This is a genomic window from Streptomyces sp. NPDC050164 (genome assembly GCF_044459945.1).
Classification (GTDB): domain Bacteria; phylum Actinomycetota; class Actinomycetes; order Streptomycetales; family Streptomycetaceae; genus Streptomyces; species Streptomyces coeruleorubidus_A.
The window spans coordinates 1-112,696 of record NZ_JBITJK010000003.1 but is presented as its reverse complement, the minus strand read 5'-3'; the positions used below and the strand labels follow the sequence as shown (position 1 = coordinate 112,696).

The following is a 112,696-nucleotide window of genomic DNA, read 5'->3' as shown; positions in this document are numbered from 1 at the left end:
CCCCGGGCCAGCGGCACCTTGTAGGCGTTGTCGCGCAGCGGCTGCGCGGCGGACAGTTCCAGGTCGACGGCGTGCTCGAACGCGGCAGCGGTCGGAGCCGCGCCCAGCAGAGCCTCCTCCGCCCGCCGGGCCCGCCACGGCCGGTGCGCCAGCGCCCCGAACGCGAGCCCCACGTCGCCGACCACACCGTCCGACACCCGCAGCACGGCCGCGACGGACGCGAGCGCGAAGGCGTACGAGGCCCGGTCGCGGGCCTTGCGGTACGCCGACGGCAGCCCGGCCGTGACGGCCGGCAGCACCACGCCGGTGACCAGTTCGCCGGTCCGGATCACGGTGTCCTGCTCCGGCCGGTCCCCGGGCAGCCGGTGGAAGTCCGCCGCCGCGACACTCCGGGCGCCCTCGGGGCCGTACAGCTCGACACGCCCGTCGAGAGCGGCCAGCGCCACCGCCATGTCCGACGGGTGGGTGGCGATGCAGTGCGCGGAGTGCCCGAGCACCGCGTGATCTCGGTGGACGCCGTCCCGCGCGCCGCAGCCGCTGCCCGGCTCGCGCTTGTTGCACGGCTTCGACAGGTCCTGGAAGTACGGGCACCGGGTGCGCTGGAGCAGGTTGCCGCCGGTCGTCGCCGCGTTGCGCAACTGCCCCGACGCCCCCGCGAGCACCGCCTGCGACAGCGCCGGGTACCGGTCGCGCACGAGGGGGTGGGCCGCGAGGTCGCTGTTGCGCACCATCGCCCCGATCCGCAGCGCACCGTCCGGCAGCTCCTGCACCGCGTCCAGCGGCAGCCGGGTGACGTCGATGAGGGCGGCGGGCCGCTCGACGCCGAGCTTCATCAGATCGACGAGGTTGGTGCCGCCGCCGAGATAGCGGGCACCGGCGTGGGAGGCGTACGCGGAGGTCGCCTCCTCGACGCTCCCGGCGCGGACGTAGGCGAACTCCTTCACGGGATCACGTCCTCCACGGCCTCGGCGATCCGCGGATACGCACCGCACCGGCACAGGTTGCCGCTCAGCCGCTCCCGGATCTCCGCCCGGTCCAGCGGCACCGGTCCGGCCGAGGGCGTCGCCGGGTCGGTGACGTGCGAGGGGTGACCGGCCGCCGCCTCGGCGAGCATGCCGGCCGCGGAGCAGATCTGGCCCGGGGTGCAGTAGCCGCACTGGAAGGCGTCGCGCTCCAGGAAGGCCCGCTGCAGCGGGTGCGGGCCCTCCCCGTCGCCGGAGAGCCCTTCGACAGTCGTGACCTCACAGCCGTCCAGGGCGACCGCGAACAGCAGACAGCTGTTGACGCGCCGCCCGTCCACCAGGACCGTGCAGGCACCGCACTGGCCGTGGTCGCACCCCTTCTTGGCGCCCGTGAGATCCAGGTCCTCCCGCAGGAGGTCCAGCAGGACCCGCCGGTGGTCCACGGTGAGCGTGTGGGGTTTGCCGTTGACGCGGAGCGTGGTCTCCGAGTGGTACTGGTCGTTGCCCATGGCGTGGAGGACCTTCCCGGACGGGCCGTACTGCCGTACGGACCGCGTATCCACCAGACCACGGCTGACACGTGCGCCCCGTCAGGAAGAGGACCTGCCCTTGAAGCGTTCGAACGTACGTGTGAGCTGTTGCAGTGGAGACGCTACGGGAGTGTCGGAGGACTGCTGCCGCACGGGAGCGGCCTCGGCGGACTCCTGGTAGGCGGCCAGGGCCTCGTGGGCGCGTTCGGCGGCCTCCCGGTACAGGTCGCGTGACCTGGTCATGGCCTCCAGTGCTTCGGCGTACATGGCCACGAGCCCGCGCTGACGCTCCAGCTCCTCCTGGAGCGTCAGCAGGTGCCAGTCCTCCCGCAGCGCGGCGAGGGCGTCCTCGGCGCCGTCGGGCAGCGGACTCGGCAGCGCGGCGTACCGCGTCACCGCGTCGACGAGGTCCGTCGGCTCCGAGCCGTCGAGGAAGACCGCGCGGACGGAGTAGTCCTCGGCCGCGTAACCGTCCGGCGCCGGGGTGCCGGGCAGCACCACGGCACCGCCGCGCGGCACCTGGACCCCCAGGTCGCGCAGGGCCCAGTTGAGGCCCCGGTGCTGCTGGGGCGCGGCGCGGTGCTCCACCACACGGTGCCGCAGCCCCGGCGGGAGCCACCGCGCCACCGGCACCCGGCCGCGGTCGTCGGTGGTCATCGCCTCGTGGACCACCACGTGGATGTGCCACCCGCCGCGCACCGCGTTCCTGAACAGGCGCCGCGTCTCCTTGTCGTCCTGGGGGAGCGGATTGATCTCCCGCAGGGACAGCTCCGCGACGCCGTCCCGGTCCCAGGCGACGTCCGGCTCCTTTGGCCAGAACAGCCCGGCGGGCGACGGCCAGTGGTCGTTCCACGGCTGCTCGGCCTCCGCGACCAGAATCCACTCCTGCCCGCCCTCCGGCCCGGGCGTCACGCCGATCCGGGCCCGCACGGTCACCGTCTCGTCCACCCGCCAGCGGGCCTCGAAGACCCGCTCCGCCGGGGCGGCTTCGGTCTCGGCCTCGGTCCCGGCCTCGGGCAACTCCAGAAAGTCGTCGATGGCCCGACTTCGCTTGCGTTCCTCCAGCGAGCGCCGGAGAACGTCTTCCGCGGCGCCGTCGGCATGGCGGCCTCGGGCCAGCCAGACAGTGGCGGGAGTCATGGGGCGGACGGTGGAGGAGGTCGGCATGGGTCCAACTGTGAACGGGGGCAGGTGCGCCTGCCAGTATCGTCGCCGCAGGCCGACGGGGATAACCCGGGGTCACACTCGCGGCGGCGCCATGCGGCACCCGGCGGCGCCAGGGGACAGCGCCGGGCGACGGCGCGCACGGGGTGTGCGCGCCGCGCGCACATCGGCGGATCACACTCGTGGCCCCACCGGCACCGGGTCCCGACAATGGTCCGCACGAGCAGGGCCCGCCCACCATCCGCATCGGGGCGGGTCCTGCTCGCTTCACCCGACGCGGTTCACTCCCGGCGAGAAGGCCGTCCTGGGGACGGGAGTGTGCCCACGGCCTTGAGGGTCGGTTCTCAGGACCGGCGCCGTCCCAGGGGATCGCCTCGACCGAGCCCAGGCCGTGGGCGAGGTAGTGGTACAGGGCAGCGGTGTCCTGGCACAGGGCGTGCGCCACCAGGTTGGTGGGGCCGGGGGTGTGTGCCACGAAGGCGAGCTCGTCATGGCCGGCCAGGGGCGTGGCCACCTCGTCGAGAGGCGCCGGGGCCACCGCCATCCACAGCAGGACCTTCTTGACGCTGCCGCCCAGCAGCGCGGGGTCGATCTCGACGTCGAAGAAGGTCGTTCCACCCGCCCGCAGCTGGTCCAGTCGGCGCGAGACCGTGGCCGGGGACCAGCCGGTACCGTCGGCGAGCTCTCCGACGGTGGCGCGCCCGTCGTGCCGCGGTGCCGCCATCGGCGCGTGATCGGCGGGGGAGAGTGTACGTGCCGGCACCGGTCCGGGGACGGTGACGCGGCCTCCCCTGCGCATCTCGTTGCCCGCGGCATGAGTTGCTGCCGCGGTGTGAGCGCGTTCGCACTCATCCGCCAGGGCGTGCGCCAGCCCAGTTAGGTGTGCAGCAGGTGATGGGCGGACACGGCGGTGAGGCCCACAATGGGCGGCAGTTCGTGCAGCAGCAGGGAATGAATGACCGTGGGCGGTACCCAGCGGGGTCTCCAGCACGGCGACGATCTCGGTGCCCCCGCCGGTGAGGTACACCCACGAGGTGTCCGGACGGCGCACCAGGGCGTGCGCGAGGTCCAGGGCGGTCCCCGGTGCGGTGGTCAGCCGCAGCAGCCACTGCTCATGACCCGTCAGCTGCGGGTCGGGCACCCCGACGACGCGGAGCGCCGCCTGTTCGCGCAGCCGGTCGTAGCGACGCGAGTCGAGGACATCGACGGCGCGGCGGGCGCGGCGAAGTCACTGGGCGGAACCGTCGTCTCCGGGCCGCCGAAGTGGCCGGTGTCGGACGGGTCGCCCTCCTGAAGGACCCGGCAGACGTGACCTTCGCCCTGGTCCAGTTCGCCTGACGGCGTCCGAACGCCCTGGTGGGTGGGCCGCCTCGGCCGGCCGGGGCGGCACGGCCGCCACCCGGACGGACCAAGCGGCTGTGTTCGTCCGCGTCCACGGCGTGTGCTGCCCAGCGGGCGATATCCCTGAAGGATCCGGCTGCGCCCCACAGGCGATCTTGGCGTGCGTCCCACAGGATGGTGCCGGTTGCCCGGCCATGTGCCGACGAGGGCAGCCGCTTTCCGTGTGCGGCGGACTGCCGCCCAGCTTTCCTCAGGGAGTACCGCATGGCTGTGAAGACGGAGGAACTCCTACCGGTGCTGGAGGATGCGCGCCAGGCGCATGTCGCGGTCCTGGACCGGTTCCGGGCGGATACGAGTGTCACCCCACCGGGCCCGTACCGGCAGATGCTCGAACGCCAGACCATCGAGATCCACAACAGTGTGCAGCGCATCGAGCGCCAGGAACGCACTCTTCGTCCGCGGGGCCTGCTGGGCACCGCTGCCGGTGTGACGCGCTCCGTCTCACAGGGGGCCGTGCGGACGACGATGCTGCCGCTGACGATCGCGTCGAGGATGGTCAGGGGGGTGCTGCCCGGCGGGGGTCCGGCCGATCCACGGCGGTTGATGAGGAACGCGGAGGACGAATACGCGGCTGCGGCACGTGCACTGGCGGCCTGCCAGGCCGGGGAGGTCCTCGCCGAACAGGTGGACGCTCAGTCCACCGCCGACCTGCTGGGCTCGCTACGCCGGCAGGACGAGAACCTCCTGCGGGAGCTGGAGGACAGTCTGGCCGAACAGGCCCGCACCGTGGCGGCGTCCACGAACGGCTTCGTCCCCCGCGAAGGCGGGAACGGCGGTCTGACCGACGCACTGGCCCAGACCATGCGCACCGCCTTCGAGCGGGTACGGGACGCCGCCGAGCGCGGCATCCGCCTGGCTCAGGATGCGGCCGAGGGCGCGGGGCGGGAGATGCCCGAGCCCGGCCCCATGGCAGAGGAAGTGCTGGGAGCGGTCAGGCGCGAGGAGGACCTGCCCATTCCCGGGTTCAGCCAGCTCAGCACAGAACAGATCAAGGAGCGGCTGCACACGCTGTCCCAGCTGGATCTGACGGTGATCGAGGGCTACGAGCGCGCCCACGCCCACCGCAAGCGGGTCCTGGACGCCATCGAGCAGCTACGGGAATCCGAGCCGTGGACCGGCTACGACGCCATGGACACGGCGGAAGTCACCGCGAGCCTGGAGGACGCCCCCGACGGCGTGAGCCGTCGGGTACTGCAGTACGAACAACGCCACCGGCGACGGCAGGAGATCATGTCCTCCGCCCGGGCACGAGTGTCGGGCTGAAAGACCTGAGGTAAGGCAGGGAATGGGGGACAGCCAAGCTCGAGGACTACCGAGAGCAGGCCGGCCAGTGACCGTGACCTCGACCCACACGGCGGTTTCTCCGGTCGTGGAGGCGACGGCGACCGAACCGACCGGACATTTCGTGCAGGCCCCGGGGACTGGCCGAAGCCTCGACCTTCACCGTCCACAACGCCGGCGTCCGACGGCAGGGAGCGGGCCTGGTCGACGAGGCCGTCCTGCCGCTGGAGACTCCGGCGCCGAACCCCGCGGAAGACCCTTTCGCCGCGGACACCTTCCGAGCCCATCTGTCGCTGGTGTCACACGACATGGGGCTAGGGCGCCGAGCTTTCGGCGCTCGGGCTGCGGGTGATCAAGTCGGCGACCCGAGCGATCATCTGGCTCTCCTCGCCGTTGCGGGCGGTCGTCGGGTGGTACGCGAGCACGAAGCGGCGCCGCTGGTCACGGGTGGAGAATGCGGCGTTCTTGTAGCCGTACGTCTCGCCGGTCTTGCCCCAGAGGGTCACGCCGTTGACGGTGGCCTGCTGCAGGCCGGTGCTGTAGCGGGCCGGGGAGCCGTCCAGCATGCGCACGTCGTTCGGGGGCAGGGTGAACATCAGCTGGAGCAGCTCAGGCGGGAGCAACTCGCCGGAGAACAGCGCGGCGAGCATCCGGTCGAGGTCGCTCGTGGTGGAGATCATGTCGCCCTCGCCGCGGGAGGACGACTGGTCGTAGGTGGTGATGTCCCGCAGGCTGCCGTCGGCCATCCGCAGATAGCCGTGCACGTGCCGGCCGTGGATGCGCGGGTCGTTGCCGGGCACGACGGTGCGCGCCAGGCCCAGCGGACGCAGGATGCGGGCCCTGACGGCTTCCCCGTACGGGCGGCCGGTCACCTTGTCGATGATCAGAGCGGCCAGTACGTAGTTGATGCCGCGGTACTCCTGCCGGGTGCCCGGGGCGAACTTCAGCGGCCCGTGCGTCGCCGTCGCCACCCACTCCTGCGGCGTCCAGTGGTCGAAGCGGTGGCGGAACACCTCCTCCGCGGTGTCGGGCTCCGGGATACCGACGTGGTCGGGCAGTCCGCTGGTGTGGTTCAACAGATGCGCCACGGTGACCACCGCGAAGCGGGCCGGCAGCAGTCCCGGCAGGACGCGCCGCACCGGCGCGTCCAGGTCGACCCGGCCCTCCGCTACCAGCTGCAGCACCACCGTGGCGACGAAGACCTTGGTGATGCTGCCGATCCGGACCTTGTCATGTGCCGTCACCGGCCGCCGCGTGCTGATGTCCGCCACGCCCGAGGTGCCGCACCAGTGACCGGCCGTGCCGCCGACGCGCAGCTGGGCCGCGGTCGACGGCGGGTGCTCCAGGTCGTCGATCGCCGCCCGCAGGGCACGGGGATCCAGCGGCGGGAGCAGTGCGGACGAGGCGCTGGCGCGGCGCGCGGGCAGCGCTGCGGTAGCGGCCAGCGCGGCCGTCCCTAACAGGGTGGCGCCCGCAAACGCCCTTCGTGACATGCGCGTTGAGGTCATGCCCCTCACGATGTCAGCGGGCACGCGCCCGAGCATCGGGGTTCATCCCGGAGCGATCCCCGATCACACCCTGACCCGCCCCGCACACGGATGACCTTCGCGGCCACCGCCGCACAGTTGCTGGCGCCCGGAGTGGGGGCGCAGCTCGCTCAAACGGGCGAGGGAGTCATCGATGTCCTCGCCGCGGCGCTCCACAAGGCCGTCGGTGAACATCAGAAGTGTCTCGCCGGGGGCCAGTCCACGGGGGGAGGTGCCCGGCACCGGCGAAGGCCACGACACCGCGGACGGGGTCGCCTCGCGCCAGGAGGCACGTCGCGGGCCGCCTGGCGCCGGCGTCCGTGACCGCGGCCGGGTTTCGCCCACCGGGACCTCGGCGGTCGAAGCGCACTGAAAGACACCGACCTGGCCCGTGTGTGGTACCGCTGAAGTCGCGTTTCCCATGAGGAAGTTGAACGTAGAGCGAACATCTGCGTCAGAGCTGTGACGCGCTGTTCGGACAGACATACGGTGACCCCACCATCTGAGCTCTGAGAGTGGCGGGGGACCACCAGTGGAGTGGCTGAGCATCGAGAACGTCATCGCCGTCGGCACGTCCGTCCTCGGTCTCTTCGTGCCCATCGCGATGTTCCTGTACGACCGCCGGGTGCCGCGCCGCAAGCTGATCGGCTACCGCGTACAGATGGACAGCCCCATAGGCGACGGGTCGTCCAACCCCCGTCTGGGCGATTTCGACGTACCGAACATGGCCGACGCGTCGCTTGTCCTGCTGCGCATCGAGAACGACGGATCGCAGAGCGTCGCCGACAACGACTACACCTCGTCCGAGGTCCACGGTCTGACCGCCGAGTTCACGGGCCGCACGGTCCAGGCCGTCGCGGTCACCCAGCCATCCGGCATCGAGCATCTGAACAGTCACTTCACGAGCGCCAACGGGTTCGAACACGTCGGCAGTACGGTGACCATCCCGCGCGTCCCGCTCAATCCGGGCGACCACTTCAAGCTGTTGGTGCTGCTCTCCGGCGGTCCGGCCGAAGGGGAGGTCAAGCTGATCGGCGGCCTCCGGGACGGCCGGGTCCACCGCAACAGCGCTCCGAAGCCGGACGAGAAGCTTCGTACGTTCAGCCTCCCGGCCCGGCTGCTCAGCGGCGCGCTGGCCCTCGCCGTGCTCGCCCTCGCCGGCATCATCGTGCTGCGCGTCGGCAATCCGATCGAGTGCGAGCAGGGCGAGTTGACCCTGACGGGCTCGACCGCCTTCGAGCCCGTCGTCCAGACGCTCGCCAAGCAGTACGAGAACAAGTGCCAGGGCGCCGACATCTCCGTCGAGGCGCGGGGCAGCGAGGGCGGCGTGTCCGCACTCGCGGAGCTGGGTGAGCGGTCGCCGAACGCCGCGCAGTCAGTGATCGCCTTCTCGGACGGGCCGATGGGGGAGCGCTGGGACCTGACGGGGAAGGAGGTCGCGCTGTCCTTCTTCACCCTCGTCGTCCACAAAGGCATCGACCTCGGCTCGCACGGACTGTCCCCCCAGGAGGTGCGGGACATCTATGCGGGCAAGTACCAGCGCTGGGGCCAGGTTGTTCCCGGCCAGGAGGAGATCGCCGACCTGCCGATCGTCCTGGTCAGCCGGGGCGACGAGTCGGGTACGCGGCAGATCTTCCAGGACAGGGTGCTCAAGGGGTGGGAGCGGGCGCCGAGCACGTCACTGGACTGCAGGCCGCCCGAGCGGGCCGGTGACACCGTCACGCGCTGCGAACTCGGCTCGACCAGAGCTGTGCTGAACAAGGTCCAGGAACAGCCCGGCGCCATCGGCTACAGCGAAGTGGGCCTCGCCAAAGAGCGGGGCGACAAGGTGACGATGGTTCCCCTGGCCGGCGACTGGCCCGACGACCGGCAGATCGACCTGGGCGCGGGCCGCTACCCGTACAAGGACATCGAGTACGCCTACACCTACGGCCCCGCTCGCGCCGGCTCCCTCGCCGCCAGCTTCCTGGCCTACCTCGACGAGTCCACCAGCCAGAACGTGATCCGAGGCAAGGGGCACCTGCCGTGCCTGCGGGAGCCGGAGCAGTGCCGGTGAGGTCCTTCACCGTGCCCGCCACGTCCTCGATCGGGACGGCGGGATCGACCCGGTGCTGGTAGGGCAGGTAGATACGGGCGGTACGGCTGTTCTGGCCAAGTACCGCTCCGGTGACAGCTCGGCTGTGTCGAAGTACCTCACAGCCTGATCGACAGCGGTCCGGATGAGCGCGACCATGTCCTTGCGGCTGGTGACCGGGCCATACATAGTGCCCGTCATGGTCTGGCAACCCAGACCGAGCACCGATGCCAAGAGTGACGCGGTCGATGCCCTCGCGGCGACGTTCGGCGCCGTCGCTTACCTGTCAATTTGGGTACAAAAGGGCTGCTCCGGCGTGAGCATGTTCGAGTGTGGGTCGGCGGCCGGTGGCCATCGCCGCGTCGGCAGGAGCGAGGCCGGCCGTCGGGTGTGTGTCCAGCGGGGGATGGCCTGTGCCGTGGGCGGCCGCCCATTACATTGGCCGCGGCCCACCCGCGACGGCCCATCGCGCTGGTGACACTTGGTCGGTCACCGGCACGTTTTCATCGCTTGCCAGAGGCCGCTCCCCGTATCGGGGACGCCCCTCGTACGGAGGTCACTGCCATGACGCAGGATGCGAAGTCCCCGAAGAAGCTGCAGCGTAACCGCTCCACACTCACCCACAAGCTCGGCTACGCCCTGACCCACCCCGGCCGTGTCGCCCCGTACCTGCGTCGAGCCTCCCGCGACACCTGGCTGCGCCTCAAGCATCCTGATCACGTCGGCTATTACCGCGCGGTCATGGCCTCGGACACCCGGCGCAACCCGGAGGCAGCTGTCGGCAGCCAGACCCACGAACGCTGGTTGGCACTCGGGCAGATGCAGTTCGACTACCTCGTCGAGCACGGGCTGCGCCCCGAGCACCGGATGCTCGACATCGGCTGCGGCAACCTGCGCGGCGGCTGGCGCTTCATCGACTACCTCGATACCAACAACTACTACGGCATCGACATCTCGCCGGACATCCTGATCGCCGCCAAGAAGACCCTCGTCGAGCGCGGGCTCCAGGACAAACTGCCGCACCTGACCATCACCGGCGACCTCACCTTGGACTTCCTGCCCGGCGACCACTTCGACGTCGTACACGCGCACAGCGTCTTCTCCCACTCGCCGCCGACGCTGATCGAGGAGTGCCTCGCCCACGTCGGCCGTATTCTGACCGACAAGGGGTTCTTCGACTTCACCTTCGACCGTACGGAGGGCGCCGAACACCAGGTGCTGCGCGAGGACTTCTACTACCGCACCGAGACCCTCTTGGCCATGGCTCGCAAGCACGGCCTTCACGGCAGTTTCATGGACGACTGGGAGAAGCGGCCCCACGGCCAGTCGAAGATCCGGGTGAGCCGCTCCCCGCTACCGGCTCTCGACCAGCACGACGGCTGACCCGGCGCCGGCCGCCGGTGAGAGCGCTTCGCGGGCCCGGACCTTGTCCTTGGTCGGGCAACGCCGCACCAGCACCACGGGTGAACCGGCCCAGGTGGGAGCGCCGTGGCCGTCTCGGGCAGGCCAGAGCGCGCGCAGCCGGTCGCGAGGATCGAGGATCCACGCCTCGGCCCTGACGATCAGCGGCTCGAACCACACGGTAGCGCCAGCAGGACCAGCAGACCCGCGGACCAGCCGAGTAGCACGTCAGTCGGCCAGTGCGTACCGAGGGAGACAGTGGTGAGGCCGATGCCCAACGCCATCGCCGCCGACCATGCGGACAGCCGGCGCCGCACTCTCGGAGGGGAGGTCGGATACGTCAGGATTCCCCATGTCACCACGGCACCCCGCTGACCGAGCAGTCGAGCCGCACCAGCCAAGAAGTGCTCACCCACGGGAACCCGGACGATCGCCAGGTGGAGGGCCAGCGTCCCGGTGAAGAGCATGATGCGGTGAGGCTCATTGTCCGCGGGGTGAGTGATCGTTCGCTAGCCGCCCCATCGACATTACATTCAGTGAGCGAATTCAATCTCTCCGTGCTGACATCCGGGGGGTGCCAGTGTTAACGACGGCCAGCGGTCGCAGGAGGGCCGCATCCACCGTTGGGCGCCTCAAGGGGCGCCACACCCCCGGCCATCCGGTCGTGCCCTGCCCGGCACGTGGACGACTGCCAGTCGCGCTGCTCAATGACACGACGACGTCCCCGTCACCCGGGCGTCGGCTGTGAGTGACGTTCCCGTCGTCCGGCACGCTGAGGAAAGAGATCCCCAGTGGGGTCTGGGTGCCTGCACTCCGTGGGGAGGCAAGCGGGCGCCGACGTGCAGGGGCAGGCTCGTTCAGTCCCCCCGTGACGGGTCTGCCCCTGCTACTGAGGCGACCTCCTGCCGGAGTGGAATGGTCCGGGGACCGGTGTGTCTGTTCGAGGGCTGGGAGACCGAGACCATGCACGCTCGCGGTTGGTCCCGGGCCGAACCGCCCGAAGCTCACCAGCCCGTCGGCCCCGCCCGGCCTCGTACCGCGTGGGCGGGGCCGAGCACCAGGAGACTGCCTCGGTCGTCCTGAGGCAGCCGCCGTACTGACCGCCTGGGAGACACGGCTCTGATCAGTGGATAGAGCCGCCAGCCGCGACTTGGTCGCTGACCGCGCGCACCAAGTGCAGTCAGTGACCGCCGACGCGGTGCCGGTCTCCTTTCTTCACCGACGGTTTCTTGGTGGAGGGGTGTCCCACACGGTGATGACCAGTGTCGGCCGCGCCGGGCTGGAGCGAGGAGCCGACCAACGGGCACGATCCACGGCCGTGCCGTTAGCGACTGCCGACCGCGCGGTGTAGCGTCGTTATATAGCAGTCGTGGTTCCGAAGTCTCGTTCGCCCGTGATCACGATCATGGGCGTTCTTGCTGTTCAGCGCCTCTCCGGACCAGGGCGATCACCTCCCGGGCCTGCAGGGTGCGAGCTCGGGTTTCCTCGAAGGAGCAGGCCATGGCCAAGGGCACCGTGAAGTGGTTCAACAGCGAAAAGGGATTCGGCTTCATCGAGCAGGAGGGCGGCGGACCTGACGTCTTCGCCCACTACTCCAACATTGCCGCTCAGGGCTTCCGTGAGTTGCAGGAGGGGCAGAAAGTCGAGTTCGACGTCACGCAGGGCCAGAAGGGACCGCAGGCGGAGAACATCCGACCGGCGTGACCACAGCGCCGCGCAAGGACGGATCGGCGCTGTGCGGGTCGTTGCCCACGGGGCGGGCAGGCGTTCCCCCGTAGCAACGCCTGCCCGCTGCGTCTCTCAAGGCCCGCGGCCCGCGAGCAGGCCGCTGCGGCAGGCTGGCCCCGGCAATCATCAGGCTCATCGTCGTCACGTCGGCGGCTGCGGCGTGCCGCCGGTGGGACACGGCACGACGGCCGTCACCGTCCTGCCCGCCGCGTGGATCTTCACCTGCACGTCCGCCGAGAGTTCCTGCACCGCATTCCAGCCGATTCCGCCCGGCACCCGGGACCCAGCGAGGGGCGACGGAAGCCGTGCAGCCAGGAGAGTTGGCGCAGGAGCCGCCGGTACCTGTCGTGGTCGTAGCCACGGTCGGCGAACAGAGTGTCGGGCCGCCGCGGCCGTCCGACGACACCGGCCATCGCAGGGTGGCAACGGGCATCGCGCCGCCGGCCGGCGGCGCGATGCCCGGCTGGGGCCCGGAAGGTCAGCCGCCGTGCACGGCGCTGACGAGGTCGGGCAGGAGCTTCGCCGCGTTCGGCGTCCCCAGTCCGGTGACGGGGTCCCATCCTGTGCCGGCCGAATAGCCCGGGACCGACGTCTCGGCGGTGTTGTTGCCCACGGTGACGTCGTTGAAGTCGGCCGCGTAGGTGGCCGGGTTGGACGCGAGCTTGTACAGAGCCGGGTTGATCCGTCCGAGCCCACCGTGGTTGATCTGGGCGGCGATGGAGACCAGGCCCGCCCACTGGGGACACGCCAGTGACGTGCCGCCGATGTCGTACCAGCCCGTGCTGCACGGTGTGCTGCCGCACTTCAGCCCGCTCTGGCCGTCGGGCGGGAGGGACAGGTACACCAGTGCTCCCGTCGACGGACTCGCCTGCAGGGAGATGTCCGGAACGCCGCGCATAGCGCCGATGGCTGCGCTGCCGGCCGGCAGTACGCCCGACTGGTAGTCCGGCTTGGCGAAGACGCTGCTGTAGCCGCCGCCGGAACCGGTCCAGCCGGTCTCCGATTGGCCGGGGCCGTTCTGGCAAGCCCCCGGCGGGGAGGCGCTGTCGACGACCCTGCCGATGGTGGCACCCGGGTCGGTGCACAGGTTCGTGCCGCCCACCGACGAGCCGAGAACGGTGACGCCGCTGTGTGCCGCCGACTTGAAGGCGTAGCGCAGGTTCTGAAGCGATCGGGCGCTGCCGAAGGCGCCCTCCGCCGAGGCGAACGACTGGGAGATGACGGTTGCGAGGTGATGCTCGACGACGTACTGCTCGGCGGCCATCATCCGAGGGAAGCCCTGTACCCCGAGGGTCTCTGCGGTGGGGGTGGTCACCAGCAGGATGTTGGCGCCGGGTGCCATGGCATGGGCGGTCTCGACGTCAAGAGCCACCTCCAGCGCCCACGCGCTTTTGTCCTCCTGCCCGGGGCTGTTGCTCGTGGACGGCGGCGCTTTGGTGGCGGGCGAACCCTGCAGATGAAGCTCGCTGAAGGTCGGCATGCCGGACGCACAACTGACGCCCTCTTCCCCGCACATGGGCGCAATGCCGAATGCACGGTCGAAGACATGCAGGTCGTGTGCCATGGTGTCGCTGCCGTAGGAGTCGACGATGGCGATCGTCTGACCGCGTCCGTCGTCCCCGGCTGAATGCAGCGGGCCCACGTTGTAGGCGGCCTGGATGGACTGCGGGGTGAAGCAGCGGCGTCCTGCTGACGCACACTGCGACTGGGGGGGTGGAGTCTGACTGGTGGTCACCTGTGTGTAGTCGGCCACGGTAGGCCGTACTCGCGGATAGGCGGCCTGGTAGGCCGCGCTCGTCGCGGGGACGGCGCCCGCCGCCGCGAGGCTAGCCCTCGCGGTTGCCCGCCCGACGCACTTGTCCTGTCAACAATGATCAAAGAATGGCCCTTGCCGAACCGGTCGAGCGGGCGGCCCGCACCGATGTGATGCTCCCCACGAGCCCGGTATGAAAGGCGACGATCGGGCAAGGCTCACGTGCATGCCGCACATGCACAACCCTCGGCAGGTGACGTGATGGCGGCGGAGACCGGGGCACCCCGGACGCTGCCCGCCACAGCGACCGCAGTCGAGACCGCTTCCACAACTCCGGTGCCTTCACTGCCGTCGCTCACGGGACTGCGATGGATGGCGGCGGTGCTGGTCTTCGGGCTGCATGTGCGCAACTTCGGCTACTTCGGGGGCACCGGCGGGCGTATCGCGACGTGGGGGTTCGGGGCCGGGGCCACCGGGGTGTCGTTCTTTTTCATCCTCTCCGGCTTCGTCCTGATGTGGTCCGCACGGCCGGGCGAGCGAGCACCGGCGTTCTGGTGGCGGCGTATCGCCCGGATCTATCCGGTCCACCTCGCCACCGCCGCGATCGCGCTGCTCATGGGCCTCACCCTGGCCCATCAGGTGAAGCCCACCCTGTATCAGGCCCTGTCCAATGTGCTGCTGTTGCATGCCTGGTGGCGCCCCTGGTGGCAGACGCTGGATCCCGTCAGCTGGTCGCTTGCCTGCGAGGCATTCTTCTATGCCGTCTTTCCGCTGTTGGCTCTCTGGCTGCGCCGCCTGGGAGCCCGGGGATCGGCCGTCCTGGCCGGTCTGTCGGTGCTGGCGGTGCTGGTGCTGGCCTGGTCGGACGCGCACCACTGGCTGGGCCAGCCGCTCTACTCCTTCCCGGCGGCCCGCCTCCCCGAGTTCGTCCTCGGTGCCGCTGTCGCCCGTATGGTCAGTCTCGGGCAATGGCGCGGGCCCGGCCTGGAGGCCTCACTCGCCCTGGCGATCACCGGCTACTTCCTCGTCCCCCAAGTCCCCGCCGGGTACCCGGCCACCACCTGCACCCTCATCGGCTTCACTGTGCTCATCCCGGCGGCGGCCGTCGCCGACCTACGCGGCCTCCCCTCGCTGTGGCGGCACCGAAGGCTGGTGCGACTGGGTGAACTCTCCTTCGTCTTCTACATGATCCATCTACTTGTGCTGCGGATCGGTACCAACCTGCTCGGCAACTCTCCGCACTTCGGCCTGCTGTCCGCGCTGACCGCCACCGTCGTCGCGTTCTCCGTGGCGCTGGGGTTGTCCTGGGCCTTGTACGAGGGCCTGGAACGCCCGGCCAGACGACTGCTGCTGCGCCGCATCCGTTTCCAGGACCGTGTCCCGTGAACACCGCGCCGGTCAGCCGGCCGTCGGGCGGCAGTCATAGAGGGTGAAACTCCCATCCGTCCGACGCTCTTCGTATGCGAAGGCCCGTGGCGGGCCGGGCAGCCGCGCGGCGGCCTGGCGCGGGCCTACGAAGAGGAGACCGCCAGCGCGGTGGCGCCCAGCAGGACCGCCCGCCCGACGCGACGCCCCGCCCGGGGCCGCCAGCAGGTAGACCGCCACGAAGACCGGCAGCAGCAGCCAGGCCTGCAGCATCTTCGCCTGGAAGGCCAGGCCGACCCACATCCCGCAGGCCGGCAGCGGCAGCAACCGTCCGCTGCGCGCCGCCGGCAGGAGCACCCCGGCGGCCAGCACCAGCAGCAGGGCGAGCAGCTCGTCCGGGATGGTGGCCCGGTCGAGCGCCGCCGTCACGGGAGTGGCGGTGAGCGCCAGTGCCGCGATCAGGGCGGCCAGCGGCCCGGCCCAGGCGCGCACCGTCCGGTGCAGCACGTAGATGGTGAGCACGCCCTCCATCACGTGCGGCAGCGCCACCGCCCAGGTGTGCGGGTCGAAGAGCCACACCGAGGCCGCGTCGGGCCAGAAGCCGCCGGGTGTCTTGTCGATGCTGATCGTGCCGCTGGGGTCGAGGCCGCCGAAGAGGAACGCCCGCCGGCTGGTGGCCATGGAGCGGATGGCCGCGCCGTAATAGGGGTGCACGACGGCCTGGTTCAGGCCCCAGCCGTAGAGCAGAGCGGCGGCGGCGAGCACGCCGAGCAGGCTCGCGCGCTCCCAGCGCGCGGGGGTGTCCCACCCCGCGTCGAGGGCGTCGCTGCGGCCGGAGCGGTCGGCCCTGCGGCGGTGCGCGCCGGTTTCCCGGGCACGGGGAGCGGTGGCCATGAGACGGGGCCGTCCTTCGTGCGGTGCTGGTTGGGCTCGGGGCGGTAGGTACCGCTACAGGCGGCGGGCGGCGCGGAAGCTGCGGGCGTAGAAGTCGGTGCCGTCGAGCAGGGCGTGGCCGGCGAGGTCGCCCATGGTGGGGCCGTTGGCGGCGGAGCGGCTCGAGTAGAAGCGGGGGCGGCCCGCGTTGTCGAGGCCCAGGTACATCCCGCAGTGGTCGATGACGTTCGGCTCGGCCGTTGGCGGCCCGTACCACGGTGCGGGTCGGGTTGCCGGGCCGCTCGAACCGGTGGCCGTCTACGGGCCTTGCCTGGGGCACGGAGCCGTCCACCGTGGGGATATTCGCGCCGGGGCGGTGTTCGAGGCGCTGCCAGGCGTAGGCGCCGCCCCCGCCTGCCGCAGCGAGGGAGGCGAGGACCTGGCGGCGGGTCAGGCCGCCGTCCTTGCCGTGACCGGACCGGGCCGTCGCGGGCGCGGTCGTACTGGTCGGGGTGTATGCCTCGGCAGCACGGCGCAGCGTGTTCGCCTCCGCGCTGATGGAGCCCCGGACCGACACGGCAGCGTCCGCGGCGATCTGCCGCCTGCGTACCTCATCCTGAGACGAGCAGCGAGGCGGGCGATGGCCCGGCCTCAGCGCAGCCGCCTGCTGCGGAAGCGTGGCAGCACAGCGATGATCGTCCGACGCGGCCTCGGGCGGCACCGCACGGCCAGCGACAGGCTGTGGTACGCCGCCTCACCGGTCCCCAGGTCATCGGTGTGGTGATGGCCCGCCACCACTCCCTTGCCTGCCGCCTCCCGGGCCGAGGAGACCGCCTGTCAGGCCGGGACTGGTCGGCGTGGGGGAGGGCGTGGGAGCGGTGGGGGAGGCGCACCCGCCCGGGATGGCGCTGCACGGCGTGATGGACGGGGACGGTGCCGGTGTGGTTGGTGAGGGGGTGCTCGAGGGCGACTCGGTTGGGGATGCCGACGGGGTGGCGGACGGAGCGCCGTTCTCGTTGGCTCCCTGGCCGAGTGGCGGTGCCGGAGGGAAGGACTTCACGGGCTGGCCCTGGAGGGCGGCGGACATGTAGCCGAGCCACACCTGGGTGGGCATGTCCGCGCCGAAGACCTTGCTGTAGCCGCCGACTCCGGACATGGACCGCAGGCCCGAGTTGCCGGAGCCCTCCTTGAACATGGTGACCGCCGTGGACAGCTGCGGGGTGTAGCCGATGAACCAGGCGGACTTGTAGTCGTCCGTGGTGCCGGTCTTGCCCGCAGCGGGCCGTCCGAGGGCCAAGGCGTTGGTGCCGGTGCCGTGCTCGACCACGTCCCGCAGCACGTTTGTGACGGTCTCGGCGGTCGAGGCGGGCATGGCCCGGGTGCCGGCGGGGGGGGTGAAACCCGGGAGTTGCCGCCCGCCGTCGAGGACCTTGGTGACCGAGTAGGGCTCGTGGCGGACCCCGTCCGCGGCGAAGGTGCCGTAGGCGTCGGCCATGCGGATGGCCGACGGGGTGGAGGTGCCGATGTAGAAGCCGGCGGTGTCGTACTGGAGGCTGCTGCGCAGCAGGCCGGCCGCCAGCGCCTCGTTCTCCACGGCGTCGTACCCGACGTACTCGCCCAGCTGGACGTACGGGGTGTTGACCGACTGCTCCATTGCCTTGCGCAGGGTGATGTAACCCCACTTGGTGGACACGTCGTTCTGCTGATGGAGCAGCCCGGTGGGGTCGCTGCCGTCCGGGAGGTACTGTCCCTGCTGGTTCTTGATCTCGATGCCGTTGTCGCCGTCGAACCTGCTCTCCGGCGTGATCGGCGACGGCGGCTGCCCGGGGGAGAGGACCGCGCCGTGGTCCAGGGCGGCGGCGAGATCGAAGGGCTTGAAGGTGGAACCGACCGGCACGCCGGAACTGTTGGCGTTGTCCGTGTAGTGGCCCTTGTTCCAGCCGTCGCCGCCGTACAGGGCCACGATCGCTCCGGTGTCCGGGTCGACGGAGGCGGCACCGACCTGCACGTTCCGGTCCGCCGGCCGGTGCCGCGGGTCCAGGTGCTGCCCCCGCATCCTGGCCACCGAGGCGCTCAGTTCGGCGACCTGGTGCCTGTCGAACGTGGTGTAGATCTGGTAGCCGCCCTGGTTCAGCTGCTGGTCGCTGATGGACGAGTGCTGCTCGACGTACTGCTCGGCGATCTGTACCAGGTAGCCGCCCTGCCCGCTCAGCGAGCCGGAGGCGGTCATCGGTTTCGGCAGCGGGAAGCCCTCCCGCAGATACCGCTGTTCCTGTGTGGGGCTCAACTTCCCGATGGCGGCCATCCGGTTCAGCACGTACTTCCAGCGGGCGGTGGCCTGGGGGCGGGCCTGCGGGTCGTCGGCGTTCATCATCACGCTCGGCTCGTTCACCGTGGCCGCCAGGAACGCTCCCTGGCTGACGTTCAGCCTCTCCACGGGAAGGTGGTAGTACGCCTGGGCGGCGGCCTCGATGCCGTAGGCCCCGCGGCCGTAGTAGTTGCTGTTCAGATAGCCCTGAAGAATCTGCTGCTTGCTGAGCTTCGCTCCGATCTTCAAAGAGATCATGATCTCCTTGAACTTGCGCGACAGGGTCTGGTCCTGGCTGAGGTAGGTGTTCTTCACGAACTGCTGCGTGATGGTCGACCCGGACTGCACCTGGCCGCCCTCCGCCATGTGGTACAGCGCCCGGAGGATGCCCTGGGGGTCGACGCCCGGGTCGGTGTAGAAGGACGCGTTCTCCGCCGCGAGGAAGTCCCACTGCACATCGGATGGAACTTGCGACAGGCTCACGTTCTGCCGGTTCACCTGGCCCACGCTGGCCATCTGCGAGCCGTCCGACCAGTAGAACACGTTGTTCTGAAGCTGAGTGTTCGGATTGACGCTCGGAACGGACACCGTCGCGTAGGCGAAGCCAACCGCGCCGACCGTGCCGCCGCAGAGCAGCACGAGGACGGTCAACGCCTGCTTCCAGGACGGCAGCCAGCGCCGCAGACCGCGTCTGCCGGCTCGCGGATAGTCGATCAGCCGCCGCTTCCCGGACGTCCCGCGCCGGGAGGAATCGGCCGGACGCACACCCGGGCCGTGTCTCTCCGTCGTCCTGCGCGACCAGCGCCGGTTCGCCGTCCGGTCGGCCCTGCGCATCTCCGCTCGGGTCATCCTCGGCTGTCCGCCCGCAGGCCCCTTTAGCGAAGGAGGCCCGCTACGGTAATCGCTCATCCTTGTTGCCTTCGGTGAGATACGCATTCCGGAGTCGGTCCTAAGAGGCGTGACCGTGCGTGCGGGTGAGAAGGCTCCGCCTTACCGGAAATGTTGGACTGTCAGTCCCGCAGTGGTAGCAGGTGAACGGCTCACCGCTTTTGCTTCTGTCTCGGTTCAAGGGACCGGCGTCAAGCTGAGCATAAGTGGACCATGTCAGGCAGAGACGACTATTTGGCGCCCTGTTGACCGCTCCATCGATGTGAAATGACCTCCGGCTGACCGACTCGATACTTCGGGATTCGAAGACGTGTCCTCTGACATCACAGGGCTTCGTACTTTCGCATTTCACCGCATCGGGAAGATCGGAGCCCGTGACCGCATCAAGACGGTGATCTTCGCCTGGCAGGACGCGCTCATGGCCGGGGCCGCCCGGGTGACAGTCACCCCGGCGGCCCCGGCCATGAGCGGTGCAGGCTCAGCCGTTCGGCCCGGCCGGGGTCGTGGTGGTCTTGAAGCCCTCGGTCTTGTTGGCCTGGATGGCGAAGTCATTGGTGAACGTCTTGCTGAGGTTCACCGACGACTTCACGTTGCCGACCAGTTGCTCCGTGGCCAGAGAGGTCTTCGGGCCGCCGGCCGGCATCAGGCCGTCGGGGAGGAACTGGCCCTTGTCCTCGGTCAGGGCCGCGATGTAGTCGGCCTTGGTCACCAGCTGGTTCGACACGTACGACGCGGGCAGCTTGTCCGCGATGTCGGCCGCGCTGTGGGTGTTGATCCAGTGCATGGTGGCGACCAGCGCGTCGACACTTGCCGTCGGCTCCAGGCAGTCAACGCAACGCTCGCCGGGCGCACGAGCGTACAACGCCGCATTCGTGCAGGAATGCCGACGAGGCGCGGGCCAGAGAATGTCTCTTTGATGTGGTGAGCGGTTGATCCGATGCTCCCGGTTCGGTTATTGAGCCTGAACGCGCGATGTTGGGTGTGGTTGTCGGGGTTTGATGGTGAGGCCGGTTTCGGTGAGGCATCCGTCGATGGGGTCGCTGCGGTACCGGATGGTGCGTAAGCCGCGCTTGACCACGCGGATGAGGTTGGTCAGGGGTGGTGAGGCGGTGTTGGACAGGGATCGGATCCGCGCCGTGCCCAGGTGCGGGCGGTCGGCGGCGTCATCGACACTCCGGCCTCGTCCTCGAAGGCGATCCGGGCGCCGAGCGCCGCCGCGCATCTTTGCGGAGGTCAGTGCGCGCCGCTGCGCAGGCCTGTCGGCATCGTCGTCACCCGTGTCCGAGGGTGCGGCGAGAGCCACAGGATTCGACCTGATGACGTGTCAGTGAAGTCAGCAAGTGGTCAGCATGAGTCCTGAGGTACTCGACGAAGGTTGCCCGAACATGCGACTTGCGGTGGAGCGCGGATTGCGGGGTCCGACTCGCTAAAGCACAGGTCAGGCTATAGATCGGAAGCCCTGGAGCGTGACGGGACAGGTTCCGCTCGCTTTGGATCGATCTCGTTCGTACCTCTGTCCGGTCCGCTGCACATTCCTTTGGAAAATGCCAAAGCCCTCACCTGGGCCGAGTACTTTCCGTAGTGTCGTGCTCACGTTCACGGGAACAGCCGTGCAGGGGAGGGGATTCGGCGTGCCCGGAATCGACGAGAGTCTGCTGGAGGCCATGCGGCTGCCCGGTGTGCGAGGGGCCGCGGTGGTCGACTGGATCAGTGGTCTCGCCCTGGGCGCGGTGGGTGACGCACCGGGCGGCGATCTGGAGGCGACGGCCGCGGAGACCGCCGAACTCGCCCGCCTCGCCACGGAGAGCGGCGCGCTCGCCCCGGTCGGCGGCGACGCGGGCGGAGCGTCCGGCAAGGAACCACCCGTGCAGGACCTGATCATCACGAACACCGACTCGTACCACCTGCTCAGGTTCGTCACCACGACCTTCGACAGCACCGTGTTCCTGCACTTATGGCTCGACCGCCGGGAGGGCAACCTCGCCCTGGCCCGCATCCGGCTGGCCGAGATGGCGGACCGACTGGTGCTCGGATGATCACGCCGACCCGGACCGCACGCACGGACGAACCGGCCTCGGCCCTGCTCGGCACCCTCGCCGCACAGGGCGCGAGCGGCGCCCTGTCCACCGAGGCGGGGATCGTCTACCTCGCCGCCGGACACGTCGTCCATGTCGAGTCCGCCCTCACCCCCGACATCGGCGACCTGCTCACGCACAGCGGCGCGCTCGCCCCGGACGGCTGGTGGGAGGCGATCGACCAGGCCGGCCGCCGTTGCCGCGTCGGCCGTCAGCTGGTGGACAGCGGCCACCTAGCCGCCGGCGCGCTGGAACTGTGCCATCTGGGCGCCCTCTTCGACGCGGCGTACTTCGTCCTCGCCCACGACGGACCGGCGCTCCGCTTTCGCCCCGGAGTCTCGCACTGGCTCGGCGCGGTCCGTGCCGTGCCGGTGGACACGGTCCTGCGCGAGTCGCGACGCCGCCGCGAACTGCTGCACCGCATTTGGCCCGAACCCGCCATCGACCTCGCCCCGCTCGCCCGCGTGCCCGGCCCCGACCCGGCGGATCTGCCGGTCCGCCGCAGCCGCACCCTCGCCCAGGTCGACGGCGTCCGCACCGCCGCACAGATCGCCACCGCCCTCGCCTGCCGCACCTTCCACACCCTCGTCGAACTCCGCCGCCTGGCCGCCGCCGGGCTGGTCGTCCACAAAGCCCCCGCCCCCGGCCCTTTCCTTGCCCCCGCCCCTGCCACCGCTCCCGTGTCCGCCGAGCCGGGCCCCGCCCCTCGTCCCACGGCACCGGACGAGCCCGACACCGCACTGCTGCGACGGCTCCTGCACGCCTTGGAGGCACTGTGATCCGCGCGCGACGACAGCGTGCCGAAAGGAGACTGCTCATGGCCGTCGAGACCGACGTCCTCGACGAACTGCGTCGGCTCCGCACCCGCATACCCTGGCTGACCGGTTCGCTCGCGGCCACCGTCGATGGACTCGTCCTCGCCCACGACGTCCCGGACACCGAACCGGAGGGACTCGCGGCGCTCACCGCCGCCGCCCTCGGCGTCGCCCACCGCATGACCGACGCCGCAGCTCGCGGCGACTTCCGCGAGCTGCTGGTGCGCGGCTCCGGTGGCTACGTCGCCACCTACGCGGCAGGGGCGACCGCCGTCCTCACCCTCCTCGCCGGGGACCGCGTCAATGTAGGCCGCCTCCACCTGGAGGGCCGGCGCAGCGGCGCCCGGATCGCGGACCTGGTGGCCACGCACGTCGGGCCGGGCACCGGCCGCCACGCCGACCGGCCCGCGCCCGCCGAACACCTCGCGACGGCGCCCCCTGCCACGGCTCGTCCCATCGGCACCCTCCCGGTACGCACCCCGCAGCGGCCCACCCACCAGCCGCGCCCGCAGACCGGCATCTGAACCTCCCGAACCTCCCGGACCTCCCGGACCTCCGAACCTTCCGACCGACCGAAGAAGCGAAGCACCGAACGAAAGGAACCGTCCGCATGGCCAACCCGGAGACCGCGCTGAAGGAATGCCTGAGCTCCATCGACGGAGCGACGGCTGCGGCACTCGTCGACTACACCAGCGGCATGGCGCTCGGCACGCTCGGCGGCAGCAAGGACTTCAACCTGGAAGTCGCCGCCGCCGGCAACACCGATGTCGTACGGGCCAAGCTGCGCACCATGGAACTCCTGGGCCTGCAGGAGGAGATAGAGGACATCCTGATCACTCTCAACTCCCAGTACCACCTGATCCGCCTGCTCAAGGGACGCGGCGGCAGCGGACTGTTCCTGTACCTCGTGCTCGACGCGAGCCGCGCGAACCTGGCGATGGCCCGCCACCAGCTCCGCCGGATCGAGAACGACCTGGAGGTCTGAGCCGGCACCACCGGACGGGAGCCCTCCGTCGTCGGCATGTCGCGGAGGGCCCCGGCACACCGGATGGCCGCACCTACGGTTGGGGAAGGCCGGCGAGCCAGTCGGTCAGGAGCCGGTTGGTCTCCGCCGGGCGTTCCTGCTGGAGGAAGTGTCCGCAGCCGTCGAGGATGTGAGAGGCCGCCAGTCCGGGCAGGGTGGCCGGGTACGCCTCGATCGCGTCGGCCAGCCAGGTAGTGGACGCGTCCAGGCCGCCGCCGATGAACAGCGACGGCTGTGTGACGGGGGCATCGGCGAAGTCCGCCAGGTCCTGCCAGTCCCGGTCCATGTTCCGGTAGCGGTTCAGGGCGCCGGTCATTCCCGTGCGTTCGAACTCCCCGGCGAAGACGTCCAGGTCGGCCTCGCTCAGCCAGCTCGGCAGGCGGCCGACGGGGAACCGGTCGCGCAGCGTCCCTCCGCGGGCGACGAAATGCGGACTGGCTTCGGGCATCGTGCCGGCGGAGAGGGCGGCGTAGAAACCCGCGAGCCAGCCGCGCACGTCGGGCTCGATCTCCGCCTCGGCCCGGCCCGGCTGCTGGAAGTAGGAGACGTAGAACTCCTCCTCGCCGCCCAGCCGCGCGAACACCTCACTGGGCCTGGGGCCGCCGGGCGGCGTGTACGGCACGCTCAGCAGCCCCACCGCGCGGAACACCTCGGGCCGGATCAGCGCGGACGTCGCGGCGATCGTCGCACCCCAGTCGTGCCCGACGACCACCGCGGACCGCTCGCCCAGCGCCTCCACCACGGCGACGTTGTCCTCCACCAGGTCGGCCATCCGGTACGCGTCCACCGCCGCGGGCCGGGACGAACGCCCGTAGCCGCGGACGTCGACGGCCACCGCGCGATAGCCCGCGGCGGCCAGGGCCGGCAGCTGATGACGCCACGCGTACCAGGATTCGGGGAAGCCGTGCAGCAGCAGAACCAGCGGCCCGTCCCCCTGCTCGACGAGGTGCATGCGGCCGGCCGGTGAAGGGACGAGGCGGTGCGTGCGGTCGCCGGCGGACGTCTGCGACATGGATCCTCCTGCGGTCCGGAGAGTGGCGCTCGGTCCACCGATCATCCGGCGCCCGCCGCGACGCACGCCAAGCCTGTTGCCGGTTCGGCAAAAGGCTCAGCCGTGGTACGTGATGTACCCGTTGCCGTCCTTGTCGGATCCGCTCTTGGTGTACGAGTGCACGTCGGCAGGGCTGCCGGACGGCTTGTACACGTAGATCGTGTCCTTGTCGTTGTTCCACATGAAGTTGCAGTTGTCGCGGTAGACGACGTTCTTGGCGTCGGAGTCGGTTCCGTTGCCGCCGCGCAGCTTCACGTAGTCACCCGGCTGAAGGGCGTGGCTCGCGGTGAAGGTGAACTTGTTCCCCGCGGCGTCCTTGACGACGTACCCCTTGAGGTTCACGGTCGTCGACCGCGAGTAGTTCTTGATCGTCAGGTACTCCTCGTCGGTGTTCCCCGTCGAGCAGTTGTTGGAGTCCCTCCCGGGAGCGTCGTACTGGATCCCGCGGATCTTCAGCGCGGAGTTGTACTCGGCGGCCTGGGCCGGAACCGCCGTCAGGGCGGCCAGGGCTCCGGCAGTGGCGGCCGTGGTGGCGACAAGGCGTATACGCATGGACGTTCGTCCCCCTTGTGTGACCCTCTGATGAAGGCCATGTGATGGTTTGGTGAAGCATCCGGATCGTACACGGTTCAAGCACGCATAAGGGCGGGTCCGGTGACATCGTCACCGGACCCGCCCGCAGGGTGTATTGGACGTCAGGCGCCGCTCGCCCGCAGCATGTCCTCGCGCTCGACGATCTTCACGCGCTCGCGCCCCTCGGGCTCGCCCAGCGCCTTCTCCGCGGCGTCCAGCTTGTACCAGCCGTCCCAGGTGGTGAAGCGGATGTTCCGCTCGGCGAGGAACGCGTCCACGGCCTCGGGGGCAGGGGTGGCGGGCGTGTGCAGCCGGCCGTTCGCGTAGTCGTCCAGCAGGTTGGCCACCGTCTCGTTCGCGTCGCCCTTGGTGTGACCGATGAGGCCCACGGGGCCGCGCCGGATCCAGCCGGTGACGTACGTGGACTGGAGGTGCTCGCCGGTCTCCTGCATGACCCGCCCGCCCTCGTCGGGGACGGTGCCGGAGTCGATGTCCCAGGGCAGCTTGGGGAGTTTGTCGGACAGGTAGCCCACCGCACGGTAGACCGCGCTGACGTCCCAGGTCTTGAACGTGCCGGCGCCCTTGACGTTGCCGGTGCCGTCGAGTTCCGTGCGCTCGGTGCGCAGCCCGACGACCTTGCCGTCCTCGCCGAGGATTTCGACCGGCGACTCGAAGAAGTGCAGGTACAGCTTGTGGGGCCGGTCGCCGACGTCGCGGATCGCCCAGTTCTCCAGGGTCTTGGCGACCATGTCGGCCTGCTTGTTGCCGCGCCGGGTCGCGATCGAGCCCTCGTCGTAGTCGATGTCCTCGGGGTCGACGATGACCTCGATGTTGGGGGAGTGGTCCAGCTCCCGCAGCTCCATCGGGCTGAACTTCGCCTGTGCCGGGCCACGGCGGCCGAACACGTGGATCTCCTTGGCCCGGTTGGCCTTCAGGCCCTCGTAGACGTTCGCCGGGATCTCCGTCGGCAGCAGCTCGTCCGCCGTCTTGGCCAGGACGCGCGCGATGTCGAGCGCGACGTTGCCGACGCCGAGCACGGCGACCTTCTCCGCCTCCAGCGGCCAGGTGCGCGGCACGTCCGGGTGGCCGTCGTACCAGGAGACGAAGTCCGCGGCGCCGTACGAGCCGTCGAGATCGATGCCCGGGACGGACATCGACCGGTCGGCCATCGCGCCGGTGGCGAAGATCACGCCGTCGTAGAACGCGCGCAGGTCGTCCAGGCCGATGTCGGTGCCGTAGTCCACGTTGCCGAAGAGCCGGATCTGCGGCTTGTCGAGGACCTGGTGCAGGGCGGTGATGATGCCCTTGATCCGCGGGTGGTCGGGGGCGACGCCGTAACGGATCAGGCCGAACGGCGCCGGCATGCGCTCGAAGATGTCGATGGACACGCCGGGTTCGGCGGCCACCTCGGACTTGAGCAGGGCGTCGGCGGCGTAGATCCCGGCGGGGCCGGATCCGACGATGGCTACCCGCAGGGGGCGGGGCATGGTCAGGTTCCCTTCGAGTGGCGACAAGCGATCTCGCCGTGAAGCCTAAACTGAGGCATGCCTAAGTTGGTACGCGGGTCCGGTCTATGAGCTCATAAGGCGACTTTATGACCTGCCGTAGGAGGCCTTATGTTTGTGCCTGGGGCCTGGGGCCTGGGGCCTGGGGCCTGGGGCCTGGTGGCCGACTGTCCGGCCTGACGCACCCTCTCACGCGGCCCGGGAACCCGAACGCGGGCATCGGCGAACAGGAGACGACCCTGCCCGTGACGTCGAAGGAAGACCCATGAACCCGAGAGGCGACCGGTGACCGCACTTCCGAGCGTCGGAGCCCGCCACGCCCCAGGCCTGCGCGAGGAGTCCGACGCGTCGGTGATCGAGCGCTCCCGGGAGGATCCGGACGCGTTCGCGGCCCTCTTCGACCGCTACGCCGACGACATCCACCGCTACATCGCCCGGCGGCTCGGCACCGAGGCGGCCGACGACCTGATGGCCGAGACCTTCGTGATCGCCTTCCAGCGGCGCCACCACTACGACCCGACGCGGCCGCTGGCACGCCCCTGGCTGTACGGCATCGCCACCAACCTCGTCGGGCAGCACCGTCGCGCCGAGGCCCGCCGCCTGCGGGCACTGTCCCGCGCCGCCTCGGAAGCATCCGGCGAACGCAGCGGCGAAGCCGAGCCGTTGGCGGACCGGGTGGCCGCCCGGGTCAGCGCCGAGAGCTCCCGCGCCGCACCGGCGGGCGCCCTCGCCAAGCTGCCCGCCCGCCACCGCGACGTGCTGCTGGTGATCGCCTGGGGCGACCTCGACTACGCGGAGGCGGCCCAGGCCCTGGACATACCGGTGGGCACCGTGCGCTCACGCCTGCACCGGGCCCGGAAGAAACTGCGCGAAGCACTGGGAGGGTCGGACCCCACCGCCCCGGCCGACGGGACGGACGAGCAGGAGAAGAACACCGAGACGGAGGAGAGCGCTCGTGGATGACCTCACCCTGGTGCGCGAACTGGAGGCCGACGTTCCCCCGCTGACGGACCGGGCCCGCACCGACGCCCGTACCCGCCTGCTGCACGCCATAGACCGCGAGAGCCGCCCGGGCCGCGCCGGCTCCTTCCCCCGGCGACTCGTCATCAGGACCGCGATCGCCGCGACGGCCACCGCGGCCGCGGCCACCGGTGCGGTCGTCCTGACGACGGGCGGCGAGGAAAAAAAGTCCGGCACACCGCAGTTGGCATCGGCCGGCGCGGTCCGGCTGCTGCACCGGGCCGCGGACAGGTCACGCCTCGACAGCGCGAACCTGCCGGTCCCGCGCAACGACCAGTACCTCTACACCAAGGAGATCACCACTCGTACGTTCCTCAGGAGCGGGAAGACCCAGCGGTTCACGGACGAGAGCTGGCTGTCGGTCGACGGCTCCAAGCCCTCCCGGTACAGCTACTTCGGCCGGATCCTCGACGAACCACCCCTGGGTGAGCACCAGGTGCGCTGGCCGCCCACCGAGTACGCGAAGCTCAGGAAGTGGCCCACGGACCCGGACGAGCTCCTGGCCTATCTCAGGCTCGGCGCGAGCGGCAGTCCCGAAGCCGACCAGGACGCCTACCTCAACGCCTGCCTGCTGATGCGCGGCCCGCGTGTGATGCCGCCGGGCCTTCAGGCTGCCGCCTTCGAGGCCGTCGCCCAACTGCCCGGCATCGAGCTGGACCACGACGCGGTGGACGCACTCGGGCGCCGCGGCATCGCCGTTTCGCACCCCGGCCTGCACTTCGCCTTCATCTTCGACCCGAGGACATACGCCTACCTCGGCCTGCGCCAGGAAGGCTCCAGGGGAGGGAAATGGGTGGACGGGGAGCTGCGGGGCGGCCAGAAGTACACCGACGTCAAAGGACTGGTGGCGGTGGGAGTGGTGGACCGGATCGGCCGGCGCCCCCGAGCCGGCACGGGCCGGTGACCGCTCACGGCAACGGCTGCTCCGCCCAGATCACCTTCCCGGCGGGCAGATAGCGCGTCCCCCAGCGCTCGGCGAGCTGCGCGACCAGGAACAGCCCCCGCCCGCCCTCGTCCGTCATCGTCGCGTACCGCAGATGCGGCGATGTACTGCTGCTGTCGAACACCTCGCATATCAGGTTGCGGTCGCGCAGCACCCGGACGTGGATGGGGCCGCCGCCGTACCGGAGCGCGTTGGTGACCAGCTCGCTCAGGATCAGCTCCGTGGTGAACGTCAGCTCGTCCAGCCCCCACTCGGCCAGCTGCCGGGTCACCGCCGCCCGCACCTTGCCCACCGCCGCCGGGTCGGCCGGCACCGGCCACTCGGCGACCTGGTCGGCGGCGAGCGCCCGGGTGCGCGCGACGAGCAGGGCGATGTCGTCGCTGGAGCGGGCCGTGAGCCGCGAGTCGAGGACGGTCCGGCAGGTGGCCTCGGGGGACTGACCGGACCGGCTCAGCGCCTCGCGCAGCATGTCCAGCCCGACGTCGATGTCCCGCTCGCGGTCCTCGACCAGCCCGTCGGTGTAGAGGACGAGCCGGCTGCCCTCCGCCAGCTCCAGCTCCGCCGTCTCGAACGGCAGACCGCCGAGCCCGAGCGGGGGACCGGCGGGCACGTCGGGGAACTCGACACTGCCGTCGGGATGGATCAGCGCCGGCGGGGGGTGCCCGGCCCGTGCGACGGTGCAGCGCCGGGAGACCGGGTCGTACACGGCGTACAGACAGGTCGCACCGGTGACCGGGGCGCTGCCCTCCTCCTCCGTCTCGTCCTGGTCGATACGGCCGACCAGCTCGTCCAGGAGGGCTATGAGTTCGTCGGGCGGGAGGTCGAGGGCGGAGAAGTTGTGCACCGCGGTGCGCAGCCGTCCCATGGTGGCCGCGGCGTGCAGCCCGTGGCCGACGACGTCCCCGACCACGAGCGCCACCCGGGCCCCCGACAGCGGCAGCACGTCGAACCAGTCGCCGCCCACCCCGGCCTGCGCGGGCAGATAACGGTAGGCGATGTCCAGGGCGTCCTGCTCGGGCAGGTTCCGGGGGAGCAGGCTGCGCTGGAGCGTCACCGCCATGCTGTGCTCGCGGGTGTAGCGGCGCGCGTTGTCGATGGAGACGGCGGCCCGTGCGACCAGCTCCTCCGCCAGGGCCAACTCGTCCGTGTCGAAGGGTTCCGGCTTCTCGTGGCGCCAGAAGCTGACCACGCCCAGCACCAGAGAGCCGGCCCGCAGCGGCACGGTGATCAGGGAGTGGATGCCGTACTCCACGATCTGCGCGGAGCGCTCGAGGTCCTGCGCCTGCCAGCCGGGGGCCCCGCTCAGCCGGGGTTCCAGGACGGGGCGGCCGGTGCCGAGGCTGCGGCCCTGCGGAGAGGACTCGACGAACCTGATCCGCTCGCCGACGGGGTAGAGCGGAGCGTCCTTGCGGTCCTTGCGGACCCCGCTCAGCGCCGTACGGCTGAGCGCGGCCGCCGCGTCCGGCTGCCCGCCGCTCAGCACCGCGTCGAACAGGTCCACGGTGGCGAAGTCGGCGAACCGGGGCACCGCCAGCTCGGTCAGCTCCTCGGCCGTACGGGTCACGTCCAGGCTCGTGCCGATGCCCACCCCGGCGTCGTACAGCATGTTGAGCCGTTCCCGCGCGGTCTCGGCCCGGCCGGACAGGGCACGCAGCTCGGTGGAGTCGCGGAGCGTGGCGACACTGCCGGGCGGGACGCCCGCACGGTCCGTGGTGCGCTGGTTCACGGCCAGCAGCCGGTCCCCGACGAGATGCACCTCGTCGGTGGCGACGCGCCCGGAGGCCAGCAGCTCGGCGGTGCCGGGGTCGAGCCCCAGGCTGAGCACGTGCCGGCCCTCGGCGTCGGCGGGCAGTGCGAGCAGCCGGTGGGCCTCGTCGTTGGCGAGCAGCAGGGTGCCCTCGTCGTCGACGATGAGCACGCCCTCGCGGACGGCGTGCAGGACGGCGTCGTGATGTTCGTACATCCGGGTCATCTCGTGCGGCCCGAGCCCGTGGGTCTGGCGCAGCAGCCGCCTGCTCACCAGCGCGGCGCCCGCCGTCGCCAGGACGAGCGCCGCCGCGGCGGCGGACAGGAGGAGCGGCAGCTGACGATCGGCGGTGCCACCGACGTTGGCCGTGGTGATCCCGGCCGACACCAGGCCGACGACCTGGCCGTCCGGAGCTTTCACCGGCACCACGGCCTGCACGAGGGGGCCGATCGTGCCGGTGATCTGCTCGGTCACCGACCTCCCGGCCAGCGCGGGCTCGAGCGTCCCGACGAACTTCTTCCCGATGCGGTCCGGCTTGGGGTGGGTGTAGCGGATCCCGTCGGTGCTCATGACGACGATGAAGTCGACCTTCGACTGCTCACGGGCGGCCTCGGCACGCGGCTGGAGCACCGCGGTGGGGTCGGGACTCTCCAGCGCCTCGATCGTGCCGGGCGCGTTGGCGAAGGTCTCCGCGACGGCGAGCGAACGGTTGCGGGCCTCCTGGGTCGTGTCGTGCCGCACTTGCAGGACCAGCGCCACCACGGCTGCCACCACCAGCAGCAGCACGATCACGACGACGAGCAGGAACACCTGTGCGGCGACGCTGCGTCCGCCCAGCACCGACCGCAGCCCCGCCACCGGATGCCACCGCGACGGGCCCGACTCCCGCCGCTGCCGTTCGGGCGGCGCAGCGCCGGGCCGCAGGGGCGATCGAGTTCCGGATCGACCCAAGAGTCGCACCATGCGCCATGTCTACACTGCCCGGCCGCGCGAGGCGAGGGGCATCACCCATGGTGACAGGGGGCCCTCACCGTTTCGTCACGTCTCCCGGCGCCCGGGACACCCGCGCACCGTGTCCGGCCCGGGGTCAGGCACGGACTGGAGACGCGGCCTCAGGTGGCCAGGGAGCGGGCGAGCTCGGTCGTGGCCCGGGCGATCTCCGTGTCCTCGTCCGCCATCAGCCGGCCGAGCTCGTCGCGCCGGGCCCGCACCGCCTGGCGCGCCGCACGCTCCCACACCACCGGGTTCTCCCGGCGGTTCAGCAGCTTCGGATAGACGGCGGCGGTGCTCTCCCACTGCCGGGCGTCGGCGATGTTCTTGAGCAACTGGATGATCTGGGCGCGACAGGTCACCTGCGGCAGCTTCGCCAGCTCCCACAGGAAGGGAACCGTGGCCGCCGTCGCCTGCTCCACGACGAAGCCGAACTGGCAGATTCGTTTGCGCAGGTCGTCGAGTGCGGAGCGGGCGGTGTCGGCGTCACCCCAGGCGATGCCGTTGAGCAGGAGGGGAATGGCCGCCGCCGGACCGGTGGAGTCCTGGATGTCGCCCCAGGGCACGCGGTCCAGGGCCGTGAGCGGCGTGTTCCCGGCCACCCCGGACGGGGCGTCGGGGCGCTGTGGGCGCTCGCTGCTCGGGTGTTCCGTCGAAGCGCTGCGCATGGCGTGGGGCCTTTCCGCGGCAGTCGTGTCAGATGGGTGGACGGGTCGACAACCTGGCCCAGACCGTCTTGCCCGCCGGAGGGCAGGGGGTCCAGCCCCACTCCTCGGACAGGGCCTCGACGATGCACAGGCCCCTGCCGTGCTCCTGCAGGGCGGAGCCGGCGGGGGCGTAGACGGGCGGGTGGTCGTCGGGGTCGGAGACGGTGACCAGCAGGTGGGTGGGGTTCAGGAGGAATCCGAGCCGGATCTCCGGCGGACCCGTCGTACCCGGCGCCGCGTGCGTCGCGGCGTTGGCGGTGAGTTCGGTGATGACGAGGGTCGTGTCGTCGCAGCGGTGGTCGAGCGACCAGACATGCAGCGTGTCGCGGGTGAAGGACCGGGCGCGCGCGAACCCCTCCCTGCTGCACTCGACGCGCAGGGCGGCCGAGGCGGACAGGGCACCGGAGGGCTGCGGCATCGTCTCCGGCATCGGGGGCGGAGTCCCGTACGGCGTCGTCTCGTACGACGTCACCGTGCGCGGGCCGGGCGGGAATCCGGTGCTCGTGCCGGGTGCGCCCGCGTGCGCCGCGGCCCCGTTCGGCGGCCGGAGCACGTGCTGCGCAGCTGATGACACGGCATCTCCCCGATGCGAGGTCAGGACGCGGCGTCAGTAAAGGGGTTGACGCCGCGGCTATTATCCACGCTGACGGCGCTCCCGTGCAATTGCACGAGAAATTGCGTGAAAATCAAGCCGCGTTGGGTACTCGAGCCGGGACACGAACGAGAACAGCAAGGAGACCGCGGTGCCACCAGTGCAGAACGGAGTGCAGGCAAGCTCATTGGGCGCCTGCTGGATCAAGAGCCGGCACAGCAACGCCGAGGGCAACTGCGTCGAAGTCGCCCCTCTCGTCGACGGCGGGATCGCGATGCGCAACTCCCGTGACCCCGACGGGCCCGCGCTCGTCTACACGGCGGCGGAGGTGGCGGCGTTCCTGGCCGGGGCGAAGGACGGCGAGTTCGACCACCTGCTGTGAAGCTCACATGGTGATGTGGAGCTCAACTCCCCACTTCCGTGGGGCTTCTTCGAGGAATGCGGGGACGCCCGGCGAAGTGCGATAGTGTGAGTCGCCCTTGTGTCGGTCTGCTGGGAGTCAGGATGTCCGCCGCGTCGCATCGCATCTCCCGTCTGGAACCCTATCTGGACAGGCCCGAGCCGGCGCCGACTCTGCTGAAGATGCTGGTCGGTGTGCAGCTGGCAGGCTTCCGTGAGGACGCCGGGCTCGCCCAGGACCAGGCGGCGCGCGCTGTCGGTTTCAGCGCCGCGAAGCTGTCCCGCATCGAGTCCGGCAAGGGCCGCCGCCCGCCGACGGAGAACGACGTTCGCGCGCTGCTCCGGCTGTACGGCACAGACGACTACGAGGCCTCGGTGCTGCTCAAGCTGTTGCAGCGTGCCGGCGAGCCAGGCTGGTGGCAGCGGTACGACAAGCGGCTGATGCCCGAGTGGTTCGACCGTCTGGTCGGACTCCAGGAGGCCGCCGCCACCATCCGTACCTTCGAGATCCAGTACGTGCCCGGCCTGTTGCAGACACCCGCCTACACCCGGGCCGTGGTGGAGCGGGGGCTGCCGAACGCACCGACCGGCGAGGTGGAGCGGCGCGTCGAACTCCGTCGGCGCCGGGCGCAGTTGCTGTTCCGTCCGGACGCCCCGCAGCTGTGGGCGGTCATGGACGAGTCCGTGCTGCTGCGCGTCCTGGGTAGCACGGAGGTCATGCGGGAGCAGCTCGCGCACCTCGTCGAGATGGCCGAACGCCCCAACGTGACGTTGCAGATCGTCCCGCTGAACGTCACGAACGCCTCGGCGCCGGCCATCCCGGTCACCTATCTGCGCTTCGGCGGTCTCGATCTCCCCGACGTGGTCTACCTGGAGCACATCAAGAGCGCGAACTTCCTCGAGGACCTCGACGAGACGGAGGAGTACCGGGTCGCGCTGGACCGCCTCGCGGACGAGGCGCTCAAGCCTCGTGACTCCCTGGAACTGCTGCGCACGACGATGGAGCAGCGCTACCCGTGACGCTCGAATGCCTCGCGCGGGACGACCGGCGTCCCGCGCGAGGCACTTCTCGCACCTGAGTCACTTCTCCAGGGGAACCCGGCCCACGCCGCCGAACTCGATCCACTCGCGGGTGAGCTGACGGGGCGCCACCTCGGTGTCCGGACGCCAAGTGGACACCTCCACCAGCCCCGGCTCCAGGATCTGGAGATCCTCGAAGTACGTGGCGACGTCCTTCTCCTCGCGCACGCGGCCCCAGTGTCCCTGGGTCGCCTGGTCCATGAAGTTCGTGACGAAGTCACGGACCTCGGGGTCCTCGCTGACCAGCTGGCACATCACCATGAAACTGCCGGGCGCGAGCCGCTCCCGCACCCGGCGGGCCACCGCGAGCGGCCCGTCGGTGTCGCTGTCCGGGATGCAGTGGAACACCGAGTTGAAGAGCACGCACACCGGCTCGGAGAAGTCGATCAGCCGCTTGGTGTCGGGGTGGTCGAAGATCAGGTCGGTCGCGCGCATGTCCGCGTGGATGACGCTCGTGCGCTCGTCCTGCTCCAGCAGCGCACGGCCGTGGACCAGCACCATCGGGTCGTTGTCGACGTACACCACGTGGGTCGTCGGGTCGATGCGCTGGGCGACCTGGTGCACGTTGTCCTGCGTCGGCAGGCCTGATCCGTGGTCGAGGTACTGCCGGATGCCGTACTGCTCGGAGAGGGTCCGCACGACCCGCTGGAGGAAGCGCCGGTTGTTCAGCGCGAGGCGGCGCGTGCTGGGCACGACCTTGTCGAGTTCCTCGCACGCGGCTCGGTCGGCCGCGTAGTTGTCCTTGCCGCCCAGATAGTAGTCGTACATGCGCGCTGCCGTCGGCACGTTCGCGTCGATCTCGGTGGACAACTGCTTCTCGGAATGCATCGTTCCCCCTGCGTGGTGCCGCGCCAACGGACTGGCGGGACAGGAAGTACATCCTAGGGAGCGGGAGTTGGGAGCTGCCAGCCCAGTGGCGAAGGTGCCCACGATCGAACGACCGGATGATCGTCTCTCGCGACGCAGTGTGCGCCCTGTGGCATCCCTGTGTACGCTCCGTCACCGGAGGCTTCGGTGGTCACCGCGGGGTACCCACCAGGGGACGTTTCTCCTGTGGGAGGTGGGACCGTGGACACCTCGGCCGACCGGATCGCGGATCCTTGGGGTGCGCGTACCCCGTACGACTCCGGCACGCCCTGGCCGTCCCGGACGGACACGCATCTGGGGGCCGGAACAGCCGAGCAGGACGTCGAGCGGTGGGTGCAGTCCGCCTCGCTGCTGCACTCCAACGGCGACGCGATGGACATCGCGGTCCGCGAGGGCCGCATCGTGGGAGTGCGCGGCCGGGCCGCGGACCGGGTGAACCGCGGGCGCCTGGGCCCCAAGGACCTCTACGGCTGGCAGGCCAACGCCTCCGCGGACCGGCTCACCAGGCCCCTCGTCCGTGAGCAGGGCCGGCTGGTGGAGTCCGACTGGGACACCGCCATGGGCCGGATCACCGCCCGGACCCGGCACCTCCTGGACGACAAAGGTCCGGGCTCGATCGGCTTCTACACCACCGGACTGCTGTTCCTGGAGGAGTACTACACGCTGGCCGCCCTGGCCCGCGCCGGCATCGACACCAACCACCTGGACGGCAACACCCGGCTGTGCACGGCGACCGCCGCCGAGGCGCTCAAGGAAACCTTCGGCTGCGACGGGCAGCCCGGCTCGTACGAGGACATCGACCACGCCGACACCGTCGCCCTGTTCGGGCACAACATGGCCGAGACACAGACGGTCCTGTGGATGCGGCTCCTGGACCGCCTGGAGGGAGGTGACCCGCCCCGGCTGGTGTGCGTGGATCCGCGGTACACGCATGTCGCCCGGCGCGCCGACGTCCACCTGGCCCCGCGCGCGGGCACCAACGTCGCGCTGCTCAACGCGCTGCTGCACGAGATCATCCGCACCGGCCGTGTCGACCGGGCCTATGTCGACGCGCACACCGTCGGCTTCGAGGAGCTCGCGGCCGCGGTCGAGGAGTGCACGCCCCGGTGGGCGGCCGGGATCTGCGACGTGCCCGCCGCGCGGATCGAGCGGGCGGCGGAGATCCTCGGCACCGCCGAGCGGCTGCTGTCCGGCCGTGGACTGCTCCAGATGAACGGGCAGCCCAGTGCCCAGAACACCCGCGAGTGCGGCGCGGACGGCGACCTGCCGGGCTTCCGCAACTGGCAGAACGACGGGCACGTGGCCGAACTGGCCGCCGTGTGGAACGTGAACCCCGAGACGATCCCGCACTACGCGCCGCCCACCCACGCGATGCAGATCTTCAGGTACGCCGAGCAGGGCTCGGTCCGGATGCTGTGGATCACCGGCACCAACCCGACCGTGTCCCTGCCCGAGCTGTCGCGCATCCGGTCGGTCCTCGCCCAGGAACGGCTGTTCGTGGTCGCGCAGGACCTGTTCCTCACCGAGACCGCGCAGCTCGCCGACGTCGTTCTGCCCGCGGCGACCTGGGGCGAGAAGACCGGCACCCTCACCAACGCCGACCGCACCGTGCACCTGTCCGAGAAGGCCGTCGAACCGCCCGGCGAGGCCAGGGCCGACCTGGACGTCCTCCTCGACTTCGCCGCCCGCATGGACTTCCGGGACAAGGACGACGGGCCGCTGATCACCTGGCACGACCCCGAGTCGGCGTTCGCGGCCTGGCAGCGGTGCAGCGCACAGGCCCCCGACGGCACCGCGCGCCTCTACACCGACGGCATCGCCTACGCCCACCCCGACACCTGCGAGAGCTACGGCAAGGACATGGTCACCGGGGCGAGCGTGGAGCCCGTGGAGTACCGGTCCCTCAACCCGGACGGCAAGGCGGTCATCAAAGCCGCGGAGTACCTGCCGCCCCACGAGGACGCCTCGGCCGACTTCCCCCTTCAGCTGATCACCGGCCGGACCGTGTACCACTTCCACACCCGTACGAAGACCGCCCGCGCCCCCGAGCTGAACGCCGCCGCGCCGGACGTCTGGGCGGAGATCTCGCCCGCCGAGGCGTCCGCCCAGGGGCTCGCCGACGGCGACCTGGTACAGGTCACGACCCCGCGCGGGTCGGTGCGGGCCCGGCTGCGCACCACCGCGATCCGCGACGGCATGGTGTTCCTGCCCTTCCACTACGGCTACTGGGACACCCCGGCGGGCCACCGCCCGCCCGATGACGGCCCGGGCCGCGCCGCCAACGAGACCACCGTCACCGACTGGGACCCGGTCTCCACACAGCCCCTGTTCAAGACCGGCGCGGCGCGGGTCACCCTCGTCGCGCGGCGCGCGAGCGAGCCCGGCGCCCGGACCGGGACGGCGGGGAGCAGCACATGACCGGCATCGGCACCACCCTCCGTCTCCTGCACGACGGCGAACGCGACCTGGAGCAGGATCTGCTGGCCGCCGCCGCACGGCACCACACCGACCACGAGTTCCACCATGTCGCCCTCGACGTCGCCCGCTGGTCACGCGAGCACGCCGCCCGCCTCGCGGAAGCGGGCCGTGAACACGGCCTCGACCTGTCCGGCCCGCGCGGAAACCCGTCGCCCGGCGCGCTCGCCGCGCTCCGGGAGAAGGCGTCGGAAGCCCTCGGCCGGCGCCCCGGGACCGGCCTGCTCCTCCTGCACGACCTGCGCGATCTGCGCCTGGCGGCCGCGCGGAACTCCCTCCACTGGGAGATGCTCGCCCAGGCGGCGCAGGCCACCCGGGACGAGCGGCTCCTGGCGCTGGTCACCGACTGCCACCCGCAGACGCTCCGGCAGCTCCGCTGGACCAACACCATGATCAAGATCCTGGCACCGCAGCTCCTGACCAGCGTCTGACCCGGGCCGTCACCGCCGCCGCGCGGCGATCATCGACCGGTACCAGTGGTAGCTGTCCTTCGGCGTCCGCTGCTGCGTGGCGTAGTCGACGCGGACGATCCCGAAGCGCTTGTCGTAGCCGAAGGCCCACTCGAAGTTGTCGAGGAGGGACCACACGTAGTAGCCCCGGACGTCCACGCCGGCGTCCATCGCGGCCCGCAGCGCGGTGAGATGGTCGCGCAGATAGGCGACCCGGTCGCTGTCGTGCACGGCCCCGTCGGGGCTCACCCCGTCGTCCTCCGCCGAGCCGTTCTCGGTGATGTGGAGGGGCGGCAAGGCGTCGCCGTACCGCTCCTCGAGCCCCACGAGCAGATCGGTGAAGGTGTCGGGGGCCACGGCCCAGCCCATGGCGGTGCGCCGCACGCCGGGCATGGGCACCTCCGCGTAACGGTTGTCGGTCGCCACCCGCTGCGCCGGGTCGCTCTCGCGGTACGGGGCGTCTGCCACGACGATCGGTCGGTAGTAGTTGATGCCGAGGAAGTCCAGCGGCTGGGAGATCAGCTCCAGGTCGCCGCCCTGCCGGAAGTCCTGACCGGTGATCAGCTCGCCCCAGGTGTCCTCCTCGGTGGCCGGGTAGCGGCCCGCCAGGATCGGCTCGGTCCACACCAGGTTGTGCTGCGTGTCGGCGCGGGTGACGGCCGCCCGGTCGGCGGGGGAGTCGGTGGCGGGGAGGTTGTGGTCGAGGTTGAGGGTGACGCCCACCTCGCGTACGCCGGCCGCCCGCAACGCGCGTACGGCCAGGCCGTGCCCGACGAGCAGGTGATGCGCGGCGGCCAGCGCGCCCCGGCCCTCGCGGGCGCCCGGGGCGTGCCGGCCGACGGAGTAGCCGAGGAAGGCGCTGCACCACGGCTCGTTGAGGGTGATCCAGCGCGGCACCCGGTCGCCCAGGTGCCCGGCGACGACGGCCGCGTATTCGCCGAACCGCTCGGCGGTCTCCCGCACCCGCCAGCCGCCACCGTCCTCCAGGGCCTGCGGCAGATCCCAGTGGTAGAGCGTGGCGGCGGGCTCGATGCCGGCCGCCAGGAGTTCGTCGACCAGTCGTGAGTAGAAGTCCAGGCCCTTGGGGTTCACCGGGCCGGACCCGTCCGGGACGATGCGTGGCCAGGCGATCGAGAACCGGTAGGAGTCCACACCCAGCTCCCGCAGCAGTGCCACGTCCTGCGGATAGCGGTGGTAGTGGTCGCAGGCGACGTCACCGGTGTCGCCGTTCGCCACCAGGCCGGGGGTGCGGCTGTAGGTGTCCCAGATGGACGGTCCGCGTCCGTCCTCCTGCACCGCCCCCTCGATCTGATATGAGGCGGTCGCGGCCCCGAACACGAAGCCGGGCGGAAAGCTCGGGAAGTCAGTCATGTTCTCAAAGATGCCCGCCCCGGCTCCTCGAACCAGGGGAAACCACCGGGATCGGCGGCGACGCGCGCTTCGAGCACGTCGTCGTGCCCGTGCACCTGATCGAGGAAGGGGAAGTCGCCGGGGTGCACGACGAGCCGGGCGAGCGGCTTCACCGGTACGCTGAGCCGCCCGGCGGCGTCACAGACGCGGACGCACGCGTCGCACGTGACCGTCCCCGGGTGGCGCTCACGGTCCAGGACCGCGTAGAACATCGGCCAGATTCCGCCGGTGACGGCGCTTGATCAAGCGCCGTGCCCAGCAGCCGGTCGCAGCACGCGGCCGTCTTCCGGTCCGGCCGGGACGAGTGCCTCGGTATCCAGTACGCGGGAAGCAGCATCGGCGCACCCTGTCGAAATCCGAACCGAGAATATGGAAATACGAGAATTCGCCGGTGATTGAGGGCGTGTCCGCAACCGCTATTCTCACGGCTCCCGGCCGCTTTCCCAGGAGAAACCCATGGGCGACTATTACGACCTCGGCACGCACAGCCGTCCCGTCACCACGTCCTCCGCCGAGGCCCAACTCTGGTTCGACCGCGGCCTGGTGTGGACGTACGCCTTCCACCACGAGGAAGCCGCCGCCTGCTTCGAAAAGGCCGCCGAGGCGGACCCGGAGTGTGCGATGGCGTACTGGGGTATCGCCTACGCGCTCGGCCCGAACTACAACAAACCCTGGGAGTTCTTCGACGACGAAGAACTGGTGCGGACCGTCGAACGCACGCACAACGCGGTCGAACGGGCCCACGACAAAGCCGTTCACGCCACACCGGTGGAGCAGGCCCTCGTCGGCGCGCTGCGGGCCCGTTACCCGCAGCCGGAGGCCGTCGAGGACTGCTCGGTGTGGAACGAGCCCTACGCGGACGCGATGCGCGCGGTCTACGAACTGGCGCCCGACGACCCGGACATCGCCGCCCTGCACGCCGACGCGCTGATGAACCTCACCCCTGGCAGCTGTGGGACCTGACGACCGGGCAGCCGGCCGAGGGCGCACGGACCTCGGAGGCCAAGGCCGTGCTGGAACGTGCGCTCGGGACCGACGCCGGTGCGCTGCACCCCGGGGTGCAGCACCTGTACATCCACCTGATGGAGATGTCCCCGACACCGGAGCAGGCCCTCACCGTCGCCGACCGGCTGCGCGGCATCGTGCCCGACGCCGGGCACCTGCATCACATGCCCTCGCACCTCGACGTCCTGTGCGGCGACTACCGCCGGGTCGTCGCGGCCAACAGTGACGCGATCGCCGCCGACGAGAAGTTCCACCGGCGGGCCGGCGCGATGAACTTCTACACCCTCTACCGGGTGCACAACTACCACTTCAAGATCTACGGGGCCATGTTCCTCGCCCAGGCACAGGTCGCCCTCGACACCGCCGCTCAGCTGGAAGCCGCCATCCCCGAAGAACTGCTCCGCGTGCAGAGCCCCCCGATGGCCGACTGGCTCGAAGGCTTCCTCGCCATGCGCGTCCACGTACTGATCCGCTTCGGCCGCTGGCCCGACATCCTCGCCCTGCCCGCGCCCGCCGACCAGGAGCTGTACGCGGTGACCACCGCCATGTGGCACTACGCCCGGGGCGTCGCCCTCTCGGCCACCGGCGAGGTCGGCCGGGCGCAGGCCGAGCGCGAACTCTTCCGCGCGGCGGTGAGCCGGGTGCCCGAGACGCGGATGCTGTTCAACAACACCTGCCGCGACATCCTCGCCGTCGCGGCTGCCATGCTCGACGGAGAGCTCGAATACCGCAGGGGCAACCACGACCTCGCCTTCGCCGCCCTGGAGCGGTCGATCGAGCTGGACGACGGCCTCCCCTACGACGAGCCCTGGGGCTGGATGCAGCCCACCCGCCACGCCTACGGCGCGCTGCTGCTGGAGCAGGGCCGGGTGGCGGAGGCCGAGGCGGTCTACCGCGCGGACCTCGGCCTCGACGCGACCCTGCCCCGTCCCCTCCAGCACCCGGGCAACGTCTGGTCCCTGCACGGCTTCCACGAGTGCCTGCTCCGGACGGGCAGGACCGCCGAGGCGGCCCTGGTGGCCCAGCAGCTCAAGATGGCGACCGCGCTGGCCGACGTCCCGATCCAGGCGTCCTGCTTCTGCCGCCTGAACACGGCGTCCGGTCCCGAGCCGGCTGACGGGTGCTGCCACTGACGCGTCAGCCCACCCGACTGGACCACATGGACCGAACGGACGCCGCTCAACGTGCCGTTGGCGACTGCGGTGCCCGACGCATCAGGACGACGCCGTACACGACGATCCACACCACCCACATCAGCCAGCCGACGAGGCCGAGCAGGCCGGTGTGGTCGATGACCAGCGGGGCGAGCACGGACGAACCGAACAGCAACGCCGCCGCCACCAGCCCCCATCTGCCGTGCCACGGCTGGATCAGCCCGGCGCGCAGGCCGCCGACGGACAGGCCGACGAGCGCGAGCGCCAGGAAGGTGCCGTTGAGGGTGAACAGGGCGTCGTGCAGCGCCCAGAGGCTCGTGTCGGCGCCGACCCCGTCCGCGGCCGTCGACGCGAGCGCCAGCCGGATCGCGATGACCCCGGCGAAGACGGCGTTCTGAAGGACGAGTCCGGCGAACCCGAGCAGGGCCCATGCCTCACCCCGGTCCCGCTCGGACTGCCACAGCACACGGACCGCGCCTGCCCCGAACAACGTGGCCAGGATCCAGGCCGCTGGGGTGAGCGCGGAGCCCAGGCCGACCAGGTCCGGGTGCGCGCGGAAGAACCCGTCCACCTCCCCGATGCCGGCGCCGGTGCGCGGCAGACCGGCCGGGACCAGGAGCACGTTCCCGGCGACGATGAGGAAGGCGAAGCCGAGGGCGGCGAGACCGCTGACCCGGGCGAAACCCATGGCGACCGGGGCAGCCCCCGACTGTTTACGTAACATATATTGATTATAGGTAGCGTTAAGTGAATGGCGGGAAGGGGCTGGTGCATGAGTGCGGAGCCGGTGCGGCGGCGGTACGACTCGTTGCGCCGTACGGCGCAGGCGCAGCAGACCCGCGCGGAGATCGCCCGCGCCGCGCTGGAGCTGTTCGTCTCCCACGGGTGGACGGCCACGACGGTGCGGGACGTGGCGCGCGAAGCGGGGGTGTCCGTGCCGACCGTCTACGCGGTGTACGGGAACAAGACGGGACTGACCCGCGCGCTGGCCGACGCGGCCGATCTGTCGGCCGATGTGCCGCAGCTGGTCGCCGAGCTGGAGTCACCCACGGACCCCGCCCGGCAGCTCGCGGCCATGGCCGGGTACGACCGGCGGTTGTACGAGCGGGCCGGCGACGTCATCGCGCTCGTGCGGGAAGCGGGCCGCTCCGAACCCGAACTGGCCACGCTCTACCACGACAGCCGCGTCCGCGGTGACCAGACCCGGGTGGAGGTCTTCTCCTCCTGGCCGGCCGGCGTCCTGCGCTCCGGCCTCGACGTGCCGTCCGCGGTCGACGTCTATGCGGCACTCTGCAACATCGACGTCTACACCGTGCTGACCGGTGAGCGCGGGTGGTCGGCCGACCGGGTGGAACAGTGGTGGTGCGGGGTGCTGGTGCGCGAACTCCTGGCCTGATGCAGGGTGCCGGCGGTTCCGGTCATGGCATCGCCGGGGCCCTCAGGTGCGCGTTGCCGTCGTGCACGGTGAGCCTTCCGGCAGATGGGTCTTGGCCCACAGTGCCAGCTCCCTCAGGGCGGGCTCCAGCGCGGCCCCGGCCTCCGTCAGCCGGTACGAAACCCGCAGCGGCGGGCCCTCGTCGACCTCGCGCACCAGGAGTCCCGCGAGGGCGAGTTCGCTGAGCCGGTCGGAGAGCATGCGCTCGCTGATGCCAGGGATCGCCCGGCGCAGGTCGGCGAAGTACGCATGCCCACTCACGAGCACGGACACGATCGGACCGGTCCAGCGCTTGCCCAGCAGTTGGAAGACGCGGCTGATGCCGTCGTCCACCCGCTTGCACGCTGCCCTCTCGTGTGTCTGCTCCTGTGCTTCCGCCATGCCTTGAGGGTACTACCCTGACGTTTGGGGGTGAAAAAAAGTAAGTAGCTGTGTTAAAGGTAGTCGAGTGCAAAAACTCAGCCCACGGCGACCGCCTCGGGCCCGCCGTCCCCTTGGAGACACTCATGGCCACGCTGCTGCACATCGACTCCTCCGTGTTTCCCGACGGCGCTTCCGCGTCCCGCTCTGTGACGGCCGCCTTCCGAAGGACATGGGACGAGCAGCACGCCGACGGCACGGTGATCTACCGGGACCTCGCCACGAACCCCGTACCGCACCTGACGGCCGACGCGCACACCGCCGGCTTCGTGGATCCCACGGACCACAGCCCGGAACAGGCGGCCGCCTTCGCCGAGCGCGCGCGGCTCATCGAGGAGCTGGAGCGGGCGGACGCCGTGCTGATCGGCGCCCCGATGTACAACTACTCGATCCCGTCGACCCTGAAGGCCTGGCTGGACCACGTCGTCCTGATGGGCCGCACGGCGGGCGAGACGCAGTCGGCCAAGGCCGTCCCGGTCACCATCGTCGCCAGCCGTGCCGGCTCCTACGCGCCGGGCACGCCCCGCGAGGGATACGAGTACGTCCAGAACTACCTGACGGTTGTCCTTGCCGATGCCCTCGGCATGGACCTCCACTTCATCGTCCCGGAGCTCACCATGGCTCCGCACAACCCGGCGATGGCCGAGCTGGTGCCGCTCTTCGAGGCCTCCCGCGAGCGTGCCCACCAGGACGCCGCCGCCAAGGCCAAGGAAGTCGCCGAGCGCCTGGCCGCCTGACGCCCGGGCCCGCCCGGCATGTTTGGACTGGCGCTCAGAGGCCACCCGGACCGTGACCCCGACGTCGGACACGGCTGGGAGTGAACGAATCGTGGCTGGAGAGAAGAAGGCCAAGGCGAAAGCCGAGCAGGCCAAGGGAAAGGCCAAGGAGACGGTCGGCCGGGCGGTGGGTAACGAGCGGCTGGAGGCCGAGGGCCGGACGAAGCAGTCGAAGGGCGACGCGCGGCAGGCCAAGGAGAAGGCCAAGGACGTTTTCAAGCACTGACGAGCGCCGCGTGAAGAGGGGCCCTGCCGCGGAGGCAGGGCCCCTCTTCACGCGCCCGTCGGCGACCTCGTGGTGCCCCATCCCGCGACACACCAGTCGCAGCTCAAGCCCTGGCCGCGGGTGTCTCCTCCAGAGGGAAATGGCATGCCGCGCCGTGGACCGGTCCCCGCGGCGGAGGCGCGGGCACCGCCTCGGCGCACAGGTCCCGCACCTGCCGGCACCGCGTCCGGAACCGGCATCCGGACGGCGGGTCGGCCGGTGAGGGAATCTCACCAGCGAGCAGGATGCGCTGCCGTGTGCGTCCGCCGCCGGCCACGGGGGAGGGCGCCGCCGACAGCAGCGCCTCCGTGTACGGGTGGCGCGGCCGCTCGAAGACCTCCTCCGTCGGGCCCGTCTCCACGATCTTGCCCAGGTACATCACGGCGACCCGGTCGGCGAGGTGCCGCACCACGGACAGGTCGTGCGAGATGAACACGTACGACAGGCCCAGCTCGTCCCGCAGGTCGCACAGGAGGTTGAGCACCTGCGCCTGCACCGACAGATCCAGCGCGGAGACGGGTTCGTCGCAGACGATCACCTCCGGCTCCAGCGCCAGGGCACGGGCGATCCCGATCCGCTGCCGCTGTCCTCCGGAGAACTCGTGCGGGTGACGGCTCGCGTCCGACGCGCGCAGGCCGACCATCTCCAGCAGTTCGGCCACGCGGGCCGCCCGCTTGGAGGCGGGTACGAGGCCGCGGTGGGTCAGCCAGGGCTCGCCGATCAGATCCGCCGCGCACAGACGGGGGTTGAGCGAACCGAACGGGTCCTGGAACACCATCTGCACCTTCCGGCGCCAGTCGAGCAGCTCCGCACCCGACAACGTGAAGGGGTCGACTCCCGCGTACCGCACGGTGCCCGCGTCGGGCTGCTCCAGCCGCAGGAGGACCCTGGCCAGCGTGGACTTGCCACACCCGGATTCGCCGACCAGACCCAGGGTCTCCCCGCGCGCCAGCGTCAGGTCCACCCCGTCCAGTGCCCGCAGCCACGTGCCGCCTCGCACGGTCTTGCGGACCGTGAAGCTCTTGGCCAGGCCGGTGGCCTCCAGCAGTGCCCCGTGCTCAGGCATCGGCCAGTTCCTTCCCGAAGTGGCAGGCGGCGGCCCGGCCGGCTCCGGTGCCGGTCAGCGCCGGACGGTGGGTGGCACAACGCTCCCGGGCCATGGGACAGCGCGTACGGAAGGCACAGCCCGCCGGCACCGCAGCCGGGTCCGGTGGGCTCCCCGGGATGGAGCTCAGGCGGGAGCCCCGGTGCCGCTCGGCCGGTACCGACGCCAACAGGCCTCGGGTGTAGGGGTGATGAGGTTTGCCGAACACCTCGGCGACCGGTCCGGTCTCCACCACCGTCCCCGCGTACATGACGGCGACCCGGTCCGCGTGCTCGGCGGCGAGCCCGAGGTCGTGCGTGATGAGGACGAGCGCCGTTTGCTGTTCGCCGCGCAACTCGCCGAGGAGGTCCATGATCTGCGCCTGCACGGTGACGTCCAGTGCCGTCGTGGGCTCGTCGGCGATCAGGACCCTCGGCCGCAGGGCGACCGCCGTCGCGATCAGGAGGCGCTGGCGCATCCCTCCCGAGAACTGGTGCGGGTAGGCGTCCGCCCGGGAGCGGGCCTCCGGAATGCCCACGCGTTCCATCAGCTCCACCGCCCTGGCCTTCGCCACGCGCCGGGACAGGCCCTCGTGGATGCGGAACGGCTCGGCGAGCTGGGTGCCGACCGTGAGGACGGGGTTGAGCGCGCTGAGCGCGTCCTGGAAGACCATGGCGACACCGGGGCCGGCCAGCCGGCGTCTGGCCCGTGCTCCGAGCCCGAGCAGGTCCTCGCCGTCGAGGCGTACCTGCCCGCCCACCACCTCCGCGACCGGGTCGAGCAGGCCGGCGACGGCGTGTGCGGTCATGCTCTTGCCGCAGCCCGACTCGCCCAGCAGCGCCAGCGTCTCGCCCGACCGCACGGAGAATCCGACCCGGCGGACGACGTGGACGGGTCCGGCGGGGGTGTGGACGTCGACGGACAGGTCGTCCACGACCAGGACATCGGCCGCCGCGGGCCGTTCGGTGCCGGCGGGACGGCTGCCGCCGGGAGCAGCGGTCGTGTCCGGGCCGGCGACGGCACCGTCACGAGTTGCCGAGTCCGCGCTCGCCCCGCGCGACCACTGCGAACGCCAGCCACTGCGCCGGACCCCCTCCCGCCACCGCTGCCCCGGGTCGGTCGTCATCCGGGCCCAGGAGGCGAGAACGGTCGCCGAGACGGTCGTGAGGACGATCGCGAGCCCCGGGAAGAGCGCGATCCACCACGCGCTCTGCAACTCCTGCCGCCCCTGGGCCACCATCAACCCCCAGCTGACGTCGGGCGGTTGGATGCCGATGCCCAGGAAGCTCAGCGACGACTCGGCCAGCATCACGAAGCAGAAGTCGAGCGCGGCGACGGTGAGCAGCGTCGGCAGCACACTCGGCGCGACATGCCGCCGGATGGCCGCCCAGCTGCCCGTGCCGAACGTACGGGCCGCGTCCACGAACAGCCGGCTGCGCAACTCCGCCGCCTCGGCCCGGGCCGTGCGCAGATACACCGGGATCCGGGCGACGGCCAGCACCAGCACGATGCTCGCCGCACTCGGCGAGAAGACGTACAGCACCACCACGGCCAGCAGCAGGGAGGGGAAGCTGAGGATCACGTCGGCCACCCGCAGTGACACGTTCTCGCGCCAACCACCGTGATACCCCGCCCACATGCCCCACACCGAGCCGACGACCAGCGAGCACAGCACGGCCGGCACCGCCACGGCCAGTGTCGTCCCGGCCGCGGTCAGCAGCCGCGCGGCGACGGGCCGGCCGAGGGAGTCGCTGCCGAGGACGAAGGCCCAGCCGTGGTCGAGACCGAAGGGAGGCCGGCCCGGAGCGCGCAGGTTCTGACGGGTCGCCAGGTCCCCGGCCAGCAACGGCCCCAGGACGGCGCACAGCGCGACCAGGACCAGGACGAGGGCCGCCGCGCAGGCGAACCGGTCCCGGAGCAGCAGGGCGAACCACCGGCGCCGTACGGTCGCAGCGCCCGTCTCGGATGTGGCTTTCTGAAGCATGTCCCGTCCTTGGCTCATGCCGCCGCCCGCTGCCGTACCCGCGGGTCGAGAAGCGCGTGGCAGAGGTCCACCAGGATGTTGAGGGCGAAGATCGCCAGGGCGGTCAGGAGCACCGCCGCCTGAAGCACCGCGAAGTCGCGCTGGAGCACCGAGTCGATCATGAGCTTGCCGATGCCGGGCCAGCCGAAGATCGTCTCGACGACGACGGCGCCGTTGACCAGCCCCACGGCCAGATCGCCCGCGACGGTCAGCGCCGGTGCGGCCGCGTTGCGCAGGGCGTGCCCGAAGACCACCCGGGGCTCGGAGGCCCCCTTGGCGCGCGCGACCTTCACGTACGGGGCGGACAGCGCGGAGACCATGGCGCCCCGCACCACCTGCACCAGCACGCCGAACGGGCGGATCAGCAGCGTGGCCACGGGCAGCACCCACGCCGCCGCGCCGCTCGTGCCGGAGGTGGGCAGCCAGCCCAGCGTGACCGCGAAGACCAGCACGCCCATGATGGCGATCCAGAAGTCGGGGACGCTGGCCGCCGTGGAGGACAGGAAGCTCGCGATCCGGTCGGTCGCCGAGTTCGGTCGGTAGGCCGCCAGGCTGCCGATGACCACGGCGCCCACGATGGCGAGCAGCATCGTCCAGCCGGCGAGTTGGAGAGTGGCGGGGAAGGCCCGCAGGACGGCCTCGGCGGCCGGCTGGGCGGTGCGCAGCGACTCGCCGAAGTCGAGGTGGGCGACCTGGGCGAGATAGTCGCCGAACTGGCTGATCAGCGGGTCGTCCAGGCCGTTGCGGGCGGCGAACTCGGCCCGCATCTCGGGCGTCGCGCTCAGCGGCAGATACAGGTTGGCGGGGTCGCCGGTGAGGCGGGCCAGGAAGAACACGCCGAGGACCACCACGAGCAGTGGGACGACGCTGGAGACCGCGCGGCGGCGCAGCAGGGTCAGCATGTGACGTCCTCCCTCAGTCCGCGCGCCGCATGTCGGCGAGTCGCATCTCGTCGTTGGTGGCGGAGTCGGGCCGGTAGCGGACCTTGGGGGAGAGGGCCAGCAGGCCGGTCATGTTGGCCATGACTGCGTCCCGTACGACCTTGTCGTTCTGGTGGGCGAACGCGTCCGCGAACGCCTGCTGCCGTTTCCCGCCCGAGGCGAGCTCGGCCTGTTCGATGAGCGTGTCGAGCGCGTCGGTGCCGTAGCTGCTCTGGGCGCCCTCGCTGCCGTAGATCTGCGCCATCGTGAACGCGGCGTCCCCCGCCTGGTTGCCGTGCTGTGCCTGGAGCAGGGTGGGGCCGGTGTCGCCGGCGGGGAAGGGGCGCAGCAGGTACTCCAGCCAGGCGTTGACGTCGAGCATCTTGATCCTCACCTTCAACCCGGCCTTGATCAGGCCGTCCTGGACGACCTCCATCGCCTCGGCGGCCTTCGGGTAGATGCCGTTGCGGCCGATGATGGTGAGCGTGGTGTCGGTCCGTACTCCGTCGGTGCGGGCCTCGGCAACGAGTTCCCGGGCGCGTTCCGGGTCGTAGGGCCACGGCCGGATACGCGGGTTGTGGCCGGTGACGCCCTTCGACACGAGCTGGCCGCTGGGCCGGCCGGCGAAGACCGCGGTGACCAGCCCCTCCCGGTCGATGGCGTAGTTGACGGCCTGTCGGATCCGGATGTCGTCGAGGGGCGGCTTGGTGGCGTCCATCCGCAGGTACGAGACCTCGTTGGTGGCGAACTCGACGGCCCGGTCGCCCGCCCCGTCCTCCGGCGCGAGCCCGATCGCGACATCCGCCTCGTTGTTCGTCACCATCGCCGCGCGCACACTGCCCTCGGCGCGCCAGACATAGGTGGCGGCGGCGAAGTCGGGGGTCTTGCCCCAGTAGCCGGGGAAGCGCTTGAGCCGCAGGTACCGGCCCTGGTTCCACTCGTCGATCCGGTAGGGCCCCGTGCCGACCGGCTCGCGCACGCGGGAGTCGGGGTCGGTGCTCGTCGGCACGATCTCGACGAACGACAGGCGCAGCGGCAGGATCGGGTCGGGCTTCGCCGTGGTGATGCGGAGCGTGGTGTCGTCGACGGGCGTGGCGGTGAGCTCGCTGTCGGCGAAGATATAGCCGTCGACGTTGCAGTCGATCCCCGAGTCCGTGGCGCGCTTGACGGAGAACGCGGCCGCGGCCGCCGTGAACGGCGAACCGTCGTGGAAGGTGACACCGCTGCGGAGGGTGAAGGTCCACGAAGTGGCCGAATCGCGGGTCCACTTGGTGGCGAGGGCGGGTTCCAGGCGTCCGGTGGACGGTTCGCGCTCGGTGAGCGCCTCCGTGATGTTGGCTCGTGTCACTCGGCCCGTCGCGGTCAGCGAGGCGTCACAGGGTTCGAGCGTCGGCGGTTCCTCGGGCAGGACGATGCGCAGCGTGTCCGGACCGCCTCCGATGGGGTCGGCACCGGCCACCGAGCAGCCGGAGGCGGCGAGCAGGACGGCGAGGGACGCGACGATCGGACGACTGCGGGATAAGCCTGAACCGGTCACTGCGCCTCCGCGTTCGCTCGCGTACACAACAGAGAACGTCGTTTAGATATGTGGACGATAGGTCGACGGTCATTATTGGGCTGGTGAGGCGGAGCGCGTCAAGGGGTGTGCGTCGGTTCCCAACTCGTCGCATCTCTTGACGTGTTGATTGCCGTCCTAAAACATTCGGGAAGCTCGATTGGTTCTGCGCGATTCTGTTCACTCCCCGAAGGGAATCCATGTCCAGCAGACATCGCCTCGCCCGTGTCTGGGCGGTCGGCGTCCCCCTTGCACTCGGCGCGGGACTCCTGACCGTGCCTCCTGCCGCTGCTGCCGCCGCCGAACCGTCCGGCAGCGCGGTCACGGTACGGATCGACCCGTCCTACCGGCAGCAGGAATTCGAAGGGTGGGGGACGAGCCTCGTCTGGTTCGCCAACATCACCGGCCGCTACCCGGAACCCATCCGGCAGAAGCTCGCCGACATGCTGTTCGGCGAGGACGGCCTCCGCCTCAACATCGCGCGCTACAACATCGGCGGCGGCAACGCCCCGGACGTCCGCAAGGACTACATGAAGGTCGGCGCGACGATGGACGGCTTCTGGAAGGCCCCCGAGGGCACCACCAGGGAGGACACCGACTGGTGGAACCCCGACAACCCCGACCACTGGGACTGGTCCGCCGACCCGGGCCAGCGCTGGTGGGTGGACCGCGTCAAGAAGAAGGTGACCCGCTGGGAGGCGTTCAGCAATTCGCCGCCCTGGTTCCAGACCGTCAGCGGCTACGTCTCGGGCGGCTTCGACGCCAACACCGACCAGATACGGGCCGACCGCGTCGACGACTTCGCCACCTACCTGGTCAAGGTGACCGAGCAGCTGGAGAAGAAGCACCGCATCAAGTTCGACACCGTCGCCCCGCTCAACGAGCCCAACACCAACTACTGGGGCACCCGGATCGGCCCCGACGGACAGCCCACCGGCGGCCGTCAGGAGGGCGCGCACGCCGGCCCGGAGCTCCAGCAGAAGGTCGTCCTGGCCCTGCACCGCGCACTGGAGAGGTCGAGAACCCGCGCGACGATCTCCGCGATGGACGAGACCAACCCGAGCACCTTCGTGCGCAACTGGAACGCCTACGACAGCTCCGCCCGCGCCGCCGTCGACCAGCTCAACGTGCACACGTACGGCACCGGCATGCGCACCAGCGCCCGGGACAGCGCCAAGGCCGCTGACAAGCCGTTCTGGATGAGCGAGGTCGAGGGCACCTGGGGGACCGGCACCGACTTCACCGGCATCGAACCGGGGCTCGGCATCGCCACCCGGGTCGTCGAGGACATCCGCGAACTGGAGCCGTCCGCCTGGGTGTTGTGGCAGTCCGTCGAGGACTCCATCCCGCAGGCGCAGGCCGGCAAGAACTGGGGCAGCATCCACATCCCGTTCAACTGCACGGCCAAGGACACCCTGGAGACCTGCCCGATCAAGGCCAACACCAAGTTCCACACCCTGCGCAACTTCACCCACCACATCCGGCCCGGCGACCACTTCGTCAAGGCCGACGACCCCTCCAGCGTCGCCGCCGTACGCAAGTCCGGCCGCGGGGCCACCGTCGTGCACGTCAACAGCGGCACGACCCCGCGCGCCGTCACCCTGGACCTCTCGCGGTTCCAGCGCGTCGCCCCCGGCGCCACCGTCACACCCGTGGTGACCAGCACCGGCGGAGCGCTCGTCCGCGGCACACCCGTGAAGGTGAAGGACGACTCCGCCACAGTGACCGTTCCGGCGAAGTCGGTCACCACCCTCCTCGTCGACGGCGTGTCCGGCACCGCCGAGGACGCCGCGCTCGTCCAGCCCGGCCACGTCTACCGACTCCAGGGAGCGCAGAGCGGCAAGTCCCTGGCCCCGTCCGCCGACGGCGAGGGCGTCGTCGTCCGTACGCCCGACCCGGGCGCCAAGTCCCAGCTGTGGTCCGTGAAACAGCTGACCCGCGGGGACGGCAACCGTGAGCGCTACGCCCTCGTCAACGCGGAGACGGGCAAACGCCTCGCCGTACGGGACGACGATGCCGTCCTGCAGGACGCCGACACACCGGCCGCGCAGTGGATCATGTCGACCACCGGGGACGGCAGCTGGACCTTCGTCAACGCCACCACGGGCCGACTGCTCGACGTCGTCGGACAGTCGACGGCGGACGGCGCCCGCGTCTCGGCCTCCCTCCCCACCTCCAACGCGAACCAGCGCTGGGCCGTGACCGACGAGACGGTGCTGCGCACCCAGCCGGCCAAGGCGTTCACCGTTCCCGGCCGCGTACCCGAACTGCCCGGCACCGTGACACCCGTCTTCCGGGACGGCGCACGGGGCGCCCTCCCCGTGCGGTGGACGCTGCCCTCCGAGGCACGCTGGAGCAAGCCCGCAACGGTACGGGTGAAGGGCAGGGCGACCGACACCCTCGGACGGACCGTCCGCGCCGAGGCGGTCGTCACCGTGGACACCATCGCCTCCACCCTCCCGGCCCGCGCCAAGACCTACACCGGCGGACGGCCCGGCCTGCCCGCCACCGTCACCGGCGTCGGACGGCACGGCGGCACCGCCGACCTTCCCGTCACCTGGGACCCCGCACCCGACGGCGCGTTCGACGACGCCGGAGTGGTGACCTTGCGCGGTACCGCCCACGTCCCCGGCGGCGCCGAGGCGGCGGCGACCGTACGCGTCCAGGTCACCGCACCCCGGGAGAGGAACGCAGCGCCCGACAAGGGCGTGACGGTCGGCGCGACCTACACCGAGAGCGGGTACTCCGCCGAGGGCCTGCGCAACGGAAACACGTCCGAGAAGGCCTGGTCGAACTGGAGGTCCGGCACGAAGAACCCGTCCGACACCGTCACCTTCACCCTGCCCGAGGCACGGGATCTGAGCCGGGTCGTGACCCACTTCCACCGCGACGGCACCAACGTCAGCTTCGCGGAGTCCCTCAAGGTGCAGGTGCGCGGGGCCGACGGCACCTGGACCGACGCGAGCGAAACCGTGCCCGTCGGCACCGAGGGCACGCCCGTCGCCGACGTCCCGGTGCGCACCTCCGGCCCGGTGACCGGGGTACGTGTGGTCATGACGGCCAGGCCGGGCGGCTACATCACCCTCGGGGAGATCGAGCTCTTCGCCCGGACACCCGGCGCCTCCTCGGATGCCGCCGCCGCGTCGATCGAGGTGGACGGCGTGGCGATCGGCGGCTTCGACCCGGACCGGACCGGCTACCGGGTGACCACCGACCGCCCGGACCGGGCGAAGGTCACCGCCACACCGCGCGACCCGTACGCGAGCGTGACCGTCCGCGAGGAGACATCACGCGTGGCCGTCGTGACCGTGAGCAGCGAGGACGGCTCGAAGACCCGGCAGTACAGGATCGAGCTGACCCGCTCCTGACGCATGGGAACGCGGGGCGTGGCAGCCGGACACGCCCCGCGTCGTCCCCAGGGCTCAGACCGCCGGAGCCGGGTACGTCGGGTACTCCACACCGGACACGTGCTGCACGACACGGATGACCTGGCAGGAGTAGCCGAACTCGTTGTCGTACCAAAGGTAGAGGATGGCGTTGTCGCCCTCGACCTTGGTGGCGCCGGCGTCGACGATCGAGGCGTGGCGCGAGCCGATGAAGTCGCTGGAGACCGCGTCGGGGGCACTGATGAAGTCGATCTGGCGTTTCAGCGGCGAGGTCAGGGACACCTCGCGCAGGTAGTCGAGGACCTCCTGACGGGTGGTCTCCCGCGCGAGCTGCAGGTTGAGGATCGCGATGGACACGTCCGGCACCGGGACCCGGATGGAGCTGCCGGTGATCTTCGCCTTGAGGTCGGGCAGCGCCTTGGCGACGGCGGAGGCGGCACCCGTCTCGGTGATGACCATGTTGAGCGGCGCGCTGCGGCCCCGGCGCTCGGACTTGTGGTAGTTGTCCAGCAGGTTCTGGTCGTTGGTGAACGAGTGGACGGTCTCCACGTGGCCGCGCTGGACCCCGAACTCGTCGTCCATCGCCTTCAGCGGCGGCACGATCGCGTTCGTGGTGCACGAGGCGCAGGACAGGATCTGCTCCTCCGGCTTGATCGTGTCGTGGTTGACGCCGTGCACGATGTTCGGGACGTCGCCCTTGCCGGGCGCGGTCAGCACGACCTTGTCGATGCCCGGGCGCAGGTGCGTGGACAGGCCCTCGCGGTCGCGCCACTTGCCGGTGTTGTCGATGAGGATGGCGTCCTTGATGCCGTACGCCGTGTAGTCCACCTCGGACGGGTCGTTCGCGTAGATGACCTTGATCGCGTTGCCGTTGGCGACGATCGTGCTGGTCGCCTCGTCGACGGTGATCGTGCCCTGGAACTGGCCGTGGATGGAGTCGCGGCGCAGCAGCGAGGCGCGCTTGACGATGTCCTGCTCGCCTCCGCCCCGGACGACGATGGCCCGCAGCCGCAGACCGTTGCCCGAACCGGACTTCTCGATCAGCAGCCGGGCCACGAGCCGGCCGATGCGGCCGAACCCGTAGAGGACGACGTCACGCCCTTCGCGGCGCTCGATCTTGTTGGCTCCGGTGGCGCCGGCGACGGCCTCGGCGGTGAACTCGGCGACGGACAGGCCGCGGTCGTCCTCGCGGTACGTGGCGGCGAGCATGCCGATGTCGATCTGGGACGGCCCGAGGTCGAGCGCGGCCAGGGTCTTCAGGAACGGCAGCGTCTCGGTGACCGAGAGCTCCGCGCCGGCGATCTGCCGGGCGAACCGGTGGGTCTTGAGGATGCTGACCACCGACTTGTTCACCAGGGAGCGGCTGTGCAGCAGGACGGTCACGTCCCGCTCCCGGTGCAGCTTCCCGATGATCGGGATCATCGACTCCGCGATCTCCTCGCGGTTCTTCCAGTTGGTGAACGAGTCGTCGTTGACAGTCACAGATCCATCTTTCGAGCTAGGCGGCGCTCATATGTTAAACCGTCGATTTCTGGATCATGAACGGGGTGCCTCCGAAGCGTTCCGCCACCGAAAGGCCCCGCTCCACGAGCCCCTCACGGCGTCGCCTGGGAGGATCGGAAGCAGAGCTCCACGCGAATCGGAACAGAGCCCCCACGCGAAAGGGACGCTCATGGACTTCGACGCTGTGGCCGACGAGTTGTACGTCCTGCGGCCGGAGGAGTTCACCGCCGCCCGCTCCTCGGCCGTGGCCGCCGCCCGCACCGCCGGCGACCGGGAACTCGCCGAGCGGATCAGCGCGTTACGCAAACCCAGCCTCGCCGCCTGGGCCAGCAACCTCCTGGTCCGCAGCCGGCCCGGCGATGTCGAGCCCCTGCTGCGCCTGGGCGAAGGCCTACGGCACGCCCACCGCGCCCTGGACCGCACACAACTGCGCGAACTGAGCCGGCAGCAGCACGCGCTCATCCGCGCCCTGTCCGCTCAGGTCCGGCAGCTCGCCGCCGAGGCCGGCCATCCGATCGGCGAAGGCGTGCAGCGCGAGGTCGAGACGACCCTGCACGCCGTCCTGGCCGATCCCGAGGCCGCCGGGGCATGGGCGAGCGGCCGGCTGACCAAGCCGCTCAGCGCCGCCGTCGGCTTCCCGGCCGTCGCGGAGAGCGCTGTCACGGAGAGCGCCGGGACACAGCGCCGCCCATCCGCCGCGACGGTCCCCTCCCGCCCGGACCGCAAGGCCGACGAGCAACAGCGGCGGCGGCTGGCCCAGGCACGGCGGGAGGCCGAGGCCGTCGCCCGTGAGCTGCGTGCGCTGAGGGACGAGGCGGTGGCCGCCGGCCGGGCCGCGGAGGAGGCGACACGGCAGGTGGACCGCCTCCAGCGGCGCGTCGGCGAGCTCAGCGAGGAACTCGCCCGCACCAGGGAGGAGCACGAGCAGGCCCGCTTCGCCGAGCGGTCGGCCCGGGAACGGGCGCGCACGGCCGATCGCCGCGTCCGCGAAGCCGAACGCAAAGCCGCGACGGCCGCCGCCCAGGTCGAACGCCTGACCTCGTCGGACGACCGATAGGCGGGCTCGTCGGACGACCGATGGGCGGGCTCGTCGGACGACCGATGGGCGGGCTCGTCGGACGACCGATGGGCGGGCTCGTCGGACGACCGATGGGCGGGCCGGTTCTCGTGGGGCGGGCGGGTGTCAGTCGGGCACCTGGACCGCTCCGGACCGCACTCGGATGCGGTCCCCGGGTGCGGGCGACGCCGGGACGGGCGGCACGTTGGCCCGGGTGAGAGCGGGCGCGTGGCCGGGCTCGCCCCCGCGCGGCACGGTCCGTACGACCTGGCTGGGCGGCAGCGGACGGCCCTCGGTGAGCCGGGCCGACATCAGGTCGAGTGCCTGCTGGAAGTAGAAGCCGAGCGGGACGTAGCGGTTGTCGTAGCCGGGCGCGGTGCTGTCGCTGTGGTGGGCGTGCGTGATCTCCAGGTAGGACAGCGCGCTTCTGCCGTGCTCTGCGCGGGAGTTGAGCCCGAGGTAGGGCCGGGAAGCGTGGCTGACTGGGACCCGTGTGTCGTCGCGGCCGTGCACGATCAGGGCGGGTTTGCCATGCAGGTCGCCGGCGCGCCGGGTCGCGTCGAGGCCCTGGCCCACCCGACGTGCCCACGCCCGCTCCTTGAGGGTCGCGGCCTTGCCGGGGAACGCGAGCCGGTAGGCGCACAGCTCGCCGTCGAGGTTGTAGTCGGGTGTGCCGTCCGGTCCGACGGACTGCCGGTCGGCGACCGGCCCGCCGAGCGAGTCGTCGTCGACGAGGGTGCCGGGGGAGGGGGCCCGCCCGCCGCTGGTGGCGTAGGCGGCGGCGAGCTGGGCCCGGGTGTAGGGAGCGGGGCGGCCGGAGGCGCCGGCCGCCGCCCAGCTGTAGCCGCACAGCGCGTCGGTGACCGAGGCGCGGGCGAGGCTCATCTCGTACGACACGGGCGTCTGCGGGTCGTAGTGCGAGGCCTGCAAGTACGCGGACCGCGCCTGGAACCCGGCCCGGACCAGCGCCTGCTGCGCCAGAGTCGGCAGCCCGCGCACTCCGGCGCGCTCGGCGTCACTCCGCAGGATCAGCCGGGGGTCGTCGCCCACCAGGTCCGAACAGCGCCGCCGTGCCGTTCGCGGATCGAAGGACGAGTAGCCCGGCGCCGAGGGCTCGGTGAGCACCGCGCACGGCTGGAGGAGCGAGGCCAGCGACGCGTAGCGGACGAGCGGCAGCCCGGCGTTCGGCACCCGCCGCCCGCCCTGCTCGACGGTGACGCCGCGCAGCGGGGCGAGGTTCAGCTGCGGCTCCGAAGCGACGACCGCGTCGATCAGGCCGTGCCGGTCCTCCTCGCCGGCGGCGACGGCGGCCCCACCGCCGTTGGAGACGCCCGCCGCCACCACCGTCGTGGTCGCGGGCGTGTACCCGGCGGCGGGTGCGCCCTCCCGCCAGTCGCGGTTGAGCAGGGCGAGGGCGAGTTCCACCGAGCGCAGTACGTCGCGTCCCCAGCCGGCTTGGGGGTTCTGCCGGGAGTGCGCCTGCTTGAAGGCGACCCGGTAGGGCCGGCGCGCGTCGTAGCGGCGGCGTGCGCTGTCGTCGAGCCCGCTGTCGAAGGCCGCCCGCGGGCCGGTCCGCGGGCGGGGGCCGGTCGTGCCGTCGGTGGCCATGACGGTGTCGGAGTGCAGGTCGTGGAAGGCCGGGCCCATGCCCTTGTCGGTGAGGGCGACAGCGCAGCGGTGGTGCAGTCCCCAGGCTCCCGCGCCGCCGACGCCGTTGTACACGTTCGCCAGACCGGTCGCCGGCGCGGCCACGACACAGGGCCGTGCGCGGTCGAAATTCGCGGGAACCTGGACGACGAAACCGACGCTCCGCGCGCCCGTGCCGACGGTGGCGGTGTACTGCGTGCCCGCGACCTTCCCGTCACCGGGAACCGGTCTGCCGTCGGCGCCGATGTTCGGCCCGTACAGCCGTCCCAGCCCGCCCGCGTCGCTCCCGGAGAGCCCCGCCGCGGCCCACACGGCCCACCGCCGCAGCTCGGCCGGCGTGGGACGGGCGGGGTCGGCCACGGCCGGGGCAGTGGCACGGCGCAGCCTCGGGAAACCGAGCCCGGCGGTGAGCAGGTCGTCGTCGCGGCCGTCGTACGTGCGCGAGGTGACGGAACCGACGAAGGACGGCAGACCGCTGCCCCGGTCCGCACGGGCGGTGGCCCCGGGCAGGGCGGAGGTCGCGAGCGACACGGCGAGCAGCAGCGGGACCAACTGCGGGGGCGGGCGGGCATGCCGATCCTCCGTCACAGGGAGAGGGCGCCGGTCAGGACGGCACCGGCGGTCATCACGAGCGTGGTGGCGAAGGCCCAGCGGAAGATGAAGCGCTGGTGCTCGCCGAGCTGGACGCCGCTCATGCCGACCAGGATGAACGTGGCGGCGGTGAGCGGGCTGAGCGGGAAACCCGTCGTCATCTGGCCGAGGACGGCGGCCCGGGCGACCTCGGCCGGGTCGGTGCCGAAGCCGTGGGCCGTCTCGGCGAGGACGGGCAGGACACCGAAGTAGTAGGCGTCCGGGGTGAAGACCAGACTCAGCGGCATGCCCGTGACGGCCACGAGGACCGGCAGATGGCCGCCGAGGGAGTCCGGTATCACGGACACGAGCGCCTCGGCCATGTCGTCGATCATCCCGGTCCCGGTCAGGACCCCGGTGAACACGCCGGCCGCGAAGATCATCGTGGTCACGAGGACGACGTTCTTCGCATGCCGGTCGAGCAGCGCCTGCTGCTGTTCCCACGTGGGGTGGTTGACCAGGAGAGCCACCGCGAACCCGAGGACGAACAGCACCGGCAGCGGCATGACCTCCAGGATCAGCGCCACGAGGAGCACGAGGGTCAGCAGCAGGTTGAAGACGGTCAGCCAGAGCGGCACGGGCGCCGCGACCCGGACGGCACCCGGCCCGTCACCGGGCGCCGGGGCCGGTCCGGGAACCGGCTCGCCCGTGGCGGCTTCCTCACCCGGCCCGGCCAGAGCGCCCAGACGCCGCCGCTCCCGGCGGCCGATCAGCCAGGACGCCACCAGAACCCACGCGATCCCGAGCCCCATCGCGGGCAGCACGGGTGTGAAGACGTCCGAACTCTCCAGCTTCAGCGCCGCCATGGCACGCACCGTCGGCCCGCCCCAGGGAATCATGTTCATCACGCCCGCCCCCAGGCAGACGACACCGGACAACACCAGCGGACTCATGCCCAGCTTGCGGTAGACGGGCAGCAGCGCGGAGACGGTGATGAGGAACGTGGAGGCCCCGTCGCCGTCCAGGGCCACGCACAGTGTGAGGACGGCCGTGGCGACGGTGACGCGCAGCGGATCGCCCTTGGCCAGCCGCAGCAGACCGCGGATCAGCGGATCGAACAGACCCGCGTCCACCATGAGGCTGAAGTACAGAACGGCGAAGGCGATCATGATGCCGGTCGGCGCCACCTTCGACAGCCCGTCGAGCACCATCCCGCCCAGCTCGCCCGCGAACCCGCCCGCCAGTGCCGCGAGCACCGGAAGCACCACCAGCGCGACGAGCACCGAGACGCGTCTGGTCATGGTGAGCAACAGGAACAGCGCGATCGTGGCGAAGCCCAGGGCTGCCGGCATGGTGGCGCTCGCTTTCTCGGGTCGCTCTCCCCGGCGCGTCGGGGAGAGCGGGGCGTAGCGGGGCGTACGGGGATAGCCGAGAGTGTCCGAGCGCCGGGTGATCCATGTCCAGCATCAAACCGGCATCTGTCCATGCGATCCACGCATCAATCGGCCCGCTCTGACGTACGCTTCCCGGCCATGGATGCCACCCTGCGTCAACTGACGGCGTACGCGGCCGTCGCCCGGGCGACGAGTTTCACCGCGGCGGCCGCCCAGTTGGGCGTCTCGCAGTCCTCGCTCAGCCGGGCGGTCGCCGAGCTGGAGCGGCAGGTCGGCGCCCAACTGCTCGAACGCGACACACGCAACGTGCAGTTGACCGCCGCCGGTACGGAAGCGCTACGGATCGCCGAACAGATACTCGGCGCCCACCGGGCCGGGATGAAGGAACTGGACCGCTTCCTGCTCGGCGAGTCCGGCACGGTCGCCGTCGCGACCCTGCCCTCGGTCGCCGCGGTGCTGCTTCCGCAGGTCATCTCCGGCTTCCGCGGGGACCGGCCGCGCGTGGCCGTACGCCTGCTGGACGGCCTGGAACGGGCCGTGCTGAACCGGGTCTTGTCCGGCGACGCGGACTTCGCGATCACCACGGTCGGTGTGCCGCCCGAGCGGCTGGAGCACCGGCCGCTGGTGCGCGACCGTTTCGTCGCGGTCCTGCGCGAGGACCATCCGCTCGCCGCCCGCGACGAAATCGGCTGGGCGGACCTGGCCCGCGAGCCGTTCCTCGCCGTCGGACGCGACTCGAGCGTACGGCGGCTGACGGACGCCGCGTTCGGCCAGGTCGACGCGCAGGCCGTGCCCGCGGCGGAGGCCGGCAGTGTCGCCACGGTGGGCGGACTGGTCGCCGCCGGCCTCGGCGTGAGCGCACTGCCCGCCCTGGTGCTGCCCCTGCTGGGGACCGGGCCCTTCGTGTTCCGGCCGCTCGTCGACCCCGTGGTCGACCGGCGCCTCGACATCGCCCTGCGCGCACGCCGCAGCCTCCCGCGCGTCACCGAGCACTTTCTGGAGACACTCGAGGACTTCCGCGCCCAGGGCAGGGACCTGCCGCCGGGAGTCTCCTGGGCCTGAACCGCCGTCGAGAACCCCCATTCATGCGCAGGGCGCATGGATTGATGGTGTTCTTTTGCTGGACAGGCATTTCTGCGCCTCGGCAGTCTGAAGAACCGGACCAGCTGAGCCGAGGGGACGCATCCGTGCGGGACAAGGACATGCCGAACGCCACCGGGCAGGGGCAGTTGTGCGGGCTGAAGGTGGTCGAGTTCGCTCATGTGGTGGCCGGCCCGCTCGCGGGTTCGATGCTCGCCGACCAGGGCGCGGACGTGGTCCACGTCGAACCTCCGGGCGCCGGTGACGCCGCCCGCGCGATGGGGCCCCGGCGCAACGGTGTTCCGCTGTGGTTCAAGGTGGCCGCCCGCAACAAGCGCTCCGTCACGCTCGACCTGCACCACGAGGCGGGCCGTGCGGTCGCCCACCGCCTCGTCGCCTGGGCGGACGTCGTCATCGTCACCCTGCGCGCCGGGCGCCTGCGCCGCTGGGGCCTCGACTGGGAGTCCGTGCACCGGATCAACCCGAAGGCCGTCCTGCTCCAGATCTCCGGCTTCGGTGCCACCTCCAGCCAGGCCGACGCCCCCGGCTTCGGCAAGATGGGCGAGGCCCGCAGCGGCGTCGTCCACCTGACCGGTTCCCCCGACGGGCCGCCCGTCCACACCGGCTTCTCGCACGGCGACGCCGTGACCGGCCTGATGGGCGCCTACGCCGTCCTCGCCGCCCTCCACCGGCGCGACCACGACCCGGGCTTCGACGGTGAGTGGATCGACCTCGCCCTGTTCGAGCCCCTGTTCCGGCTCGTGGAGTGGCAGGTCATCGTCCACGACCAGCTGGGAACCGTGCCGCAGCGCTCCGGCAACCAGCTGGCGGTCGCGCCCGCCGCCGTGATCAACACCTACCGCTCCCGCGACGAGCAGTGGATCACGGTGACCTCCGCGACCCTGCGCTCGGTGCGCAACGTGGCCCGGCTGCTGGGCCTGCCGGAGGAGGAGTTCGCCACGTCCGAGCAACAGCACGCCCGGCGCGGGGAGTTGGACGACGGCCTGCGGGCGTGGGTGGCCGACCGCACCGCCGCCGAGTGCCTGGAGGCCTTCGCCCGCGCCGAGGTGGTGGCCTCCCGGGTGTTCGACGCGGCCGACATCGCCGCCGACCCGGTCTACGCCGAGCGCGGCGACATCGTCACCGTGGACGACCCCGACCTGGGCGACGTCCGCATGCAGGCGGTCATCCCGCACTTCCGGCAACGCCCCGGCCGCATCTGGCGCACGGGCCCCGCGCTGGGGCAGGACAACGACCTCGTGTACCGGGACTGGCTCGGGCTGAGCGACCAGGAACTGGCCGAGTTGGAGCAGAACGATGTCGTCTGAATCCCGCATCCGCGCCACCGACGCCGCCCGCGCGCCTGGCGCCGATGAGGTGCGTGCGGCTGCGATCGGCGGGGCCTGCGCGCCTGCGATCGGGGGCTCCCGCGCTCCTGGCGCTGGTGAGGCGGGCCCGGCTGTCAGTGACGTCTCCCGGCCGCCTGGCACTGACGACGTGTGTCGGGTTGCGCCCGGCGCGGCTCGCGCGCCTGGCGGTGGCGAGGCCTGCGTGCCTGCCGTCGGCGAGGCGCGTCCGGTTGTGACCGGCGGCGCCCGCGCGCCTGCCACCGGCGAGGCGCGCCCGCCGACCACCGCCACCGCCCGCACGCCCACCACCCACGAGCCCCGCCTCACCACCCACGAGCCCCACCCCACAACCCCACCCCGGCCCCCACTCCGCTCCCTCCTCTTCGTCCCCGGCCACCGCACCGACTGGCTGCCCAAGGCGTGCGCGGCCGGGGCCGACGCCGCCGTGCTCGATCTGGAGGACGCGGTTCCCGGACCCGACAAGCCGCTCGCCCGCGCCCGGGTGGCCGAGGCCCTGGCGGAGGCCGCCGCGGAACCGGCCGGCGGCATGGCCTTGTTCGTCCGCGTCAACCCGCTCGACGACTGGACCGCCGCCGAGGAACTGCGTGCCGTCGTACGCCCCGGACTGGCCGGGGTGGTCCTGCCCAAGGTGCACACCGCCGCCGACGTACGGCTCGCGGACCGTCTGATCGGCTGGTGCGAGCAGGAACACGGCCTGCCCGTCGGCACGACGATCCTCGTCCCGCTGCTGGAGTCGGCCCGCGCCCTGCACGACGCCTACGACATCGCCGCCGCGACCCCTCGTGTCGCATACACCGGCGCCCTGACCGCACCCGGCGGCGACGTGGAACGCGCCGTCGGCTACCGCTGGAGCCCGCAGGGCACCGAGACCCTGGCCCTCCGTTCCCGCGTCCTGCTCGACGTCCGGGCCGCCGGAGCGCCGTGCCCGGTGACCGGACTGTGGACGGACATCACCGACCTGACGGGCCTGCGCGCCTTCGCCGAGCAGAACCGCGCCCTCGGCTACGAGGGGATGATGGCCATCCACCCGACCCACGTCCCCGTGATCAACGAGGTCTTCGCCCCCACCCCCGAAGAGCTCGACCGCTGCGCACGCCTCGTCGCAGCCGTGGAGTCGGCCCAGCGCGACGGCGTCGGCGCCCTCACCTTCGAGGGCCGGATGGTCGACGAGGCCATGGCCGAAACGGCACGTGCGGTGCTGGCGCGACACGGACACGGCTGACACCATCCCGCCACCGCACCGAAGCGCGATCATGGTGCTGTGACGGAGCTCACAGTGTGCCATCAAGGGCGCCACACCAAGCCGCACCCGCGTCACACCAGGCCGCACCCGCGCGACACCAAAATTGAACCGTTAGTTTTCTTGAACCGCTCGTGTTTGTGCGGATAGGTTGTCCGCCATGACCGCATCCCGGAACCCGACCACCGCCGAGGAGCTGCGCGGTGCCGGCCTGAGAGTGACGGCCGCCCGCGTCGCACTGCTCGAGGCCGTGCGGGACGGTGATCACCTCGGCGCCGAGGCGATCACCTCCGAGGTACGCGGCCGCGTCGGCCACATCTCCGTCCAAGCCGTGTACGAGGGGCTCCACGCACTCACCGCGGCCGGACTCGTACGCCGCCTCGAACCACCCGGCAGCCCGGCCCTCTACGAGGGACGGGTCGGCGACAACCACCACCACCTCGTGTGCCGGTCCTGCGGGACCGTCGCCGACGTCGACTGCGCGGTCGGCCACGCCCCCTGCCTGACCGCGTCCGACGACCGCGGCTTCGCCGTCGACGAGGCCGAGGTCATCTACTGGGGCCTGTGCCCCGCCTGCTCCACCGCCCGCAGTTCCTGAGCGATGTGATCCACCCGAGCACCGTGATCCACCCCGTCCGGAAGGATTTCCATGACTGAGAACCACGACGCGATCGTCACCGACCCGAAGCAGGAGGAGACGAGCGGCGGCTGTCCGGTGGCGCACGGTCGCGCCCTGCACCCGACCCAGGGTGGCGGCAACCGTCAGTGGTGGCCGGAGCGCCTCAACCTGAAGATCCTTGCCAAGAACCCCGAGGTGGCCAACCCTCTCGGTGAGGAGTTCGACTACGCCGAGGCGTTCAAGGCCCTCGACCTCGAGGCCGTGAAACGGGACATCGCCGAGGTGCTGACCACCTCGCAGGACTGGTGGCCGGCCGACTTCGGCCACTACGGCCCCCTGATGATCCGTATGGCCTGGCACAGCGCGGGCACCTACCGCATCAGCGACGGCCGCGGCGGCGCCGGCGCCGGCCAGCAGCGCTTCGCCCCGCTCAACAGCTGGCCGGACAACGGCAACCTCGACAAGGCCCGCCGCCTGCTGTGGCCGGTCAAGAAGAAGTACGGCCAGAGCATCTCCTGGGCCGACCTCATGATCCTCACCGGTAACGTCGCCCTGGAGCAGATGGGCTTCGAGACCTTCGGCTTCGCCGGCGGCCGCGCGGACGTCTGGGAGGCCGAGGAGGACGTCTACTGGGGCCCCGAGACCACCTGGCTCGACGACAAGCGCTACACCGGCGACCGCGAGCTGGAGAACCCGCTCGGCGCGGTCCAGATGGGTCTCATCTACGTCAACCCGGAGGGTCCGAACGGCAACCCGGACCCGATCGCCGCGGCCCGCGACATCCGTGAGACGTTCCGCCGTATGGCGATGAACGACGAGGAGACCGTCGCCCTGATCGCCGGTGGCCACACCTTCGGCAAGACCCACGGCGCGGGCCCGGCCGACCACGTGGGCGACGACCCCGAGGCCGCCTCCATGGAGGAGCAGGGCCTGGGCTGGAGGAGCACCTACGGCACGGGCAAGGGCGGGGACGCCATCACCTCCGGCCTGGAGGTCACCTGGACCTCGACGCCGACCCAGTGGAGCAACGGGTTCTTCAAGAACCTCTTCGAGTTCGAGTACGAGCTCGAGCAGAGCCCGGCCGGCGCCAACCAGTGGGTGGCGAAGGACGCCCCGGAGATCGTCCCGGACGCGCACGACTCGTCGAAGAAGCACCGCCCGAAGATGCTCACCACCGACCTGGCGCTGCGCTTCGACCCGATCTACGAGCCGATCTCCCGCCGGTTCTACGAGAACCCGCAGGAGTTCGCGGACGCGTTCGCCCGCGCCTGGTTCAAGCTGACCCACCGTGACATGGGCCCGAAGTCGCTGTACCTCGGCCCGGAGGTCCCGGAGGAGACCCTGCTGTGGCAGGACCCGCTGCCCGAGGCCGAGGGCGAGGCCATCGACGCCGGGGACATCGCGACCCTGAAGACCAAGGTCCTCGAGTCGGATCTGTCCGTCTCGCAGCTGGTGTCCACCGCCTGGGCCTCGGCGTCCACGTTCCGCGGCAGCGACAAGCGCGGCGGTGCCAACGGCGCCCGTATCCGCCTGGAGCCGCAGCGCGGCTGGGAGGTCAACGAGCCCGACGAGCTGGCCCAGGTCCTGCGGGTCCTGGAAGGCATCCAGCAGGAGTTCAACTCCGGCTCCGGTGCCAAGAAGGTCTCCCTGGCCGACCTGATCGTCCTCGGTGGCTCCGCCGCCGTCGAGAAGGCCGCCAAGGAAGCCGGCTTCCAGGTGGAGGTCCCCTTCGCCGCGGGCCGTGTGGACGCGACGGAGGAGCACACCGACGTCGAGTCCTTCGAGGCGCTCGAGCCGACCGCCGACGGGTTCCGCAACTACCTCGGCAAGGGCAACCGCCTGCCGGCCGAGTTCCTGCTGCTCGACAAGGCGAACCTGCTCACCCTGAGCGCCCCCGAGATGACCGCCCTGGTCGGCGGCCTGCGCGTTCTCGGCGCCAACTACCAGCAGTCCCAGCTCGGCGCGCTCACGAAGACGCCCGGTTCGCTGACCAACGACTTCTTCGTCAACCTGCTCGACCTGGGCACGACGTGGAAGGCGACCTCCGAGGACCAGACCACGTTCGAGGGCCGCGACGCCGCCACGGGCGAGGTGAAGTGGGCCGGCAGCCGCGCCGACCTGGTCTTCGGCTCGAACTCCGAGCTGCGGGCGCTCGCCGAGGTCTACGCGAGCGACGACGCGAAGGAGAAGTTCGTGAACGACTTCGTCGCGGCGTGGGTCAAGGTCATGAACCTGGACCGGTTCGACCTGGTCTGATCACACCCGCCTGACAGGACGCCCCGGGCCGGCCGGCCCGGGGCGTCCCGCGCTTTCTCTGGGAGATCGTCAAAGACTGTTCAAGGTAAGAGCATCACTTACCCAACTCTCACCATGAAACGGCAAGAACCGCGGTCGGACCCGGATCCGGGCATACGTTCTGGTCGTGAACTCATCTGCCACCGCTCACAGAGGCGCCGGCCCTGAACCGCACCCCATCGCCGGTCCACGGCCGACCACAGGCGGCACCGTCCGCCGCACGCTCCTGCGCACCGCGCTGACCGGGGCCGCAGCCCTCGGCCTCACAGCCGCTCGCCCGGCCACCGCCGTCAAGAGCGCCCCCGCCGCCGGGCCGCGGCCCAGCACCCCGCAGGAAGCCCTCGCGGAACTGGCCGCGGGCAACCGCCGCTGGCGCGCCTTCCGCGAACGCCACCCGCACGAAACCCCCGCGACCCGGCAGACGTTGACCACCGCCCAGCACCCCTTCGCGGTCGTGCTCGGCTGCATCGACTCACGCGTGCCCCCGGAGCTGGTCTTCGACCAGGGTCTGGGCGACCTGATGACCGTACGCACCGCCGGCGAGGTCTTGGACGAGGCCGTACTCGGCAGCATTGCCTACGGCGTCCTGGAACTGGGCATACCGCTGGTTGTGGTGCTCGGGCACCAGTCGTGCGGCGCGGTGCGTGCCGCGGTCGAGGCGGAGCGCTCCGGCGGGCGCCTGCCCGCCCACATCCAGTACCTGGCCGACCAGATAAGCCCGGCCATCGACCACACCGTGGACGGGGACGCGCGGATCGACGCCACCGTCGACGCCAACGTCCGCCTCGTCCGCTCCCGGCTGGCCGCTGAGCCCGACCTCGCCGCCAGGATCAGCGCCGGCGCGCTGGCGATCGTCGGCGCCCGCTACGAACTGACCAACCAGGCGGTCCACCGCGTCGGTTGAGGCTCGACCCGGCCCGCTGTATGCCACAGCGGGCCGGGCCTACCCGTCACGCCCGCAGCGGATTGAAGCGCGCCGCCGCCATCAGGTACCAGGCGGTCGCGCCCGTGTGCCGGTACGGGTAGTAGCCGAAGCCGAACCCGGTGTCCAGCGGACTGCTCGCGGACACCACCCCGGCCCGCTCGGGCAGCGCCTTGCCGCCGACGGTCTGACCGCCGCCCAGCAGGTCCTGGGCCTGCTCGATCGAGGCGATCAGCCGCCGGGCGCGCGCCTCGGCACCACGCTTCCCACGGTCCCGCACAGCGAGCGCGAGATGAGCCGTCCCCTCGAACCACACACCGTTGCGGTCGGGTTTGGGCTGGCCCTCAGCGATCGGCGCGTCCTCGTTCGCCACGAGGCTCGCGGAACTGAAGGTGACGCCCTCGTACGACTGTCCGGCGGGCACCGTGCTGTTCGTGCGGCCCGCGTGGTCCCGGACGGCAAGCTCCGCCGCGGCCCAGTCCAGCGAACGGGCGTACCCACCCGTGCGGGAGCCGAGCGCGAGATGGGTCCAGGTCTGGGTGTCCTCGGGAACCGGGGACTTGTTGACGGTCACCCCGTCGTTGGTGCCGGTGTAGAAGAAACCTCCGGCCGGCTCCCACATCCGCTTCACGAACGCCTCGGCCCGCCCGCGTCGCTCCAGCCACACCCGGTCACCGGTGAGACGGGCGAGCCGGCCGAAGAGACACACCAGGTCGGTGTTGTGCTCGGTCGAGGTGAACGGCAGCCTCTGATTCGCCCCGTCGACCCCGAACTTGTAGCCGCCGAGCGGCTCGTCGGTACGGCCGGTCCGCTCGATCCACTCGCCGATCCGCACGGCACCGGCCAGGAAACGACCCGCCCCGGTACGGCGGGCGAGGGCGCTCAGCGCGATTCCCGCCCAGGCCATGTCACCCACCGCCGTGCCCGTGAAGCCGAACTGCGTACCGACGTTGGCGGTGCCGTCCGCCCGTACGAAGCCGTCGGGCTGCACAGAGCCGTCGTAGAAGGTGTACGGCCCTACGTTGTAGGCCTGCCGGAGCCTGCCGTCGTCGTACGCCGGGTCGTGCGACTGCGCGTAGAGCAGGGCGTCGCCCAAGGCCGTCGCCCTGGTCAGGCTCTGCGGCCTCCGGGCCGCGAGGTGGGCCAGGATCGCCAGGGCGTTGTCGTACGTGAACGCGGTGCTGAACAGGCCCGCCTGGTCGGTGTAGCTCTGGGCCAGGCGGATGCTGCCGTGGCCGGGATAGGCATCCATGGCGGCGGCGAGAAAGGCGCGTCCCCGGGCCGGGGCCGACAGCGGGCCGGCACCGTCCGAACCGGCGGCGGCGTCCGAACCGGCCGCCAGGGCCTGTCCGGAGCCTGCCGCGGCGATCCCCGCGGCGCTGATGCCGAGGCCCGCACCGATGAGCGAACGCCGGCTCAGCGCCGGGCCTTGTCTGCCAGTCATGGATCTCCTTTGAGAGCGCTCTCAGCACTGGCCGCTCATTGTGCTGGGGCCCTCGGGGCGGGTCAACGCCCCGGCGGGAAAGGAGACTTCCACGGGACGGCGGACGGCGGGTGGATCACTCGCACACGATCTCGTCACGCGGCGTGTAGTGCGTGCGGAACGGCTCCCGCTTCACTTCCCGGCCGTCGTTGTAGAAGACCCGCTCCACGGTGACGTCGAACCCTTCGAGCGGCGTCTGCGGCACGCACTCCTTGTCGTCGCTCACCTTCTTCTCGGGCTTCTTCACCTCGGTGCGCGGGCCCTTGACCGACTTGATCTCGTCGTACTTCCTGGTGCCGAGGAAGGAGACCGTCACGGACGTGTCCGTGGACTCGGCCTGGATGTAGATCGCCTTGCCGGAGTCGTTGGTGAACCGCAGATCCAGGCTGCCCCAGGCCACCGTCGCCTCGCGGCCTTCCGGATAGCGCTCGATGTAGAAGGAGTGCGCGCCGTGCTCCACGGGCTTGACCCCGGCGAAGAACAGCGCGTTGTACACGGTCGTCGCCACGGCCGAGACGCCACCGCCCGACGCCTTCGTGAACTGGTCGTTGAGGATGATGATGCCCTCGACGAAGCCGTTGGCCTCGGTGCGCTCACCGACGGTCCGGTTGAAGCTCCACGTCTCGTCCGGCCTGACGAGGGAGTCGTTGATGAGTTCCACGGCCCGGCCGACGTTCTTCGTGCGGTACTCCGCCGGTTCGAAGTGGACGGTGAAGGAGGACATCGTCTCCGTCAGCCCCAGCTCCGCGGCGTTCTCGCGGGTGATCTCGGGCTGGATCCGGTGCACGGCCACCTCGCCGCTGCGGTCCGCGCCCGACTTGGTGAGCAGCGGCAGCACCGCCTTGCCCAGCGCCTTGTCGGTGACCTCCTGGCCCACCCTGGCGTCCTCGGCGACCACGGCCTTGTCGCCGTCCGGCCGCAGCCTGGCGTTCTCGGCGGTGGTGGTGACGTCCTCCAGGGGGCCGGCCACGGTGGGATCGTCGCGCAGCGCCTTGGCGTCCAGCTCCGGTCTCAGTCTTCCGCTGTCGTCCGGCCGCATCGCCAGGTGCTCGCCCAGCACGGCCTGCCCGACCGTGAACCGCTTGCCGCCCGCGGTGAGCGTGACGGGCGCCGACATGGCCGGCTCGGCGAACGTGCGCACGGCCCGCCGTACCTCGTCGGCCGTGACCTTCGGCCGGGTCTCGCGGGCGGGCAGCGGCGTGACCGAGCGGGTGTCGCCGCGCAGGAAGGAGGAGCGCAGCGGGCCGACCGCGCCGTCCACGTCCAGCGCGTACCCCGTGCGGGGTGCGACCTGCTCGACCCGCCCGTCGTCGAAGGCGACGGCACCGTCCCGGACCTTCTGGTCGAGCCCCTTCGCCAGCCGGCCGAGGGCGGCCCTGGCCTTGTCCTCGTCGAGGCGTACGACCGGCTCGATGTCACCGCCCGAGCGGAAGAACCCGCCGATCACGCTGACCGGGTCGGCGCCGGTGCCTGCCGCCCGGTCGACGGTCTTCCGGACGTCGAAGGAGAGCCCGGCACGCCGCGGATCGACCGCGCCCGTGCGGTCACCGACCTTCACGGACAGTTCCCGCGCCCCGGCCGCCCCCAGATGCCGCTCCAGCTTCCGCACCGCCTCCGCACGGCTGAGGCCGCCGATCTCCACCCCGCGCACCGTCGTGCCGGAGTCGATCTCCCCGCCCGTCAGCATCAGCCCGGCGAGATACAGCCCGCCGACACCCACGGCCAGCGCGCCGCCGGCCAGGGCCAGGGGCGGAAGGGACGTGAGGCGCGGAACGGAGGCTATTCGGGGGCGCATGGGTCTCCCGGAGATCGATGACGACGGTGCACCCGATGACGCGACGCTGCCGCGGGCAAACACATCAAGCTATCCACATCCGGGCGGCAAAGCGGTATGGCCCAGACCACTTATGTCCGAGATCACGTCGGAACCGGCCGGTCCGTGCCCACGCCCCGACAGGGCCACAGAGTGATAACGGCGAACAACTGTCCGGTGGTTGACGTGGTCTACGCCACCATGAAGATCTCTTTCCTGATTCACAACGCCTACGGAATCGGAGGCACGATCACCACCACGTTCAACCTGGCCGGGGCGCTCGCCGAGCGGCACGACGTGGAGATCGTCTCCGCGTTACGTCACCGGGAGCATCCCGACCTCGTCCTGGACCCCCGGGTGCGGCTGCGCGCGCTGGTGGACCTGCGCAAGGAGGCGGACCATCCGCTGCACCAGAGACCGGCGAAGGTGTTCCCGTCCGCCGAGTACCGCCACCGCCAGTACAGCGAGCTGACCGACGAGCGGATCGGCGAGTGCCTGGAGGCGCTCGACACCGACGTCGTCATCGGCACCCGCCCCGGCCTCAACGTGCACTTAGCGTGGCAGGCCCCGCAGCGCGTCCTGCGCGTCGGCCAGGAGCACCTCACCCTCGACAACCACCCACCCGGCCTGCGCACGGCACTGCGCCGCGCCTACCGGCGCCTCGACGTGATCACCACCGTCACGGAAGCGGACGCCGCCGCCTACCGGCGCAAGATGTGGCTGCCCGGCGTCCACGTCGAGGCCCTCCCGAACAGCGTCCCCGACCCCGCGCTGCCGCCCGCCGACGGCACCGCCAAGATCGTCATCGCCGCCGGCCGGCTCGTTCCGGTGAAGCGCTACGACCTGCTCATCGAGGCGTTCGCCCAGGTCGCCGCCGCGTTCCCGGACTGGCAGCTGCGCATCTACGGCAAGGGCGAGGAACAGCCCGGGCTGCGGGAGCTCATCGAACGACTCCGCCTGTGGAACAACGTGTTCCTGATGGGGGCCGCCACCCCCATGGAGGCCGAATGGGCCAAGGGCTCGATCGGCGCGGCCGCCTCGAACTTCGAACCGTTCGGCATGACCATCGTCGAGGCGATGCGCTGCGGACTGCCCGTCGTCAGCACCGACTGCCCCTACGGCCCCGGCGAGATCATCCAGGACGGAGCCGACGGCCGGCTGGTACCGGTCTCAGACGCCGACGCCCTCGCCTCGGCCCTGCTGGAGCTCGTCGGCGACGACGAATGGCGCCGCCGCATGGGCCGCACCGCCCTGGAGAACGCGCGCCGCTTCGCCCCGGGCCCCGTCGTCGCCCAGGCCGAACGCCTCCTGGAGGACGCCCTCGTGGCCCGGAACACGGGCCGACGGACCACCACTGCGCCAGACCACCGGACCAAAAGCGCACTGATCGGCCGGGGCCACGCCGCCCGCGACGCGGCCCACGCCGCGACCGCCGGCGCACTGCGCGCGATACGGAAGGGCCGCCGATGACCACGCACCTCGACACCCATCTGCGCACCCACTGCGCGATCGACACGGACGGCCGCATCACCTTCCGTCTCCCGCCGGGCCCGGCCTCCCGCCCTCAGATGCTGCTCCGGCTGCGCCCCCACAAGGGCCGCCCCGAGATGACTCTTCACCTCCTCGACCTGGACCCCGGCCGGGACGACGGCCACCTGCACGCCGTACTGGAACCGCATCCGGCCCTCGACGAAGGCCGCTGGGACCTGTACCTGCTGGCGGAACCGGAAGCCGAACGACAGCGGCTGCGCCCCGGCCTCAGGGACCTGCGCGCCCTCGTCGACGGTCACCTCCGCGACCGGTCCTCACCGGTCGCCGTCAGAATCCCGTACGTCACGAAGGACGGCTTCCTCGCACTCAGGGCATGGCGGCGCACCGCCCACGCGGAGGCCCGCACCATCGACATCACCGAACAGGCCATGACGGTCCGGGCCCGCCTGCACGGCGCCGAGCTCCGCGAGGACGCCACCGTACGGCTGCGCCTGCGGGGGAGCGACACCGTACGCGACCTCCGCCCCCGGATCGACGACGACGGCAGAGGCTTCTCCTTCACGGCCGGCCCCGAGGACCTGACGGGCGGCGCAGCGGGCCCGGGCCGGATCTGGGACGCCTTCGTCCGGCCCACCGCCGACGCGCCGCCGATCAGGATCGGCCGGCTGCTCGACGACGTGGCGGACCGCAAACACGTCTTCGTCTACCCGGCGCTCACGGCGGGCGGATTGTCCTCGCGCCCCTACTACACCGTCGACAACGACCTCGCGATCGAGGTCGCACCGGCCGAATCGCCGATATGCCCGAAATGAAAAACCCTGGACCCTCGGATGGTTATTTCGTCGGTACATCGCGACAGGCATGTGTGGATTCTGTGCGAAGCGGAGGTAAAAAGGTCAGACGCTCGTCCGCAACAGCCGTAAAAGCGAAGGGGACTTGCGGCAATAACGAAACTCAAGTACCTAGATGAATCATGAACCTGTTCAACCGCGTCGTGCCGTCCCGCCGGCAGGCGCCGCCAGTCCCCCCACAGCGTCCCGCAGGTGCACCGGCTTCCCCCACCGCCGTCCTGCCCGACCCCGACCTGGTGAACCTCACCGGCGAATGGGTCGTCGATCCTGCTCACAGCAGGATCGGCTTCTCCGTCCGGCACGCCATGGTGACCACCGTGCGCGGTTGTTTCCTGGAGTACGAAAGCCGTCTCTACTTCGACGCGCGCAACCCCGCCCGGTCACGGGCCGACCTCACACTGTTCACCTCCAGCGTCGACACCGGGGTGGAACAACGTGACGCCCACCTGGTCGGCCGTGACTTCCTGGATGCGGCGGCCTATCCGCGTATGCGCTTCACCAGCACCGCGGTGGAACAGGCGGGCGCCGACCTCTATCGCATGTCGGGCGACCTCACCATCAAAGGCATATCGCGGCCGGTCGTACTGGAGATGACCTACATCGGACACGTCACCGACCCCTTCGGATACGAAAGGGTCGGATTCGACGGCACCACCACCATCAACCGCTCCGACTGGGGCCTGACGTACAACAGCAGACTGGCCGAGGGAGGCGCGATGGTGAGCGAGAAGGTGCGTCTGCAACTCGACATCGCCGCCATCCGCACGGCCCCGGCGGCCGGCTGAACACGCGCCGGGCGCAGGGGTACGCCTCATGGCCCGGCGTCGTCGGGCGCGGCCACGACGCGGAACGTCGCCGGGCCCAGCGTGATCACCCCGTCGCTCAGCGGCGTGCACCGCACACCGCCCCGCCCGCGCAGGGCGCGCTGGGCGCCGGGGCCGATGGTCACGTCCATCCAGGCACAGGGCCGGGCCGGCCGGTGCACGGTGAACACCACCGGCCCGGTGCCGCAGTCGAGGGCGATCGTCGATCCGACGCAGGAGTCGATGTCGACACCTTTGAGCAGGACGTTGCGGCGGGTGTGCCGGAGGTCGGCGCCGGCCGGGAGGTTCTCCGCGGCCATGAGGGTCACCGCCGCGTTCCGGTGGGCGGGCCGCGCGTAGTAGCGGTCGCCGACCAGCCCCAGACCGCGGCGTACCTCCACCTGGGGGACGCGCTCGTCGGACGGGCCGGGGGAGGGGCCGTCCGACGGCCGTCCGGCCAGCCGGTGGGCGGGCGACACCAGCAGTTGCAGCACCTCCACCTCGGTCATGGCGTCAACCGTACGCCTCGGCCAGCACCGCCCGGCGGGCCCGTTGGTGGCGTACGGTCACTCGTCCTGCCTCCGCCCGAGCCCGCCGTCCTCCAGAGGGGTCCGGCCGTCCGCCGACTCGCCCGCGGTGAGGTGCTCCAGGACCTCGACCAGTTCCTGGCATGCGCGCTCCACCGAACGCCGGGTGTTGATCTGCTCGGTGATCACGGCCGACAGGATCAGGGCCGTCAGGGCCATCGCCCCGTTGAACGCCTGGAGCTTGATCATCACCTCCACCCGGGTCAGCTGCTCGAACGGCCCGGCCCGGTCGGTCGCCGCCACCGTGGCCATGATCGACGCGAAGAGGGCGCACAGCATGCTGCCGGCCAGCTGGAAGCGCAGAGCCGCCCAGATCAGCAGGGGATAGGTGAGGAAGAGCAGATTGGCCGGGGCGTAGGCGGCCAGCGGAACGACACAGCAGATGATCAGCGCCAGGCCCGTGGCCTCCTTCCAGCGCGACAGTCGCAGCGGCGGGCGGACACGGGACAGCAGGAGCAGCACCGGGGTGACGATCAGTACGCCCATCGCGTCGCCCACCCACCAGGCCAGCCACACGGCCCAGAAGCTCGCCCAGTCGGGCTTGCCCGTGACGAGCAGGAGACCGGCGCCCACGGTCGAGCTGATCAGCATGGCGGTGAACGCGCCCAGGAACACCAGGGCGAGCCCGTCCCGCAGCCGCGCCAGATCGGTACGGAAACCGGCCCGGCGCAGCAGCAGGTACCCCACGACGGGTGCGACCGTGTTGCCCGCCAGGACGCCGAACGCCGAGGGGCTCAGGGAGGTGAGGGACAGGATGACGAGGAAGGCGCCCAGGGCGATCCCCGGCCAGCAGCGCAGCCCGAAGATCAGCAGGAAGGCGACCGAGACGCCGGTGGGAGGCCAGATGGGGGTGACGACCGAGCCATCGACGACCAGTTCCCGCAGCAGGCCCAGCTGCCCCGAGACGTAGTAGCAGGCGGCGACGGCCAGCGTCTGCAGAGCGACGACGACCGGCGTACGCGGATCCCGGCTACCCACCACAGCAGCCATGAGACACCGAGGCCGCCGCGACGGCGAGGTGAGAGCGCGGGCCCTGCGGTCCTATGGCTGAGCCCCCGGTCCGTCGAGGCCGACCACCAGCACGGCGGCGTCGTCGTCGTGCCCCACCCGCTCGGCACCTTTGATCAGGGCTGCCGCGAGCGTGTCCACGTCCATGCCCGCCACCGCCGCGATGCCCGCGAGCCTCATCACCTGGTCGAGGCCTTCCTCGAGCGGCAGGGAGGGCCCCTCCACGACACCGTCCGTGAGCAGCACGAACACGCCACCCGTGGTCAGCTCGTACCGGGTCACCGGATACGACGCCCCCGCATGGATCCCCAGGGGCGGCCCGCCCTCGTCCGCGGTGACACCGGACTTCCCGTCGGCCGTGGCCCAGACGCAGGGCAGGTGCCCGGCCCGCGCGCTCTCCAGCACGTCGGCACACGGGTCGAGTCGCATGAAGGTGCAGGTGGCGAACAGGTCGGAGCCCAGGGACAGCAGCAGATCGTTGGTCCGGGCCAGGACCTCGCCCGGATCGCTGGTGACCGAGGCCACGGCCCGCAACCCGGCCCGCACCTGCCCCATGAAGGCGGCCGCCTCGATGTTGTGGCCCTGGACGTCACCGATGGACAGACCGATCCGGCCGTCGCCCAGCGTGAAGGCGTCGTACCAGTCGCCGCCCACGTTGAGCCCCTGGCACGCGGGCGCGTACCGCACGGCGAGATGCAGCCGGCCGGCGACGGGCAGGTCGCGCGGGAGCATGCCGCGCTGCAGCGCGATGGCCAGCTCTACCCGCGAGCGCTGCATCTCGGCCTGCGCACGCGCCTGGGCTGTCAGGGCCCCGAGCCTGGTCAGCAGCTCGTCGCCGTCGTCCGTCGTGCCGGTGCGGGACATTGATCACTCCGGCGAGGATGGCCACGGTCGGTGACGACCCTCGAAGGCAAATCGCCAAATTTATATCCATAGGATGATACGTGGCCAAAAGCTCGGCGACGACTCGCGCTCCCCGCGCCCCGTCACCGCACCGACCGTTCCACCTCACGGTCCGAGCGCCGCCCGACCGCCGCCAGGACGAAGGTGACGCTGATCAGCAACGCCCAGGCACCGAACTTCTCCACCCCCACCGGCTCCCAGCCGTGCTCCTGGTACGGGTAGCGCCAGGCACCGACGAAGGTGGCGAGGTTCTCCGCCACCCACAGGAAGAACCCGATCAGGACGAACGACAGCGCGAGCGGCATCCGCCGGCGCACACCCCGCACCGTGAAACACACCGTCGTCCCCGCGGTGACGGCCAGCAGCAGTCCCGCCAGCACCCAGCGCGCGTCGGGCAGCCAGTGATGACTGAAGAAGTTGACGTAGACGGCCGCGGCCACCACCGCCGTCGCCCGCGGGCGGTAGCGCACGAGCGCGAGATCGAACAGATGCCAGGCCCGGCACACGTAGCTGCCGACAGCCGCGTACAGAAACCCGCCGTACAGCGGAACGCCGGCGAACTTCAGCACGCCCGGCTCCGGATAGCTCCATGAGCCCAGCGACACCTTCACCAGCTCGAAGGCCAGCCCGATGACGTGACAGGCCGCGATGACGGCGACGTCCCGCCCGTTCTCCCAGCCGCGCAGCCAGAACACCAACGTGAGCAGCACGCCGTAGACCACCAGCAGGTCGTAGCGCGCCACGGGGAGGTCGGGCAGCAGGGCGGACACGGCCACGCCGGACAACAGCGCGATGGCGAACGCGCACGCCCGGGTCTGCGTCCAGGCGAAGTCGAGCAACTGCCGAACCGGCGTGGCCCAGGGGCCGGCGAAGCTTGTAGGGATCATGGTGCCCTGTAGGACGGGCCGTCGCCCCTATCGGTTGCAGCGCCCATCCACGGTCGGCACCCGTCCGCCCCGGGCTACGCCGCCCCGGGCTACGCCGCCCCGGGCTTCGGCCACGGCCTTGCGCAGCAGCAGGGCAAGACGCTGATCCGCATCGGGCGCGGCGCACACCACCCGGAGGGCGTGTTCGAGGCGCCGCCGCCCGGGGCCACGCCACCACAACAGATCGGCGATACGCCCCGGCAGCCCGCCCGCACGGACGTGAGCGAGCCTCTCGCCCCGGCGACGGCACGCGCGGCCGTGCCGCGCCAGACGCCGGGAAGCGGGACGCAACACGCGCGCCACGTCCACGACCGTGCCGACGAGCAGCGGCGCATACGCCCGGTCTGCGGGACGGGCGTCGGCGAGCTCGGCGGCCAGCGGCCACAGGGCCTGCCGGGTGGCGTCATCGACGCTGTCGTTGACCACGCGGGCCAGAGCCGCGAGCGCCGGATGCGTACCGGCCGGGCTGTCGGTGAACCGGCCACCGGCCAGCAAGGCGGCGCCCTCCATCAGACAGGCACCGTCGTCGGGGTGCAGATGCGCGAAACGCCCAGGCACCGGAAGGCCGTCCGGAGGCCCGGCAGGGGACTGCCGGTTCGGCGGGTTCGGCGGAAAGGCGATCATGTGAGGCCTCCGGGCTGGGATCACAGACCGGTGACGGCGTGCAGAACGAGGTACATCGCGGCGGCGGGAATCCCGGCGCCGAAGAACGTGAGCACCCAGGCGGTGACGATCGAGCGGGCCACTTGCCAGCGTACGGCCGAGGCACGCCGGGTGGCACCGGCACCCAGAATGGCCGCGGTGATCGTCTGTGTGGTGGAGATCGGCGCCTTCACCAGGAACGCGGTGGTGTACAGGACGGTCGCGGCAGCGGTCTCGGCGGCGAAGCCGCGCGGCGGATCGAGGTGCACGATGCGCCTGCCGAGAGTGGTGATGATGCGACGCCCGCCGCTGTACGTGCCGGCGGCCATGGCCGCCGCCACTGCGGCGATCACCCACAGCGGAACCGAGAAGTCGTCCTGCCAGCCCGCCGTGACCAGCGCGAGCACGATGACCCCCATGGTCTTCTGCGCGTCCTGCAACCCGTGTCCCAGCCCCATCGCGGCGGCGGAGACGGTCTGTGCCATACGGAACCGGCGCGTGGTCCGCCGGGGCGTCGAACGACGGAACAGCCACAGGATGGCCACGTGCAGTACATAGCCGAGAGCCACGCCGACCAACGGGGAGAGCAGCATCGGCAGGACGACCTTGTCCACGATCCCGGACCAGTGCACGGTGGCCGAGGCGGCGAGCGCGGCACCGACCAGCCCGCCGATCAGCGCGTGCGAGGACGAGGTCGGCAGCCCCCGCCACCAGGTGAACACGTTCCATCCGATGGCCCCGAGGAGCGCGCACATGACCAGCAGCAGACCCGAGTCGTCCTCGGGCGCGGCGATGATGCCGCTGCCGACGGTCTGGGCGACCTCGGTCCCGAGGAAGGCGCCGAAGAAGTTCATCACCGCGGCCATGGTCAGCGCCGCGCGCGGCGTCAGGGCCCTGGTGGAGATCGAGGTGGCGATCGCGTTCGCGGCGTCGTGGAAGCCGTTGGTGAAGTCGAACGTCAGCCCCACGATGATGATCAGCACCACCAGAGTGAGCTCCATGACCGATCACCTTTCCGCGGGCAGAGCGCCGGACCGCCACAGGCGCCGTCGGCGCACGGATCCATCGTGCCGCGAAACCCTCGGACGGACCCGCCCGAAGCGGCGGTAGTGGGACGAGAGGAGCGGGTAGGCCGTTTTACGGTGTCCTGATGCGATCTGCTCCGAAATGGGTCCTGCTGTCGTCGGCGTGCGCCCCTGCCGTGTTGGTCATCGGCTGGATGGTGGCGGCGGCGCTGCAAGGCCCTGCCTACGACCCGGCCGCTCAGACCATCAGCGTCCTGGCGGCCCCCCAAGGCTCCGGCTACTGGGTGATGACGGGCGCGTTCGTCGCCCTGGGCGCCTGTCACCTGCTCACCGCCTGGGGGCTGCGCCCGGCCGCGCCCCCCGGGCGGGTGGCACTGGCGGCCGGGGGAGTGTCCGCCCTGGTGGTGGCCGTCGTCCCGGCGCCGAGCAGCGGCGGCTCCCTGAGCCACGGCTCGGTCGCCGCCGCCGGGTTCACCGTCCTGGCGGCATGGCCCGTCCTGGCCGTCCGAACCGGCGACAGCGTCCCATGGGCCTTGCGGCCCTTACCCTCCCTGGGAGCCACCGCGGTGATGGCGGTGAGCGCGGCATGGTTCCTGCTCGAGCTGCATCTTCACGGCGTCGCCGGTGTGGCCGAACGCGCGGTCACGACACTCCAGTCGGTCTGGCCCTTCGTGGTAGCCCTCTCCTGCCTGCGCCACGCCGCACGCGAGGCGCCCACGAGGTGACGGCCCGGGACACCTGCGGAGCGATCGAGTCCGTCACCGTGACCTGCCCTCGGCGCTGCCGACGGTCACACGGAAGGCGCGCACGGAAGCCGCCGGCAGCGTTCTTTGGCCGTGGAGACAGTCGAGCGGGCCGCCGGGCTCGGCCACCAGCCGGGCTCGCCCCAGACGGAGGCGGCCCGACAGTGTCAACGGCACCTCGCACACACCGTGCACGGGATGCGGCTGCACCAGCCGGCTGCGTACCGGAAGGCGTCCCGGCAAGGGCAGCAGATCCTGGTGGAGGCCCATCACGGACGGGCCCGCGTCCCCGACAGGCTCGCGCTGCCCCACGAACATGCGAGCGCGCATCGTGCCCGGGCCCGGCCCGCGCCTGCCCGCTCGCGATGTCAGTGTCGTGTCGCCGAAGACGAAGTCCCCATGCTGCTTGGGAATGCCCCACAACGTCCGGCCACCGACGAGCGAGCGCTCGTCGTCCACCCACACCTCCACAGCGCATGCGGCCGGCCCCCGCCCGTCACGCACCGCCAAGGCCACCAGCAGCTCCCGGTAGGCCGGCGTGCCGCCGGGCCGGTAGTCCACCCAGAACGTCACCAAGGCGCACCGCCGCCCCAGCCTGACCGGTCGCACCCCGGCGGGAAGCGGCCGATCGGGCAGCTCCTGCCGCGGCACGAGCCACAGTCCGACGAACATGTCGCCCCGCAGCTGCCACGGCTCCGGGGGAAAGGGCTCGGCCACGGGTTGCCTTCCATCCTGGGCCGCCGACCACGAGAACACGGTAGCCCTGCGACCTTCGGCGGAAATGCGGAACGACGATGTCACCGACCGTCGGTAGGGTGACCGCCGTGAAGGTGGGCAGCGAAGAAACCCGGCTGGTCGTCCTGCGCGGCAACAGCGCCTCGGGCAAGTCGTCCGTCGCGGCCGGTCCGCGCGAGAAGTTCGGCCGCGGCCTGGCCCTGGTCGCCCAGGACAACCTCCGCCGCATCGTGCTGCGCGAACACGACGTGCCCGGTGCCGCGAACATCGGCCTGATCGACACCGTGGCGCGCTACGCCCTGGACGCCGGGTTCCATGTCGTCGTCGAAGGCATCCTCTGCGCCGACCGCTACGGCGACATGCTCGGCCGGCTGCGCGTCGACCACCGCGGCCCGACCCACCACTACTACCTGGACGTGCCGTTCGACGAAACCCTGGCCCGGCATGCCACCAAGCCGATCGCCGACGAAGTGGGCGAGACGCAACTGCGCGACTGGTACCGGCCGCTCGATCTGCTGCCCGACGGAGTCGAGACGGTCATCGGCGCCGACAGCACTCTCGCAGCGACCATCGACCGCATCACGCACGACACGGGCCTGTGTCGTCAGGCGCGCCAGCGCAGCATCTCCAGTGGGGGATCGGCGCGGAAGTCCGCCCAGCAGTCCGCATCGAACTCGCTGCGCAGACACTCTTCGTAGACCTCGATACTGCGCAAGACGGCCACAAGAACGCTGTACGTACGCGCTTGGTACGCGAAACCTACGCTTCACGCTAGGCTGGCGGATCAGGAGGTGCCCCATGTCCGAGCTGTTCGACGCGGTCGACGCCTTGGTCGCGTCCCGCTCCCCGCTGCCGCCCCCGGCGGAGCGCAAGCGGCTGCGCCAGGCCCACGGCCTGACGCTGGACGAGGTGGCCGCCGCTCTGCAAGTGCGGCGCGCGACGGTCAGCGGCTGGGAGGCCGGCAAGACCGAACCGCGCCCGCCGGAGCGCGACGCATACGCCCGCCTGCTGAAGCAGCTCGCCCAGCTCTACCCCGCCACCAACGCCGCGGCCCCTCAGAAGGACACGTCGGTTCCCGAGACACCCGCCACCCCTGCCCCGGCCGCGCCGGCGCCATCGGCAGCTGAACCGCCCGAAGCCGCCCGCACAGGATCAACAGACCTGGCCCCGGAGGCTGCTCCCGGGAACGCCGCACCGCGCCCCACCGGCCCTGCCGCCGTGCCGCGTCCGGCGGCCGCGACGTCGACGTCGCGCCGCCCCGGCACGAAGAAGGCAGCCCCTGCGCACACCCCGACGACCGACGCCGACCCGCGGTTCGCGAACGGACCGCTGTTCGTCATCGACGCCGACGACGACTCCCAGGTGACCGGCTACGGCATCGGCGGCCTGGTCCTCGACGTGCCCGCCAAGTCGCTTCCCGCGCTGGTGGAGTGGACGCTGAAGGAGGCGCAGCTCGGGGCCGGGCGGCTGCACGGCTCCGGCAAGGATGCCGACCCGCTGCTCGTGCTCACCGAGGCCGCGTGCGAGCGATACGGACTCCCGCTGGAGCTGTCGGACGCCGAGCGGCTCGCCGGACGCCTCCCCGACGGCCACAAGATCCTCAGGCAGCTCGACCGGGCCGACTGGCAGCTGACCAGGCGAGGTTTCGGGCCGTGGGCGCGGATCTACCGCCCCGCCCAGGGCCGTCAGCGCCAGTGCGTGCAGTTGTGCATCCCGTCGTGGAACGCGCTCGACGCCCGCACCTGGGGCCACGCCGCGCAGCTCGAACCGGCGGAACTCGCCCGCGTGCTGGGCACCTACGCGGCCCGGGTGATGACGCCGCGCGGCTCGACGGCCGTCACCGGCCTGGAGCTGATGACCGCCCTCAACCCGCCGACCCGGGCGAGCGAGGCGGACGAGACGGGGAAACGGCACAAGGAACACCGGCCCGGCTCGCTGGGTGAGCACCCGATCGACTGCGCACCGTGCGAGGCCCCGGACGGGCATCCGCTGCTCGCCGGCCTGCCCCGCTTCCACCAGCGGGGCCCGGACGAGATGCTGTTCGAGGAGGCGTACGACTGGGCGCGCGAGCTCACCGACGCCGAGTGCATGCGGCGGTACCTGGTCGGCATCGACGTCAACCTCGCCTTCGGTGCTGCTGCCAACGGTGCCGTCGTCGGCCTGGCGACGCCGCCCGTGCACGTCACCAACCCCGTCTTCGACCCGACGCTGCCCGGGGCATGGCTCGTCGACCTCTCCCACGTCGACCTCTCCCGCGTCCTGGTCGGCAAGCAGTGGCGCCGACTGGAGAGCGCGTTGCTGCCCAGCCCGTTCACGCCGACCGGCGAGCGCCCGCAGGGCCCGGCCTGGTACGCGACTCCGACGGTGGCGTACGCGGTGGAGCTCGGCTACGACGTCGCCCCGACCGAGGCCTGGATGAGGCAGGACAAGGGCAGGTTCCTGGACGGCTGGTACAAGCGGCTGCGTGACGCCTACGTCGACACCATGGCGGACCTCGGGGTGGGCGAGAAGCTGCGCACCCCGGAGTTCCTGGAGGCGATGGACGGCTACAAGCAGCGCGACCCGGAGATGGCGATCGTCCTGGACGCGATCAAGTCCACGGTCAAGGGCGGCATCGGCAAACTGCGCGAACGGGCACATGGCGGTGGCTGGAAGCCCGGACAGCCCTGGCCCGCCCTCGCCCGACCGACGTGGCGGCCCGACATCCGCGCCGCCGTCATCTCCCGGGCCCGGATCAACACGCACCGCAAGATGCTCAACCTGGCCGCGGCAACCGGCCGATATCCGGTGGCGGTCCTGTCGGACTGCGCCGTCTACGCCGCCGACGGCCCCAGCCCGCTCCACGTCCTGCCGTACGACGCCGACGACAAGACGGTGCCCGGCAGCTTCCGGCTCGGGGTGTCGCCGGGCATGGTCAAGCACGAGGGCACCCAGACCACCCTGTGGGCCGAAGCAGTGCGTGAGCAACACGGCCAGGTCCTCAACCTCGCCCGCTACATCAAGACCGGTGAGGTCACAGCCAAGGACGACGGAGAGTAGGGGAGCGAGCCGATGGACATGGTCGGGGACGGTCTCGACGCCGCGCTGCGCAAGGCGTTCACGCGCCCGATCCCCAAGAGCGCGGGCGCGCAGATGCGCTACCTGGTCAGGCAGTTCAAGGGCACCAGGCCGGTGGCCGAGTTGCTCGGCATCACCCAGCGCACCGTCGAACGGTATGTGAAGGACCAGATCAAAAAGCCCCGGCCTGACCTCGCGCAGCGCATGGAGCGCGAAGTCACAGCGCGGTGGCAGCCCCAGATCCGGGCCAGGGCCAGACAAACGGCGGCCACCACCGACGGCATCGTCATCGACACCCGCGCCCGGTTCGGTTACACCGCCGCCCCCGGCACCACCGACGACGCCCGGCTGCGCCATCTCACCGTCGCTCTGCCCCCGCAGTACGCCGCCCGCCTCTTCGAGACCAAGGAATCAGGCGGCACGGAACAGCAACTGCGCGACATCGCGGCCGAGGCGCTGGGCGAGGTGTACTTCCGCGACAACGGCCGCCGCGCCCACGGCCTGGAAGTCGAGTTCACCGACGTGGAGCACCTCGAGTTCGACCTCTGACCGTCGACGACCTTCGCGCTCACGGAGATCTTCGATCCGGTGCTCGACACGCTGTGTGCCCTCTACAGTGAAACCCGATGACACTCCTACATGTCCATGACTATGGGGGCGACGGCCCTCAACTGGTTCTGCTGCACGGCTTCTCACGGTCGCTCACCGACTGGGACGCCGCCGCCACCCTCCTCACCGCCGGGCATCGCGTCCTCTGTTGTCGACCTCCCCGGCCACGGTCGCTCTCCCGACATCTCCCCCTGGACCATGCCCACCGTGGTGCGGCACCTCGCGGACACGCTCGACGCGCACGGAGTGCCCGAGGCCGTCGTCGTGGGCCATTCCCTCGGCGGAATGGTCGCGGTGGAGTACGCCCGGGCGAACCCGAACCACGCCCGGGCCCGTGCCGCCGTGAATCTCGACGGCTTCTGGTGGGGACGCGAGTACCCCGGCGCTGACCGGGTGAGTGAGGCGCTGCTGGCGTCGGCCGGGGCCATCGCGCCGTCCGAGTACATCGAGGAGAAGGTCCTCCACGCCGCCCGGCTCGGCATTCCCGCCGACCGTGCGGAGGCCGCCGCCCGCGCGGCCGCACGCCCCTTGCCCGACGGCAAGTGGCAGACGCTGCCGCAGCGGGCGACGGCACTGGAGATCCGGGACGAACTCCACAAGCTCGGCGCGCTCGGCGTCACCACATGGCTGGACGGGGCCGACTGCCCGCTGCTGCTGGTACAGGCCGGCCGACGGGTGCCGCCGGCGCCCGGCATGGAGTGGTTCGACGATTTCAGCACCCGCTTCGCACAAGAGGTCTCCGGCGAACTGGCCGCGCTCTCCCGCACCCGGCCGACGATCACCGTCACCAGGATCGACGCCACCCACCCCATGAACCTGGAGGCTCCGGAAGCGGTGGCGACGCTGGTCGCCGACTTCGTTCGAGGACTGCCTCAACCGTCGTAACAGCAGCGGTTGAACATCTCTAGCGGATCCCTCGGCCCACTTCCTGGCCGATGTCGATCACGAGTTGCCGATGTGTGCGGGCCATGTCGGTCAGGTCGCGCACGGCATAAGCGATATCGGCGGCATACCAGGAGAGGGCGGCCTCGTCGAAGTCATAGGCGATCGGGCCGCCCTCCTCCCAGGCCATGTTGTCCAACTCGAAGTCACCGTGCACCACACCCCAGCCGTCCTGACACCGCGGCAGTTCCCTCATCACGTCGGCGAGCCGCACCGCCGCCTCGACCAACTCGGCGTCGTCGGCGAACAGTTCACCGATATCCGGAAGGTCGCCGAAGGATTCGGGCAGCCCCGCGTCAAGCCCGGTGGCATCGCGGTGCATACGTGCCAGTGCCTCCCCCCACTGCCTTCCGCGATACGAGCTGGGCACGAACCGCAGATAGCGCCGTCGGCCCCTGTCCGGGAGCACGAACACATGCGAGGCACTGGAGCGCCACCACTTGGCAGTGCCGGCCGGGTAACCCCACCGGGCGGCGACCTGGTCGGCGATCGGGCTGTCCCATGCTTCGGACACGGTCTGCTTCAGTCGATCGATCTCAGTCAACGGCATCATCGCGAGCCGGCCTTGATCACGCAGCCGACGGCCACAAGCCGATTCTCCGCACCCTGCCCGTCGCTCTACCGCGGCCCTCTACCGACAACTTGGTATGGTGCGCGGGTTGTGGCAGCGCTCAGGGGAGAGGGGCCCGGCGACGATGCAGGCGTCAGAGGTCTCGCGTGCGGTGGCCGCGGCCAGGTCGGCCGCCTCATCACTTGGCCTGACAGTCGACGATGCGATCGTTCTTCATGACTCGAACAAGCTCACTCTGCGTCTGCTGCCGTGTGACGTCCTGGCCCGGGTGGCACCTGTAGCGGACCAGGTCGCACAGTTCGAAGTCGAGCTCGCCCAGCGGCTCGCCGAATCCGGGTGCCCTGTGGCTGCTCTCGAGCCCCGAGTGGAGCCACGCGTCCATGAGCGTGAGGGCTTCGTGGTCACGCTGTGGACCTACTACGAACCCGTGACACCCCGAGAGGTCCCACCAGCCGACTACGCCCATGCGCTCGAGCGGCTGCATGCCGGCATGCGCAAGCTCGATGTCCCGACGCCCCACTTCACGGATCGAGTCGAGCAGGCTCAGCAACTCGTGGCGAACCGCGACCGCACTCCGGCGCTCGCCGAGGCGGACCGGGAGCTGCTCCGCGACACGTTGCGAAGCCTGAGACGAGTGATCGGCGAGCGCGGTGGCGCCGAGCAGTTGCTGCACGGCGAGCCGCACCCGGGCAACGTGCTCACCACGAACAACGGGCTGCTGTTCATCGACCTTGAGACGTGTTGTCGTGGGCCCGTCGAATTCGACCTCGCCCATGCGCCCGACGAAGTCGGCGAGCACTACCCGGGTGTCGATCAGGACTTGCTGCGCGAGTGCCGGATCCTCGTGCTGGCGATGATCACAGCGTGGCGCTGGGATCGAGACGACCAGCTCCCGAACGGGCGCCGGCTGGGCACGGAGTGGCTCAGCCAGATCCGAGCAGCACTCGATCGCGACGGTCTGGATTAGGCTTTCGGCGCCATCCGAAATGTACGCCGCAGGCGAACATCTGGGCATGTGCCCGAATAGGAACCGTATTCAGGCTGCCGCAGATCGAGGTGTAACGCGGCGGTGCTCGCGCGGCGCAGAAGTAGGCAGAAACGGGCCAGTGAGGCTGAATCTCGCTGCCCGGGCGAACCCTGCAAACATCGCACGCGCGAGATTGGAATTTTCTGTGAACAACACCGACCCGGTTTCCGGATATCAGGCCTACGATCAGCCCCCGGGGCCTGCCCGCCCTGACCGCAACCGGGCCACCGCACGACGGGTAGCCCTTGCCACCTGCACGATCGCCGACGTCGCGGCCGGACTGCTGGGTCTGTGGATCGTGCTCTACCTGCTCGACGCCAACCAGGCGAATCCGTTCGTCGAGTTCGTCCACGGAATGGCGGACTGGCTGTCCGGATGGGCACAAGACATTTTCACGATGGACACCGAGGGTCTACGCGTTGTCCTCAATTATGGTCTCCCGGCGGTCATCTATTTGCTGATCGGCCACGGAATCGCTGCCCGGCTCAACCGGGCCTGATGGCATTACCGGCCGGTTCAGTCCGCGGCGTGGGTGTGGGAAATACGGCACCCGGTGCCGAGGCGACAGCCTGCCCCGGCACCGGGGACGCCGTATCACTCCTCGTCGCGCAGCCGGGCCGCCAAGGACGTCAGCGACTCGGTCTCGTCGGTGTGGCCCAGAGCGGTGAGGCGGGAGACCGCCGCGTCGAGGCGGGTGAGGGCGGGGGCGGGGCGCTCCAGGTAGATGCCCTCCACGGCACCCGCGAGACGGACGCACTCGGCCCACTCCCCGGCGTGCTCCTGCTCCGCTCCCGGCTCGCCGAGCAGGGCGAGTGCCTTCTCCAGCGCGGCCAGGGCGTCCCCGTACGCGCCGGCGTAGGCGTTGACCCGCCCGTATTCATAGGCCAGGGCCGAGTCGAGAGAGCGGCCGCGGGCCTCGTACCCGGCAGCGCGGGCCTCGTCGGCGATGCGGCCGGCGTCGGCGAGGAAGGCGAGGGCGTCGGCCAGACCGTCAGGGCCCTGCTGCTGGCCCTGGAGACGGGCGAGTTCGCGCAGGCAGCTGCTGAGCTGCTCGTAGCGCGGGTCCCGGGCGTGGGCGGCGAGCGCCTGGTCCGCGGCCTCGCGGGCCCGGCCGAACTCGCCGGACTCGCCGAGAAGTACGGCAGTCTCCGCGGCGATCATGGCGTGGCTTCCCGGGTCGTCGTCCCAGCCGGCCGACTCGGCCGCGAGGGCGACGAACTCCGTAGTGGCGGCCTTGAGGTCGTCCCCCGCGTGCAGCGCGCGGGCGCGGGTCAGGCGCAGTTGAGCGACGAGCCGGTCGTCCAGTTCTCCGGAGGCGACGTCCGATTCGGCCAGCAGGGAGTCGAGCAGTGCGATGCAGTCCTCGACACGGCCCAGGTCGAGGCTCAGCTGGGCCGCGTTGCTGAAGGTGCAGAACGCGTCGGTCCGGCTGCCGTGGCGAAGGTCCAGCTCCGCGGAGCGCGTCAGGTGCCGCAACGCCTCATCGGGGCGCCCCAGGTACATGCAGGCCTGGGCCAGATCACCGTGGAGGCGGGCGGTGTCGACCGCGTCGGCCGGCCAGTCGGCGGCCAGCCGCAGGCTTTCGGTCAGGTCCGCGTGCGCGGCCTGCGCGTCCTGGAGGCCGAGCTGGAGCCGGCCCCGCAGTCCGAGCGTGCGGGGCAGGTGCCAGGCGGGGCCGTGCGCCTTCAGCCGGTCGAGGAGGGCGTCGATCCCGGTGACCGCGGCGGGCAGATCGCCGGAGAGGGCGTACGTACTGGCCCGCAGCAGCAGAGCGCCGGAGACCTGCCCGACGACGTCGTGCCGGGTGGCGAACGCGTGCAGCAGGTCCACCTCGGCGAGGACCGGCGCGACGTGCTCCTCGCTCCCCGACGTCTGCAGGCGCAGGCCGAGAGCGGTCGCCCGCAGCCGCAGCAGGCGGGCCTCGTGGTACGGGGCGAGGCCGGGCGCCTCCTCGTGCAGGCGGACCATGGACGCGTGGGCGGCGGTCAGCGCGGCGGCCTTCGCCTCGGTCGCGTCGGCGGCGCCCTGCGCGGGGACCTCGGCGGCGGCGAGCAGGGCACTGGCGCGGGCGAGCGCCGCCTGACCCGGCAGTCCGGCGTCGTCGTACAGGCCCGCGGCCTCCTCGTAGAGGTCGGCGGCGACGGCGAACTCGTCCTTGTCGCCCGCCCGGCTCGCCTCGTCGGCCAGCAGGTCCGCGCGCAGCCGTACGAGCGGGCCCACGGCCGGGTCGTCGGGGTGGGTGTAGTCGCGGGCGGCGACGAGCGTGCGCAGCCGCGCCCAGCAGGCCGGTGCGTCCGGGTGGCCCTGCTCGTCCAACTCCCGTGCCCGGGCGATCAGTTCGGGCAGCGACTCCGGGACGGCCGCGGCCGTCCGGGCGGCGGGTGCGGCAACCGGGGCGGCCGGGGCCACGTCGTCGAGGCTGCGGGGGCGCAGGGTCAGTTCCAGCGCGTCCAGGAGCGGGGCACGGTCGAGGCGGGCCCTGCGGCGGTCGGTGTGGGCCGTGGTGCCGTTGCGGGCGTCGAAGCGGGCGGCGAGGTCGTCGGCCCGGCCGCGCACCTCGGCGCGCAGTCCGGCCACCGTCCAGGTGCGGCCCGCGTATCCGGCGGTCGGCAGTTCGCCGTGGCCGAGGAGCTCGACGCGCTGGAGGAGGACCTCCACGCCGGTGAGGAAGCCGAGCAGGTCCAGTGGCGAGTCGACCTCGTCGAACAGGCTCCGGTTCTCGGCGAGCAGTTCCAGGCCGCGTGCCTCGTTGCCGGTCAGCGCGCAGAACTCCAGGTGCCGGCCGACCTCCTGGGACATCGAGGGGTTACGGCGGCAGCCGCGGTAGCCGGCGAGGTGCAGTTCGCGGGCCCGGTCCGTGCGGCCGGTGCGCAGCAGGGGCAGCAGCGCGTACGAGACGGAGCGGGCCGGCTCCTCCTGGCAGGACTCCTTCCCGGCCAGGACGGGCTCCCAGGTGCGCAGCGCCCGCTCGTCGTCGCCCGCCACGAGGTGGTACAGGGCGCGCTCGCAGATCTCGCAGGCCTCGCAGTCGCTGAGCCGGGTGCGGGTGCGGCCCGCCCACAGCTCGTAGGCGGGGGTGGTGTCCTCGCCGACGTGGGCGGCGAGCTGGTAGGCCTGCCCGTAGTAGGGCTGCAGGCCGAGGCCGGCCTTCTCGTACCGGTGGCGCATCTCGGTGAGCCACTGGCGCAGGCTGGCCAGCGGTATCTCGGGCAGCTGGCGCAGGGCGTGGGCCACCCACTTGAACCGCCAGAACAGCATGTGACGCAGGCGCTCGTCGAAGACGTCGGGCTGCTCGTCGAAGAGGGTGAGCAGACGGGCGAAGACGACGGGCGACTTGCGAGGTTCGGAGCCGTAGGTGTACGCCTCCTGGAGTTCGAGCAGCGCGTGGACGAGCGGTGCCGCCTCCGCGAACTGCTCGGCGGCGTCGACCAGTTCCTCGGCGGTGACGGTGCGGGTGCGGCCGTAGGGGCGCCGGTCGTTCTCCTTCAGCGCCTGGTACAGCTCGTGGGTGGTCTGGGGTGCGGTCGGCATCGTCAGCTGTCCTTGCGGAGGGCGTGGGCGAGAAGGTCGAGGAAGGAGCGGTTGATGAGGCTCGACTCGGCGGGCCTGAGCGGGCGCCGGGACAGCATCGCGGCCTGCCCGTAGAGGGCTTCGGCGCTGGTGCGGGCCAGCTCGGGCTCGTCGATGGCGACGGCGGCGCGCACCAGCGGGTTGAGCTGGTTGAGGATCAGCTGGGCCCGCGGGGCCTCCTGGCGCAGGGCGCCGAGGATGTCGCCCCACAGGCCGCCCTCCTGCTCACGGGCGAGCTGGGAGCGGGTGCGCTCGTGCCGGGCCTCGCGGCTGTCGACGAGGAGGGCGGGGGCGTTGGCGGGCTGGAAGGTGCGCAGCGCGACGTCGCAGTCGAAGACGGCGAGGGCGTCACGGGCCAGGGCTAGGTAGGCCGCGGCGGCCAGTTCCGTCTCCCGGTCGACGGGGTCGAGGTGGGCCGTGAGGGTCGCCGGGTCCAGGTCGGCGACACTCGCCTCGGGCCTGATCTCGGGCAGCCGGTGGACCAGTTCACGGTCGTAGGTGTAGCCGCCGTTGACGACGCCGAGCCCGGCGGCCGAGGCGATCGCCGCGACCTGCCGGAACTCCTCCACGCTCGACGTCACCAGCACGGTGCGGTGGGTGCGGGCGAACTCGTCGAGGGTGGTGTGCCCGTCGGTGGTCTCGAACGGCAGCCAGGGCAGCAGCATCCGCAGGATCTCGTCGTCGTGCACCGCGAGCGACTTCACGGCCAGGTGGTGGGCCTGGAGGAAACGGGCGAGCAGGTCCGGGTCGCTGGCGGCGGCCCGGGCGATCCACGCGCGCAGCCGCTCGGCGAGGGCGTCGCGGACGGCGGCGAGCGTGTCGTCCTCGTACAGGGACTCGCGGGACGCCGTCGGGCGCAGGCTCTCGGCGTCGACCACGCATCGGACGAAGAACGCCCACTCGGGCAGGATCTCCTCGGCCTGCTCGGACAGCAGCATGCCCTTGACGTGCACGCGGTGGCCGTGGCGGCGCCCGGCCGGCACCGCCTCGGGCAGCACGCACGCGATGCCCTTCAGGCCCACGGCCGGCAGGTCCAGCTCGATGGTGTCCAGCGGCGTGAAGCCGAAGACCTCCTCGCCGTACGCGGCCAGCGCGCGGGAACGGGCGCCCGGCGTGGGGTACGTACGCGCCCAGGGCGCGGGCTCGGGGTTGACGGACGCCCCCGGGCCGCCCGGACCCCCCGAGCCGCCTGTGCCGTCGTCGAAGGTCACCGGGTGGCGCAGCAGGGAGCCGAAGTGCCGGGCCAGCGCGTGCACCTGTGCCGGCCGGGTCCACTCGCCCGCGTCGGCGCGCGGCGTCAGCGTGACGGTGGTGCCGGGCCGGGGGCGGGCGGAGGCGGGCAGGGTGCGGACGGTGTAGCTGCCGTCGCCGCGCCCCCGCCACTCCACGGCGGGGGCGTCGGGGGTGCGGGCGGAGCGGCTCAGGACGTGGATCTCGTCCGCGACCAGGAAGCAGGAGAGCAGGCCGATCCCGAACTGGCCGATGAAGTCCCCGCGCTGCTCGGCAAGCCGCTCGGCACGCTTGCTGCTGCGGCCGATCGTCGCGAGGAAGGTGTGCACGTCGGCCTCGGTGAGACCGACGCCGTCGTCCTCGACGCGTACCACCGAACCGTCGGCGTACAGGCGGATGCCGAGGGCCTCGGCGGGGGCGGCCGGTTCGAGGCCGTGCCGGGCGGTCAGCGCGTCCACCGCGTTCTGCATCAGTTCGCGCAGGTAGACCTTGGGGCTGGAGTAGAGGTGGTGGGAGAGGAGATCGACGAGGCCGCGCAGATCCACCTGGAAGGTGCGGTCGGCGCCGGCCGGGTTCGCTGCGGTGTCGGGCAGGGTCATCGGGCAGTCCGGAGTGGGAGAGAGGGCGGGCGGGATCGGAGCCGGCGTGCGCTCAGGCGCGGCGGTGGTGGCGGGCGAACTGCTTCTCGGGCTCCGCGAAGTAGGTCCAGGGCCAGCTGGTGTAGGCGCCGTCGAGCGTCTGGAAGACGCGCCGGACCGTGTGGCGCTCACCGGCCAGCGACAGGGCCATGGCGAACATGTTGAAGTCGTGCTGCCAGCCCGGGCGATACACGTAGGCGGGGTGGAGGATGCTGTGGTCCGCCGCTTCCCGCAACTGCGCCTGGATCTCGGAGGTTTCGAGATAGTCCCCGCGCTCCGCCTCGACCCACTCCTCGATGTACGCCATGGCGATCACGCAGCCGAGGCGGTGCCCCTGCGGGGCGCGGGCCAACGCCTCCTGGGCGAACGCCAGGGCCTGGCCCGGCTCGCCGCCCCAGCGGGGCTGCAACTGCGACACCCACTCCAGGTGGGTCTCCAGGTCCAGCGGGTCGCGGCGCAGGGCGGCGTCGAGCCGCGTCTCGTTGACGGCGGTGCCCAGCGACATGCCGCGACCGGAGGTGAGGAGGCGGCGCCACGGCGTGACCCATTCCGGCCGCAGCTCGGCGGCCTCGAACAGCTGCTCCTCGGCGATGTGAAGCCGCTCGTGGAAGACCCGCCACTGCTCCTGCGTGACGTTCACGGCACGCTCGGCGGTGCGCGCCTCCCAGCCCCAGCTGATGTGGCGCGTCCCGGATATCAGCAGGGCCGTCGCCCGGTGCTCCTTGTCCTCCTCGACGGCCCGGCCGATCCAGTCCTGCACACCGTCCAAGTCGGCCAGCTCACCGAGGACTTGATGGTCGCGGCCGAGGTCGAAGGGAACCAGCGCCGCCTTCACCGCCTCCCAGTCACCCGCGTCGGCCGCCTCCACCAGCGCGAGCACCCGCACGTCCCCGAGCGCACGCAGCGTGTACATCCCGTTCTTCTGCCTGCGCGGGACGGGCAGGGCATGCGGATCCGAAACCGGTCTCTCCGCACCCCTGCCGAACAACTTGCCGAACATGCCGCGCCCTCCCCTGATCCCACGTGATCGTTCGGTGGATCATATGCGGCCCCGCTGACACCGCTTCCGCAGGGTTTTCACCGATGATTCACGGGTCTGATCCGGCATCCGGCCGGGGTCCTCGTGAACCTCTTGAAGGCCCCAGCCAACAGCAAGGTCGTCCACCAGAGGGCGAGGAAAGAAGTGGACGGCGAATCCGCCGTGTTCCCAGATGTCGTCACCATGCCCGATGCCGTGCAGGTAGTGCGCATCAGTACGTGCGGGCGCGCAGCCGGCCGGCGTACTCCGCGCTCGGGCCCGCGCCGGCCGGCTGGGCGAGTCAGCCGGCGAGATCGGCCTTGCCGAACAGGACGGCGTAGCCGGAGGGGAGCTGGCTGAGGATCTGGTTCAGCTCGCCGCCGCTGACCGCGTCGGCCAGGGCGGTCAGCACGGCGCTGGCGTCCCACTCGGCGGTGCGCGGCCGGGCGCCGATGCGCTCGGCGACCCTGCGGTAGAACTCGTCGATCCTGAAGCTCTCGGCCTGCTGCGACTTGGCAGCGGTCAGCGTCTGCCCGAGCGGTCCGGGCATCTGGGAAGCGAGATCATCCACCTCACCGGGGCTGATCCTCTGGGCCAGCACGCTCAAGACGGCCTCGGTGGCCTTCGTGGCTTCTTCCCGGCTGTCGTATTCGCCGAGCTCGCGTACACGGGCGAGGTACTCGTGGTACTGCGTCGTTCGTCACCTCCGCTTGCTGGCGTCGACGGCATCTGTGCGATGCCCCCTTTCCCGGTACCCAGGTAGCCGACCTGCGCGACGGTCACCGTTGATGCGCACGATGCGAAGCCGACCGACCTCGCCCTGCAAGCCCCCCGGCCCCTGGCGCGACGACGGTGGACCGGGGCGACGCCCGCGACGTCCACCCGCGCACACGTCCGGCAGCCGCGCGGCACGCGGGCGCCGTGAGCCCGGTCAGCTTCGCGCGATGGGGAAGGGCGGCGCACCACCGGCGGTGCAAGGGCGCACGCCTCGGTCGTCCCCGTACGCGTTCCTCGCGGGCGGAGCCGGCCCGGCGACCTCCACGTGGGCCGGGCGCAGCAGGTGGTCGCCGAGCCGGTAGCCGGGCCGGAGGACCGCCGAGCAGACCAGGCGGTCGTGGTCGGGGGAGGGGTGGTGCGCCAGGGCGTCGTGGCAGGCGGGGTCGAACGGATCGCCCACCTCGCCGAACGACGTGACGCCCAGCGAGCCGAGCTGCTCGGTCAGGCTGTCGGCGATGTCCTTCAGGCCAGGCGTGAGCGGCTCGTGCGCGCACGCCCGGTCCACCGCGTCCAGCACGGGCAGCAGCGCCCGGAGTACGTTGGCCACCGCTACCTCGCGTACGGCCAGGCGATCCCGCCGGACCCGTTTGCGGTAGTTGTCGTACTCGGCCTTCACCCGCTGAAGGTCGGCGGTCCGCTCCTCCACCAGGCGCCGCAGCTCCGCCAGTGCGGCGTCCTGCGGCCCGCTCCCGGTCATCGTCAGCCAGCCTCCGGCCTGTCGTCGTCGACGATCTCGGCGTCCACCACATCCTCCTCGGACGAGCCGCCGGCCGTACCGCCGTCCGCGGTCGCCCCGGCCTCACCCGGCGGCTGCTCGGCCCGCGACCTCTCGTACAGCGCCGTGCCGACCCTCTGCGCGGCCTGCGCCGTACGGTCGATCGCCTGCCGAATAGCCACGGTGTCCTCTCCCTTCAGCTTCTCCTTCAGCTCTGCCAGCGCCGTCTCCGTCTCGCTCCTCGCATCCGCCGCCCTCGGCGGAGGCGGTGACGTTGCGGGAGGCCGCGGAGAAGGCGAAGATCGAGCTGTCCAGCTCCGTCGGGTCGTTCTTCTTGTCCAGCCCGTACGCCAGCGCCGCCGCCGTCGGCTCGTTGATGATCCGCAGCACCTTCAGGCCCGCGTTCTCCCCGAGATACGCTTCCGCGTCCCGCTTCAGTTTCTGCAGCACGCGCGCGGAGATCTCCTGCGCGGTGTACCGCTTGCCGTCGATGTCACCGTGGCCTGGGAACCGCCAGGAGTGGTCGCCCATGTGCCGCTTGACCGAGCGCGCGGTGCGATCCACGTTCGTCACGGCCTGCCGCTTGGCGACCTCGCCCACCAGGACCTCGCCGTTCTTGGCGAAGGCCACGACCGACGGGGTCGTGCGCGCGCCTTCCGTGTTGGTGATGACGCTGGGCTCGCCGCCTTCGAGGACCGAGACCACCGAGTTCGTCGTACCGAGGTCGATACCGACCGACCGCGCCATCTGGTTCTCCCTCCTCGCCTCGCTGTGTTCCACGCGCTGTGCGGGGGCTCGGGGCCTCACCACGACATCCGCTCCCACCGGACGGGACCGGCGCGCAGCGGGGGCTCGGGGCGTACGGTGCCGAGCACCACGACGTAGCGCCGCGCAGGCCGTACGGGCGGAGCCGGGGCCCGCTCGCGGTCGTACGCCCGCTCGCGGGTCTGGTCGTACGCCGCGCGCAGGACCGGGTCGCGCAGGGTCTCGTAGGCCTCCCGCACTTCGCCGAACCGTGCGGCGGTGGCCGCGTCGACACGGGTGTCGGGGTGCAGTTCGCGCACCCGGGCGCGGAAGGCGGAGGTGATCAGCTCGGCCTTCGCCGAGGGCTCCACTCCCAGGACCGCATACAGGTCCGCTCCCTGGCCCCGCGCCTGCATCCCGAACGCCTCCTCACCCCTGCGAGCTGCGCTTTCACTCCTACTTGCTCATAGTCATGAAATAAAACTTGAGTCTCTCCATGTCAAGATGGCGATGGGATTCGCCTGTAACGGCGAGGGCTGGCTTGCGACGTCGGCATATGGTGTGATCTATGACATTGCCATCGAAACCGGCAATCCTCCACTCCGAGTCACTGGTTTCGAGCGGATCATGTACAGGTCGAGGAAGGTGCGGGCCTCCTCCAGGGCCTTGGGGACGGCGTCCTGGTCGACGCCGAGCATGGCGCCGACCACGCGCCAGGCGTAGTAGTAGGCTTCGGCGCCTTCCTGGGACATGTGGATGCCGAGGCGGTGCAGGCTGTCCAGGACGAGCAGGGAGAAGAACATCTGCCCGCCGATCATGTCCTCCTGACAGATCGGTGTGCCCAGCGCGGTGGTGTCCCACCGGTTCTCGCGCTTGAGGTGGTGGCGGATGGAGGCGTGCAGGAGGCGCACCTTCTGGGCGGCGGGGATGAAGCGGCTGCGGCCTCGAAGGCGTCGGGCTGCATCAGGTAGACGGTGAACTGGCCCGTCTCCGCCATCCGTTTGGAGGGGTACTGCAGTCCGTGGGTGGCCGACAGCAGTTTCGCCACGTGGGGGACGACGTAGCAGGCGGGCATGGAGGCGAAGGACGGCGCGGTGGAGAAGTGCACGTTGTTGTCGATGAAGAACAGCCGGGCCTTACATCGGCTGCCGGGCCCGTGTTCAGCTCCGGCGCGTCCTTCAGCAGGGAGCGCAGTGGCAGGTCGGCCACCGGAGCGAGGCAGATGTCCCGGGTGGTCTCGCGCTCTGCGTGTCCGTGGGGAACGGTGTGAACTGGCCCGCGGGATGCGGTTGTTGTCGTGACCGGGCCTCGGCATGATGGATGCCGCATGTCGTGAATCGCCGCTGACCATCGCCTCACCGTGATGGGGCCCACCCGGGACCCGTGTCGCGATATAGCGTTAGTCTTCTACCCGCGCCGCTGCCTGCGTCGCGGAGACGTTCGACAGGACCAGGACGGAAGCATGTCGGGAGAGATTTCGCCCACCGGGAAGGGCGCCGGCCTCGGATCGTCGCCCGAGCTGCGAGCGTCTCATGCGGACCGGGACCGGGTGGTGGATGTGCTGCGTATCGCGGCGGGGGACGGCCTGCTGACCGCGGAGGAGTTGGATGAGCGTCTGGAAGCTGCCCTGTCGGCGCGCACCCTGAGCGAACTGGCCACGCTCACCGCTGACCTGCCGCCCGTATCGGCCTCGGCCGGTGTTGCCGTAGCAGAGGTCAAGGACGTAGTCCGGATCGAACAGGTCCACAGCGGCCCGGTCGAGCGCGTGGGGCGCTGGGTGGTACCGCGGAAGCTGGAGCTCGCGGTGACGTACTGCGACGTGAAGCTGGACTTCACTGACGCCGTGATCACGCACGACACCTTGCGGATCGACGTGGGCATGACGGGGAAAACCCTGACGCTGGTCACGAGGCCGGGCATCGTGGTCGATTCCGACGGTCTGCTGCTGGTACACAGCAGGGTCAAGTACCGTCAGACTCCGACCGATCCTGATACGCCGGTCACTCTGCGAGTGGAGCTGGTCGGTCAGAAGGCCCACGGCCGCGTGGTGGTGCGGCCTCCGCGTCGGACGTTCGGGCAGTGGCTGCTACGCAGGTCAGCGTAGAGGCCGACGGGCACGCTGACCAGCCCGAACGACACCACACCGGTACAGATCGCGCGTGTCATGACCGCCCACCGCGTGGCGAACTACTCCTGGACGGCGAGGGCGGTCTGGTCGTCACAGGCCGCGGCTTCCAACTAGCACCACTATCGACGCGGTCGACACCCTCACCGAGACTCTCGGCGGCGCCGGGGCGGAACTCGCGCAGGCCCTCGCTGCCGTGGCGTACTGGTCCGGCGTGGCCGGCAACGTGCTGGCTGTCGCCCGCGCCGCCGTCGACGGGTCGGTCGAGTTGTGCCGGACGGGCGGGATGCCATGTCGGCGGAGGAGTTCTGGACGCCGGCGGGCCGGTCCGGGGCAGCCGAGCCGGGACAGCACGCGGCCCGCACCCTCGGCGCGCGGTTCGGGCTGGGGGTTTCGCAGCTCGTCGATGCCGCCCAGTGGGCCGTAGTGGCGGAGACATACGCGCGCCGGGCGCTGGAGGCGGACATGGCCTACGCCGATGGCCGGCACCAGGACCGGTTCGGCGTCGAGGTGAACTGGGAGTTCGCCGCGGATGCGGTCGGAGAGGCGCTGAAGTTCCTGCCGGACGGTGCGGACGTGGTGCCGGACGAGGGGGTCTGGTCCGAGTTCGGCCGCCAGTCCCGCGCGCAGAACCCGGAGGTGGTGACCCGGGCGAAGCTCACCGAGGACCTGGAGCACTAACGGGGAACGCTGGCGGACTTCCGCGCGCTCTACGGCGAGACGTCCTGAGGGGTCGGTAGCTCGGCCCTGATCGCGCGCGTCCCACGGCCCTCATGGCCACATGCCCACGGACCATCTGGGGCTCCAGCCGGGCCGTTTTTGCCAGGCTGTTGTTTCCTCGGCTCCGGTGATCTATTCGCTGTGCACCTGCGAGAAGCGTTCGTAGGGTTCCGCCATGACCGGTGAGAGTGAGCGTGCAGTGCAAGCAGCCGTGCATGCCGAATTGCGGCTGCTTGATCCTGAGGTGCGTGCTTCCCCAGCCCGTGTGTTGGAGCTTCTGGATCCGGAGTTCACCGAGTTCGGTGCGTCGGGACGCCGGTGGGACGTGAAGTCCATCCTCGCGGTCACGAGCGGGGGAACGGTGTCGTCGGAGTCTGCGGTGCAGGTCAGCGAGATGTCCGGGGTCGTTCTTGCTCCCGGCGTCGTTCATCTGACGTACTTCGCCGACAACCAGGGGCGTCGGGCCTGGCGAAGCTCCCTGTGGCGGCTGACCGAGACGGGCTGGCGCATGTACTTTCACCAGGCAACTCCTGCTGCGTCCGAGGTCGAGTAGGCATGCAGGTCACCGGCGGCGACGGAGTGCGGATGGCCTTCGAGACCGTGGGCGGCGGACTGCCGCTGGTGCTGCTGCCGGGATTCTTCGGAGACCGCACCACCACCAGAACGCTGCCCGAGAGATGTTCAGCTGGTCGAGTACGGCGGTGACGTCCTCGACTTGACAGCATCATCGGCCTCAACCTGCTGACTCGCCATCCCGAACGGCTGACCGGCCTGATCGCGGGCCGGAGCCCATGCCGCTCGCGTCGTCGCTACCGACCCGCATGCGCTGGCAGGGCTGACCGTCGCCCTCGCCAGCCGCGACGCCGTCCTGGACACGCTCGCTCAGACACCAGGGCCAGTGCTTCTACTCGCGGGTGACCGTGACTCCCAGCTCAAGGCGATCCAGGACACCGCTGATCAAAACTCGGGCGCCACCTGCGTGTGGGCTGCGAGGCGGCGGGCTTCGGCCGTGACCTCCGCATTCACCTGGTCCACAGTTCTGTCGAGGTATTCGAGGACGTCGTAGTCGTCATCGAGCTCGGCGAGCCGCTCAGTCAGGGGCAGCTCATGTCCGTACCGCTGGTGGATCCGGGAGGTGAATGCCCGAGGTGTCAGCTCACCCGCGAGCATGCGGCGTGCGAGCGCTCGGGCGGCGGCTACCTGGCCGGCTTCGCTGGCGATCGGATAGAAGGTGAGGCCGAGCTCGCCGAGTGCTTCGGGAAGCAATTCGTGCACGTCGTAGTTCGCCTCGGCGCGTGTGCAGGCGGCCAGGATTCGCAGGGCGGGGCTATCGAGTCCGGCGACGAGCGCATCGCAGGCGGCGCTGACGACGTCGCTCGCACGGATTTCTCCCACGCTCCACAGGGCGGCATGGTCCTGCAGATCAATTGCTGCTGATCCGGCCGAGGTCACCCGTTCATGATCCGGGGGCAGAGCCTCCTGGTCGAGTAGTTTTCACGGAAGTTGCTGTCCAGATGCCTACTTCAGCAAGGCTCGCGCGGAGTTCACGTAGCGCATCGCGGTGGGGCCCTCGGATCAGTGTTTCTCCGAGCTGCCTGTCAACTCGGAGCCGATCCGGGGGCACTGGCTGCCCGCGCATGGCGGCACTGATCCAGTGGTCGCTGGCCCTGCCGGTCGTATTGGCGGTCTGGCTGTTGTTGCAGCGAGACCAGCAGCAGCTTCAAGGTGAGTTCTGGAGACCAAGGTCTCCAAGCTCGTCTCGCTGCTGGAGAAGGTGGGCGCCCTGGCCTTCGTCTTCACCATGGACAAGACGGTCGCCATCAACTTCCAGCTGCTGGGCGGCATCTGGATCCTGCAGACCTTCCCGGCCCTGGTCGGCGGCGGCCTGTTCACCCGCTGGTTCCACCGCTGGGCCCCGCTCGCAGGCTGGGCGGTCGGCGTGATATACGGCACGGTCGCCGTCCGGGCACTTCACCTGCGCACGACCCCAGCTGAGAGGCGGGCCCGCCAACGTCTATGCCGCCGCCCGGTCTGCGATCGAGTCCAGGGCGGCGGCCACTGTCCGTCGGAGCGTCGCGGAGTCGGCACCCGCACGTGAGCGCAGGTTGACGCCGTAGGCGAGCAGCGCCAGCAGGTCCGCGGACGCGACGGGATCGGCGCCGGGGGCGAGCTGTCCCCGGGCCTGTGCGGTGACGAGGGCCGCGTACATCGCGTCACGCAACTCTTGGTGGTGCCGGTCCAGGAGGGCGCGTACCTCAGGGTCGCTGTTCTCGCTCCCGGCATGCGCGTTGGAGACCATGCAGCCCCAGCGGGCGTACTCGCCCGAGCAACGCGCCTTGATCAGGCCGGCGAAGAACTCGACCACGGCGGGCAGCCCGCGCTCGTCCTCCGCCAGGCGCCGAAACATCGGCTCGGAACGCTGCTCCAGATAGCGGCGCAGCGCGGCGAGGTAGAGCTCCTGCTTGCCGCCGAACGTGGCGTACAGGCTGGAACGGTTGAGCCCGGTCGCGGTCACCACGTCCTGGATCCCGGTCGATGCCACGCCCTGCCGCCAGAACAGCCGCACCACGGTCTCCAGGGTGGCGTCCGGGTCGAAGTGCTTGATATCCGGCATGTTTCACCCGCCATCTTGAAATAGTGATTCCAAGATACTCGCTGTCCAGCGCGCCGCAAAAGCGCTGACAGGCGCAGGGCCGACAAGCTACCGCCCGCGTGCGCGAAGGCGTCCAGCTTCGTCCACGATCCGCGCGAGCGGCGCCGCGCGCCGCGACCATGCCCCCATGAATCGCATACCAGCTCTCTGGGCGGCCGCATACGGGTCGCAGACCCCTCGCCTCCGTCGCTTCCTCGCACGCCGCGTGGTCCATCTCGGCGCCTTCGTCCGGGCGCTCGCCCTGGCCGACCACCGCCCCTTCACCAGCCTCTGACGCATCGGCACCTCCGGATGACTGGCGCGGGACCACGCATGCCTCTATCTTGGAACGAACATTTCAAGATTGGGTCCCGCTCCAGTCGCCAACCGGGAGGAACCAGCACCATGACGACCCTCAACGCCGAACTGCGTACCTTCTACGAAGCGCGTCAGCAGCAGATCCCAGCCGAGATCCGGGAGATCATGCAGCGGGCCGGCCAGGAACTCGCCGACTCCGGCCAGGCCGACCGCGCCCTGACCGTCGGCGCCCAGGCCCCGCGCTTCAGCCATCCCTCCGCGACCGGGCAGACCCTGGCCCTGGACGAGCTGCTGGCCGACGGCCCGGTCGTCCTGACCTTCTACCGCGGAGCCTGGTGCCCCTACTGCAACATCGCCCTGCGCTCCCTCCAGCAGCACCACGACGCCATCACCGCGCGCGGTGCCCGCCTGGTCGCCGTCTCCCCGCAGATCCCCGACGAGTCCCTCACCCTCACCGAGAAGCACGACCTCGCCTTCGACGTCCTCAGCGACGTCGGATCCGACACCGCCAAGCAGTACGGTCTCGCCTTCGACCTCCCCGACGACCTCGCCGCCGTCTACGACAAGCTCGGCTTCGACCTCCAGCGCGTCAACGGCGGCCACCCTCGCACCCTCCCGCTGCCCGCCACCTACGTCATCGACCGCGACGGCGTCATCCGCTGGGCCTTCGTCGACACCGACTACACCACCCGTGCCGAACCGGCCGACATCACCGCCGCCCTCGATGCCTTGAACTGAGCAAGCATCGAGCAGCGGAGGCAGGCGCGCCCTGCTGCCCCCTCGACTACGGCCCCTGCTCGCCGGGCAGCTCTACGCCTGGCAGTGGCCCGACGGGTAACTTTCGCGCGTGCCGCCATCCGGATGATGAGGTGGCACGGTGACCAACCACGATGAGGCGGCGGCAGTCAGACCCTTGACACTGGCTTGGGTGAGTCGGCACTTGGACTTCGGCGAACGGATCGTCAGAACCGAGGCGCTGCACGGCGGCATCACTGCCGAAATGCGGAGGCTGACCATCGGCACGCGGGACGGAGGCACCCGTGACGTGGTGCTGCGGAGCTTCGTCGACCCGTTCTACGTGAGGCACGCCGAGGAAGGGCTGTACAGGGAGGCCGGCGCCCTGACCCTGCTCACGGGGACCGGCGTGCCGGCTCCTGGACTGGTCGCGGTTGATCCAACCGCCGAGCATTGCGAGTATCCGTCGCTCCTGATGACACATCTGGCGGGCCGGACGGTCCTCGGCGATGAGGGATTGGAGACGCGCGTTCCTCTGCTGGCCAGTCGACTCGTGGCGATCCACGCGTTGCGACCCGCCGAGCGGCCCCGGAAGTATGTGGCGTTGACGACCGCCGACACCGTCGTCGTTCCGAAGGGCGCCGACGCGGCGGTATGGGCCGCGGCGATCGACGTGATCCGCAAGCCCGCGCCGCCCTATGAAGGGCGGTTCCTGCACCGGGACTTCCAGCCCGGCAACGTGCTGTTCGACGTGCCGCCTTCAGAGCCGGCAGGTGCCCGGATCACCGGCGTCGTCGACTGGGCAGCGGCCTCCTGGGGCCCGGCGGATCTCGACGTGGCGCACTGCTCCACCAATCTCGCGCTGCTGCACGGCCCGGCGTGGGGTCTGCGGTTCCCTGAGGCGTATGAGGAGGCCGGCGGGGTGCTGGCCGCGACCGCGAGCGGGCGGCTGTACTGGCTGGTACGGGACGCGCTGGCGTGCTCAGAAGAAGTGCAGTTGGTGTCTCAGCCGTGGCGGGAGGCAGGGAGGGCAGAGCTGACGACGCGAACCGTGGAGGAGAGACTGGATGCCTATGTCACCGCCCTGATGGACGCACTGGGCTGAGCAAGACCGAGCCGCGCGGGGGCTCGCGTGACGACGGCGCGAGGGGCAACAGCCTCCCCGTACCGCTGTGTACGACCAGGCGCCTGGGAACGAGGACCCGGCGCAGTCCGGCAGACGGTTCCGGAGGGATCCGCTGCGGCGCCGGGTCGCGCGGGTGAGGGCGCTGCCATGGCGTGTGCGGGTGGGGGCGGCTGCGCGGCGGGGTGTGCCCGTCTCGGCGTTCACGGCCTTCTCGGCTCTTTCAGCTCTGTCCGCCATGACGCCGGATCTCCTCAGGGCCAGACCCCGGAGAAGTCGATCTCGCGGGCCCACTCCGGATGGTCTATCAGCGGATTGCGGTTGCCCTGGATCTCCGCGATGGCGGCGTTGCGGTGCATCTCGTACTCGGTGACCGGCTCGCTCTCGTGCCACTGCAGCAGGACGGGCAGCCGGTCCTCGGGGAACTCGCGCGCGGCGTCGCCGACCTGGGCTGGATAACGGAGCAGGAAGTACAAGGTGGCCCGGGAGACCGCTCCCTTGCCGTTCACCGGCTCGAATCCCACGCTCTCGCGCATCTCGCAGTCGTCCCGGACCGCTTCCTCGAAGCGCAATGCTCAAGCGCGCACGCTGCGAATCGTCGAGGAAGCATGGAAAGCGGGGACGGCACGCTGCGGCTGATCGTCTTCATGGGAGCGGCCACCTGCGCCGCACTCACCCTCGGTGGTGGCGCCTGGCTCGCGGGTCTGCTGTAGCGGTGCTGAGGCGCGATCCAGACTTTTTGGAGTAGGTCTGAGGACGTCGAGAACGTGCCACCGGCTCCGTCCCAGGGACATCAGCGGCCACCACCGGCCGCGAGGAAGAAGGAGAAACCAGCATGGCGATTCAGCGGATGGACAACGTCGGCATCGTCGTCGAGGACATGGATGCCGCCATCGCGTTCTTCGTGGAACTCGGTATGGAGCTGGAGGGCAGGGCGGAGGTCGAGGGCCTCGTCGCCGACCAGTGCACCGGACTCGACGGTGTCCGCTGTGACATCGCGATGGTCCGGACCCCGGACGGTCACAGCCGGCTCGAGCTGGCGAAGTACCGCAGCCCCGCGGCGATCAGCGCCGGGCCGCGCAACCGGCCGCACAACATTCTGGGCACGCACCGCGTCATGTTCGCCGTCGACGACATCGAGGACACCGTTGCCCGCCTGCGCCCTCACGGCGCCGAACTCGTCGGCGAGATCGCCCGGTTCGAGGACAGCTATCTGCTCTGCTACGTCCGCGGCCCGGAGGGAATCATCGTCGGACTGGCCGAGCAACTGCGCTGAGAAGGAGGAACCGAACCATGCAGCCGAGCGAGATCATCGAGGTTCTGAACCGCCCGATCAGCCAGGAGCTGCTGGTCCGTGACGTGACCCGCCCGGCCTACGTCGCCAAGGACGGAACCCCGCGCAACGTACCGATCGCCCTTCACCTGGAACGGGTCGCACATCGTCATGTGTACGACGAAGAACTCGCCCAGATCTGAGAACCACCGACCTTGATCTCGTACGCCCACGGCCCCGTAGGCAGCGACAGGAATGGCGGCGGAGACGCAGGCGGCAGCCTAGGGTCTGTCGTTTGGATCAGGTCGCAGGGAATCGACGGCATCTTTTCAACGCCGCAGATGCGCGTGCCAGACCCCGCGTCTGCGACGTGATCCAAACGACAGGCCCTAGCTCTGTCGGGCGGGCTGAGCGGTTCCCGACGGGAGGATATGGGGGAGTGCGGACCCCGGGCCATCGGGGCTCTCCTAGCAGGCGGAGGAACAGACACGGCGGACACCTGTGGTGTCGTCCGCGTGGGGTACGCCTCGCGGTCGGCGGTCGTGCTGCTCTCTGCCTGAGAGTGTCCCTGTGGAGCCTCGGCTCTGGGCCAGGGGGCGTGCTTAGCGTAGCGGCGACCGGCGCGGCCGTTCCCCCAGCTGTCTGGTGGATGGTCAACAGTGCCCTCTCCTACGGTCGTTGACAGGCGAGCGGCACAGTGACCGGTGGGCGGTGTTTGCGTCGCGGCCTCGCGAAAGTCGGGTCCGCCACCCACTGGCGCCGGAGGCCGGGGGAGGGACAGCACCGGCTGGGAGAAATCCGCGAGGCATTGCGAAGGCCCGAACCACCTGGTCCGGTCCTAATACATTGGTTATGGGGCGCTGGAGCCGGTCTGTTTGTACGGCTTCTACAGCCAGCCAGCCAGCCAGCCAGCCGACCAACCAACCAGCCCGGTCGCGGATGGTGCCCCACCGCCTGTGGCGTCAACGGCGCGGCACTGCTCCGTTGGTTGTCGCCGCCGCGCCCCGTCACCTCCTCGGGGCCGGTCGCTCGAACCGCGGCGCCGCCTGTCGGGTCGCTGATGTACTGGCCCCTCACCCCAGGCGAGGAGCACTCGTGTCCGGATACAGCACGGGCTACAAGGTGGAGGGCCGGGGCGCCCCTGGTCCCGCTGGAGCTGCGAGCGGGAGGGATGCGAGGCAGGCGCACTACGAGGACCTCGTCGGCGACGCGGTCGCCGCGATGCTCCCCGAGCCGACCGACCGCGACGAACGCGTGCGCTGGCGGTTTGCCCGCGACCACGGCCGCGAGTACGCCTGCAAGCACGACCAGCGCCGCCCCGTGGCCACCCTGGACCTGAAGACCCGCCGGGCAATGGCTGGGGCGGCGTTCTGCGGCTCCGACCAGGAGACTCCAACTGGCCCCATGTCGCGGATGGTTGGTGAAGATCAAGCGATGTGAGGGCGGCTCCGGAGGGCGAGTTCATTTGGGACCGCAGGATGGACACGCCCGGTGGCCATGCGGGGCGGGTGCGGTCGTTCCAGGAGGAAAGGCAACGTCGATTAGGCTGTGCTGACAGGTTGAGGCGGACCGGCCGGGGGGGCACGTGGATGTCACTGAGCGCGAGCTGACCGGTCCTTGGGAAGGCGTACTGGTCGCTCCCGCCCGCGGCAGTGACATCGGTGTCCTGGTCCTGGCGGGATCCAGCGGGCGCGTCGAACGGGAGAGAGTACGCATCGTTGCCCAGCAGGGCATGACGGCCGTGTCGATCCGCTGGTTCGGTGGGCCGGGGCAGTCCCCGGGGATCTGTGAGATCCCCCTGGAGACCTTCACCGCCGCCGTCGACTTCCTCCGGTTGAACGGGGCACGACGCATCGGCATTCTGGGCACTTCCAAAGGGGCTGAGGCCGCGCTGCTCACCGCGGTGCACGATCCGCGCGTGGACGTTGTCGTCGCGATGTCGCCCACGTCCCGGGTCTGGTGCAACGTCGGACCAGGGCGCGATGGAGCCCACCGTCCTTATCGATCGTCCTGGACCTGGCAAGAGCAGGCACTGCCTTTCGTCCCGCTGGACGATTCCTGGACTCCCGCAGAGACGGACAGCGGGCCGGTTGCCATCCGCGGGTGGTACGAACTGAGTGAGCGGACGTTTGCTGATCTGCTCCCTGAGGCGGAGATCCCCGTGGACAAAGCGCGGGCCGATCTGCTGTTGGTCGCAGGCGGCGACGATGCGATGTGGCCGTCTCTCCCCTTCGCCGAACAACTGGCACAACGCCGGCGCTCAGTCGGGGCGACGGTGCGTCTGATCACCCGCCACGATGCCGGCCACCGCCCACGTTTTCCTGGCGAGAGACCGGCGCCGGCATCCCCACGCTTCCAGTACGGAGGCACGCCCGAAGCTGACGCGCTCTTGGGCACGGTTGCCTGGCCTCACGTCCTCAACGCGCTCCGCAGCAGGGGCTGACCCTCCCTCCGGTTGATCGCACGCTGAACGGCGAGGGCCCGGGGATCTCAACGACGAGCGGCGGTCGGCACTCCATACGAACGAAGGAGAGGTCGTCCAGGCCGGGCAGCCAGGTAGACAGCGACTTGCGCGTTTTCGAACCCTCCCGGCGGTGCCGGTGCACTGGCGCTGGACGCCGACGGTGTGCGTGCCCTTCTTCACGTCCCCGGTCTCGTCGACCACCAGCACTGCACCCTCGTCGTGCAGATGCTCCAGGACGTACTCGCGCACGTCATCGCGCACGGCGTCGGCATCCCATCGGGCCCGGCCGAGCAGGTGCTGCATGCCGTCCGGGGTGGCCTCTCCGGCCCACTCGCCGATGCTCCAGCAGTTTTTGCGTGGCAGGTCCGACAGCAGCCCCAGCATCAGATCCCGTACCCGACGCCGGGGTTCGACCCGGGCGAACCGGCCGGTTATCCGGCTCATCAGGCCCTCGAACGCTTCCTGCCAGCGGGCAGGGTCCACGCTGTGACCTGCGGCCATCGCAAGATCGTTAGTCGTCACACACCGATGATCAGCGGTGGCCGCAGCCTTCCCGCAGCCGACCCACGAGCAAGATCAAGGTTCATGGCTGGAGGTCGCGCCGGTACCAAGTGCCTGACTTGCCGCCGAGATCGGCCGGGGTGGCAGGGCCAACCGGGACGAACCCGGCCTTGGTCAAGACTTTCTGGGACGCGGCGTTGTCGTGGGAGGTGGCCGCCCGCAGTGTGTGCAGGCCGTGCCGCGCGGTCGCAATCCGGCACAGCTCCCGGACGGTCGCGGTCGCCACGCCGCGGCCGGCGACCCGCTCCGCGACCCGGTAGCCGAGTCTGGCAGTGCCGTCCTCCAAGTCGTACAGGTTGAACCTGCCGAGTACCGAGCCGTCCTCGGCGACGAGTACGTAGAAGGCGCAGATGCCGGCCTCCTGCTCGCCCAGTGAGGCGTTGTACCGGTCGGTGAACTGGTCGAAGAAGTCGTCGCCGCGGTCGGAGATCGAGGCAGCGAAGTAGGTGCGGTTCGCCAGCTCGAAGGCCAGGACCGCCGGGGCGTGGCCGGCTTGCAGCCGCTTCAGCTCGGGCATTGCCCGACTCTACCCAGATCGTGCGCTGAGGCCACCTGGGTTTCCGCCAGCGGCAGACAGCCCCAAGACCAGGGCACATAACGATCTACGGCTGGAGTACCAGGCGTCGCCCTGTTCGAGTCGGCGTCCTTTGAGGGCGACGCCTGGTTCTATTCGACGACCTTCGAGGGGGGACGCCTATTGCGAGTCGGCGACCTTCAAGGGCCGTGCCGGGTTCGATGCAGCGGCGTTTTACGGCGACGCCCGGTTCGAGTCGGCGACCTTCGAGGTCACCTCTGTCTTCGGGTCGGCGGCCTTCGAAGGTGACGCTTGGTTCGGGTCTGCGACGTTCAAGCACGACGCCAGATTCAACTCAGCGACGTTCAAGCGCGACGCCTGGCTTGGGTCAGCGGCCTTTGAACGTTCGGACGGCCTCGGGCCGTTGGTGTCCGGCGGGCGAGTGGTGCTGTCCGGGGCAGTGTTCAACGGCCCGGTGACCCTCTCACTCGCAGCGCGCGCCTGGAGTGCAAGCGGACGCGCCGGTTGACGACAGCCGCGTTGCGTCTGCGCTACGCCACGGTGGACTTTGCCCACGCGGTCTTCGAGTATCCCCTCACGATCGCCGCAGAGACAGAGCCCTTCGTTCTCCCCAACGGACAATCAGTGCAAGAACAGGATCTCGCAGACACACCCGACGCCGTCGTGCGGTTGGCCTCGCTGCGTGGAGTGGGCTGAGCCCATCCAGTCCTCGCCGACGTCGACCTGTCGGGGTGCCTGTTCACCGGGACCGTGCATCTGGACCAGGTCCGGCTGGAGGGCACCTGCTCCTTCGACCAGGTCCCGCCCGGCACGCACTGGCGGCGCTGGCGCCCGCTACGGTTCACCCAGCGCCACACCCTTGCCGAAGAGCACCATTGGCGCGCGAGCCAACCGACAGCAGTCCGGGGTCGGAACGTGTCGGTAATCGGCGCGGGACACGTTGGGCCGGCGCAGCCGGCGCCGGTGTACCGGGCGCTAGGCAAAGCCTTCGAAGACGGCGAACACGAGCCGGGGGCCGCCGACTTCTACTCCGGGGAGATGGAGATGCGCCGCCACGCCGACGGAATCCCCCGCAGCGAACGGAGTCTGCTGACCGCGTACTGGGCGCTGTCCGGATACGGCCTGCGCGCCTCCCGAGCCCTGGCCTGGCTCGGCGTCGCCATGCTCCTCACCATCGTGCTGCTGATGGCCGTCGGCCCCGCCAGCGACACCCCGAAGCAGACCGCGACCGGCACCGTCCCGGCCGGCGGAGGCAAGGTCACCTTCGAGATCAACAAGGACGATCCGCAGAACCCCACCGGCAACCGGTTCACCGGCGAGCGCTTCGAGAAAGCCCTGAACATCACGCTCAACTCGGTGGTGTTCCGCTCCTCCGGACAGGACCTGACCACCGCCGGCACCTACATCGAAATGACCTAACGCCCGACCGACCCCGTCCTCCTGGGTCTCGCCATCCCAGCCATCCGCAACCGCGTGAAACGCTGACCCACGCCACCACCGGAGCTGGAACAGCCGGAGACCGGCGAGCGCGACATCGGCGCCGTGCGCGGGTACGACGTCATCCGGATGCTGTCGCGGGACGGGTGGTCCACGCCGCTGGGGGACGCGATTGCCCACTACGGGCGGATCGCCAAGAGCCTGCACATCCTTTTGCCTGGCTACTGACGCCAGATCAAGGCGCAGGCCAACCTCCAGGTGGGCCGCCACGCGCTCGCCCGGAGAATCTTGCACGGCCGTTCGGGGCAGCTCTACCAGTGGTACCAGGACGGCATGGAGGATCAGATTGGCGCGCTGGGAGTCGTGCTCGATACCGTGCTCCTCTTCAACACCAGGTACATGGATGCCGCGGTGAACCAGTTGCGCGCGGACAACTTCGACGTCCGCGACAAGGACGTCGCCCGCCCTCTCCGCGTTCGTGCAGCGGCAGCACATCAACATGCTCGGCCGGTACTGGTTCCAACTGCCACCGACGAAGAATGACCAGCCCTGGCCCGCACCGCCGGATGGGAGGGCCTTGGAGGTATGGCCAGGAGGCACGTCCGGCGGTGCAGGCCAGGCCTCGGAGAGAAGGCCGGGCGTGCCGCGTGGTCAGACGTGGCCACCGCACCCCCGGAGGCTTCATCTCGGTTCGGGAGCCCTGCGGTGGCCACCAGCGCCGCTGAAGGGCAGCTCAAAGGCTGTCCAGTTGGTTACATCCCGATCGGGTTGAGGTAGGTGGCCGGGCGGGTGGCGCCGTCCTGCTTGAGGATCTGGCCGCCGAACGGCCACTTCAGGGTGAAGTACTCCGTCTCGTTCGGAGGGGTGACCAGGAACTTCGCCGGCACGAACTTCTCCTTCTGCGGCGTGGACGCGGCCACCGGGAGCAGGTTGATGCTGAAGTCGACCGTATCCCCCTGCTCCAGGGTCATCTTTACGGGCGCCTTGGAGGAGCGTGCCAGTGACCAGGTGCCGTCGGTCTTCTGAGCGCCGATCATGTCGACACCGGCGAAGCCGGACAGGGTGCAGGTGCGCCTGCTCTGGTTGGTTAACCAGATGTACGCCTGGGTCTGCTTCTCGCTCTGCTCCATCTCCGGCTTCGCGCCACCTCCCATGGCGAAGCCGGCCTTCAGGTCGGCGGTGTGGCAGCGGGTCGGCTCCGCCTTGGCGGGAGCGGCCGAGGCCGGGATGGCGGCAGCGGCACCGCCCACGACGACGACGGCCGCAAGGGCCACGGAGGTCAGCTTGCTCTTCATGAAGTTTCGGTTCCCCTCGAATACGAATCGGCGCACGAGGTCAGTGCGCGCCTACGCACCTGAAGATGCGCAATGCCCGGGAGAGGTTCGGTGTGCCGAGAACCTTTTCCGGCAGCCAGGACCCCACTGTGGCCGCTTACGAGAACTCGGTCAGTGCCTGCGGGCCGCGGCGTACAAAGACCAGGAAGGCGTGGCTGGGCAGATTGGGTGGTGCAAGTACCTCCGCATGCCCGTGGCGCGGCCTGCCGTCATGTGCCCGGTGTAGGGGACTCGGGGCAGGAGTTGCGCGCCTGGTGCCCTCTGCGGCCGGGCGGAGCCGGCGCCCGGCCGGTGGCCGGTCGCGACGCACGGGAGGGCGGGGCTGATGGCGGGCAAGCGCAAGACGAACGAGGCGGGATGGTCGACCGGGCTGCGCGCTGATGTGCTGCGCGTACTCGGGGTGCTCAAGGCCGGCGACGGCGGATCAGATCCAGCGGTTGTCCTCACCGCACCTGACGTACTGGCACACCACGAAGAAGACGGCGGCCGTCCGGAAGGAGGCGCGCACTGCCTCCCATCGCGGCGCGCTCAACGATCTGCGCGGGCACGGTCTGTCCGTCGACGGCGGCCGCACCCGAGGCGGAGAGGAGGTGCGCCTGCTCACCAAAGACGGGCTGGCCGCCGCCGCGATCGAGTTGGACCGGGGACCGGGGGAGGGGCGACATGTCCAATTCTTCAGATCGCGCCATCGAAAACCGTTCAAGAGCGACTCTTGCTTGTGGCTCCAGAACTCGCCGCCCGTACTCAGCGCCGTGATCTCCCGGATCCGAAATGCCGATGGAACGGTTCCCGTCGTCCACAGCTATCTTCATCACCGACGCTATCCTCAACGGCCTGCCGCCACACCTAGCCCAAGTCATAGCAGGCCACGGCAATATCAACACGGCCATGGGATACGCCGCCATCTAACGCCCGCGCAAGCGATGTGAGCCAGCTCTGGGCCGGCATCCACGAAGCGTTCCTCAAACTCGCCTGCCGCCCCATCGTTTACGGCAATATAAGTAGCTCTGTCAGCCGTTGACCGTGGCTGGAGCTGTCGGTATCACCCTCACGCCGGCCTCGCTCAGGTTCCTACAGGTCGCATCGTCTTCCGATGCGTTGGTGACGAGCGCATCCAGGTCCTCGGGGCCGCAGATCTTCACCATGCCAGTTCCGGGGAACTTGCTTTTGTCGGCCAGGAGCACCACCTTGTCGCTGGCGGCAATCATGGCGCGTCGGGCGGGCACCTCGGCAACGGTGGTGTCCATGACCTGGCCCCCGGGGCGGAGGCCACAGGCACCCATGAACAGCCAGTCGGCGTGAACTTGGCGGAGGTTGTCCTCGGCCATGAACCCGTCCAGCATGCGTGACTCACGGATGACCATGCCCCCGAGCAGCATGAGGTCGATGTTCTCGTCATCGTTGAGTTCGTCATACACAGCGAGGTTGTTAGTGATCACGGTGAGTCGGCGACCGTGCAGTTGAAGTGCCAGGCGGTGGACCGTAGTGCCGCTGTCGAGAATGATCGACTGACCGTCCTCGATCATTGTGGCCGCTTGGGCGGCGATCGCGTCCTTCTCGGCCACCCGCACCTCGGCGGCCTCATAGAAGGGCGGCTGATCCTCCTCGATAACCGCTCCGCCATGGACGCGGGTGAGCAACCCGTCTGCCTCCAGCTTGAGGAGGTCACGGCGGATGGTCGCGGCACTGACATCAAGTTGCTCGGCGAGGTCGCCCACTGAGGCAGTGCCGCCGGAACGCAGAGCTTGCAAGATGAGTTGGTGTCGTCGTTCGGCCAGCACGCTACGGGACACTACACGCTACCGACGGGCTCATCTGCTGGCTTTTGACCGTAGTTGACAACAGTGGGTGGTCCGCAGCCCTGTTGCCCCCGTGCTGGCTGCCCATGCAGCGGCCAGATCGGCTCGAACCGCTCGAGCTGCAAGGTCAAGTAGCTCTGACAGCACTCCGTCTCATGGTGGGAGCCCTCGTAGTTCAGAGAAGTCGCGGCCGCCGACGACGCGACCGCGCTCTCCTTCCAGCAGCTGCTCTCCGAACGGTGGGCGACATCGCCCGCACAGCACACGACACACGATGTGGGCCAGCCCGGCGTCCGGCTTCGGTGCTGCCTGGACCTGCGTCGGCCGCTCGATTGATAGGCCGTCAGGAACACCTTCTTACTGAGTAACGGGCCGCCGTCTGCAGCTGCTTGGCGCCGTTCCCCCGAGGGGGGCTGCCATGCAGGTGCATGTCGGAGCTCCATCAGAGACGGATCAGGGGGAAACCGGTGTGACGCAACAGGGACAGGAGAAGGCCCGACAGGTCGCTGCTCTATGGGAGAGCGGGAGGCGAGCGGCTTGACCCGCTACGCCATGGTGCGAACTGGCGTCATCTGGCTCCGCGCTTGATCGACTGGACAAGTCCTAGTCGATCGGCTGCTCGACAGCCCGTCTGGTTCCGCTAAACGGGGCGTTGGTGGAAGGTGCGAGGCCTACGGTGCCGTCTTGGGTGTGACCGTCCAGGAAGCGATTGCATCTACAACGCCGAGGACCACGAGCACGCGCTCAAGGCGGTCACCGCCTTCGAGCATGCCTACGGCGCGAAGTGGCCCAAGGCGGTGAAGAAGATCACCGACGACGTCGAGGAACTGCTGGCGTTCTACGACTTCCCGGCCGAGCACTGGATTCACCTGCGCACGACCAACCCGATCGAGTCGACGTTCGCGACGGTCCGGCCGCGGACGAAGGTCACCCGGGGGGGTGCCTCTATGTCCTTCGTCAAGCCTGGGTTGGTCATGCGATGGCTGCTTCGGGGAGGCGGGGTTCGTAGAAGGTGCCGTCGCGGAGCATTGCGAAC

The 112,696-nt window shown here is 70.6% G+C and carries 101 protein-coding genes and 10 pseudogenes (1 of these 111 cut by a window edge); 55 read left to right on the top strand and 56 right to left on the bottom strand.

Annotated elements, in window-relative coordinates:
* From ACIBNA_RS05885 to ACIBNA_RS05875, 3 genes are all read right to left on the bottom strand, one after another.
* Positions 1-944 carry the 5' portion of an FAD binding domain-containing protein gene (locus ACIBNA_RS05885; protein WP_399164027.1) on the bottom strand. It extends 61 nt beyond the left edge of the window, so 944 of the gene's 1,005 nt are visible here — the first part of the coding sequence; its start codon is at positions 942-944; its stop codon lies off the left edge, out of view.
* Positions 941-1,471, bottom strand: coding sequence for a (2Fe-2S)-binding protein (locus ACIBNA_RS05880; protein WP_399164333.1), 531 nt, complete (start codon positions 1,469-1,471; stop codon positions 941-943). The genes ACIBNA_RS05885 and ACIBNA_RS05880 overlap by 4 nt, the downstream gene beginning before the upstream one ends.
* A gap of 81 nt (positions 1,472-1,552) precedes the next feature.
* Entirely contained in the window at positions 1,553-2,659 is a 1,107-nt protein-coding gene (locus tag ACIBNA_RS05875) for a hypothetical protein (protein WP_399164026.1), read from the bottom strand.
* Positions 2,660-3,617: 958 nt separating this feature from the next.
* Here ACIBNA_RS05875 and ACIBNA_RS05870 point away from each other — a divergent pair.
* Complete coding sequence (locus tag ACIBNA_RS05870; RefSeq protein ID WP_399164025.1) at positions 3,618-3,950, top strand: hypothetical protein; 333 nt, start codon at positions 3,618-3,620, stop codon at positions 3,948-3,950.
* A gap of 311 nt (positions 3,951-4,261) precedes the next feature.
* On the top strand, positions 4,262-5,320 hold the full coding sequence (locus ACIBNA_RS05865) for a hypothetical protein (RefSeq protein WP_399164024.1): 1,059 nt from the start codon (positions 4,262-4,264) through the stop codon (positions 5,318-5,320).
* A gap of 332 nt (positions 5,321-5,652) precedes the next feature.
* On the opposite strand, the gene ACIBNA_RS05860 is transcribed toward ACIBNA_RS05865, so the two are convergent.
* Positions 5,653-6,846 (bottom strand): serine hydrolase domain-containing protein, encoded by a 1,194-nt coding sequence (locus tag ACIBNA_RS05860; RefSeq protein ID WP_399164023.1) that lies wholly within the window; start codon positions 6,844-6,846, stop codon positions 5,653-5,655.
* A gap of 126 nt (positions 6,847-6,972) precedes the next feature.
* Positions 6,973-7,174, bottom strand: a pseudogene (locus ACIBNA_RS05855) (hypothetical protein); the annotation flags it as partial.
* Between the two features lie 222 nt (positions 7,175-7,396).
* Here ACIBNA_RS05855 and ACIBNA_RS05850 point away from each other — a divergent pair.
* Both ACIBNA_RS05850 and ACIBNA_RS05845 read left to right on the top strand, forming a co-directional pair.
* Complete coding sequence (locus tag ACIBNA_RS05850) at positions 7,397-8,920, top strand: PstS family phosphate ABC transporter substrate-binding protein (protein ID WP_399164022.1); 1,524 nt, start codon at positions 7,397-7,399, stop codon at positions 8,918-8,920.
* A 582-nt stretch (positions 8,921-9,502) separates the two neighbouring features.
* Positions 9,503-10,321, top strand: a complete 819-nt coding sequence (locus ACIBNA_RS05845; protein ID WP_399164021.1) for a class I SAM-dependent methyltransferase — start codon at positions 9,503-9,505, stop codon at positions 10,319-10,321.
* On the opposite strand, the gene ACIBNA_RS05840 is transcribed toward ACIBNA_RS05845, so the two are convergent.
* Both ACIBNA_RS05840 and ACIBNA_RS05835 read right to left on the bottom strand, forming a co-directional pair.
* Positions 10,292-10,519, bottom strand: a complete 228-nt coding sequence (locus tag ACIBNA_RS05840; RefSeq protein ID WP_399164020.1) for a hypothetical protein — start codon at positions 10,517-10,519, stop codon at positions 10,292-10,294. The two genes, ACIBNA_RS05845 and ACIBNA_RS05840, sit on opposite strands and share 30 nt — an antisense overlap.
* Positions 10,501-10,806 (bottom strand): phosphatase PAP2 family protein, encoded by a 306-nt coding sequence (locus ACIBNA_RS05835; RefSeq protein ID WP_399164019.1) that lies wholly within the window; start codon positions 10,804-10,806, stop codon positions 10,501-10,503. The genes ACIBNA_RS05840 and ACIBNA_RS05835 overlap by 19 nt, the downstream gene beginning before the upstream one ends.
* Positions 10,807-11,839: 1,033 nt before the next feature.
* On the opposite strand from ACIBNA_RS05835, the gene ACIBNA_RS05830 reads away from it, so the two are divergent.
* Positions 11,840-12,043: a cold-shock protein gene (locus tag ACIBNA_RS05830; protein WP_007379522.1), complete on the top strand. Its 204-nt coding sequence runs from the start codon at positions 11,840-11,842 to the stop codon at positions 12,041-12,043.
* 317 nt (positions 12,044-12,360) lie between these two features.
* Here the strand turns inward: ACIBNA_RS05830 and ACIBNA_RS05825 are convergent.
* Positions 12,361-12,486: pseudogene (locus ACIBNA_RS05825) on the bottom strand (IS5/IS1182 family transposase); the annotation flags it as partial.
* A gap of 59 nt (positions 12,487-12,545) precedes the next feature.
* Positions 12,546-13,802 carry a hypothetical protein gene (locus ACIBNA_RS05820; RefSeq protein WP_399164018.1) on the bottom strand — a complete coding sequence of 419 codons (1,257 nt, stop codon included), beginning with the start codon at positions 13,800-13,802 and terminating at the stop codon, positions 12,546-12,548.
* Positions 13,803-14,156: 354 nt separating this feature from the next.
* Here ACIBNA_RS05820 and ACIBNA_RS05815 point away from each other — a divergent pair, with 354 nt between their 5' ends.
* Positions 14,157-15,206: an acyltransferase family protein gene (locus ACIBNA_RS05815; protein ID WP_399164017.1), complete on the top strand. Its 1,050-nt coding sequence runs from the start codon at positions 14,157-14,159 to the stop codon at positions 15,204-15,206.
* Between the two features lie 12 nt (positions 15,207-15,218).
* Here the strand turns inward: ACIBNA_RS05815 and ACIBNA_RS05810 are convergent, their stop codons facing one another.
* The 4 genes from ACIBNA_RS05810 to ACIBNA_RS05795 form a co-directional block, all read right to left on the bottom strand.
* Complete coding sequence (locus ACIBNA_RS05810; protein ID WP_399164016.1) at positions 15,219-16,079, bottom strand: ArnT family glycosyltransferase; 861 nt, start codon at positions 16,077-16,079, stop codon at positions 15,219-15,221.
* Between the two features lie 54 nt (positions 16,080-16,133).
* Positions 16,134-16,286, bottom strand: a complete 153-nt coding sequence (locus tag ACIBNA_RS05805) for a hypothetical protein (protein WP_399164015.1) — start codon at positions 16,284-16,286, stop codon at positions 16,134-16,136.
* 541 nt (positions 16,287-16,827) lie between these two features.
* The gene (locus ACIBNA_RS05800; protein ID WP_399164014.1) at positions 16,828-19,215 is read right to left on the bottom strand and encodes a transglycosylase domain-containing protein; all 2,388 of its coding nucleotides are present in this window, start codon (positions 19,213-19,215) and stop codon (positions 16,828-16,830) included.
* 517 nt (positions 19,216-19,732) lie between these two features.
* Positions 19,733-20,116, bottom strand: coding sequence for a hypothetical protein (locus ACIBNA_RS05795; RefSeq protein WP_399164013.1), 384 nt, complete (start codon positions 20,114-20,116; stop codon positions 19,733-19,735).
* A gap of 769 nt (positions 20,117-20,885) precedes the next feature.
* Between ACIBNA_RS05795 and ACIBNA_RS05790 the strand changes: the two genes are divergently transcribed.
* The 4 genes from ACIBNA_RS05790 to ACIBNA_RS05775 all read left to right on the top strand — a co-directional run bounded on the left by ACIBNA_RS05790 (position 20,886) and on the right by ACIBNA_RS05775 (position 23,129).
* Positions 20,886-21,290, top strand: coding sequence for a hypothetical protein (locus ACIBNA_RS05790; RefSeq protein ID WP_399164012.1), 405 nt, complete (start codon positions 20,886-20,888; stop codon positions 21,288-21,290).
* A complete protein-coding gene (locus tag ACIBNA_RS05785) occupies positions 21,287-22,108 on the top strand; it encodes a hypothetical protein (RefSeq protein WP_399164011.1) in 822 nt (273 codons plus the stop codon). The genes ACIBNA_RS05790 and ACIBNA_RS05785 overlap by 4 nt, the downstream gene beginning before the upstream one ends.
* Positions 22,109-22,146: 38 nt before the next feature.
* Positions 22,147-22,668, top strand: a complete 522-nt coding sequence (locus tag ACIBNA_RS05780; protein ID WP_399164010.1) for a roadblock/LC7 domain-containing protein — start codon at positions 22,147-22,149, stop codon at positions 22,666-22,668.
* A gap of 86 nt (positions 22,669-22,754) precedes the next feature.
* Entirely contained in the window at positions 22,755-23,129 is a 375-nt protein-coding gene (locus tag ACIBNA_RS05775; protein WP_399164009.1) for a hypothetical protein, read from the top strand.
* A 73-nt stretch (positions 23,130-23,202) separates the two neighbouring features.
* On the opposite strand, the gene ACIBNA_RS05770 is transcribed toward ACIBNA_RS05775, so the two are convergent.
* From ACIBNA_RS05770 to ACIBNA_RS05760, 3 genes are all read right to left on the bottom strand, one after another.
* Complete coding sequence (locus tag ACIBNA_RS05770; RefSeq protein ID WP_399164008.1) at positions 23,203-24,180, bottom strand: alpha/beta fold hydrolase; 978 nt, start codon at positions 24,178-24,180, stop codon at positions 23,203-23,205.
* 96 nt (positions 24,181-24,276) lie between these two features.
* On the bottom strand, positions 24,277-24,771 hold the full coding sequence (locus ACIBNA_RS05765; RefSeq protein ID WP_399164007.1) for a lamin tail domain-containing protein: 495 nt from the start codon (positions 24,769-24,771) through the stop codon (positions 24,277-24,279).
* 143 nt (positions 24,772-24,914) lie between these two features.
* Positions 24,915-26,279, bottom strand: a complete 1,365-nt coding sequence (locus ACIBNA_RS05760; protein WP_399164006.1) for an FAD-dependent oxidoreductase — start codon at positions 26,277-26,279, stop codon at positions 24,915-24,917.
* A 303-nt stretch (positions 26,280-26,582) separates the two neighbouring features.
* On the opposite strand from ACIBNA_RS05760, the gene ACIBNA_RS05755 reads away from it, so the two are divergent.
* Complete coding sequence (locus ACIBNA_RS05755) at positions 26,583-27,260, top strand: RNA polymerase sigma factor (protein ID WP_399164005.1); 678 nt, start codon at positions 26,583-26,585, stop codon at positions 27,258-27,260.
* A complete protein-coding gene (locus tag ACIBNA_RS05750; RefSeq protein ID WP_399164004.1) occupies positions 27,253-28,221 on the top strand; it encodes a CU044_5270 family protein in 969 nt (322 codons plus the stop codon). Before ACIBNA_RS05755 ends, ACIBNA_RS05750 begins: the two co-directional genes overlap by 8 nt.
* 4 nt (positions 28,222-28,225) lie before the next feature.
* On the opposite strand, the gene ACIBNA_RS05745 is transcribed toward ACIBNA_RS05750, so the two are convergent.
* From ACIBNA_RS05745 to ACIBNA_RS05735, 3 genes are all read right to left on the bottom strand, one after another.
* Positions 28,226-30,970 carry a SpoIIE family protein phosphatase gene (locus ACIBNA_RS05745; protein ID WP_399164003.1) on the bottom strand — a complete coding sequence of 915 codons (2,745 nt, stop codon included), beginning with the start codon at positions 30,968-30,970 and terminating at the stop codon, positions 28,226-28,228.
* Between the two features lie 149 nt (positions 30,971-31,119).
* Positions 31,120-31,665 carry a hypothetical protein gene (locus tag ACIBNA_RS05740; RefSeq protein WP_399164002.1) on the bottom strand — a complete coding sequence of 182 codons (546 nt, stop codon included), beginning with the start codon at positions 31,663-31,665 and terminating at the stop codon, positions 31,120-31,122.
* A 28-nt stretch (positions 31,666-31,693) separates the two neighbouring features.
* A complete protein-coding gene (locus ACIBNA_RS05735; protein ID WP_399164001.1) occupies positions 31,694-32,278 on the bottom strand; it encodes an ATP-binding protein in 585 nt (194 codons plus the stop codon).
* Between the two features lie 169 nt (positions 32,279-32,447).
* Between ACIBNA_RS05735 and ACIBNA_RS05730 the strand changes: the two genes are divergently transcribed.
* Together ACIBNA_RS05730 and ACIBNA_RS05725 are read left to right on the top strand one after the other, a co-directional pair.
* On the top strand, positions 32,448-32,678 hold the full coding sequence (locus ACIBNA_RS05730) for a DUF397 domain-containing protein (protein WP_399164000.1): 231 nt from the start codon (positions 32,448-32,450) through the stop codon (positions 32,676-32,678).
* A 122-nt stretch (positions 32,679-32,800) separates the two neighbouring features.
* On the top strand, positions 32,801-33,715 hold the full coding sequence (locus tag ACIBNA_RS05725) for a helix-turn-helix domain-containing protein (RefSeq protein ID WP_399163999.1): 915 nt from the start codon (positions 32,801-32,803) through the stop codon (positions 33,713-33,715).
* 60 nt (positions 33,716-33,775) lie between these two features.
* Here the strand turns inward: ACIBNA_RS05725 and ACIBNA_RS05720 are convergent, their stop codons facing one another.
* A complete protein-coding gene (locus tag ACIBNA_RS05720) occupies positions 33,776-34,603 on the bottom strand; it encodes an SAM-dependent methyltransferase (protein WP_399163998.1) in 828 nt (275 codons plus the stop codon).
* A gap of 240 nt (positions 34,604-34,843) precedes the next feature.
* Here ACIBNA_RS05720 and ACIBNA_RS05715 point away from each other — a divergent pair, with 240 nt between their 5' ends.
* Both ACIBNA_RS05715 and ACIBNA_RS05710 read left to right on the top strand, forming a co-directional pair.
* A complete protein-coding gene (locus tag ACIBNA_RS05715; protein ID WP_399163997.1) occupies positions 34,844-37,060 on the top strand; it encodes a molybdopterin oxidoreductase family protein in 2,217 nt (738 codons plus the stop codon).
* The gene (locus ACIBNA_RS05710) at positions 37,057-37,548 is read left to right on the top strand and encodes a hypothetical protein (protein WP_399163996.1); all 492 of its coding nucleotides are present in this window, start codon (positions 37,057-37,059) and stop codon (positions 37,546-37,548) included. The genes ACIBNA_RS05715 and ACIBNA_RS05710 overlap by 4 nt, the downstream gene beginning before the upstream one ends.
* A 9-nt stretch (positions 37,549-37,557) precedes the next feature.
* Here ACIBNA_RS05710 and ACIBNA_RS05705 read toward each other — a convergent pair whose 3' ends face one another.
* Entirely contained in the window at positions 37,558-38,937 is a 1,380-nt protein-coding gene (locus tag ACIBNA_RS05705) for a GH1 family beta-glucosidase (protein WP_399163995.1), read from the bottom strand.
* Positions 38,934-39,188, bottom strand: coding sequence for a hypothetical protein (locus ACIBNA_RS05700; RefSeq protein ID WP_399163994.1), 255 nt, complete (start codon positions 39,186-39,188; stop codon positions 38,934-38,936). The genes ACIBNA_RS05705 and ACIBNA_RS05700 overlap by 4 nt, the downstream gene beginning before the upstream one ends.
* A 244-nt stretch (positions 39,189-39,432) precedes the next feature.
* Here ACIBNA_RS05700 and ACIBNA_RS05695 point away from each other — a divergent pair.
* Positions 39,433-41,114, top strand: a pseudogene (locus tag ACIBNA_RS05695) (hypothetical protein).
* A gap of 46 nt (positions 41,115-41,160) precedes the next feature.
* Here the strand turns inward: ACIBNA_RS05695 and ACIBNA_RS05690 are convergent.
* Positions 41,161-41,859 (bottom strand): 2-oxoglutarate/malate transporter, encoded by a 699-nt coding sequence (locus tag ACIBNA_RS05690; RefSeq protein WP_399163993.1) that lies wholly within the window; start codon positions 41,857-41,859, stop codon positions 41,161-41,163.
* A 48-nt stretch (positions 41,860-41,907) separates the two neighbouring features.
* Between ACIBNA_RS05690 and ACIBNA_RS05685 the strand changes: the two genes are divergently transcribed.
* The gene (locus ACIBNA_RS05685) at positions 41,908-42,531 is read left to right on the top strand and encodes a TetR/AcrR family transcriptional regulator (RefSeq protein ID WP_399163992.1); all 624 of its coding nucleotides are present in this window, start codon (positions 41,908-41,910) and stop codon (positions 42,529-42,531) included.
* A gap of 42 nt (positions 42,532-42,573) precedes the next feature.
* Here ACIBNA_RS05685 and ACIBNA_RS05680 read toward each other — a convergent pair whose 3' ends face one another.
* Complete coding sequence (locus tag ACIBNA_RS05680; RefSeq protein WP_399163991.1) at positions 42,574-42,951, bottom strand: winged helix-turn-helix transcriptional regulator; 378 nt, start codon at positions 42,949-42,951, stop codon at positions 42,574-42,576.
* A gap of 125 nt (positions 42,952-43,076) precedes the next feature.
* On the opposite strand from ACIBNA_RS05680, the gene ACIBNA_RS05675 reads away from it, so the two are divergent.
* Together ACIBNA_RS05675 and ACIBNA_RS05670 are read left to right on the top strand one after the other, a co-directional pair.
* On the top strand, positions 43,077-43,727 hold the full coding sequence (locus tag ACIBNA_RS05675; protein ID WP_399163990.1) for an FMN-dependent NADH-azoreductase: 651 nt from the start codon (positions 43,077-43,079) through the stop codon (positions 43,725-43,727).
* A 91-nt stretch (positions 43,728-43,818) separates the two neighbouring features.
* Positions 43,819-43,992 carry a CsbD family protein gene (locus tag ACIBNA_RS05670; protein ID WP_279542922.1) on the top strand — a complete coding sequence of 58 codons (174 nt, stop codon included), beginning with the start codon at positions 43,819-43,821 and terminating at the stop codon, positions 43,990-43,992.
* Positions 43,993-44,095: 103 nt separating this feature from the next.
* Here the strand turns inward: ACIBNA_RS05670 and ACIBNA_RS05665 are convergent, their stop codons facing one another.
* Genes ACIBNA_RS05665 through ACIBNA_RS05650 form a run of 4 tightly spaced genes read right to left on the bottom strand, consistent with a single transcriptional unit; the run spans position 44,096 to position 49,595 of the window.
* The gene (locus ACIBNA_RS05665; RefSeq protein WP_399163989.1) at positions 44,096-45,097 is read right to left on the bottom strand and encodes an ABC transporter ATP-binding protein; all 1,002 of its coding nucleotides are present in this window, start codon (positions 45,095-45,097) and stop codon (positions 44,096-44,098) included.
* A complete protein-coding gene (locus tag ACIBNA_RS05660) occupies positions 45,090-47,099 on the bottom strand; it encodes a dipeptide/oligopeptide/nickel ABC transporter permease/ATP-binding protein (protein ID WP_399163988.1) in 2,010 nt (669 codons plus the stop codon). Before ACIBNA_RS05660 ends, ACIBNA_RS05665 begins: the two co-directional genes overlap by 8 nt.
* 14 nt (positions 47,100-47,113) lie before the next feature.
* On the bottom strand, positions 47,114-48,040 hold the full coding sequence (locus ACIBNA_RS05655) for an ABC transporter permease (RefSeq protein ID WP_399163987.1): 927 nt from the start codon (positions 48,038-48,040) through the stop codon (positions 47,114-47,116).
* A 13-nt stretch (positions 48,041-48,053) separates the two neighbouring features.
* Positions 48,054-49,595: an ABC transporter substrate-binding protein gene (locus tag ACIBNA_RS05650; RefSeq protein WP_399163986.1), complete on the bottom strand. Its 1,542-nt coding sequence runs from the start codon at positions 49,593-49,595 to the stop codon at positions 48,054-48,056.
* Between the two features lie 218 nt (positions 49,596-49,813).
* Here ACIBNA_RS05650 and ACIBNA_RS05645 point away from each other — a divergent pair, with 218 nt between their 5' ends.
* Positions 49,814-52,981, top strand: a complete 3,168-nt coding sequence (locus tag ACIBNA_RS05645) for an RICIN domain-containing protein (RefSeq protein ID WP_399163985.1) — start codon at positions 49,814-49,816, stop codon at positions 52,979-52,981.
* A gap of 54 nt (positions 52,982-53,035) precedes the next feature.
* On the opposite strand, the gene ACIBNA_RS05640 is transcribed toward ACIBNA_RS05645, so the two are convergent.
* Positions 53,036-54,481, bottom strand: a complete 1,446-nt coding sequence (locus ACIBNA_RS05640; protein WP_399163984.1) for a glyceraldehyde-3-phosphate dehydrogenase — start codon at positions 54,479-54,481, stop codon at positions 53,036-53,038.
* A 190-nt stretch (positions 54,482-54,671) separates the two neighbouring features.
* On the opposite strand from ACIBNA_RS05640, the gene ACIBNA_RS05635 reads away from it, so the two are divergent.
* The gene (locus ACIBNA_RS05635; protein ID WP_399163983.1) at positions 54,672-55,559 is read left to right on the top strand and encodes a hypothetical protein; all 888 of its coding nucleotides are present in this window, start codon (positions 54,672-54,674) and stop codon (positions 55,557-55,559) included.
* 126 nt (positions 55,560-55,685) lie between these two features.
* Here ACIBNA_RS05635 and ACIBNA_RS05630 read toward each other — a convergent pair whose 3' ends face one another.
* Both ACIBNA_RS05630 and ACIBNA_RS05625 read right to left on the bottom strand, forming a co-directional pair.
* A complete protein-coding gene (locus ACIBNA_RS05630) occupies positions 55,686-57,794 on the bottom strand; it encodes a 3-hydroxybutyrate oligomer hydrolase family protein (RefSeq protein WP_399163982.1) in 2,109 nt (702 codons plus the stop codon).
* Entirely contained in the window at positions 57,791-59,128 is a 1,338-nt protein-coding gene (locus ACIBNA_RS05625) for a CitMHS family transporter (protein ID WP_399163981.1), read from the bottom strand. The genes ACIBNA_RS05630 and ACIBNA_RS05625 overlap by 4 nt, the downstream gene beginning before the upstream one ends.
* Positions 59,129-59,308: 180 nt before the next feature.
* Between ACIBNA_RS05625 and ACIBNA_RS05620 the strand changes: the two genes are divergently transcribed.
* The 6 genes from ACIBNA_RS05620 to ACIBNA_RS05595 all read left to right on the top strand — a co-directional run bounded on the left by ACIBNA_RS05620 (position 59,309) and on the right by ACIBNA_RS05595 (position 66,678).
* Positions 59,309-60,232, top strand: a complete 924-nt coding sequence (locus tag ACIBNA_RS05620; RefSeq protein ID WP_399163980.1) for a LysR substrate-binding domain-containing protein — start codon at positions 59,309-59,311, stop codon at positions 60,230-60,232.
* 140 nt (positions 60,233-60,372) lie between these two features.
* Entirely contained in the window at positions 60,373-61,578 is a 1,206-nt protein-coding gene (locus tag ACIBNA_RS05615; RefSeq protein ID WP_399164332.1) for a CaiB/BaiF CoA transferase family protein, read from the top strand.
* Positions 61,579-61,801: 223 nt separating this feature from the next.
* Positions 61,802-62,842 (top strand): HpcH/HpaI aldolase/citrate lyase family protein, encoded by a 1,041-nt coding sequence (locus ACIBNA_RS05610; protein ID WP_399163979.1) that lies wholly within the window; start codon positions 61,802-61,804, stop codon positions 62,840-62,842.
* A 178-nt stretch (positions 62,843-63,020) separates the two neighbouring features.
* Positions 63,021-63,458, top strand: a complete 438-nt coding sequence (locus tag ACIBNA_RS05605) for a Fur family transcriptional regulator (protein WP_274821755.1) — start codon at positions 63,021-63,023, stop codon at positions 63,456-63,458.
* A 51-nt stretch (positions 63,459-63,509) separates the two neighbouring features.
* Positions 63,510-65,735: a catalase/peroxidase HPI gene (katG, locus tag ACIBNA_RS05600; RefSeq protein WP_399163978.1), complete on the top strand. Its 2,226-nt coding sequence runs from the start codon at positions 63,510-63,512 to the stop codon at positions 65,733-65,735.
* Between the two features lie 166 nt (positions 65,736-65,901).
* Positions 65,902-66,678, top strand: a complete 777-nt coding sequence (locus ACIBNA_RS05595) for a carbonic anhydrase (RefSeq protein ID WP_399163977.1) — start codon at positions 65,902-65,904, stop codon at positions 66,676-66,678.
* A 46-nt stretch (positions 66,679-66,724) separates the two neighbouring features.
* Here the strand turns inward: ACIBNA_RS05595 and ACIBNA_RS05590 are convergent, their stop codons facing one another.
* Together ACIBNA_RS05590 and ACIBNA_RS05585 are read right to left on the bottom strand one after the other, a co-directional pair.
* Positions 66,725-68,140 (bottom strand): Tat pathway signal sequence domain protein, encoded by a 1,416-nt coding sequence (locus ACIBNA_RS05590; protein WP_399163976.1) that lies wholly within the window; start codon positions 68,138-68,140, stop codon positions 66,725-66,727.
* Positions 68,141-68,255: 115 nt separating this feature from the next.
* Positions 68,256-69,974 carry a VanW family protein gene (locus tag ACIBNA_RS05585; protein ID WP_399163975.1) on the bottom strand — a complete coding sequence of 573 codons (1,719 nt, stop codon included), beginning with the start codon at positions 69,972-69,974 and terminating at the stop codon, positions 68,256-68,258.
* 219 nt (positions 69,975-70,193) lie between these two features.
* Between ACIBNA_RS05585 and ACIBNA_RS05580 the strand changes: the two genes are divergently transcribed.
* The 3 genes from ACIBNA_RS05580 (at position 70,194) to ACIBNA_RS05570 (ending at position 73,119) form a co-directional block, all read left to right on the top strand.
* Positions 70,194-71,462, top strand: coding sequence for a glycosyltransferase family 4 protein (locus ACIBNA_RS05580; protein ID WP_399164331.1), 1,269 nt, complete (start codon positions 70,194-70,196; stop codon positions 71,460-71,462).
* Complete coding sequence (locus ACIBNA_RS05575; protein WP_399163974.1) at positions 71,459-72,295, top strand: transferase; 837 nt, start codon at positions 71,459-71,461, stop codon at positions 72,293-72,295. Before ACIBNA_RS05580 ends, ACIBNA_RS05575 begins: the two co-directional genes overlap by 4 nt.
* 161 nt (positions 72,296-72,456) lie before the next feature.
* Positions 72,457-73,119: a YceI family protein gene (locus ACIBNA_RS05570; protein WP_399163973.1), complete on the top strand. Its 663-nt coding sequence runs from the start codon at positions 72,457-72,459 to the stop codon at positions 73,117-73,119.
* Between the two features lie 26 nt (positions 73,120-73,145).
* On the opposite strand, the gene ACIBNA_RS05565 is transcribed toward ACIBNA_RS05570, so the two are convergent.
* The 6 genes from ACIBNA_RS05565 to ACIBNA_RS05540 all read right to left on the bottom strand — a co-directional run bounded on the left by ACIBNA_RS05565 (position 73,146) and on the right by ACIBNA_RS05540 (position 78,204).
* Complete coding sequence (locus tag ACIBNA_RS05565; RefSeq protein ID WP_399163972.1) at positions 73,146-73,646, bottom strand: molybdenum cofactor biosysynthesis protein; 501 nt, start codon at positions 73,644-73,646, stop codon at positions 73,146-73,148.
* A gap of 57 nt (positions 73,647-73,703) precedes the next feature.
* Entirely contained in the window at positions 73,704-74,714 is a 1,011-nt protein-coding gene (locus ACIBNA_RS05560) for an MASE1 domain-containing protein (protein WP_399163971.1), read from the bottom strand.
* A gap of 51 nt (positions 74,715-74,765) precedes the next feature.
* A complete protein-coding gene (locus tag ACIBNA_RS05555) occupies positions 74,766-75,596 on the bottom strand; it encodes a PP2C family protein-serine/threonine phosphatase (RefSeq protein WP_399163970.1) in 831 nt (276 codons plus the stop codon).
* A gap of 122 nt (positions 75,597-75,718) precedes the next feature.
* The gene (locus ACIBNA_RS05550; RefSeq protein WP_399163969.1) at positions 75,719-76,522 is read right to left on the bottom strand and encodes a DUF817 domain-containing protein; all 804 of its coding nucleotides are present in this window, start codon (positions 76,520-76,522) and stop codon (positions 75,719-75,721) included.
* A 27-nt stretch (positions 76,523-76,549) separates the two neighbouring features.
* Positions 76,550-77,119 (bottom strand): hypothetical protein, encoded by a 570-nt coding sequence (locus ACIBNA_RS05545; protein ID WP_399163968.1) that lies wholly within the window; start codon positions 77,117-77,119, stop codon positions 76,550-76,552.
* A gap of 86 nt (positions 77,120-77,205) precedes the next feature.
* Positions 77,206-78,204: an anion permease gene (locus ACIBNA_RS05540; RefSeq protein ID WP_399163967.1), complete on the bottom strand. Its 999-nt coding sequence runs from the start codon at positions 78,202-78,204 to the stop codon at positions 77,206-77,208.
* A gap of 149 nt (positions 78,205-78,353) precedes the next feature.
* On the opposite strand from ACIBNA_RS05540, the gene ACIBNA_RS05535 reads away from it, so the two are divergent.
* Positions 78,354-78,953 (top strand): DUF998 domain-containing protein, encoded by a 600-nt coding sequence (locus ACIBNA_RS05535; RefSeq protein WP_399163966.1) that lies wholly within the window; start codon positions 78,354-78,356, stop codon positions 78,951-78,953.
* Positions 78,954-78,986: 33 nt separating this feature from the next.
* Here the strand turns inward: ACIBNA_RS05535 and ACIBNA_RS05530 are convergent, their stop codons facing one another.
* Positions 78,987-79,688, bottom strand: a complete 702-nt coding sequence (locus tag ACIBNA_RS05530; protein ID WP_399163965.1) for an acetoacetate decarboxylase family protein — start codon at positions 79,686-79,688, stop codon at positions 78,987-78,989.
* A 98-nt stretch (positions 79,689-79,786) separates the two neighbouring features.
* On the opposite strand from ACIBNA_RS05530, the gene ACIBNA_RS05525 reads away from it, so the two are divergent.
* The 4 genes from ACIBNA_RS05525 to ACIBNA_RS05510 all read left to right on the top strand — a co-directional run bounded on the left by ACIBNA_RS05525 (position 79,787) and on the right by ACIBNA_RS05510 (position 84,257).
* The gene (locus ACIBNA_RS05525; protein ID WP_399163964.1) at positions 79,787-80,404 is read left to right on the top strand and encodes a kinase; all 618 of its coding nucleotides are present in this window, start codon (positions 79,787-79,789) and stop codon (positions 80,402-80,404) included.
* A 100-nt stretch (positions 80,405-80,504) separates the two neighbouring features.
* Entirely contained in the window at positions 80,505-82,745 is a 2,241-nt protein-coding gene (tap, locus tag ACIBNA_RS05520) for a telomere-associated protein Tap (RefSeq protein ID WP_399163963.1), read from the top strand.
* Between the two features lie 12 nt (positions 82,746-82,757).
* Entirely contained in the window at positions 82,758-83,312 is a 555-nt protein-coding gene (gene tpg / locus ACIBNA_RS05515; RefSeq protein WP_399163962.1) for a telomere-protecting terminal protein Tpg, read from the top strand.
* Positions 83,313-83,402: 90 nt separating this feature from the next.
* Positions 83,403-84,257, top strand: coding sequence for an alpha/beta fold hydrolase (locus ACIBNA_RS05510; protein WP_399163961.1), 855 nt, complete (start codon positions 83,403-83,405; stop codon positions 84,255-84,257).
* Between the two features lie 19 nt (positions 84,258-84,276).
* Here the strand turns inward: ACIBNA_RS05510 and ACIBNA_RS05505 are convergent, their stop codons facing one another.
* On the bottom strand, positions 84,277-84,867 hold the full coding sequence (locus ACIBNA_RS05505) for a phosphotransferase (RefSeq protein ID WP_399163960.1): 591 nt from the start codon (positions 84,865-84,867) through the stop codon (positions 84,277-84,279).
* Positions 84,868-85,009: 142 nt separating this feature from the next.
* Between ACIBNA_RS05505 and ACIBNA_RS05500 the strand changes: the two genes are divergently transcribed.
* On the top strand, positions 85,010-85,852 hold the full coding sequence (locus ACIBNA_RS05500; RefSeq protein ID WP_399163959.1) for a phosphotransferase enzyme family protein: 843 nt from the start codon (positions 85,010-85,012) through the stop codon (positions 85,850-85,852).
* Between the two features lie 205 nt (positions 85,853-86,057).
* Complete coding sequence (locus ACIBNA_RS05495) at positions 86,058-86,411, top strand: hypothetical protein (protein ID WP_399163958.1); 354 nt, start codon at positions 86,058-86,060, stop codon at positions 86,409-86,411.
* Positions 86,412-86,506: 95 nt separating this feature from the next.
* On the opposite strand, the gene ACIBNA_RS05490 is transcribed toward ACIBNA_RS05495, so the two are convergent.
* The 8 genes and pseudogenes from ACIBNA_RS05490 to ACIBNA_RS05455 form a co-directional block, all read right to left on the bottom strand.
* Positions 86,507-89,443, bottom strand: a complete 2,937-nt coding sequence (locus tag ACIBNA_RS05490; RefSeq protein WP_399163957.1) for a hypothetical protein — start codon at positions 89,441-89,443, stop codon at positions 86,507-86,509.
* Between the two features lie 2 nt (positions 89,444-89,445).
* Positions 89,446-91,311, bottom strand: a complete 1,866-nt coding sequence (locus ACIBNA_RS05485; RefSeq protein WP_399163956.1) for an HSP90 family protein — start codon at positions 91,309-91,311, stop codon at positions 89,446-89,448.
* Between the two features lie 52 nt (positions 91,312-91,363).
* Positions 91,364-92,350 carry a hypothetical protein gene (locus ACIBNA_RS05480; protein WP_399163955.1) on the bottom strand — a complete coding sequence of 329 codons (987 nt, stop codon included), beginning with the start codon at positions 92,348-92,350 and terminating at the stop codon, positions 91,364-91,366.
* A 319-nt stretch (positions 92,351-92,669) separates the two neighbouring features.
* Positions 92,670-93,059, bottom strand: a pseudogene (locus tag ACIBNA_RS05475) (DUF2267 domain-containing protein); the annotation flags it as partial.
* A gap of 240 nt (positions 93,060-93,299) precedes the next feature.
* Positions 93,300-93,842 carry a nucleotide exchange factor GrpE gene (gene grpE / locus ACIBNA_RS05470; RefSeq protein ID WP_399163954.1) on the bottom strand — a complete coding sequence of 181 codons (543 nt, stop codon included), beginning with the start codon at positions 93,840-93,842 and terminating at the stop codon, positions 93,300-93,302.
* A gap of 255 nt (positions 93,843-94,097) precedes the next feature.
* Positions 94,098-94,607: pseudogene (locus tag ACIBNA_RS05465) on the bottom strand (Hsp70 family protein); the annotation flags it as partial.
* A 56-nt stretch (positions 94,608-94,663) separates the two neighbouring features.
* Positions 94,664-95,020: a J domain-containing protein gene (locus ACIBNA_RS05460; protein ID WP_399163953.1), complete on the bottom strand. Its 357-nt coding sequence runs from the start codon at positions 95,018-95,020 to the stop codon at positions 94,664-94,666.
* A gap of 180 nt (positions 95,021-95,200) precedes the next feature.
* Positions 95,201-95,754: pseudogene (locus ACIBNA_RS05455) on the bottom strand (oxygenase MpaB family protein); the annotation flags it as partial.
* A 312-nt stretch (positions 95,755-96,066) separates the two neighbouring features.
* Between ACIBNA_RS05455 and ACIBNA_RS05450 the strand changes: the two are divergent.
* The 4 genes from ACIBNA_RS05450 (at position 96,067) to ACIBNA_RS05435 (ending at position 98,154) form a co-directional block, all read left to right on the top strand.
* Positions 96,067-96,708 (top strand): DUF1707 domain-containing protein, encoded by a 642-nt coding sequence (locus ACIBNA_RS05450; protein ID WP_399164330.1) that lies wholly within the window; start codon positions 96,067-96,069, stop codon positions 96,706-96,708.
* Between the two features lie 312 nt (positions 96,709-97,020).
* Positions 97,021-97,410 (top strand): hypothetical protein, encoded by a 390-nt coding sequence (locus ACIBNA_RS05445; RefSeq protein ID WP_399163952.1) that lies wholly within the window; start codon positions 97,021-97,023, stop codon positions 97,408-97,410.
* Between the two features lie 214 nt (positions 97,411-97,624).
* A complete protein-coding gene (locus ACIBNA_RS05440; protein ID WP_399163951.1) occupies positions 97,625-98,002 on the top strand; it encodes a DUF4440 domain-containing protein in 378 nt (125 codons plus the stop codon).
* Positions 98,003-98,004: 2 nt separating this feature from the next.
* Entirely contained in the window at positions 98,005-98,154 is a 150-nt protein-coding gene (locus ACIBNA_RS05435; RefSeq protein WP_399163950.1) for a hypothetical protein, read from the top strand.
* Between the two features lie 252 nt (positions 98,155-98,406).
* Here the strand turns inward: ACIBNA_RS05435 and ACIBNA_RS05430 are convergent, their stop codons facing one another.
* On the bottom strand, positions 98,407-98,901 hold the full coding sequence (locus ACIBNA_RS05430) for a hypothetical protein (protein WP_399163949.1): 495 nt from the start codon (positions 98,899-98,901) through the stop codon (positions 98,407-98,409).
* A 283-nt stretch (positions 98,902-99,184) separates the two neighbouring features.
* Between ACIBNA_RS05430 and ACIBNA_RS05425 the strand changes: the two are divergent.
* Positions 99,185-99,409, top strand: a pseudogene (locus tag ACIBNA_RS05425) (sodium:solute symporter); the annotation flags it as partial.
* A 54-nt stretch (positions 99,410-99,463) separates the two neighbouring features.
* On the opposite strand, the gene ACIBNA_RS05420 reads toward ACIBNA_RS05425, so the two are convergent.
* The gene (locus ACIBNA_RS05420) at positions 99,464-100,063 is read right to left on the bottom strand and encodes a TetR/AcrR family transcriptional regulator (RefSeq protein ID WP_399163948.1); all 600 of its coding nucleotides are present in this window, start codon (positions 100,061-100,063) and stop codon (positions 99,464-99,466) included.
* A gap of 166 nt (positions 100,064-100,229) precedes the next feature.
* Here ACIBNA_RS05420 and ACIBNA_RS05415 point away from each other — a divergent pair, with 166 nt between their 5' ends.
* From ACIBNA_RS05415 to ACIBNA_RS05405, 3 genes are all read left to right on the top strand, one after another.
* Positions 100,230-100,376: a hypothetical protein gene (locus ACIBNA_RS05415; RefSeq protein ID WP_399163947.1), complete on the top strand. Its 147-nt coding sequence runs from the start codon at positions 100,230-100,232 to the stop codon at positions 100,374-100,376.
* 110 nt (positions 100,377-100,486) lie between these two features.
* Positions 100,487-101,137: a peroxiredoxin-like family protein gene (locus ACIBNA_RS05410; protein ID WP_399163946.1), complete on the top strand. Its 651-nt coding sequence runs from the start codon at positions 100,487-100,489 to the stop codon at positions 101,135-101,137.
* 139 nt (positions 101,138-101,276) lie between these two features.
* Positions 101,277-102,239, top strand: coding sequence for a phosphotransferase family protein (locus tag ACIBNA_RS05405; RefSeq protein ID WP_399163945.1), 963 nt, complete (start codon positions 101,277-101,279; stop codon positions 102,237-102,239).
* A 272-nt stretch (positions 102,240-102,511) separates the two neighbouring features.
* Here ACIBNA_RS05405 and ACIBNA_RS05400 read toward each other — a convergent pair whose 3' ends face one another.
* Entirely contained in the window at positions 102,512-102,829 is a 318-nt protein-coding gene (locus ACIBNA_RS05400) for an endonuclease (RefSeq protein WP_399163944.1), read from the bottom strand.
* Positions 102,830-103,092: 263 nt separating this feature from the next.
* On the opposite strand from ACIBNA_RS05400, the gene ACIBNA_RS05395 reads away from it, so the two are divergent.
* The 4 genes from ACIBNA_RS05395 (at position 103,093) to ACIBNA_RS05380 (ending at position 105,973) form a co-directional block, all read left to right on the top strand.
* On the top strand, positions 103,093-103,533 hold the full coding sequence (locus ACIBNA_RS05395) for a VOC family protein (protein ID WP_399163943.1): 441 nt from the start codon (positions 103,093-103,095) through the stop codon (positions 103,531-103,533).
* A gap of 17 nt (positions 103,534-103,550) precedes the next feature.
* Positions 103,551-103,733: a hypothetical protein gene (locus ACIBNA_RS05390; RefSeq protein ID WP_399163942.1), complete on the top strand. Its 183-nt coding sequence runs from the start codon at positions 103,551-103,553 to the stop codon at positions 103,731-103,733.
* An 892-nt stretch (positions 103,734-104,625) separates the two neighbouring features.
* Positions 104,626-104,970, top strand: a complete 345-nt coding sequence (locus tag ACIBNA_RS05385) for a hypothetical protein (RefSeq protein ID WP_399163941.1) — start codon at positions 104,626-104,628, stop codon at positions 104,968-104,970.
* Positions 104,971-105,115: 145 nt separating this feature from the next.
* Positions 105,116-105,973, top strand: a complete 858-nt coding sequence (locus ACIBNA_RS05380; protein ID WP_399163940.1) for an acyl-CoA thioester hydrolase/BAAT C-terminal domain-containing protein — start codon at positions 105,116-105,118, stop codon at positions 105,971-105,973.
* 110 nt (positions 105,974-106,083) lie between these two features.
* Here the strand turns inward: ACIBNA_RS05380 and ACIBNA_RS05375 are convergent.
* Both ACIBNA_RS05375 and ACIBNA_RS05370 read right to left on the bottom strand, forming a co-directional pair.
* A pseudogene (locus ACIBNA_RS05375) lies at positions 106,084-106,438 on the bottom strand (transposase); the annotation flags it as partial.
* 139 nt (positions 106,439-106,577) lie between these two features.
* Positions 106,578-107,072: a GNAT family N-acetyltransferase gene (locus tag ACIBNA_RS05370; RefSeq protein ID WP_399163939.1), complete on the bottom strand. Its 495-nt coding sequence runs from the start codon at positions 107,070-107,072 to the stop codon at positions 106,578-106,580.
* Here ACIBNA_RS05370 and ACIBNA_RS05365 point away from each other — a divergent pair.
* The 3 genes and pseudogenes from ACIBNA_RS05365 to ACIBNA_RS05355 all read left to right on the top strand — a co-directional run.
* On the top strand, positions 107,002-107,598 hold the full coding sequence (locus ACIBNA_RS05365; RefSeq protein ID WP_399163938.1) for a pentapeptide repeat-containing protein: 597 nt from the start codon (positions 107,002-107,004) through the stop codon (positions 107,596-107,598). The two genes, ACIBNA_RS05370 and ACIBNA_RS05365, sit on opposite strands and share 71 nt — an antisense overlap.
* 455 nt (positions 107,599-108,053) lie before the next feature.
* Entirely contained in the window at positions 108,054-108,509 is a 456-nt protein-coding gene (locus ACIBNA_RS05360) for a hypothetical protein (RefSeq protein WP_399163937.1), read from the top strand.
* A 102-nt stretch (positions 108,510-108,611) separates the two neighbouring features.
* Positions 108,612-109,056, top strand: a pseudogene (locus tag ACIBNA_RS05355) (Tn3 family transposase); the annotation flags it as partial.
* Between the two features lie 223 nt (positions 109,057-109,279).
* Here ACIBNA_RS05355 and ACIBNA_RS05350 read toward each other — a convergent pair.
* Both ACIBNA_RS05350 and ACIBNA_RS05345 read right to left on the bottom strand, forming a co-directional pair.
* Entirely contained in the window at positions 109,280-109,822 is a 543-nt protein-coding gene (locus tag ACIBNA_RS05350) for a DUF4232 domain-containing protein (RefSeq protein WP_399163936.1), read from the bottom strand.
* 1,049 nt (positions 109,823-110,871) lie between these two features.
* On the bottom strand, positions 110,872-111,642 hold the full coding sequence (locus ACIBNA_RS05345; protein ID WP_399163935.1) for a DeoR/GlpR family DNA-binding transcription regulator: 771 nt from the start codon (positions 111,640-111,642) through the stop codon (positions 110,872-110,874).
* Positions 111,643-111,885: 243 nt separating this feature from the next.
* On the opposite strand from ACIBNA_RS05345, the gene ACIBNA_RS05340 reads away from it, so the two are divergent.
* Both ACIBNA_RS05340 and ACIBNA_RS05335 read left to right on the top strand, forming a co-directional pair.
* A complete protein-coding gene (locus ACIBNA_RS05340) occupies positions 111,886-111,996 on the top strand; it encodes a DUF6207 family protein (protein WP_399164329.1) in 111 nt (36 codons plus the stop codon).
* A 377-nt stretch (positions 111,997-112,373) separates the two neighbouring features.
* Positions 112,374-112,696 (top strand): annotated as a pseudogene (locus tag ACIBNA_RS05335) (transposase); the annotation flags it as partial.

Bases quoted from the DNA above. Each gene is read 5' to 3' on its own strand.
- ACIBNA_RS05880 (WP_399164333.1), bottom strand. From the start codon at position 1,471: ATGGGCAACGACCAGTACCACTCGGAGACCACGCTCCGCGTCAACGGC.
- ACIBNA_RS05875 (WP_399164026.1), bottom strand. From the start codon at position 2,659: ATGCCGACCTCCTCCACCGTCCGCCCCATGACTCCCGCCACTGTCTGG.
- ACIBNA_RS05865 (WP_399164024.1), top strand. From the start codon at position 4,262: ATGGCTGTGAAGACGGAGGAACTCCTACCGGTGCTGGAGGATGCGCGC.
- ACIBNA_RS05860 (WP_399164023.1), bottom strand. From the start codon at position 6,846: ATGACCTCAACGCGCATGTCACGAAGGGCGTTTGCGGGCGCCACCCTG.
- ACIBNA_RS05845 (WP_399164021.1), top strand. From the start codon at position 9,503: ATGACGCAGGATGCGAAGTCCCCGAAGAAGCTGCAGCGTAACCGCTCC.
- ACIBNA_RS05835 (WP_399164019.1), bottom strand. From the start codon at position 10,806: ATGCTCTTCACCGGGACGCTGGCCCTCCACCTGGCGATCGTCCGGGTT.
- ACIBNA_RS05830 (WP_007379522.1), top strand. From the start codon at position 11,840: ATGGCCAAGGGCACCGTGAAGTGGTTCAACAGCGAAAAGGGATTCGGC.
- ACIBNA_RS05810 (WP_399164016.1), bottom strand. From the start codon at position 16,079: ATGGCCACCGCTCCCCGTGCCCGGGAAACCGGCGCGCACCGCCGCAGG.
- ACIBNA_RS05805 (WP_399164015.1), bottom strand. From the start codon at position 16,286: ATGTACCTGGGCCTCGACAACGCGGGCCGCCCCCGCTTCTACTCGAGC.
- ACIBNA_RS05800 (WP_399164014.1), bottom strand. From the start codon at position 19,215: ATGACCCGAGCGGAGATGCGCAGGGCCGACCGGACGGCGAACCGGCGC.
- ACIBNA_RS05785 (WP_399164011.1), top strand. From the start codon at position 21,287: ATGATCACGCCGACCCGGACCGCACGCACGGACGAACCGGCCTCGGCC.
- ACIBNA_RS05780 (WP_399164010.1), top strand. From the start codon at position 22,147: ATGGCCGTCGAGACCGACGTCCTCGACGAACTGCGTCGGCTCCGCACC.
- ACIBNA_RS05775 (WP_399164009.1), top strand. From the start codon at position 22,755: ATGGCCAACCCGGAGACCGCGCTGAAGGAATGCCTGAGCTCCATCGAC.
- ACIBNA_RS05770 (WP_399164008.1), bottom strand. From the start codon at position 24,180: ATGTCGCAGACGTCCGCCGGCGACCGCACGCACCGCCTCGTCCCTTCA.
- ACIBNA_RS05765 (WP_399164007.1), bottom strand. From the start codon at position 24,771: ATGCGTATACGCCTTGTCGCCACCACGGCCGCCACTGCCGGAGCCCTG.
- ACIBNA_RS05760 (WP_399164006.1), bottom strand. From the start codon at position 26,279: ATGCCCCGCCCCCTGCGGGTAGCCATCGTCGGATCCGGCCCCGCCGGG.
- ACIBNA_RS05745 (WP_399164003.1), bottom strand. From the start codon at position 30,970: ATGGTGCGACTCTTGGGTCGATCCGGAACTCGATCGCCCCTGCGGCCC.
- ACIBNA_RS05740 (WP_399164002.1), bottom strand. From the start codon at position 31,665: ATGCGCAGCGCTTCGACGGAACACCCGAGCAGCGAGCGCCCACAGCGC.
- ACIBNA_RS05725 (WP_399163999.1), top strand. From the start codon at position 32,801: ATGTCCGCCGCGTCGCATCGCATCTCCCGTCTGGAACCCTATCTGGAC.
- ACIBNA_RS05720 (WP_399163998.1), bottom strand. From the start codon at position 34,603: ATGCATTCCGAGAAGCAGTTGTCCACCGAGATCGACGCGAACGTGCCG.
- ACIBNA_RS05710 (WP_399163996.1), top strand. From the start codon at position 37,057: ATGACCGGCATCGGCACCACCCTCCGTCTCCTGCACGACGGCGAACGC.
- ACIBNA_RS05705 (WP_399163995.1), bottom strand. From the start codon at position 38,937: ATGACTGACTTCCCGAGCTTTCCGCCCGGCTTCGTGTTCGGGGCCGCG.
- ACIBNA_RS05700 (WP_399163994.1), bottom strand. From the start codon at position 39,188: ATGTTCTACGCGGTCCTGGACCGTGAGCGCCACCCGGGGACGGTCACG.
- ACIBNA_RS05690 (WP_399163993.1), bottom strand. From the start codon at position 41,859: ATGTTACGTAAACAGTCGGGGGCTGCCCCGGTCGCCATGGGTTTCGCC.
- ACIBNA_RS05685 (WP_399163992.1), top strand. From the start codon at position 41,908: ATGAGTGCGGAGCCGGTGCGGCGGCGGTACGACTCGTTGCGCCGTACG.
- ACIBNA_RS05680 (WP_399163991.1), bottom strand. From the start codon at position 42,951: ATGGCGGAAGCACAGGAGCAGACACACGAGAGGGCAGCGTGCAAGCGG.
- ACIBNA_RS05675 (WP_399163990.1), top strand. From the start codon at position 43,077: ATGGCCACGCTGCTGCACATCGACTCCTCCGTGTTTCCCGACGGCGCT.
- ACIBNA_RS05665 (WP_399163989.1), bottom strand. From the start codon at position 45,097: ATGCCTGAGCACGGGGCACTGCTGGAGGCCACCGGCCTGGCCAAGAGC.
- ACIBNA_RS05660 (WP_399163988.1), bottom strand. From the start codon at position 47,099: ATGCTTCAGAAAGCCACATCCGAGACGGGCGCTGCGACCGTACGGCGC.
- ACIBNA_RS05655 (WP_399163987.1), bottom strand. From the start codon at position 48,040: ATGCTGACCCTGCTGCGCCGCCGCGCGGTCTCCAGCGTCGTCCCACTG.
- ACIBNA_RS05645 (WP_399163985.1), top strand. From the start codon at position 49,814: ATGTCCAGCAGACATCGCCTCGCCCGTGTCTGGGCGGTCGGCGTCCCC.
- ACIBNA_RS05635 (WP_399163983.1), top strand. From the start codon at position 54,672: ATGGACTTCGACGCTGTGGCCGACGAGTTGTACGTCCTGCGGCCGGAG.
- ACIBNA_RS05625 (WP_399163981.1), bottom strand. From the start codon at position 59,128: ATGCCGGCAGCCCTGGGCTTCGCCACGATCGCGCTGTTCCTGTTGCTC.
- ACIBNA_RS05620 (WP_399163980.1), top strand. From the start codon at position 59,309: ATGGATGCCACCCTGCGTCAACTGACGGCGTACGCGGCCGTCGCCCGG.
- ACIBNA_RS05615 (WP_399164332.1), top strand. From the start codon at position 60,373: ATGCCGAACGCCACCGGGCAGGGGCAGTTGTGCGGGCTGAAGGTGGTC.
- ACIBNA_RS05605 (WP_274821755.1), top strand. From the start codon at position 63,021: ATGACCGCATCCCGGAACCCGACCACCGCCGAGGAGCTGCGCGGTGCC.
- katG (WP_399163978.1), top strand. From the start codon at position 63,510: ATGACTGAGAACCACGACGCGATCGTCACCGACCCGAAGCAGGAGGAG.
- ACIBNA_RS05590 (WP_399163976.1), bottom strand. From the start codon at position 68,140: ATGACTGGCAGACAAGGCCCGGCGCTGAGCCGGCGTTCGCTCATCGGT.
- ACIBNA_RS05585 (WP_399163975.1), bottom strand. From the start codon at position 69,974: ATGCGCCCCCGAATAGCCTCCGTTCCGCGCCTCACGTCCCTTCCGCCC.
- ACIBNA_RS05580 (WP_399164331.1), top strand. From the start codon at position 70,194: ATGAAGATCTCTTTCCTGATTCACAACGCCTACGGAATCGGAGGCACG.
- ACIBNA_RS05575 (WP_399163974.1), top strand. From the start codon at position 71,459: ATGACCACGCACCTCGACACCCATCTGCGCACCCACTGCGCGATCGAC.
- ACIBNA_RS05570 (WP_399163973.1), top strand. From the start codon at position 72,457: ATGAACCTGTTCAACCGCGTCGTGCCGTCCCGCCGGCAGGCGCCGCCA.
- ACIBNA_RS05565 (WP_399163972.1), bottom strand. From the start codon at position 73,646: ATGACCGAGGTGGAGGTGCTGCAACTGCTGGTGTCGCCCGCCCACCGG.
- ACIBNA_RS05560 (WP_399163971.1), bottom strand. From the start codon at position 74,714: ATGGCTGCTGTGGTGGGTAGCCGGGATCCGCGTACGCCGGTCGTCGTC.
- ACIBNA_RS05555 (WP_399163970.1), bottom strand. From the start codon at position 75,596: ATGTCCCGCACCGGCACGACGGACGACGGCGACGAGCTGCTGACCAGG.
- ACIBNA_RS05550 (WP_399163969.1), bottom strand. From the start codon at position 76,522: ATGATCCCTACAAGCTTCGCCGGCCCCTGGGCCACGCCGGTTCGGCAG.
- ACIBNA_RS05540 (WP_399163967.1), bottom strand. From the start codon at position 78,204: ATGGAGCTCACTCTGGTGGTGCTGATCATCATCGTGGGGCTGACGTTC.
- ACIBNA_RS05535 (WP_399163966.1), top strand. From the start codon at position 78,354: ATGCGATCTGCTCCGAAATGGGTCCTGCTGTCGTCGGCGTGCGCCCCT.
- tap (WP_399163963.1), top strand. From the start codon at position 80,505: ATGTCCGAGCTGTTCGACGCGGTCGACGCCTTGGTCGCGTCCCGCTCC.
- tpg (WP_399163962.1), top strand. From the start codon at position 82,758: ATGGACATGGTCGGGGACGGTCTCGACGCCGCGCTGCGCAAGGCGTTC.
- ACIBNA_RS05510 (WP_399163961.1), top strand. From the start codon at position 83,403: ATGTCCATGACTATGGGGGCGACGGCCCTCAACTGGTTCTGCTGCACG.
- ACIBNA_RS05505 (WP_399163960.1), bottom strand. From the start codon at position 84,867: ATGATGCCGTTGACTGAGATCGATCGACTGAAGCAGACCGTGTCCGAA.
- ACIBNA_RS05500 (WP_399163959.1), top strand. From the start codon at position 85,010: ATGCAGGCGTCAGAGGTCTCGCGTGCGGTGGCCGCGGCCAGGTCGGCC.
- ACIBNA_RS05490 (WP_399163957.1), bottom strand. From the start codon at position 89,443: ATGCCGACCGCACCCCAGACCACCCACGAGCTGTACCAGGCGCTGAAG.
- ACIBNA_RS05485 (WP_399163956.1), bottom strand. From the start codon at position 91,311: ATGACCCTGCCCGACACCGCAGCGAACCCGGCCGGCGCCGACCGCACC.
- ACIBNA_RS05480 (WP_399163955.1), bottom strand. From the start codon at position 92,350: ATGTTCGGCAAGTTGTTCGGCAGGGGTGCGGAGAGACCGGTTTCGGAT.
- grpE (WP_399163954.1), bottom strand. From the start codon at position 93,842: ATGACCGGGAGCGGGCCGCAGGACGCCGCACTGGCGGAGCTGCGGCGC.
- ACIBNA_RS05460 (WP_399163953.1), bottom strand. From the start codon at position 95,020: ATGCAGGCGCGGGGCCAGGGAGCGGACCTGTATGCGGTCCTGGGAGTG.
- ACIBNA_RS05450 (WP_399164330.1), top strand. From the start codon at position 96,067: ATGTCGGGAGAGATTTCGCCCACCGGGAAGGGCGCCGGCCTCGGATCG.
- ACIBNA_RS05445 (WP_399163952.1), top strand. From the start codon at position 97,021: ATGTCGGCGGAGGAGTTCTGGACGCCGGCGGGCCGGTCCGGGGCAGCC.
- ACIBNA_RS05440 (WP_399163951.1), top strand. From the start codon at position 97,625: ATGACCGGTGAGAGTGAGCGTGCAGTGCAAGCAGCCGTGCATGCCGAA.
- ACIBNA_RS05435 (WP_399163950.1), top strand. From the start codon at position 98,005: ATGCAGGTCACCGGCGGCGACGGAGTGCGGATGGCCTTCGAGACCGTG.
- ACIBNA_RS05420 (WP_399163948.1), bottom strand. From the start codon at position 100,063: ATGCCGGATATCAAGCACTTCGACCCGGACGCCACCCTGGAGACCGTG.
- ACIBNA_RS05415 (WP_399163947.1), top strand. From the start codon at position 100,230: ATGAATCGCATACCAGCTCTCTGGGCGGCCGCATACGGGTCGCAGACC.
- ACIBNA_RS05410 (WP_399163946.1), top strand. From the start codon at position 100,487: ATGACGACCCTCAACGCCGAACTGCGTACCTTCTACGAAGCGCGTCAG.
- ACIBNA_RS05395 (WP_399163943.1), top strand. From the start codon at position 103,093: ATGGCGATTCAGCGGATGGACAACGTCGGCATCGTCGTCGAGGACATG.
- ACIBNA_RS05390 (WP_399163942.1), top strand. From the start codon at position 103,551: ATGCAGCCGAGCGAGATCATCGAGGTTCTGAACCGCCCGATCAGCCAG.
- ACIBNA_RS05370 (WP_399163939.1), bottom strand. From the start codon at position 107,072: ATGCCCGAGCTGAAGCGGCTGCAAGCCGGCCACGCCCCGGCGGTCCTG.
- ACIBNA_RS05350 (WP_399163936.1), bottom strand. From the start codon at position 109,822: ATGAAGAGCAAGCTGACCTCCGTGGCCCTTGCGGCCGTCGTCGTCGTG.